Consider the following 115,343-nt stretch of genomic DNA (forward strand, 5'->3'; position numbering starts at 1 on the left):
CGAGGGATTGACCGTGTCGATCGCGGATACGCCGGTCGTGCATGGCGTCGACATGTCCATCGGGCAGGGGGAGCGCGTCGGTCTGGTCGGCTCGTCGGGGTCGGGGAAGACGATGATCGCGAAGACCATCATGGGGCTTCTTCCCCGCCAGGCCGTGGTGGAGGGGAGCGTCCGCCTGGGCGAGCGTCAGATCGTCGGAGCGAGCGACGAGGACATGGCCGACATTCGCGGGCGGCTGGTGTCGCTCGTGCCGCAGAACCCCACGACGTCGCTCAATCCCGTGGAGCGCGTCGGCAGGCAGGTGGCCAGACCTCTTCGCGAGCACACCGATCTGGGACCGGACCGACGACGGGATCGTGTTCTTCGTGTTTTGCGTTCCGTGGGGCTGGATGACTCCATCGCCACGAGATACCCGCACGAGCTGTCGGGTGGACAGTGTCAGCGCGTGTGCATAGCCACGGCGATGGTCGCGTCCCCGCGCCTGATCATCGCCGACGAGCCGACCACGGCATTGGATTCCCTTGCCCAGCGCGAGATCCTTGATCTTCTCACGGGTCTGGTCGAGGTTTCGGGCTCGTCGTTGCTGCTTATCACCCATGATTTCGCGGTGCTGTCGCGTTCCGTGTCCCGTGCGTATGTTCTTGAGCAGGGACGCGTGGTCGAAGCCGCTCCGATACGCGATCTGATCGAGAGGCCGTCTAGTCCGATGGGTAGGAGACTGTCCGCTGCGGCGTCGGCGCTGACTCTGCACTCCCCGGCGTCGGGCTGCGTCGCGGTTCCGTCGGACGACGGCATCGTGAATTCGTCGGATGATGGCGGCATGGTTCCGTCGCGTGGACCCGTCGGCTCCGGATTCTGCGGTGAGGCGTGCGGCTGCGAGGCGTGCGGCGATGGCGCGGTCCGGCATGGGTCACGGGACAATGGGTCACGGGACAGTGGGTCACGGGGCGTCCGGATGGAGGAGGGCGCGTCCGTTGGATCCGAACCACTGGTCCGTATGTCGCGTCTGGCGGTCTCCCGGGGCCGAGGCCGTCATCGCCGGACGATCCTCACGGATGTCGATCTGTCGGTGCTTCCGGGAAGGACGCTCGCCATCATAGGATCCTCGGGTTCGGGGAAGACGACCATGGTCCGCGCCATGCTGGGGCTGGAACCCGACGTCGACGGTGACGTCTCATATCGTGGTCTGGCCGTCCGGGGACCGGATTCGCCGGGCTTCCGGGCATTGCGGCGAGAATCCGCGTTGATGTCGCAGAACCCCTTCGCATCCCTCGACCCGTGGTGGACGGTGGAGCGCAGCGTCGGCGAACCGTTGCGGATCGCCGGATGGCATGATGGCGAGGACATTCGCCGTCGTGTCGATTGGGCTTTGTCGTCGGTCGGTCTGGATGCGTCCCTGGTCGCCGGGAGGTATCCCGTCGATCTGTCGGGCGGACAGGCGCAGCGGGTTGCGCTCGCCCGGGCGATGGTCACCGGACCGCGTCTTATCGTCGCCGACGAGCCCATGAGCGCTCTTGACGTGGTCTCGCGCATGCAGGTGGTCGAGGCGTGCGAGTCGATCCGCAGGGCCCGGCCGGACATGGCGATGGTCATCGTGTCGCACGACCTCGGAGTGGTGCGCCGCATGGCCGATGACGTGGTGGCCCTCCGCCGCGGGACGATTGTGGAGCGGGCGCCCGTCGGGGACGTCATCGCATCGGCGCGGTCCTCCTATGTGCGTGCGCTGGTGGATGCGGCCACCATGTGAGGCCGTGCTGACCGTGAAGCCGTGCTGACAGTGAAACTGCACTGACCGTGGGGATGGGACGGCGGCGTGGATGACGATGGAGCGCCGCGATCAGACCACACGGTTGAAGGCCGACCCCGTGAAGAACGCGGCGATGGCGCGGACGATCTGGACGCTCAGCGCGCGATAGGCCTCGTCGTCCCTCCAGGCGACATGGGGCGTGAGCACGATGCCGGGCACCGATCGGAGCGGATCGTCAAGGGGGAGCGGCTCGTGGTCGAAGACGTCAAGACCCGCCAGAAGGTCGCCACGGAGAAGACGCCGAGTCAGCGCACCGGGTTCGATGACCTCGGCCCGTGCGGTGTTGACGACGATCGTTCCCGGGCGAAGACGCTCCAGATGATCGGCCGTGATGATGCCCGTCGTCGAATCGGTCAGCGGCAGATGGATGCTCGCGACGTCGCTGCGATGAAGGAGTTCGCCCAGATCGTCCACCGCGGTGACATGATGGGCCGCGACCGCCTCCTCATGGAGATGCGAGTTCCACACCAGCGTGGACATGCCGAATCCCGTCGCCATATCGGCCACGGCCTGCGCGATGCCGCCGAAGCCGATCAGTCCCAGTGTCCTGCCGTACAGGGATATGCCGTCGAGGCCATCCCATCGCCCGGATTTCACGATGGCGTCCAGACGGCCGACCCGACGGGAAAGCTCCATGATCAGCGCGAACGTGTGCTCGGCGACGGCGTGGTCGCCGTATCGAACCACATTCGTCACGGCGATGCCCCGTTCCCTGGCTCGGGAAAGGTCGATGTAGCTGGCCACTCCGGTTCCGCCGAAGGAGAAGCACCGCACATGGTCGCTGAGGCGGTCGAACATCGAGTCGTCGACATGGAAGCCGATGACCATGACGGCGTCCGCGTCGGCGCATCTGTCCACGATGACGTCGCCGTCAAGCGTCGCGTCGTCGTAGATGCGCACGCGGGCTATGTCGTGAAGCAGAGGCAGCGCCTCGCGGAATGGCTGAACCATGGATTCGATGATGCTGGGCATGACGACGAGCGGAAGATCCGTCCTGTCGTTCTGGGTGCTGATAAGGGCCATGGCACCCACCCTAGAACATGATGGGAACGTGCGTGTGACGGTTGCGGCGGGTGGTCGTGGACGGGACGACACGCCGTTGTCGGGAGGCGTGTTATGGTGAGAACCATGTTCCATCTTCTGTGTTGTTGTTGTCGATGACCGGCGCCTTCGGGCGAACGGTAGGCAACGCATAATTGGAGATGGGTTTCGCGGCGGTCCTGATGATTGTGATGACCGGTATGCCGCGAGTCTGAAGGGTTACGGTTGAAGTGTCCGTGGCCGTCGAGGTGAATCGCAGCCGGATGACGCCACACCCGTGTGATCGGCGTCGATGCGTCGAGTCGGTCGGATCGTGTCGTTGATCGTCCCTTCATGATGATGGCCGGTGGTGGCCGGCGGCAGCATGGTTCCGCGGCCGAGTGACCCGAGTGGCCGCGGCCTTACGCCGATGTTCCGGCACAACACCGCATCGGCACTGCATTTCCTTCCGATTGATCGCCTCCGTGGCCCGACGTCCGGTTCTCCGTGTTCCTCATCCGTCACCGTCCCGTCACCCCATCAACGAATTCAGAGAAATCGAGCGATCATGACCATCCACCAATCAACCATCGAACTCATCGGCGACACTCCTCTTGTCGCGCTCCACCACGTCGTCGAAGGCGTGCGCGCCACCATCGCGGTGAAAGTCGAGTATCTCAATCCCGGCGGCTCGTCGAAGGACCGCATCGCCGAAAGGATCATATCGGCCGCGGAGACCGAGGGGAAGCTGGCCCCCGGAGGGGTGATCGTCGAACCCACCAGCGGCAACACGGGAGTGGGCCTGGCGCTGGTCGCCCAGCAGCGCGGATACCGCACCATATTCGTTCTCCCCGATAAGGTGTCCGAATCCAAGAGGGCGGTTCTGCGGGCCTATGGCGCCGAGGTCGTGGTCACGCCCACGGACGTTGAACCCGACGACCCGCGGTCCTACTACAGTGTGTCCGACAGGCTCGCCGCCACGATCCCCGGGGCCTTCAAGCCCGACCAGTACTCCAACCCGAACGGGCCGCTCAGCCATTACCGCACCACCGGACCCGAGATATGGCGCGACACCGACCATGCGGTCACGCATCTTGTGGCGGGGATCGGCACGGGTGGAACCATATCCGGCACGGGACGATTCCTCAAGGAGGCGTCCGACGGCAGGGTCGTGGTCGTGGGGGCCGACCCGGACGGATCTATCTACTCCAATCCCCATGACGTGCATCAGTACGACGTCGAGGGGGTGGGGGAGGACTTCTATCCGCAGGCCTTCGACCGCACCATAGCCGACGACATCGTGCAGGTGACGGATGCGCAGGCCTTCGAGATGACGCGCAGACTCGCCGCCGAGGAGGGGCTTCTCGTGGGCGGATCCTCGGGCATGGCCGTGGCCGCGGCGGTGAGATACGCGAGGATGAGGGATCTTGACGAGAAGCAGCTTCTCGTCGTCGTTCTTCCCGATTCCGGACGTGGGTATCTCGAGAAGATCTTCGACGATGGATGGATGCGGGAGCATGGATACGGCGCCGTCGTCGACGCCACGACCCGGCCGTCCCTCGTGGCGCGATCCCGGTGATTCCTCCCATCGTCCATCCAACCATCGTCCGACCAGCCATCGTCCATCCCCATAACCACATATCGCCACGCGGCACGGACCGTCGTGGCGGAACCGAAAGGACCATCACCATGACGGCGACAACCAATCGACCCACGAACTCCGCAGTATCTACGAACCCCGCATCATCCACGAACTCCGAGAATTCCGCCGGCGCGGCATCACCCGTCTCGCCCGTCGACCTTTCCTCTGTCGACCTTTCCGCCATGGCCGTGGCGACGCGCGCCATCCACGCGGGTCAGGAGCCCGATGCGGCGACGGGTGCGGTCGTTCCGCCGATATACATGACCTCCACGTTCAAGCAGGATGGCGTCGGAGGGCTGCGTGGCGGATACGACTACAGCAGATCGGTCAATCCCACGCGCGACTCCTTCGACACCCAGCTGGCGGCGATCGAGGGGGCCCGGCATGCGCTCGCGTTCTCGTCGGGTCTGGCCGCCATCGACGTGCTTCTCCGTTCCACGGTGAAGCCTGGCGATCGCATCCTTCTGGGAAACGACGTGTACGGCGGCACGTACAGGCTGCTTTCGCAGGTGTTCGTTCCCTGGGGCGTCGGCCTTGACGTCGTCGACATGACGGATCTCGAGTCCGTCTCCCATGCTCTGGAATCCGCTGCGTATTCGTATGTGTGGGTCGAGACCCCCAGCAATCCGCTTCTGGGGATCACCGACATAGCGGCCACATCCGAGGTCGCCCACCGGCACGGAGCCAAGGTCGTGGTCGACAACACCTTCGCCTCGCCGATTCTCCAAAGACCTCTCGATGAGGGCGCGGATGCCGTCGTGTACTCGACGACCAAGTACATCGGAGGCCATTCGGACGTCGTGGGCGGAGCGGTCGTGCTCAACGACGACGCGATCAGGGATCGTGTGGCCTTTCTGCAGAACGCCGCGGGGGCCGTGCCGTCGCCATTCGACTCATGGCTGGATATCCGCGGCCTGAAGACATTGGATCTGCGCGTCCACAGGCACAGCGAGAACGCCCTGGCCGTCGCGACGTGGCTGCAGTCGCGGCCCGAGGTGGAGCGCGTATGGTATCCGGGCCTCGAATCGCATCCCGGACATGACATCGCCGCGCGGCAGATGCGCGGAGGATTCGGCGGCATGGTGTCCATCCAGCTTGCCAGTGGGGAGGATGCCGCGAAGGCCTTCGCGGGCGCGACCAGCATCTTCACGCTCGCGGAGTCGCTGGGAGGGGTGGAGTCGCTGATCGAGCATCCGGCGGCGATGACCCACGCCTCCGTGTCGGGGACCACGTTGGAGGTTCCCTCCAATCTCGTTCGCCTGTCCGTGGGCGTCGAGGACGCCGATGATCTCATCGCCGATCTTGACGCGGCGTTTGCGCGCATCGCCCGATAGAACCCATTGGACGGCCCGGTCGTCTAGGCTCGCACGTATGGGTGATTCGCAGCGTATGGGTGATTCGCAGGGGATGGCGCGTGAGGCGTTGCGTCGATACTGTGGGTACGACTCGTTCCGCCCCGGTCAGGAGGATCTTGTCGACGCGATACTGTCCGGTCGGGACGTTCTGGGGGTCATGCCCACGGGGGCGGGGAAGTCGGTCTGCTATCAGGTTCCCGCGACGATCCTTCCCGGGCTGACCATCGTGGTCTCGCCGCTGATATCGCTGATGCGCGATCAGGTCGACGCGCTGAACGACACGGGGATCGCGGCGGCGTACATCAATGGGTCGCAGGACTCCGCCGCCCAATCCGCGGTGTTCGAGAAGGCGTCGGCCGGACGCCTGCGCATGCTCTACGTGGCCCCCGAACGATTGGAGACCCCGCGGTTCCGTGATTTCGCCGTGCATCACGACATCTCCATGGTGACGGTCGACGAGGCGCACTGCATATCGCAGTGGGGGCAGGATTTCCGTTCCTCGTATCTGGGGATCGCGGATTTCATCGCGCTGCTGCCGCACCGCCCGGTGGTCTCGGCGTTCACCGCCACGGCCACCAGCAGAGTCAGAGAGGACATCATCGCGCTCCTGCGTCTGACCGACCCGATGGTGAAGGTCACCGGCTTCGATCGGCCCAACCTTTTCTTCGACGTGATCACCGCCTCGGCGAAGGCCAAGAAGGCGTGGATCGCGAGATACGTCCGGAGCCACCCGGGGGAGTCCGGCATCGTGTACTGCTCCACCCGACGTCAGACCGAGGAGGTGGCCCGCATGCTTGCGGAGAGGGGGGTGTCCGCCGTCGCCTACCATGCCGGGATGAGCCCTCAGGAGAGGGACGTCTCACAGCGGCGGTTCGTCACCGACGAGGCGACCGTCGCCGTGGCGACGAACGCCTTCGGCATGGGCATCGACAAGTCGAACGTGCGGTATGTGATACACCACAACATGCCCGAAAGCCTGGAGGCCTACTACCAGGAGGCCGGCAGGGCGGGACGGGACGGCGAACCGGGGCGCTGCACACTGCTGTGGAACGAATCGGACATCGTCACGCGCCGTCGGCTGCTGGAGTCGGGGGACGAGAACGACCGCCTCGGACCCGATGAGAGGGAGATCGTCGCGGCATCGCGCCGTCGGCTGCTGGATGCCATGATCGGCTACTGCCACACCACGCAATGCCTTCATCGGTTCATCATGAGGTATTTCGACGATCGCGACGACGCGGGGGGTGCCGCTGAGCGGGACGTCCGTTCGTGCGGTATGTGCGTGAACTGCACGTCGACGCCGAGGACGACGGATGTGACCGCCATCGCGGTCGCCGTCAGCCGATGCGTGCATGATCTGGGGCAGCGCTACGGCGTGGGCAGGATCGTGGCGGTGCTGCGGGGATCGAAGGCCAGGGATCTCGTCGAACGGGGGTGCGACGCCGTTCCCAGCTACGGGGTTCTCGCATCCGTCGGCGAGGCGAGGATCAGGTCCGTCGTCTACCACATGGTTTCCGAGGGTCTTCTGTCGATCTCGCCGGGGCGTCTTCCCATCGTGGGATTCGGCCCGCAGGCGGCGCGCACCGTGGATCCCGGATTCCATCTGGAGATGTCGCATATGGAGCCTGAGCGGGTCGATGCCGTCGCCCCATCCGGACGAACCTTCGGGGCGGTGCCCGGAGAGGACGACGGGGAGCTGTTCGAGCGGCTGCGCGCGTTGCGGCGATCCGTGGCGGCGGAGGCGGCGCTGCCTCCGTATATGGTGTTCTCCGACCGCACGCTTCATGACATGGCGAGGCTGAAGCCCGTCAACGACTCCCAGTTCCTCGCCGTCGCGGGGGTGGGGGAGACCAAGCTCGCCCGATATGGGCGCCGGTTCATGCGCCTGATAGCCATGGACGCGGGAACACAGGAAAAACCAGAGACAAAGGAGACGCAATGAGCACCAATGACGACATCGACGAGGGCACCACGAAGCGCTTCGACGACCGGGGACGTGACGAATCGCCGGTCGTGGAGAGCTTCCAGCTGGACCACACCAAGGTCAAGGCGCCGTACGTGCGTTTCATCGACACGGAGACCGGCCCGCACGGCGATGTCGTGTCGAACTACGACCTGCGCCTCGTCCAGCCCAACGAGAACGCGATACCCACGGCCGCGCTTCATACGATCGAGCACACCCTGGCCGTGCAGATGCGCAAGCGCATCGACGGATACATCGACTGCTCGCCGTTCGGATGCCGCACCGGATTCCATCTGCTTGTCTGGGGGGAGCACGACACGGTCGAGATCGCCAACGCGCTGAGGGAGTCGTTGGAGTTCATCGCGTATCAGGCCACCTGGGACGATGTCCCCGCGACGACCATCGAAAGCTGCGGGAACTATCGCGACCACAGTCTTTTCGGCGCCCGGCAGTGGAGCAGGGACATTCTGGGGAAGGGCATCAGCTCCGATCCGTTCGAAAGGAAGGTCGTCTCCGGCGACTAGGCGGTTAGATGGGCCGCGCCGCCGGCGCCATCATCGTCTTCGCGCCGTCGCCGTCCATGACTTCCGCCCCGGTTCCCGGCGAGATCTCCGTGCGTGAGCGCGGCGCTTCCGACGTGGTATTCTTGCGTCCGGCGTAATCGGAATGGTCCGTCAGGGGGCTTGAAATGGTTGTTGAGTATGGCGGCGGATCGTCGGTGGCGCTTCCGGGGCATGAGGACGTTCTGGGAGGGGCCCGCCTGCGCGTGGCCGTGCCGGACGATCTTCCGCTGATGCTGGACATCTATGCGCGGGCGCGAAGGGTTATGGCCGATGCGGGGAATCCAACCCAATGGGGGACCCTGTATCCGCGTGCCGAGGTCGTGGCCGACGATGTGCGCGAAGGGCGGTCGCTGCTGCTGGTCGACGACGGCAGGGATGACGCTGGGCATGATGGCATCGGGCATGATGGCATCGGGCGCCCTGCGGAGCGGGTGCTGGCGCAGTTCGCTCTCTGCCGGGGGAGGGATCCCGCCTACGCCTCCATCGATGGTCGCTGGCTGGACGATGATCCCTATGTCACCATCCATCGCCTCGCCTCGTCCGGGGTCGAACGTGGATCCGCCCGGCGTTGCCTGATGTGGGCCGTGTCCACCTGCGCGAACGTGCGCGTGGACACCCATCGGAGGAACTCGGCGATGCTCCACATACTCGAATCCCTGGGATTCACACGGTGCGGGATCATCACGACGCTTGGGGATCGGGACGATCCGCATCGGATCGCGTTCCAGCGCCACGACCGCATCGCCTGACGGCGCCGGTCCTTCGTTGCGCCGGTCCCAGCTCCACGTTGGTCCCCGCTCCGGTTGGTCACCGCTCCGGTCGGTCCCCGCTCGGTTGGTTCGCTCGTTATGCCAGTTCGGTTTTGAGCGCGGGACCGGCGCCTTCCCCGTCCTCGGCGTCGGCATGGTCGGACGGTGAGCGCCCGGGCTCCAGCTTCGAGCGTTTCCTGCTGTATCCGAAGTACACGAGCATGCCCAGGGCGAACCAGATCGCGAACCGCACCCAGGTCTCCCAGTTGAGTCCGGCGATGAGGACCAGACAGAAGACGATGGCGAGGATCGGCGTGAAGGGCACTCCCGGCGCGCGGAATCCCCGATGGGCGTCCGGCTGCGTCCGCCGCATGCGCATCACGCCCGCCGACACGATGATGAAGGCGGTCAGCGTTCCGATGTTGACCAGCTCGAAAAGGATGTTGATGTTGATGAATCCTCCGGCCAATGCGGTGAGGATGCCGAAGAACCACGTCCCCTTGAACGGCGTCCGGTACCGGGGGTTCACGTCCGCGAAGAACTTCGGGAACAGGCCGTCGCGGCCCATCGCGTAGCAGATGCGCGACTGGCCGTACAGCTGCACGAGCATGACCGTCGTCATGCCCAGAAGCGCTCCGAGATTCACGATCACGGCCAGCCAGTTCAATCCGGTGGCGAGGATGACCCCGGCGACGGGGGCGTTGATGAACTTGGCGAACTCCTTGTAGGGCACCACGCCGGTCATGATGAGCGTCATGATGACGTAGAGGACGGTCGAGATCCCCAGGGAGTAGAGGATCCCGCGGGGCAGCGTGCGGTTGGGCTCGATGGTCTCCTCGGCGGAGGACGACACCGCATCGAATCCGATGAAGCTGAAGAACACGATCGACGCGGCCGGAAGGATGCCCATGGGCTGCGTGGATCCCGGCTGGAAGGAATACAGACCGTAGGGTGAGAAGGGCTTCCAGTTCGACGGATTCACGTACCAGACGACGCACACGATGAACAGGACGATGATCGCGAGCTTGATGATCACCATGACGTCGTTCGCGCGTTTGGTCTGGTTGATGCCGATCGACAGAATCCATGTGATGAGCAGCACGATCACGAAGCCGGGAAGGTTGAAGTACGTCGTCACTCCCGGCGTGGTCCCCCATGCGGCAGTCAGCTCGACGGGAAGGTGCAGCCCGAATCCTTCGAGGAGCTTGGAGAAGTACCCCGACCATCCCGCCGAGACGGTGGCCGCCTGAAGCGCATACTCGAGGATGAGATCCCAGCCGATGATGAACGCGATGATCTCCCCGAACGCCAGATACGCGTAGGAGTAGGCCGATCCGGACACGGGCGCCATCGATGCGAACTCCGCGTAGCATAGTCCGGCGAAACCGCAGCATACCGCCGCAAGAATGAACGACAGGCTCAGCGCCGGTCCCGCGGTCAGCGCGCCCTTGCCGGTCAGCACGAAGATTCCGGTGCCGATGATGGCGCCGATTCCCAGCATCGTGAGATCGAAGGTCCCCAGAGTCCGTCGTAGCGGCGTGGATTCCTGGACCAGCTGGTCCACGGTCTTTTTGCGCAGAAGATTCATGGCTTCCCCTCGATGCTCGGTGATGGAATGCCGCGTGCGTGCCCCACATCGTGACATGCCGTGCAGCGTGCCACATCATAGTGTGATGTCGCCCGCAACGCCGCGAAGTGGCCGTCATATAGACGCGAGACAATGGACGCATGGCATCTGACAGTGCATCACCAACGCGTATCGAGCCGGATTTCTCCTCCCCGCAGGGGCGGGAGCATTACGATGAGGCCCTGCGGTCCTATCCCGGGCAGGCCATCGTCGATCTTCGCGCGATGCGCGACAATATGCGTCGACTGGTCGAGATGTGCGTCCGCGATGACGGCGGCCGCGCGGCGGTGATGGGAGTGGTCAAAGCCGACGCGTACGGGCATGGCCTCATCCCCTCCGCGCTCGCCGCGCTCGCGGGCGGCGCGACCTGGCTGGGAACGGCGCAGGCCCACGAGGCCCTTCTGCTGCGCCGTGCCGGGATCGGGCCGGACCGATGCCGCATCCTCACGTGGGTATACAACGGTCACCGGGTTCCCTTTGACGATCTCATCGTCCACGACATCGACGTCTCCGTCGGGTCATTGGATGGCATCGACGCCGTGGGGGCCGCCGCCCGCAGGATCGGACGCCGTGCGCGCGTCCATGTCAAGGTCGACACCGGATTCGGACGTAACGGCTTCACGCCGGAGATCTTTGACGAGGCGCTTCGCCGTCTGCGTCCACTGGTGGATGAGGGGCTTGTCGACGTCGTCGGCCAGTGGAGTCATCTTGCCGTGGCGGACAGCCCCGACGTCCCCGAGTTCGTCGCCTCCACGGATCGGCAGATAGCGTCCTTCCATGAGTTCACCCGGAGGATGGCCCAGGCCGGCATGAGGCCCGTCATCCGTCATCTCGCCAACACCGCGGCCACCATGTCGCGTCCCGACATCCGCTTCGAGCTCACGCGGCCTGGCATAGGACTGTATGGGTATGAGCCCGATCCCTCGATGGGGCGGCCGTCGTCGTACGGACTGCGGCCCGCCATGAGGCTGCAGGCGCAGCTGTCGACCGTCAAAAGAGTCGAGGCCGGTCATGGCATCTCGTATGGGCGCACGTATCTGACGCCGGACGACACCACCACTGCGATCGTCCCGATCGGGTACGCCGATGGAATCAACAGGGCGGCATCGGGCTTCGACATGCAGGGGGCGCGCCACGTCGACAAGCCGGGAGGGCCGGTCCGTGTCCGGACCGCGTCGGGTCCGAGGATCTGCCACGTGTCGGGGCGCGTGTGCATGGATCAGTTCATCATCGATCTGCATGGCGATGCCGGTGAGTTGAACGTGCATGAGGGAGACACCGTCGAATTGTTCGGGCCGGGCCGTGGAGAGGACTTCGGAGAGCCGACCGCCGACGACTGGGCTCGGGCGGGGGACACCATCAGCTACACGGTGTTCACCTGCCTGAGCAATCGCATCCCGCGCCTGTACGAGCATGCGTACGAGGTCGTCGACGCCCGTGACATGGCGATGCTGGACGAGGCCTCCCTGCTGTAGTGGGCCAGTGGGCGCTAGTGGGCTAGTGGGCGCTAGTGGGCTAGTGGGCGCTAGTGGGCTAGCGGGCGCTGGTGGACCGTGGCGGACGTCCGCGTGTCATGGCGGACGTCGGCATACGGCCGTCCCACGCATGCCCACCGCGAACACGCTTGCGTCGCGGGGCCATGAGTGGTGGTATGGGGGCATGACTACATATCAGGGCCATGAGCCCACAAGCATCGCGTACACCGCGACGGCGCAGGTCACCGGCGGACGCAACGGCCATGCCGTCAGCCACGAGCCCGACATGTCGCTCGACCTCGACACCCCGGTCGCCATGGGAGGAAAGGGCGAAGGCACCAATCCCGAACAGCTTTTCGCCATCGGATGGGGTGCATGCTTCCAGGGCGCCCTCGCTCTGGCGGCGAAGGAGATGCGCGTCGCCGCGACCAGGCTCGCCACCAGCAGGGTCCGCACGCACATCTCGTTGGGCGACGAGGGGGAATCCTTCGGGATCAGCGCGCTGATCGAGGTGTACCTGCCGGACGTCGACAGGGACCTGGCCGTCAGGCTCGTCGACCGCACCCAGGAGCTGTGCCCGTATTCCAAGGCGACGGCGGGAAACGTCCCGACGCGGGTCGAGGTCGTTGACTCGCTGGACTGAGGTCGGATCCCTTGGCCGAACGCATATGGCGGGCGGCTATCCATCCATGGGGGTAGCGGGGGCGTATGTCGGGAAACGAACCACATGATGCTGCGGCGGATGCCGGCGTGGCAGACGTCGTCACAACGGATGCCGGCACAACGGACGCCGGTGCGACGAAGCTCATCGCGAGGACGGTCGACGCCTTGGCCCGTCAGTCCGTCGGTGTGCCGTCGACAGTGGCGTCCATGACGCCGCGCGAGGAGACGTCCGCGGGATATTCCGAGCGCGACGAGGAGAGATGGGCGCCCGAACCCCCCAAATCCCGTTCACGGACCGCCTTCCAGAGGGACCGTGCGAGGCTGATCCATTCATCCGCGCTGAGACGGCTGGGCGCCAAAAGCCAGATTCTTGTGGCGGGGACCGACGACTTCGCCCGCACGCGCCTGACCCACACTCTTGAGGTGGCGCAGATCGGCCGCCAGATAGGATCCATGCTGGGATGCGATCCCGACGTCGTCGATTGCGCGTGCCTTGCGCACGATCTGGGGCATCCCCCCTTCGGGCACAACGGGGAACGCGTCCTCGCCGACATCGCCCGGGACATCGGCGGCTTCGAAGGCAACGCGCAGACCCTGCGCATCCTCACCCGGCTTGAGCCGAAGGTCATGACCGATGACGGTCGGTCCGTCGGCGTGAATCTCACCCGGGCCACTCTGGACGCCACGGTGAAATATCCATGGACGCTGCAGGAGGCCCCCCGTCATCCCAAGGGCGAGCGCAGCGCGAAGTTCTGCGTGTATCCCGACGATATGGAGGTTTTCCGGTGGCTCAAGCAGGGCGCTCCCGCCGACGTCACTCCGATGGAGTGCCAGGTGATGGATCTGTCCGACGACATCGCCTACAGCGTCCATGACGTCGAGGACGCCATCGCCACCAACGCGTTCAATCCTCTGGCCCTGCGTGACTCCGCGGTTCTGGACGCCGTCGTCGACGTGACGCGACGGTGGTACGGGCGCGCATGGGATGCCGATCTGCTCGTCGAGGCACTTCTGCGTCTGCGTCGTGGGGGCGCGTTCCCCGAGCATTTCGACGGGTCCCGGCGCGCCTTGGCCCAGTTGAAGAACGTCACGAGCGGACTCATCGGACGTTTCGCGGTTTCGGTCGAGCGTGCCACGCGAGACGCCTACGGGCAGGGCCGCCTGACGCGTTACGGGGCGCGCGTGGTCATCCCGCGCTCCACGTCGTATGAGATCGTCGCGCTGAAGGGAATCGCCGCCTATTTCGTCATGGAGCCCAGGGAGCGGGAGCCTCTCCACGATCAGGAGCAGAGGATCGTGGCCGATCTTGTGGACGTCATGATGGCCGATTCACCCCGTCCCAGCGATGCGCTGGAGCCGGTTTTCCTCGACGACTGGCGGGAGGCCTCCAACGATCGCGAGCGTCTGCGTGTGGCGGTGGATCAGGTGGCGAGCCTGACCGACGGGTCGGCCATGACGCTGCACTCCATTCTGTGTTGATTCGCCGGTCTGTGCTGATCCGTCGGTTCGTGCCGATCTCCGGTCCCGCGCGTCTTCGGTCGATCGCGTCTTCGGCTGATGACCGCGGCTTCCGGCCACTGCGCTAGTGTGGGTGCCTATGGCCGGGATGATCGATAAGCAGGATGTGGAGAAGGTGCGCGCCGCGGCGGACCTCTACGACATAGTGTCATCCTCCGTGACTCTCAAATCGTCGGGAACGGGAACCTTCGTGGGGTTGTGCCCGTTCCATGACGAGAAGACGCCCAGCTTCAACGTGCGACCGTCGCTCGGCGTATGGCACTGTTTCGGATGCGGTCTGGGAGGGGACGTCTTCGCGTACGTCCAGCAACGCGAGAACGTGGACTTCCGCGAGGCCGTCGAGCTTCTCGCCGACCGCTGCCACATCGAACTGCACTACGCCCAGGGCGAGGGGCGGCAGGAGAGGCAGGGGTCGAAGCGCACGCGGCTTCTGGACGCCAATGAGGAGGCGCAGCGCTTCTTCCTCGACCAGCTTTCGGGACAGGACGCCGAGGCCGCCCGCGCGATGCTGTCCGGCAGGAACTTTTCCGCCAGGGACTACGCGTACTTCGGATGTGGATACGCGCCGCGCGGCTGGGACAATCTGGTGCGGTACCTCGCCGAGAAGGGCTTCACCCACAAGGAGATGCTCGATGCGGGACTGGCGAGGCAGGGTCAGAGGGGAATCTACGATTACTTCCGCGGCCGCGTGACATGGCCGATCAGGGACTCCACGGGCAGAACTCTGGGATTCGGGGCGCGGCGGCTGTATGACGATGACGCGATCGAGGCGAAGTACATCAACACCCCGGACACCGCCCTGTACCGCAAGACGCAGGTCCTCTACGGTCTGGATCTGGCCAAGAAGGCCATAGTCGCCAAGAGGCAGGCCGTCATCGTCGAGGGGTACACGGACGTCATGGCCTGCCATCTCGCCGGAATCGACACCGCCGTGGCCACATGCGGGACGGCTTTCGGCGCGGAGCACGCGAAGATCGTGCGGCGCCTGATATCCGACGACTCCCTGGGCGCGGTCCAGCTGGTGGGACCACGCAAGGTCGCGGGGCAGCAGCTCAGCTCCCGAATCGTCTTCACCTTCGACGGCGACGCCGCCGGACAGAAGGCCGCGGTCCACGCCTTCGGTCTGGATTCGGCGTTCCTGTCCCAGACCTTCGTCGCGGTGGCGCAGGACAACCTCGATCCCTGCGACCTGCGGATTCGGCATGGCGACGAGGCCGTGCGCTCGCTGGTGACGAACGCCAAGCCCCTGTACGACTTCGTCATCGACGCGGCCATCGAACGTTTCGACATGAGCTACACGACCGGCCAGATGGGCGCCGTGAAGGCCGTGGCGCCGTTGATCGCGCAGATCCGCGACAAGTCGTTGCTGGACATATACACCCGCAAGGCCACCAGGCGCATCGGCGTGGATCTGGACCTCATGCGCGGCGAGGTGTCCTCCGCCCGCCGCGGGATGCACATCGTGCCGGACGACGCCTATTCGACGCCCCGGCGACGCGATCCCATGCCCTCGTCGTCGCGCGCCGGCGAGGATGGCCGGGCGGAGATGGTCAGACGCGGAAGGATACAGCGTCAGGATGCCGCCCAGCAGTCCTATCACCGCATCGACGACGCGGTTTTCATCTGCGAGCAGCAGTTCATGGCCATGGTGGTGCAGCAGCCGGCGGCGATCGATCCGGCCTCGTTCGCGCAGCTGACCCTGATGAATTTCATCACCCCGGTGTTCCGCTCGCTGTTCCAGGCCATCGCTGCCGCCGGAGGATTGCCGGGCAAGGAGGTGACGCAGGGACTGTGGATGCACGAGATATCCAAGGCCGCCGGCCCGCTGCTCCAGAGCGTCGTCGACGAGCTGGCCGTGATGCCGTTGCCTCTTCCCGCGCCTTCGACCGGCGGGGGAGCCGATGCGCATGCGGATTCCGGCCCCACGCAGGACGAGGTCAGGTATGCGGCAGAGCTTCTGGTGAGACTCATCGACTTGGGGTATATGCGTAGGATCGGCGCGGCGAAAAGGCGGATGGCTCAGCTTGGGCCGGACAGCCCGCAGGGGATCGCATTGCTGGGGGATATTGCCGGTCTGGAGAAGGCGCGGCGCGATCTGCGTGATCAGGTGTTCGGAAACGCGGTGTGATGCGTCATGCCGTGTGCGTCGCACCCGTGATGCGTCATGCCGTGATGTGTCACTCGCGGTCATGCGCGGTGACGTGAGGTGCGGTGACGGCGATGGCGGCGGAGTTCTAGACCATGGAGTATCGGGCGGCGCGTGAGCGTCCGTGCATGGCGATTTTCCCGTCGCGTTTCAGGGACCGCAGAACATGGGCGGTCTGGTTCTTGGTCAGTCCGAGGGTCGTCTGTATCTGGGAGCGACTGAGTGTGGTCCCGCTGTCCGACAGAAGCCGCAGTGTCATCTCCTCAAGAGGCTCCATCGTCAGGGAGGGGCATGCACGTGGGGTGATGTCGGCGCGACGTGTGCGATTCGAGCGTCCCGGTATGACGCGTCCCAGCATGACGACGGTGGGGCCTCCGCCTCCGATGGCCCTCGTCGCGTCGGGATATGGGATGTCCTCTCCGCAGGCCGTGCCGGTGCCGGTGCCGTTCCATCCGTTCGCGTCAGGGGGAGGGAACGCGTACCGTTTGGCGGTGCGTGGACGGGCGCTCGCGTGGCCGGTGCCGTTCGGGGTGGAATCGCCGCGGGCGGGTTCACCGTCGTCGCGGCCTCCCTCTGTTCCTTCCGGCCATGCGGTGCGGAGGGGAAGCACCATCGCCACCGATGCGGACGCGACGCGGAGCTGTGGGCTTGTGGCGCTGTCGTCATAGGCCTCCATGATGCGTTGGATCCCTAGCCCCGCGTTCTCGCTCAGACCAAGAACCTCGAAGGCGTCGGCAAGATCCGGATTGCGCGGCAGGCAAACGCCATTGAGAACGTCGTCGGTGTGGATTCCGCAAACCAGCCCTCCCAGAGAAATCACCTCAAGACGATGGGGGAATCGGTGGATGACGGTGGGCCCCTTGAGTGCGTAGTCGCGGTGCGCGTAGGCGTTGACAACGCTCTCGCGAACCGCTCGGGCGGGCCAGGGTTCTCCGGTGGCGGCCGCGGCGCCGGCTGCCGACGCGCCTGCTGCAGTTGCGTCTGCGGAGGTGGTTGCGTCTGCGGAGGTGGTCGCATCGGGGGACGCGGAATCGTCTCCGTCCGCTGTGGCGACGAGGGTTCCGGCTTCTGGTGCGGCGGCATCGGAGTTCAAAAGAGTTGAGAGGGAATCGTCGAGCTGCCGCAGAAGAGAGCCGCGGCATATGAGGCGCCGCCGTGGAGAGGAGGCGTCGTCCCCTTCGAAAAGAACGATGATGGTCGTGAACGGGCAGTCGTCGGAGAGGAGCAACCCCGTGCGGGTGGCGGCATCGGAGTCGTCCTGAAGATGAAGGCGCCGTCGGGTCTTATCATTCCATGTCAGTCCGCGTCTGCGCGCCGAGCGGCGAAGATAGGAGAAACGGGGAGTCCCGTGGTTCCTGCTGATGGTTTCTTCGTCGTTCACCATGGCTGTATGGTAACGGCAGCTTGAGACACGCAATTCATCGCATATCAGCGCATTTCATCGCAGAGAGTGAACGGACGTCCCCGTCCGCCTCGCTTCGTCCGTCCGCCGCCCGCCGTCATCGCGCCGTCGTGGGGCCCGCGCTTCGGCGACGTTCTTGGGTGATATGGACGTACGTTTCGGTCTGTTTGGGTATGCTTCTGGCGACATCGTGCAACATCTGTGCGGACGCCGTATGCCATCCGCATGATATCCATACGGATGTTTTCGTTGGTATTCCGCCGTTCCGTGGTGACCCCGGCCGGATTCGAACCGGCGACCTACAGATTAGAAGTTCGTAGCATCCGAGGGATGGGAGGGATCGACCGAAATGCCTTTATCCGTTGCGGGAGTAGACTCGACGCCATGACCGGACCGGCGGCGTGGAGCGTTTCTCAGCCGGATTCCCGGACATTCACGGACAAACTGACGCGGGCATGGGAAAGCCCCGCCGAAGCGGGCTAGGGAAGGAATCGCTCTCGGGTGATTGGCAGGTTGGCATGGCTATCATTGAGTGACGTCATAGCATGTGATGATGTGCTATTAGTATCAGTATGAGTCAAAATGAAGGAAGTGATTCCGATGGCAACGAAAATCAGGAGAATGTCACGGGGAATCATTCGGGGATTGGACATGACGTTGGAGGCGAATCCCCGAAGCCTCAGGAAAACAACGAATCGTCTGACGAAAACTACGACCGTGGGGTATTCGTGGGCGCAGGTGGGGCAATTGATTCAGGAGCAAATGGACACGCAGGTGGCAAAGAAGAGCTGAACCCTCATCAGGTAGCGGTAATCGAGAGGCATATAGCTGAGCATTATTCGGGGCCAGTACCAGCAGCGAAGGAAATGAAACGGTATGCCGAGATTGACCCGTCATTCCCCGATCGGATGATGACAATGGCGGAAAAACAACAAGATGCGAATATTCGTATTGCGGAAAGGCTCTCTAAAAGCGAGGCTTTTTCGGTTCCAGTGGTCGCCATACTGGCCATTGTCCTTCCTTGGGGCATATGCGCGTTTTGCGTGGCAAAGGGATACGCGTTTCCTGCGTGGGTGAGCGGCGGTGCCGGCTTCCTGACTTCTGCAGCTCAAATCATCAGATCAATCAAGGGTGACAAGGATTCGGCAAATGGCAGGGGAGACGACTCCGAATAACCGGATGTCCTTATAGGGTACATGACCCCGGCCTTGTGCCGGGCTTTTTCGTATATGAGAAAGCCCGGCACAAGCGAGGCTGATTAGTTAGTTTCTGTTGTATCCAAGTTCTTCTGCACGAGATCCTAAAGTAAGCTTCCACCAGGATTCGCGTGCCAGAACGATGGCGTCATCGACTCTTGCATTGTAATTTTCGAGTATTGAATACTGGAAATAACTCTTGACGTAGTCAAACCCTTTTTCGTTGACTAGCTGTTTGAGTGCAACATCTCCGCCATGACCATTCTTGATGTAAGTTCTCCACCGCTTAAGCAGCATGCCTCTTTCAGCTGTCGCAGAACCGACATACAGTTTTCCTGACTTCTTGTCTGTTATAAGATAGACCGCCTTCTGATTTTCCAAAGCGGAATTCCAATCAAATAATTGGCTATGAATAATATTTCCTAACTGACTGTATGAGAGCCGGACATTGTCGTAGCCGGGGAAGTGATTATCGTTGAATAAATCAGGAAGGACTTCCGTCACTTCCAGCGAGTCAATCACTTTTAACGCTTCCGTTACGGAGGCTCGGAAATCCTTGTGGAAATTAACAATCACGCGTCCATCAAAGTTTGAACTTTCAAGTCGTTCATCTGCATCATATGCGACACCATTATGCACGCCAAGGTCTTTTGTGATGGTCTTCACGGCAGTGAAGAGATAATGATCATTGGAGATTCGGACTAGCGAGATCACAATGTCCCCGACGTGGAAACGGTTGTTTTTCTCTCTCCATAGAAGCCAGTTCGTGTTCACTTCTTCAGGATTTGTTTTGAACACTTCTATTGGGTCTACGTGCCCATTGTTCAGATTAAATCTGATTTTGGTATGCTCAAGCTCTTGTTGGCTAAGATTTAACAGCTGATTGAGCAATATGGCATTCTGCGTCATTCTTCTCTTCCTCCCAGCAACGATGCTGAGGGAATCATAACACCGTATGAGCTCACACGTATTGTCGTCTGTCGAGCACGAAATATGAAAAAGCCCCGCCGAAGCGAGGCTATCTATTAGTAGATTATACCTTCCAGTCGTATCCGCAGTCCTGGCAGAGAGCCTCCTTGTGAGATGTGATCTTGGTTCTATTCTTCCCCTGGCCATGCCCCGTGAGAGCCCAAAGTCCACCCGTGCTGACAACCATCGTTGCTCTTCCGAGCGCCCTCAGACCGCTTCTGCTTTTCTTTTTGGTGGTCATGGCATCCTGCACGAGCTAGATGCTTACTGATTCACTACCGCATTTGGGACATTGCATTATGGACACCCTTCGTTTTATCCTTTGCCGGACTTCGTCGCCCAAGAAAAATATAGTACGAAGTATGTAAATTTGCACTATACGTGCGTTAGACGTGGTATAACCAGTCGCTGGTAGTCCTTCACCACCTGTTCGGTCACATCCAGTTCCAGCGCAATGAGGGCCACGTCGCCCTCGTACATGGTCTCTGCCAGCGCGTAATCGGTCGGTGAGACCAGCAGCGTCGCGGTCTCACGCCGCGTGCGGTTCTCGATTCTCGTGTGAATCACCGGAACGCATGTGGAATCCCCATGGGACCAGTGGACCAACTCGTGGGTGAGCGTGCAACGCTTCATCGTGTAATCCATGCTCCTGTCGATGACGATGAGGTTCGTCGGAGCGTGGTAGAAGCCCTCCAGTTCGCCCGGAAGGCTCCTGCTGCACACGGCGACGCCCAGGGAATCGGCGAACCGCCGCATGTCCCCGTAGCTCAATCCCCTTATCGGAGTGAGGTCACGCGCCGTCATCCGCGGGCTTGTCTCCTCTCTTATGCTTGTCCGCGCTGCGCAATGCCGCCAACGCCATGGGATCGTTCATCGCGTCGCGCATCGCCTCGGCGAACTTCTCATCCTCCGTGAGCCCATCGCTGGTTTCGGCGGCCTTGCGCAATATCAGGAACGGATCCACACCAAGCGCCCTCGCGATGGCATCAATGTCACTCGTCGTAAACTCCGTGTCGCCGCGCATTTTTCTGAAGTATGTCCTTCGTGTGATGCCTGATCGGAGAATAAGTTCCGCGACCGTTATACCGGCATCTAAGCGTGCGTTTTCGATTGTTTGTATCACCTGGTCGGTGAATCCGGCGTTGTTCTGGCGTGCCATGGTCCTGATTCTACCCGACCATTCCCGGACATTCCCGGACATCCGTGCGGCACACGTGCGGCATCCGCATGATATCCATACGGATGTTTTCGTTGGTATTCCGCCGTTCCGTGGTGACCCCGGCCGGATTCGAACCGGCGACCTACAGATTAGAAGTCAGTTGCTCTATCCAACTGAGCTACGGGGCCAAGACAACGAAAACACATTCTACCAGTGCGGTGGACGTGTGTCGTGGTGTGGTTTGCGCTCGGTCGGCTATCGTTGATGGGGTTATGGCCGGGGAGACGCTCCGGGGAAGCCCGCACCCCGATGGAGGCGCCCCGATGGATGCGGGCGGTGACGGTCGGTGACGGGCCTTATGAGGAAAACGGAGAAGTGATGGACAAGAAGATGATGGCGGCGCTCAGGTCGCAGGCGCAGACGATGGATCCCGTTGTGTGGATCGGTCGCAACGGCGTCACGGACGCGGTGGTGGATCAGGTTTCTGAGACCTTGGATTCACGCGAGCTCATCAAATGCGCGGTGCAGGATGGATGCCCCACCGACGCGCGGGAGACAGGCGAGGAGGTCGCGGGAAGGGTCGGGGCCGAGATTGTTCAGATGATCGGGAAGCGCTTCGTGCTGTTTCGCGCTCTTCCCGACGATGCCAAAACCGGTGCGAAATCCGCGGGTGGAGCGGGCAGGACGCGGACGAATCCTGGATCCCGTGGCTCCGGACGGGTGGGATCCTCGCGATCGCCGCGCCGATAGGCCGCGATGCCGGTCAGTGGCGTGCTCGGATGGTGCATGCCGATTGTGGCATGATCCAATCGAGATCATAACGGGACCGTGCAGGATCGTGGCGGGATCGCGGCGGTGTCCGATCGCGCTCACTTCATCCCGCGCTCGCCCCGGGGTCATCGCGCTTATCTCGCGCTCATCCTGGGATCGCCCTGCGCTCACCCCGTGCTCGCCCCGCGCTCGCCTCGGGCTTACCCGAGGGACAGCGCCTTCACCACGCGGCGGGCCACGGCATCCGGCGTCAGACCATAGCGCCGTTCGAGATCGGGCAGGGGAATGCGGTTGGTGAATTCCTTCCCCGCCCCTAGACATATCACTTGGGGCTGCGCGTCGTGGGGACCATGGGAGCCGGGGCGGTCCATGCTCGTCACGTATGACGCGATTCTTTCTCCCCAGCCTCCGTCGACCTGCCCGTCCTCCAGAGTCACGACGAGGCGGTGCGTGGCGGCAAGACCGTCAAGCGTGCCGGCGTCGATGCCGGAGCACTGGCGTGGATCGACAACCGTCGGACGGACCGCGCCCCCGGTGAGCCTCTCCAGGGATCGCGCCGTTTCGAGGGCTACGGGGTACATGTCGCCCAGCCCCATCAGCGCCACCTGAGAGCCCTGACGGTCGATGCGGTATCGGCCGTATGGATTCTCCCGCGTGGCTTCGTCGACCGGAATGGAATCCCCGGCACCGCGGAGTGACGCCGTTTCCATGGTGACCTCGTCCACGCCGCGCCTATCTTCAGCGTCGGTCTCTCCAGCGCCGGTCCCGTCGCCCACGCCGCGCTCATAGGCGAGGATCCGTTCGCCGGGAACCCGGATGGCCACCGTCCCGTGGGCGCGGGAGCGTGTTGACCAGTCGAGCATCTCCAGAAAATCCGTCGAGCTGGATGGCGCGAGGTAGCTCATCGCGGGAATCGTGGCGAGCATGGCCGTGTCGAGCGATCCGGAATGCGTGTGGTCCGTGCCGGAGATGCCTGCGGCGAACACCAGAAGGGTGGCGGGAAGGCCGTTAAGCGCGAGCTCCTCGATGATCTGGTCGTAGGCGCGTTGGAAGAACGTCGCGCTCGTCGCGAGAACGGGCGTTCCCCCCGCTTTCGCTATTCCCGCGGCGTATGCGGCCGCGTGGTCCTCGCATATCGCCGTGTCGACGTAATGGGCTCCGGCCCGGGCCCGGAATCCGGGCGTGATGCCGTTCGACCGTGCGGTGGCCGGTGAAATGACCACTAGACCGGGTTCGTCGGGGAATCGCCTTTCCAGCTGGGCCATCGCCAGCGCACCGTACGTCTTGCGTGAACCGACGGGCGCATCCTCGTCGCAGAACGGGTTCTGCCAATGGTTGAACTCGTGACGTCCCGGGACCACTCCGTGGCGCGCGTCCTCCTCGTCGAGTCCCAGTCCCTTGGTCGTATGGATGTGGAGGACGATCGGATGATCGATGTCGCGTATCCTCGTCAGCTCCTCGATGAGGACGTCGACGTCGTTCCCCTTCTCGACGTATCGGTAGTCCATGCCCAGAGCGGTGAAGATGTTCGGCTCCGCCCTGCCGTCGCTCTCACGCAGCCGTGCCAATCCCCGATACAGTCCTCCATGGTTCTCGGCTATCGACATCTCGTTGTCGTTGACGATGACGATGAGATTGCCGCCCTGCTCGGCCGCGTCGCTCAGACCCTCGAGCGCCACGCCGGAGCTGAGCGCGCCGTCGCCGATGACCGCGATGATGCTGCCCGATCCCGCGCCGCCGTCGGGGACGGCCCCCATGTCACGCGCCTTCGCCATTCCGCAGGCGAGCGAGATGGAGGTCCCCGTGTGGCCCAGGGCGAACATGTCGTGCTCGCTTTCCGCGGGGTTGGTGAATCCCGTCACCTGGTCGTAGTGCCGTGGATCGAGGAAGGCGGCGGCCCTGCCCGTGAGCATCTTGTGCGTGTAGCTCTGGTGAGAGACGTCGAAGATGATGGCGTCCCGGGGCGAGTCGAACACGCGGTGGAGGGCGACGGTCAGTTCGACGACCGCGAGGTTCGAGCCGACGTGGCCGCCGTGGCGCTTGCCGAACTCCACCAGTGAGGCCCGTATCTGCGCGCAGAGCGGGCGGATCTGATCATCGTTGAGATCGTGTACGTCGCGGGGACAGCGGATATGGTCCAATGGTCCGCTGGTGATCCTCATGCGAATTCCCCTTTCGACTGTTCCCACCGGGGCATATTACGCGAATTCGCGTGGATGGGAGGGTATGCGGTGCGACATTCCCAACATCTTCGTATTACCGTGGCGCGCGCAGGTCGGCGGCCGTAGAGGATGCCGGAACGCGAACCGGAATGTGAAGGGGGCTTCGCGGGCCGTTTTTCGGCTGCGCTGCGTAGAGTGGGGATGGTTCGATGAGGGAGGTTCATAATGTCCGTTGACTTACCCGAGATCGCGGTGGTGATGGGATCCGCCAGTGATTGGGAGACCATGAGGCACGCCTGCGAGATTCTCGATCGGTTCGGTGTTCCTTATGCCAAGCAGGTGGTGTCCGCCCATCGGACGCCTGACCTCATGGCTGATTTCGCCCATGGCGCACGTGGCCGGGGCCTCAAGGTGATCATCGCCGGAGCCGGCGGCGCCGCCCATCTCCCCGGAATGATCGCCGCCCAGACGACACTGCCCGTTATCGGCGTCCCGGTGCGCTCGCATGCCCTGTCCGGGTGGGACTCGCTGCTGTCCATAGTGCAGATGCCCGGCGGGGTCCCCGTTGCCACCACCGCCGTCGGCAATTCCGGAGCCACGAACGCCGGTCTGCTGGCGGTCGAGATCCTGTCGATCAACGATTCCGCCCTCGCCGACGCGTTGGACGATTATCGTGAACAGCTCAGGAAGGAGGTGGAGCGGTCCAATGCCAAGCTTGTCTGAGGAGACCCACGGTCGGATCGACCATCTTCTTCCCGGCGGCACCATCGGCATCGTCGGTGGCGGGCAGCTTGGGCGGATGATGGCGTTGTCCGCCCGATACCATGGATGGCGCATCGGCGTGCTTGACCCCACCCCCGATTGCCCGGCGGCCCAGGTCGCCGACTTTCAGGTGACGGCGAATTACGACGATCATGCCGCGATCCGCGAGCTGGCACGGCGCAGCGATGTCCTGACATACGAGTTCGAGAACGTGGACGCCGCGGCGCTTGACGACGTCCGGGATATCGTCGCCATTCCCCAGGGGACCGATCTGCTGCGAGTGACCCAGAACCGCGTCAGCGAGAAGAGGTTCATCAACGACCATGGCATCGAAACCGCGCGCTGGCGTCAGGTCGATGGCGTCGATGGCCTGCGCCGGGCCGTGGAGGAGATAGGATACCCCTGCGTCCTCAAAACGCGGTCCGGCGGATACGACGGCCATGGGCAGCGCGTTCTGCATGGCCGGGACGACACGGAGGACGTGGTGCGGGGCGTGGACGCGGAGCATCCCCTTCCTCCCTGCATCCTGGAGGGCTTCGTTGACTTCGCCTTCGAGGCGTCCATTCTCGTCAGCGGGGACGGGGCGCATTTCGTCACCTTCCCCATCGTGCGCAATGAGCACCGCAACAACATCCTGCATATGACGCTTGCGCCCGCCGCGGTGGATGCCGCAGTGGCCGACTCCGCCCGTGACCTCGCCATGAGGCTGGCGGGAGGATTCGAACTGGCCGGGACTCTGGCGATCGAGCTTTTCGTCACGCGCGATGATCGTCTCATCGTCAACGAGCTGGCTCCGCGTCCGCATAATTCGGGTCATTACACGATCGAGGCGTGCTCCATCGACCAATTCGACGCCCACGTCCGTGGCATCACGGGCGGCCCGTTGCCGCAGCCGCGTCTTCTCAGCCCGGCCGTTATGGTCAACGTCCTCGGCCAGCATGTCGCGGCCACGCGGGCGTTTGCGCCCCGGCACCCGGAGTGGAGCGTGCACGATTACGGCAAGGCGCGCGTCGTCAGGAACCGCAAGATGGGACACATCACCGTGCTGACCGACGATCCCGTGGCCGAGGCGCGGGCGTTGGACGCCACCGGCTGCTGGAGCGATCTGGAGGGCGAGCCATGAGTCGGGAGGATGCCGCGCGCGGGGATGGCACGTCCGTCGATTCCGCCGACGTCGTCACGGCCGATTCCGCGGCTCTGGCTCGCAGCGGTCCATCCCGTCACACCTGGCAGCGCAAGGCCGTTCTGGACCAGTTGCGTCAGTGCGATGACTTCGTGTCGGCGCAGGGGCTCCACCGTCTGCTTGAGGTCTCGGGAACGTCGATAGGATTGTCGACGGTGTACCGACAGCTCAATTCCCTCGCCGAATCGGGCCTGGCCGACACCATCAGGCTTAACGAGCGCCAGATGTTCCGTGTATGCGAGGACGGCGGCCGGCACCACCATCATCTGGTGTGCGAACGATGCGGCAAAACCTTCGAGATCGAGCCGCCGGACAACGAATGGTTCGCCTCGGTCGCCCGGCGCCACGGGTTCACCGTGACGTCGCACACGATGGAGGTATTCGGACTGTGCAGCGAATGCCTGGCGGACGCGCAGGACGGCGAGGTCGGTGCCGGAAGTGACACGACGCGGTCGTCCGACATCTGACGGGCCGGTCACCGTCAGGCCGTGGATGGTTTCACCAGGGTTCTGGCCACATGGATGATCTGCGAGGCGTCCATCGAGGGGACGTAGGCCTCTGTGACCGCCAGAGCGAGCGCCGGCATCTTCGCGTTGTCCGGCATGCACACATACACGGGATCCGCGAGGGGATGGAACTTGTGCTTGAAGGCATACAGGGATTTGAATCCGTATGCCGGTTCCAGCATGTCCGACACCATGGTCAGCGCGTGGGTGATGATGTCCGCGTTGTGCGATCCGGATCCGTCGCCCGGATTGAGTCCCGCCAGAGGAGCCGTCGAAAGGCTCATGAATCCTACCGCGTTGGCGGGATCGGCCTCGCCCTGATCGCGCAGACGCTCAGCCATCCTCGCGATGAGGAACTCCATGATCCCATTGGGGCTGTCGGGTCGGTGCCTCATGAAATCGAGCGTCCAGCCCACGACGTTCCCGTCACGGTAGGTCGGCAGCCAGCTCGTCACGCCCTGAACGGTTCCTTCCGCATCGACGGCGACCAGAAGCATGACGCGCGGATCCATGAGCTCGTCGACGCCGCCGAGCGTGAAATGCATCTCGGGAAGGGACTTCATCTCCGCCCACTGCTCCGAGATGTCGATGATCTGATGCCGAATGGAATCCGGCGCCGCGTCGAAGGTCGTCATCATGTCCGTGATGCCGGTTTTCCCGGCTTTGTTGATGGCCGTGCGGATGTCCTGCCATTTCTTTCCCCGCGTCTGCCAGTCGGCGGGGATGACGACCATCTCCGTCCCTATGCGGATCGCCGAGCATCCCTCGTTCTCCATCACCGCACGTTCGTCATCGTGGACGGCGTAGAACGCGGGCGTCCACGAGTGGTCGGAGCAGAATCGCATGAATCCACGCACGCAGTCCTCCCGCTCCGTGAGGTCCCCGATGGGTCCGGTGACGGTCAGGGCGATCGAGTGGAGGACTCGGTAGGCGATGGCCGATCTGCCGGACGGTGAGATCCAGTACCGGTTCCCCTCCCACGTGGTCATGAATCCCATGGAGTTCCCTCCGCGCATGATCAGCGCGTCGGCCAGCACGCGGCTGTCCTCGTCCGCGCGGGCAACGTCGTTGAGCAGCCAGAGGAGCACGGCGAGGAGCGCCGCCCACGGAATGAGACCAACGACCTGCGTGACGCCGCTCGCCAGAGGCGTCGTCGGCAGCAGAGCGGAATGGAACAATCCGTCAAGGTTGAGCGGAAGGACGAGATGGGCCATGGCGAGAAGGATGAGTCCCGGGCTCGCCGGAGGAGTGAAGGACGAGGGGAACGCCATCGCGTACAGGGAGAATGCGAGGCACATGGCGAGGACCGAGACGGCCACGATGGCGCCGCCCATGCGGGCCTTGCCTGGATTGGTGGCGATGGTGAAGCGCCTCATGCTCAGTGCGGTCGTGACGGCGATGAACAGCGTGGGGATGACGGTGGTGAGGAGCGACATGGCTATCGTTCCCGCGGATCTCGGTAGATGGTCGTCAACGCCCAGCGGAGTCAGATAATACAGCGCGGCGAAAAACGCCAGACTGGAGTTGGCGATGACGCCTAGTACGGCGGCCAGTCTCCGTCCCCGGTGTATGCCCCACGCGATGACCACCATCACGGCCATTGGCAGAAGGAGACGCATCCACATGCCGGCGGTGGCGGTATGGCGAAGACCGATCATGGTCGCGCAGCTTCGAGCGGTCTGGCTGGAGAGACACTGGTCAAGCATCGACGTACCGTCATCGGTTGAGAGAAGAAGCCCCAGACGGGTCAGTGCCCCGGCATGGGATTGCGAGGTCATGGCGACAAGCGGGCCCAGGGCCAGGGCCAGTTGCAGATATGAGAGAAGACGGCGGATCTCATGGTCCGTGCCGCGGCTCCAGGAGATGGCCGGGACCAGATTGCGCGACGACACGATGCCCCATATCTGTCCGATGACGGCTGTGGCCAGCAGACAGTAGTCGGAGGGATTCCCCGCGAAGAGCAGGGTGGAGAAGATCGCGGTGTAGCCGATGGTCAGGATTCTGCGGCGATGCAGCAGGGGGGCGCGGTATGCCGATGCCATGAGGGGGCCGGCGGCCAGGATGATGGGGGAGAACCGCACGGGCATCTCCCTCATCCAGTTGCCGAAGGTCACATGATCGGACACCAGAATGGACAGTCCCAGACCAAGTGCGATGCCGATGATGGTAGACGCCAGAGAGACGACGATGGTCCGCGCCGCGCCCAGACGGGTCTCGGCCAACGCCAGAACGACGAAGAGCGCGACCACGCCGATGATCAGAGCCGACAGACTGCGAACGAGCACGATGGAGGATGCCATATGGAGCAGCTGCGTCATATCCCCTTTGTCGGAGGGGATGAGGGGATGATGGCGGAGTGATCCGATCGTGTCCCATCCGTGGGGGAAGAGGAGCGAAAGCCGCCCGTAGATGGACTGCGACCATACATGCTCATGATGGACGATGCGGATGCCGATCCTGATGATGTTGGCCACAAGGACAAGCGTGGCCGCGACCAACGCCACCGGATGGGAGCGGACCCACGCGATGGCGTCGCCTCCCAGCGCCCGTACCCCGCGGACGCGACCATCCGGTTCGCGGCGCTCGCCACGAGATGGATGACGGTCTGCCGGAGCGGATGCCTTCGTTCCGTCGACGTGGATCCCTGACATTGGATCGGCCTTCTTTCCTGTTGATGCTCAAAGGTTGATGCTCGACGGTGGATGTCCGAGCGTGGGTGTCCGACGGTGGGTGTCCGACGGTGGATACCCACGAAGGGTTGCTGGCGGCGTCTGCGTGGATCGGCACGTTTCAGGGCTTCCATGCGGGGGACGGGACGGTTTCGTGCGCATCGGGGGCGCGGGGGGACGTGGTGGTCATTGGCCGAATCCCGGGACAAGGACGATTCTCGGGTCGCTCCGGATGGATGTCGTGGCCTTGCCCAGACCGGTGCGCGCCCCGAACGACTCCAGGACGGGGGCCAGACCGTTGCGGACGGTGTGCCAGTCATGTCCCGATGCTCGGCTGACCATGACGGTGACGCGCATCCCCGCGGAGCGGGCGACGGCGGCGATGCGGCGCTGATTGTCCTGGGCGTCCTTGTCCCATTCCCCCGCGATCATCATCAGGGTCTGCGAGGAAGGGGAGTGGCGGGCGATGATCGTCGTGGGGATGTGGGCGTCGTAGGATTCGGCGTCGCCGTCGAAGAACTTCGCGATCGTCTTCGAGCGTGAGCCGTTGGTGGGTTCGAATTCCGTGGCCGCCGCGAAAATCGAGCCGAACAGCTCGGGGTGCGGGGGACCGAGCTGCACGCTGCAGGTTCCTCCCTGCGAGAATCCGCCGATAAGCCACTGGCTCGCGTCCGAGGACGCCGGAAGCGTGCTCTTGATCCATCGCGGCACGTCCTTGACCAGATACGTCTCCGCCCTGCCATAGACCGACGTGTCGGCGCATAGGGAATTGTGCTCGAAGGAGCCGTTCTGATCGGGGGAGACCACGATGGGGGCCAGACCATGATGCCGGGCCGCGTATTCATCCATGATGGCGGGGATGTCGCCGGCGGACATGAGTCGCGTGGGGCTTCCCGGCTGTCCCGACATCAGCACCATCACGGGCAGACGGGGAGGCGTCGACGACAAGGCGGCGGGGGGAAGATAGACGGTCGCGGATCGTGCCGCGAAACCGGATCGCGTTGCGGGGATATCCGTCGTCCGGACGATGCCGTGGGAGGGAAGATCCGTGGCGATGTCCCCGCGCGAGGCCAGAGACCGCCATCGCCGTACGGACATGACCGGGCGTTTCAGGGTGACGTCGGAAAGGGGTGGATAAGGGTCCTGACCGATGATCGAGCCCACGGTGGTGTATTCACCGTAGACCATGTTGACGCTGGTGGCGCAGACCACGATGGTGAGGGGGATGAGGACGATCGCGGTGATCCGGCGCGCCGAGGATGAGCGGACGACCATCACGATGAGGAACGCCACCAGGGAGAACGCTGCGGCGACGACCGTCATCACCATCCATCCCACACTGACCCCGAAGGCCATGACGACGTCGGACAGGAACCAGACCAGGGCGTATCCCGCCGCTCCGGCCGCCACCATGACGAGAACGGGTGAGGCGACGGCATGGGATCCGGTCCCCGGGCGGCGCCGGGGGAGGACGATCAGAGACGACAGACCGGCCAGCAGCAGCGCGGCAAGCAGCGAGGGGAGCCATCCCTCAAGGAGGCGGATATTCATGACCACGTTCATCCCACGACCTCCCGTTCCCGAATTCCGGCTGCGATGTTACGCGTCGGCTCGGGTGGCGGACATCGTTCGAGCGGATGAACTTGGATTCCGCCGTCATACCGTGGAGGGGTTCAGAGCTCGGGCGTATTATCGACAGATATGCCCGAGCGCCATGGTGCACGGTCGACCGGGCGTGGATTGTCCGTGACGGCGTGGATAGGAATGGTTTTATGGCGGATGTGGCGAACGACGAGAACATCGTGAGTGGGGAGACGGACGCCGACCCGATGGCCATGCGGGGGGAAGCCTCATCGTCAGACATCGGTCAGGACGGTCAGGACGAATCGTCGCGTGATGATGACGGCGGGGAGCCCGCATCGTCCCTGTCGCCTGCGTCGTCCGTGTCGTTCCCATCATCCATGCGACCTGCCGCCGCGGATGACCATGGCGGACGCGGCGGGCGTCGGGGGCATCCTCGACTGTCGAGGGCGCGCCGTCCGTTCCCCGCGTGGTCGTATGCCGTTCTGTTCCTTCTGGTCGAGACGCTGTGCATCGCGATTATGCAGTGGGGCGTGACGCAGTCGAGCTCCACCGCCGATCTGTCGAGTCCGATCGTCGGATTCTGGGGCATGGTGTCGAAGATGTGGACCGACCTCAACTTCGTCTTCCTCCTCAACATGATCGTCGTCGCGGTCCCCTATCTGATCGTGCTGATGATCACCAACAGATTCTGGGTGGCGTCGCCGATTATTCTGGCCATGGCGATGATCATCGGCGTGGTCGAACGCTTCAAGGTCCAGATCCGCTACGAGGCCATCATGCCGGCCGATTTCAACTTTCTGGGATCCGACACGGGCAACCTCATCAGCTTCATGCCGTCGGGGGCCGGACTGATTATCGCGCTGGCCGTGGCGGCTTTCGCCGTGGTGGTCGTCGCGTCGGTGGTGCTGTCGAAGGTCGACGCGCGCCATGGACGAATGATCAGATGCCGCAACGCCGCTCTGGGCGCCGTCCTCAGGATTCTCCTCATCGTCGTTCCCGCCCTGCTTCTTGGCGCGCATACGGCGGCCGTCGGCACCGTCGACTCCTGGGCGAAGAACTTCTCGACGGCCATGGGGGACGTTCCCTCGATGTGGGATTCGGTGTATGACGCGCAGCGCAACGGCGTCGTCGTGTCCTTCCTGCGCCAGCTCAACCCCAAGATCATGGGCGAGCCCACGGGATACAGCGAGGCGACCATGAAGAGGATCGCGGCCACGTACTCCAAAAGTGCCGCGACGATCAACAAGTCGCGGAAAACCGATCTGTCGAAGAGCACGGTGGTTTTCGTCCTGTCCGAATCGTTCTCCGACCCCGCCCGTGTTCCCGGCCTCACCATGAACCGTGAGGTTATACCCGAGATCAAGAAGATCAAAAGCGAGACGACCAGCGGGCTGATGCTCTCGTCGGGATATGGCGGGGGAACGGCGAATCTGGAGTACATGGGCCTGACCGGTCTGAGCATGGCGAACTTCGCGGCATCCCTGACCAGCCCGTATCAGCAGTTGGTGCCGTCGGAGTCGTGGACTCCGACCTTCAACAGAATCTGGGGGGCGTCGTCCAACTCCGTGGCGTTCCACCCCTATGAGCCGTCGATGTATTCCCGCGAGAGCAACTATCAGAAGTTCGGATTCTCGAAGTTCTACACACTCGGGGAGCCGCGGATCAAGTACACCGACAAGCTGGGGACCTCCCCCTATGTGTCCGACGAGTCCGCGTATCGCAGCGCGTTGTCGACGATCTCGGCGACGTCCAAGAACCAGTTCGTCCAGATCATCACGATGCAGAACCATATGCCGTACCACGACTGGTACGAGAACAACGAGTTCTCGGCGTCGAGCACGGATGCGAACGCCCCGCTGGGGGATGACGAGACCACGTCGATCGACACCTACGCCAAAGGCGCGAGCATCACCTCGAAGGCGACGAAGGAATTCCTCGACGAGCTGGATAAGCTCGACAAGCCGGTCACCGTGGTGTTCTATGGCGACCATCTTCCCGGAATCTATTCCACCGCCGGCGAGAACAGCGCGAATTCGCTTGCCCTGCATCTGACCGACTACTTCATCTGGTCCAACAAGGCGTCCTCAAGCAGCGGGGTCAAGGACGACGACGCCGCGTATTCGTCTCCGAACTTCTTCATGCCCCAGACCGCCGAGCATATGAACGCCAAGGTGTCGCCGTATCTGGCGTTCCTCACCACCCTGCATGAGAAGATTGCGGCCATGGAGCCGCCTGTGGTGAACAAGATCCAGGGATGGACGAGGATCCCCGAAGGCCAGTCGCTCTATCTCAATCAGAAGGGCGAGCCGCTGTCAAGCGAGGATTTCGACGCCGCCACGAAGAAGCTCCTCGAGGACTACAAGCTCATCCAATACGACATCACGGCGGGGAAGGGATACCTTCGCTCCACCGATTTCATGACCGTGCCATGATCCGGTCCGGTCGGAGATAGAGCGGAGACGGAGATACGGCCTGGTCGGAGATAGAGCCTGGTCGGACCGATCCGACGTCAGATGACGCCCGTTCCGGGTCAGGTGACGCGTCCGACCGGCGAATCAGCCAGGGCCTTCGCTCCGATGTCGTGGCGGTAGAAAAGGCCGGGAGTCGGAATCCGGTCAAGGGCTCCATACGCCAGACGCTGAGCGTCGGCGATGTCCTCCCCGGTGACGGTGAGCACGAGGACCCTTCCTGATGACGAGGCCAGTTCCCCCTTGGACTCCGTCCTGACGCCCGCGTAGTAGACGTGGCCGTCGTCCGGAACCGGTATGTCGGGGACGTGCGCCCCCGTGACCGTGTTGAGAGGATAGCCGTCGGAGGCCAGAACGACTCCCAGGGTCGTCCCCGTGTCCCGCCACGTGAACTCCGGCTCCCCGTGATCGAGGATGGCGCCGATGGCGGCTCCCAGGTCGCTGGTGAGTCTGGGAAGGACGACCTCGGTTTCGGGATCCCCAAAGCGGGCGTTGAATTCGATCACCTTGGGGCCGTCCGCCGTGGCTATCAGCCCGGCATAGAGGATTCCGGTGAAGGGGACACCCTCCTCCGCCATGGCCTGGACGGTGGGGCGCACTATGGTGTCGATGGCGGACCGGACCACATCCTCGCCGATCTGGGGAACGGGGCTGTAGGCGCCCATGCCTCCGGTGTTCGGGCCCTCGTCCCCGTCATACGCGCGCTTGTGATCCTGGGATACGGGCATCGGCCAGAAGTCGGTTCCGCTGACGAAGCTCATCAGCGAGAACTCCTGCCCCTCGAGATAGTCCTCGATGACGACCTTCGCCCCGGCGGCGCCGAATCGGTGGTCGATGAAGATGTCATCCAACGCCCTGATGGCGTCGTCAAGGCTCATGGCGACGGTGACGCCCTTCCCCGCGGCGAGGCCGTCGGCCTTCACCACGATGGGCGCCCCGTGCTCGGTGACGTAGCGCACGGCCTGGTCGAGGTCGTCGAAGGTGCGGTATCGCGCGGTCGGGATGTTATGCCGGATCATCAGCTGCTTCGCGAAGTCCTTCGACCCCTCGATCTGCGCCGCGGCCCTGGTGGGGCCGAACGCGGATATCCCCGCTGCGGTGAAGTCGTCGACCAGACCCTCGATCAGCGGCACCTCGGGGCCGACGATGACCCAGTCATAGGAGTTGTCCTTGACGAAATCGATCAGAGCCGCATGATTGGAGGGGTTGAGCTGTGTGGTGAGTATTCCGTCGCGCAGCATTCCGGGGTTGCCCGGCGCCACGGTGACCTTGTCCACGCTTGGTCCTGCGAGAAGGGTGCGCGCGATGGTGTGCTCACGCGCTCCGGAGCCGATGACCAGAACCTTCATGCCCATATCCATATCCTCTCGTTGATGTCCATATCGTCATCGTCGTCGCGCATCATCGCAGCTCGACGCCTTCGTCCGTTCGTGCGACGACATCGCCGATCACGAACCCCGCCTCGTCATTGGCCGCCAGGATCGACAGCGCCTGATCCGCGTCGCGGGGGTCCACGGCCAGGACCATGCCCACGCCCATGTTGAAGACGTTGAACATGTCGTGGTGGGGGATGGATCCGGCCTTCTCGATAACCGGGAAGATGGGGGGAACCGTCCATGACGACGTGTCGATCCGTGCGGCCAGCGAGGTCGGAAGCATGCGGGGGATGTTCTCGATGAACCCGCCGCCCGTGATATGGGCGACACCCTTGACGAGACGGGCGTCGAAAAGGGGCCGCAGCGCCCTGACGTAGATCGTGGTCGGAGTGAGGAGAACGTCGCCCAGCTCCCGGTCGCCCAATGCCTCCAGCCGGGTGGACACGGTGTAGCCGGCCATGTCGAACAGGGCGTGGCGGACGAGGGAGAAGCCATTGGAATGCACCCCCGAGGACGGCAGCGCGATCAGCGTGTCCCCCTCGGCTATCGTCGAGCCATCCACGATGGCGGATCTTTCGGCCACGCCCACGGCGAAGCCGGCGAGATCGTACTCATCGGGGGAGTACATGCCCGGCATCTCCGCGGTCTCGCCGCCGATGAGCGCGCACCGGGCGTCCACGCACCCGTCCGCGACGCCCGAGACGACCTGCTCGAGAAGCCGGGGATCGTTCTTGCCGCAGGCGATGTAGTCCAGGAAGAACAGCGGCTGGGCTCCCTGGGCCGCGATGTCGTTGACGCACATGGCCACGCAGTCGATCCCGATGGTGTTATGGCGACCGGTCATCGAGGCGATCATGAGTTTGGTACCCACGCCATCGGTTCCCGACACGAGGACCGGGTCGGAGTAGTTCAGCGAGGCCAGATCGAACAGTCCTCCGAAGCCCCCTATCCCGCCCATCACGCCGGGGCGGCCCGTGCGCTCCACATGTGATTTGATGCGTCGTACGACCTCGTAGCCCGCTTCGACGCTCACTCCGGCTTCCTCATATGCCTGTGGCATGGCGCATTGCCTTTCTTCGGTTGGTGGATGGGGTTGATAGGGGGGTGGCAGCTGATGGGGGATCCGCGGAAGGATGCCGGGGACCGCGCGGTGGCGGCGGGATGCGGATCATCGTGGGGATGCGGTGGCGGCCGCCCCGTCCCTCGTGACGGCCATGGTGAACTCGTTGTCGTGGTATTGGCTGGTTTCGCGGGCGAACCGCGGTATCCGTACCCTGTCCTCCGGAGTGAGGGAGTTGAGGAAGCCCTCCTCATAGTCATCGAGCGCCGTGGGATAGTCGCCGTTGAAGTATGCGACGCACAATCCTCCATACGGGGCATCGGCATGCAGGCCGATGGAATCGATGAGCCCGTCCAGAGAGAGGAAGGCCAGGGAGTCGGCGCCGATGTACTGCCGTATCTCCTCCACGGTTTTCTTGGCCGCGATCAGCTCCTTCGACGTCTGTATGTCGATGCCGTAGAAGCAGGGATACTTCAGCGGTGGGGACGAGATGCGCATATGGACCTCACGGGCCCCCGACTCGCGGAGCAGCTTGACTATGCGCCGCGACGTCGTGCCCCTGACGATCGAGTCGTCAACGACGACCACCCTTTTGCCCTCGACGACGCCGCGAACGGCGGAGAGCTTCATCCTCACCCCCTGCTCGCGGAGCTCCTGCGTAGGCTGGATGAAGGTGCGGGCGACGTATTGGTTCTTGATGAGCCCCATCTCGTTGGGGAGGCCCGAGGCTTCCGCGTATCCCGATGCGGCGGACAGGGACGAGTTCGGCACGGCGATCACCATGTCGGCGTCCGCGGGGGATTCCCCGGCCAGTCTTGCGCCCATGCGTTTGCGGGCCGAATGGACGTTGATGCCATAGATGTTGGAATCCGGGCGCGCGAAATAGATGAACTCCATGGAGCAGATGGCCAGCTGGGTGTTGTCGGTGTAGCGCTCGATGCGGTAGCCATCGTCGTCGACGACGATGATCTCCCCGGGGCGGATGTCGCGGACGAGCCGCGCTCCGACGATGTCCAGCGCGCATGTCTCGGACGCCAGGACGTAGGATCCGTTCTTCATCTGGCCCAGCGACAGCGGACGGAAGCCGTTGGGGTCGAGGGCGCCGATCATCTCGGTCTGCGTCATGATGAGGTAGGCGAATCCTCCGTGAACCGTGTTGAGGGCCTCCTTGAGCCGATCCATGAACGTGGCCCTCGGCGAGCGACGGATCAGATGCATCAGGACTTCGGTGTCGGAGTTGGAATGGAAGATCGCGCCCTCGTCCTCCAGACGCTCGCGCAGGCTCACGCAGTTGGTGAGATTGCCGTTGTGGCTCAGCGCCACGTCGCCGTCATGGAACCGGAACAGGAACGGCTGGATGTTGTCCACGGAGCTTGATCCGGATGTCGCGTAGCGGACATGGCCTATGGCGCGGTCGCCCTTGAGTCGGGCGATCTCGGCCTCATCGGAGAAGACCTGGGTGAGAAGACCCAGACCCCGGTGGCCGCACAGCCGTCCGTGGTCGTTCGACACTATCCCGGCGCCCTCCTGGCCCCGGTGCTGCAGGGCGTGGAGCCCGAAATACGTCAGGCGAGCCGCATCGGGATGCCCCCATACGCCGAAAATCCCGCATTCCTCATGGATATCCTCGAGTTCAGCCGACAACCTTAGGCTCCTTCCACAACCGTGGTCAACGGGGAATCGCACTACCGGGCAACCATACCAATCGAGGGATACATTGTCGGCGTCCCGCTCGGGTTCCCGGCACGCGGGTCCATGACGCCGTGAGCATGTTCCGTGGCGTATCCGCCATCGCTGATAGTATCGCTCACGAGTGGTTGCGGTACGTTCCGGGCATGCATTGAGGGGCCTTTGCATGATGGGGACTCGCGCATATCGTCCAGGCCGGGGCTTCTCGCAGTCGGGACGCGCCGCGGAATCGCGGCATGGAGGGCGGCATGGAGATATGTGCATGCGGCTGAGGCATGCGGGTCATGCGTCCGGATCCGGACATGCCGGACATGGCGGACCGTGCGTGGCGCGCACGGGCGAGTGGACAAGGGGCGCAGTATGGGCATAACGACGACGGCGCACGCTGAAGGATCGACGCGGGAGTTTGAGGAGGAGCTGCGAGATCCCGAATGGGGGTCGAACGAGATCTGGCATTCCCTGGACGCCGAACGGTCATTGTCGGCGCTGAGGGCCACCGAGCGGGGGCTGACCTATGACGAGGCGGAGCATCGTCTTGGCATATTCGGAAGGAACGTTCTTCAGGAGGCGCAGACCACGCCGGCTTGGAGGAGGTTCCTGCGCCAGTTCTCCAATCCTCTGATTCTCGTGCTTATCGTGTGCGGTCTGGTCACGGTCGCGCTTGATCATTACGTGGATGCGGTCGCCATTTTCGTCGTGCTGCTGTTCAACGCGATTCTGGGCTTCTATCAGGAGGACAAGGCCGACAAGGCGGTCGAGGCGCTGTCCTCCCTGTCGACTCCCATGACGCGCGTGCTGCGTTCCGAAACGGTGCAATCGGTGGCCACCGAGTCCGTCGTTCCCGGCGACATCGTGCTGTTGGAGAGCGGGGACCGCGTCCCTGCGGACCTGCGGCTGATCGAGGTCAACAATCTGCGCGTCAACGAGTCCATGCTCACCGGTGAGAGCGACGACGCGAACAAATCCACCGGCGTGTGTCCGCAGGACGCGCCTCTGGGGGATCGCACCTGCATCGCGTTCTCGGGAACGCTGGTCACCAGTGGGCGTGGCAGGGGCGTGGTCGTGGCCACGGGATCCGACACCGAGCTCGGCGAGATCAGCGATCTGGTCAACGGCACCGACACCATTCCTCCGCTGGAACGCATCATGCACCGAACCGAACGGGGGATAGCCTTCGCCGTCATCATTGTCGCGGCGTTCGTGTTCATCGCGGGTGCCGTCCTGAAGAACGACCCGTCCGGAGCCTTTCTGCCGGCCGTGGCTCTGGCCGTGGCGTCCATGCCCGAGGCCCTGCCCATCGTTCTGACGGTGGCGATGGCCTTGGCCGTGTCGCGGATGGCCACCCATCACGCCATTGTGCGGACGCTGCCGGCCGTCGAGACTCTGGGCGCCACCACCGTCATCGGATCCGACAAAACCGGCACCCTCACCCAGAACCGCCTGACGGTTGAGTCCTGCGCCATCGGCGTGACGAATCTGTCCTCGTATGACGAGGTGTCCCGGCAGATCCATGCGGATTCGGAGGGGACATCCGCCGCATGGCGGTCGCTGTTGCGGGCCGCGGCGCTGACCAATGAGGCCGTCCGCCTGCAGGACGATGATGGGCGGACGCGATACGAGGGCGACGCGGTGGATGTGGCCATGGCCCGTGCGGCCGATTCGGCGGATGCCGTCGAAGACGCCGATCTGCACTCGGACATCGTCCACGAGACGCCCTACGAGCCTGAACTGCGCTATTCCATGACGATCAGAAGGGACGCCGACGGCACGCTGACCCAATACGTCAAGGGCGCGCCCGACAGCATCATCGCCATGAGCACCAGCATGATCGACGACGGGGGCGCCCGCGTGGACGTGGACGCCGAGGGACTGCACGCCATGAACATGCGCATGGGCGAGAAGGGGCTGAGGGTTATCGCGGTGGCCTCCCGCACCATCGCCTCCGAGGCCGATCTCGATGGCGCCATCACCCCTTCCGGTCTGTGCTTCCTGGGAGTCGAGGGCATGCTGGATCCTCCTCGTCCCGGTGTCCGCGAGGCGATCGAGGACTGCCGCAAGGCCGGCATCGAGGTGAAGATGATCACCGGCGACCATCCGGTCACGGCGAAGGCCATCGGCGACAGGCTGGGGCTGTCCCATACCGATGACGCGATCACCGGTGCCGAGATGCTCACGCTTGACGACGAGCAGCTGCGGTCGAGGCTGCGCAAGACGTCGATCGCGGCCCGAGTGTCGCCTCAGGACAAACTGCGCATCGTGGAGGCGTTGCAGGACGAGGGTGAAACCGTCGCCGTGACCGGTGACGGCGTCAACGACGCTCCGGCGCTGAAGGCCGCGTCCGTGGGGATATCCATGGGCGAGTCGGGGACGGATGTGGCGCGTGAGGCCAGCGATGTGGTGCTGACCGACGACAACTTCGTCACCATAACCAAGGCCGTCGCCCAGGGGCGCGTCACGTTCAAGGCCATCCGGGGTTCGGCGTTCTTCCTCCTGTCGACCGCGGTGGCCGCCATGATCGCCGTCGGCGTGAACGTCGTCTCGGAGATGCCTCTGCTGTTCATGCCGCTGCAGATGCTGTGGATCAACATCGTCACCAACGGCGTGCAGGACATCGCTCTGGCCTTCGAACCCGGTCAGGGCGACGAGCTCGACCGTCCTCCGCGCGGCCGCTCCGAGGGACTGCTGTCGTCCGCGTTGTGGGGGCGTACCGCCATCTGCGGATTGTGGATGGGACTGAGTATCCTCGTCCTGTTCCGTGTGCTCATCGACCGCGGGTATGACGACACCACCGCCAGAACCATGGCGCTGACGCTGCTTGTTCTGTTCAGCTTCTTCATGTCCCTGTCGGCGCGCTCCGAGACCCGATCCGTCTTCCGGGTGAACCCGTTCACGAACCCCTTCCTTCTCGGGGCATCCGTGAGTGCGCTGATTCTCCACGCCGTGGCCATGGTGGTTCCCCCGGTGGCGTCCGCGCTGGGCATGACCGCGCTGACCGGAGGGCAATGGGCCATGTGCTGGGCCTTGGGTGCCACGGTCCTCGTCTTCAGCGAAGGGGACAAGGCGGTCAGGGCCTTGTTGTCTAGGCATGGGCATGACAGCGCCCGCTCCGGCGTCAAGGCGATGGGACGCATCGCTCACCGCAACATCATCGCGATGCTTCGCGGCGACGCACGCTGAGAGAGAGTAAGAAGAAGACGATTCGGGTCGTCGAAGGCCCAATAGACCTTCGACGACCCGAATCGTCGGTCTGCTTCCCGGCGTCTATTCGTCGTGATGCCGGCCGACGAAGATGCCGGCCGGCATCATCCAGCGCCTTAGGCCGCGAAGTATCTCACGCCGGCCTCGAGCAGCGGCTGATGGATGTCTCCGGGGACGTTGCGATACAGACCGTCGCCGGTGCGTTCCGAATGGGCCATCTTGCCCAGCACGCGGCCATCGGGGCTGGTGATGCCCTCGATCGCCAGAGCCGATCCGTTGGGGTTGACGTCAAGATCCATGCTGGGCCGGCCGTCCTCGCCGACGTACTGGGTGGCGATCTGTCCGGCGTCCAGCAGTCTGCGCAGCACATCCCCATCCGCCACGAAACGTCCTTCGCCGTGCGATATGGGGATGGTGTGGACGTCCCCCACGGACGTCAGGGACAGCCATGGGGAGAGGTTCGAGGCCACGCGGGTGCGGACCAGGCGGCTCTGATGCCGTCCTATCGTGTTGACGGCCAGCGTCGGCGAGGTCCGATCCATCGCCACGATGTCACCGTAGGGCACCAGCCCCAGCTTGATCAGGGCCTGGAAGCCGTTGCAAATCCCCAGGATGAGCCCGTCCCTGTTGTTGAGAAGATCACGGACGGCGTCGGTGACCTCGGGGGAGCGGAACACGGCCTCGATGAACTTCGCCGATCCATCCGGCTCGTCGCCCGCGGAGAAGCCTCCGGGAATCATGATGATCTGGCTGGCGCGTATCCCTTCGGCGAAAAGACGGGTCGACCGCTCCACATCGCGGGGTGTGAGATTGTTGAACACCAATGTGGTCGGTCGAGCTCCAGCGCGCCGCCAGGCAGCCGCCGAATCGTATTCGCAGTTGATTCCGGGGAACACGGGAATGATGACGTCGGGCCGCGCCGCGGGGGGAGTTGACCGTGTGACCGATCCGCCTGCGGTGAAGCTGATCGGATCCACCGCGTCGCCATGGCCCCGGTAGGGGAACACCGAGGAGATGCCGTCCTCCCAGATCTCCTGAAGCCGTGTCAGATCGAGCGTCTCCGAGGAGGTGCGCAGCGTGTATTCCTCGGTGGTGCGTCCGATGACGCCGTGCTCGACCCTGTTGGACATCGCGGGAAGGGTGGCGTCGTCGGCCAGCTCGATGAAGAAGGAGCCGTAAGCCGGCGTGAAAAGATCATCCGCGGCGATGGAGTCCTCGAGGTCGAGGCCGATATGGTTCCCGACGGTCATGAGGAACAGGGAGGCCGCGCTCGCGCCGTATCCGGGGGTCGAGACGGCCAGCGCATCATGGGTGGAGGCAAGCTCCTCGATTACGTCCATGACCTCGATGAGCGAGTCCTTGTCGGGCGTCAGACCATCCTTCCCGAGCCGGGCGGCGATGCGCACCACCGTATGTCCCGCCGCCTTGAACTCAGGGGAGACCGCGTTCGTCAGAGGACCCACGGCGACTGCGAAGGAGATCAGGGTGGGTGGGACGTCGAGATCCTCGAAGCTTCCGCTCATGGAATCCTTGCCGCCGATGGCTCCCACGCCCAGATCCACCTGCGCGGACAGGGCGCCCAGCACCGCGGCCGCGGGACGTCCCCAGCGCTCCGGGACGTCCCGCAGTTTGCCGAAGTATTCCTGGAGGCTGAGATAGGCGTCCTCGCGGCGGAATCCGGTGGCGACAAGTCTGCACAGCGATTCCACGACCGACAGATAGCCGCCGGTGTACTGGTTGCTTTCCATGATGTACGGGTTGAATCCCCATGCCATGGCCGAAGCGGTCGTCGTCTCGCCGTCCACCGGGAATTTCGCCACCATCGCCTGGGTGGGGGTCAGCTGCGTGCGGCCTCCGAAGGGCATGAGGACGGTGCCGGCCCCGATGGTTGAATCGAAGCGCTCCGAAAGACCCTTGTTCGAGGCCACGTTGAGATCGGACAGCAGAGCGGCCATCCGGTCATGGAGGGACTGCGTCGGGCGTGGAACGTCGTCGTCCGTTCGCGTTGTCAGCGTCGATCCGGAGAACAGTCGTCCGTCGTACCGCCCGCCCCTTTCGATGTGGAGGTCCTGGCTTTTCGGCGCGCCGTTGGAGGCGAGGAAGTCGCGGTCGAGGTCGACGATGACGTCGCCCCGCCACGTCATGCGCATGCGCCTCTCCCTGGTGACCACAGCGATGACGGAGGCCTCAAGGTTCTCCTCGCGGGCGTAGGAGAGGAACTCGTCGACGTCGTCGGCGGCCACGTCCACGGCCATGCGCTCCTGCGACTCCGAGATGGCCAGCTCCGTGCCGTCCAGACCGTCGTACTTCTTGGTGACCTTGTCGAGGTCGATGGTCAGACCGTCGGCGATCTCACCGGTGGCCACGGACACGCCGCCGGCGCCGAAATCGTTGCATCGCTTGATCAGACGGCAGGCGTCGCCGCGTCTGAAAAGCCTTTGCAGTTTGCGTTCGATGGGGGCGTTGCCCTTCTGCACCTCGGCTCCGCACTCCTCGAGGCTGTCGATGTCCTGCGCCTTCGATGCGCCCGTCGCGCCTCCGATGCCGTCGCGGCCCGTGCGCCCGCCCAGCAGGATGATGCGGTCGCCGGGCGTCGGGGTCTCGCGCCGGACGTGATCGGCGGGGGTCGCGCCCACGACGGCGCCGACCTCCATGCGCTTGGCGACATAGCCGGGATGGTAGATCTCGGCTACCTGACCGGTGGCCAGTCCTATCTGATTGCCGTATGACGAGTACCCGTGCGCGGCGGTGGTCACGATCTTGCGTTGCGGCAGCTTGCCGGGAAGGGTCGTGGACAGGGGCGCGGTGGGGTCGGCGGCGCCGGTGACTCGCATCGCCTGGTACACGTACGAACGTCCGGAGAGGGGATCTCGGATGCAGCCGCCGATGCATGTGGCCGCGCCGCCGAAAGGCTCGATCTCGGTGGGATGGTTGTGCGTCTCGTTCTTGAAGAGGAAGAGCCAGTCCTGGTCCTCGCCGTCCACGTCGACCTTGACCTTCACCGTGCAGGCGTTGATCTCCTCGGATTCGTCGAGGTTCGTCAGGATGCCCTCATGCCTGAGCCATCTGGCGCCGATCGTCGCCATGTCCATCAGGCATATCGGACGGTCCTCCCGGCCGAGTTCACGCCTCATGGCCAGATAGCGGTCGAAGGCCGCCGCCACGACGTCGTCGTCGATGCGGATGTTCTCCAGATGGGTCCCGAATGTGGTGTGGCGGCAATGATCCGACCAGTAGGTGTCGATGACCCGGATCTCGGTGATGGTGGGTTCGCGCCCCTCCTCGCGGAAATGGCGCTGGCAGAATCGCGCGTCGGCCAGATCCATCGCCAGTCCGCGACGGGTGATGAACTCCTCGAGACCGGAGTCGTCCAGTGTGGTGAAGCCGTCGATGACCTCGACATCCGCGGGTCTGGCCGTCTCCATGGCAAGGGAGTCGCGGGTCGCCAACGACGCCTCGCGCGCCTCGACCGGGTTGATCACGTAATGCTTGACCGCGTCGATCTGACCGGGGTCCAACGTCCCGGACAGGACATAGACGCGGGCCGTGCGGACGGTGGGCCGGTCTCCCTGGCTGATCAGCTGGACGCATTCCTCGGCGGATGCGGCGCGTTGGTCGAACTGGCCGGGAAGGTATTCCACGGCGAACACCGTGGCGTCACCGAAGTCGGGAAGGGCGTCCGACACGTCATCCACCTGCGGTTCGCTGAAAACCGTGGGGACGGCCTTGGCGAAAAGCCCGTCGTCGATGCCCTCGACGTCATACCGGTTGATGATGCGTAGTCCCGACAGCCCGGTCAGCCCCAGAACGTCGCGCAGCTCCTCCCGCAGCTGCCGAGCCTCGACGTCGAAACCTGCGCGTTTCTCCACATACACGCGAAAAACCACTGTTGCCCCCTGTTGTCACTCGTACCGGTGTTGTCATTCAGTAATTCATGGAATACGCCGTAATTCATGGAACGCGACCGTGGCCGCCGGAAAGGCGGATTCCGTGGTCCGCGCCTCCGGTGGTCCGCGCCTCCGGCGGTCCGTGTCCTACTTGGACTCGGTGATGCCCTCGGAGGCGGCGAGACCGTTGAGCCTCGAGAGGATCTCCTCATAGGCGGGGATGATGTTGCCCAGATCGCGGCGGAAGAGGTCCTTGTCCAGATGCTCGATGCGGCCGCTGTGGTCCTTGAGGTCCCACAGCCTGCAGGTGTCGGGCGTGATCTCGTCGGCCAGAAGGATCGTGCCGTCGGATGCCGTTCCCTCCTCGATCTTGAAATCGACCAGCTGGACCTCGATGGCGGAGAAGATGTCGAGAAGCGCCTGATTGACGGCGCGGGCCTGCCGCGAGATTTCGGCGAGCTGCTCCTCGGTCGCCAGTCCCAGCGCCACGATGCCGTCGTCGTTGATGAAGGGGTCGCCAAGATCGTCGGATTTCAGGCAGAACTCCAGGATCGGCTTCGACAGCGCGGTGCCTTCGGCGACTCCGTACCGTTTCGCGAAGGATCCCGCGGCGGTGTTGCGCATGATGATCTCCAGGGGGAACATATCCATGCGTCGGACGAGCTGCTCGGTGTCCGACACCCGCTTCAGGAAGTGGCTTTTGACGCCGCGTGCCGCGAGAAGGTCGAAGATCACCGAGGTGATGCGGTTGTTGAGGCTTCCCTTGCCCGCTATCTGCGCCTTCTTGGCGCCGTTCCCGGCGGTGGCCTGATTCATGTACTCGACCCAGAGAACCTGCGGATCGTCGGTGGCGTACATCTTCTTGGCTTTGCCTTCGTACAGCTTTTCCAGTTTCTCCATGACTCGCCTTTCCCGCGCGACGCGAGACGAAATGAGGGGGGATGTGCCAACGTGGCACAGAATATCAATCCGGGGATACATTCCGGGGAGCGTTGAGATGTCGTCGCGGGGCGTCATCCGGAGGCGACGCCGGACTCACCTCGCGGAGCGCGGCGGGAGGTCGGATCCGTCGCGCGGGACGGCGTTCACGACACGTCGATATGGAGCCTGTCGGCCACGGTCGCGGCGGCCGAGCGGGCTTCCTGGGCGGTTGAGCGTATGGCCAGCGACACGGCCATGCGGCGGTGTCCGTTGACCGAGGGCTTGCCGAATATGCGCAGGTCCGTCCCCGGGTCGGACAGGGCCCGGCCGGCATGGGTGAACACCGCTTCGCCTTGTCCCTCCAGCACTATCGCGTGGCTGGCGGCGACCTCGTCGGGGCGTATGTCGAGTCGGACGTGGTCCTGGGTTATGGGGAATCCGAGGATGGCCCGCGCGTGCAGCGCGAACTCGCTGAGCCGTTGCGAGGCCATCGTCACCATTCCCGTGTCGTGCGGACGCGGGGACATCTCGTTGAAAAGAACCGAACCGTCGTCGAGCACGAACAGCTCCACTCCGAAGACGCCCCATCCGGTCTCACCCTGCCTGTGGGCGCCGTCGACCAGGCCCTCCACGGCCCGGATGGCGATGTCGCGGGCGGTAAGGGAGATCTCCCGGTTGATGTCGGCGGGCTGCCATGACTCGCGGTAGTCCCCATGATCCTGTCGTTGCCCGATGGGCTCGCAGGCGCATACGCCCGCGCTGGAGCTGACGGTGAGAACGGTGAGCTCGTCATGAAGCGCGACGAAGGATTCGACGATCACCCGTGATGTCCGGCCATCCGTCGCTGCGCGGCGTCCCGTCTGGGCCTCCGTCCAGGCCGCGTCGAGGTCGTCGGGCGATCTCATGATCGACTGGCCGTGTCCGGATGAGCTCATAATCGGCTTGACCACGCAGGGATATCCCACCTCGTCGGCTCCCGCGCGGAGCTCGTCGGGCGATTCGGCGAACCTGTATGAGGTGGTGGGAAGCCCCAGCTCCTCATGGGCGATGACGCGGAGCCGCTCCCGGTCCATGCAGACGGCGGCGATCCCTGAACTGGGAACGATCTGGACGCCCTTGTCCCGTGCGGCGACGAGCCGGGACGTCGCTATGGCCTCGACCTCGGGAACGATGATGTCGGGATGGACGTCGTCGATCAGGTCGTCAAGCGCCGTGGGATCGGCCATGTCGAGAACGCGCGATTCATGGGCGATCTGGGCCGCCGGGGCGTCGGCGTAGCTGTCGGCAGCGCACACCCATACCCCCAGGCGCATGAGTTCGATGGCGATCTCCCGCCCCAGCTCGCCCGAGCCCAGCAGCAGGACGCGTGTGCTCTCCCGTCCCAGAGGGGATCCCAATGGCCGGTCGGGAACGGTGGGGATCGGCGTGGGGATGGCCGTTGCGCGGGATTGCGCGGCACGAGGCGTCGATGGGTGCGATGGAATGATGCTCATACCGCTTATTCTGCCTTGCCGCGGCGACTACATCGCTGCGGTTGTGGCGAGGGTATCTGTGATGACATCGTTGTGGCCGCGACATGGCAGCGACGACGATGTCACGGTATGGAGGGACCGCGTCCTAGCATGGTGCGGGTGAGAGATGGCAGGGGATCGTCCGTTGAGGGCGATGACGCGGATATCGCGGATACCGCGGGTGCCGCGGGCAATGCGGACGGCGCCATGAGTGTCACCATCCGCGACGGGGTCGACGGCGAGCAGACCGACATGCGCGACGATGGGCGCGGGACACCGCATGACGGGCGGCCGCTGACGATCGTGATGGTCGTGGACACCATAGGCCGCAACGGCAACGGCACATCGAACTCGGCCATGCAGTATGCCGGGCGCCTCAGGGAGCTGGGACATCGGGTTCGGCTGGTGGGGATCGGATCCGAGGATTATCCGGCGGCCTCCCACCACGTCCCCATCGCGTCGTGGGCCTCGGCGAAGCAGCAGATACAGTTCGCGCGGCCCGATGCCGACCTGATGCGCAGGGCCTTCGCCGGCGCCGACGTGGTCCATATCTATCTTCCCTTCGCCTTCGGTCGCTGCGCACGTGCCGTCGCCCGGGAGATGGACGTTCCGGTGACCGCGGGATTCCATCTCCAGCCGGAGAACGTCACCTATTCGGCCGGGCCTCTTCGGTACGTGCCGGGCGTATCCGCGTTCCTGTACCGGCTGTTCCGTCGCTGGCTGTATGCCGGGATCGGCCATGTCCATGCGCCGACGAGGATGATCGCCGACCAGCTGCGCTCGCACGGATACGACAACGAGATCCATGTGATATCGAATGGGTTCTCGCCGATGTTCTCGCCGAGTCACGGCGGGGAGCCGGATGGACGGGATGGACGGGACCGGGGTCGCCGGTTCCGCATCGTCGCGTCCGGACGGCTTTCGCACGAGAAGGACCACATCACGCTGATCCGCGCCGTGGCCCGCTGCCGTCACGCGGCGGACATCGACCTCGCGATCTGCGGCACCGGACCGCTGGACTCGTATCTGCGCGCTCAGGCCCGGCGTCTGCTGCCGCGCACGAGATGGTCGATCGGCTTCCACTCCCATGACGAGATGCCACGTCTGCTCCGCGCATGCGACCTCATCGTTCATCCCTCGATTGTCGACATCGAATCGCTGAGCGTTCTCGAGGGTATCGCCTGCGGGCTGGTGCCGGTTATCGCCGAATCCGATCTGAGCGCGGCCAGGCAGTTCGCGCTCACCGACGAGTCCCTGTTCCCCGCGCGCGACGTTCAGGCACTCGCCGACGGCATCGACTGGTGGGTGGAGCATGCGGAGGATCGTCGGTACTGGGCCGCCCGATACGCGGATGAGGCGAGGTCCCGGTATTCGCTGGAACGGTGCGTCGACCGCTTCGTCGATATGGAGCGTGCCGCGATCGCCGATCATCAGGCGCTCGCCATCTCGCGTCCGGTGGAAGCCGCGTCATAGCCGCGGCGCGGGCGTTATAGCGGCGGCCCGGCACGGCCATAATCCACGTCACAGCAGTGCGATGAGCCGCCGCGTCTGATCGTCGGTGGTGGCCCAGCTCGTGCAGATGCGCATAAGGGACCGGCCGTCATCCAGACGCTCCATGAAGCCCAGACGGACCCGCGAGGTCAGGCGCGAGACGGTGCGCGCATCCAATGCGACGAAGATCTGGTTCGTCGACGACGAGTGCATGATCTCGTAGCCCCTGTCCGTCAGGGCCCTGCGGATCGCGTCGGCCTGCCGGTCGGCGTTGCGGGCGATGTCGAGATAGAGGTCGTCGTCGAGCAGGACGTCGAACTGGACGCCGAGGAGCCACCCCTTCGCCAGCAGGGCGCCATGACGCTTGATCAGCGCGGTCATGCGGGGTGCGGGAGCGCCGTGGGGGAACACCGCGGCCTCACCGAACAGCGCTCCGACCTTCGTACCTCCGATGGTGAAGGCGTCCGCGAGACGGGCGATGTCGGCCGCGGTCATGTCGCATCCGGCGGCGGCCAACGCGTATCCCAGACGCGCGCCGTCGACGATCAACGGGAGATGGCGGCTCCGGCAGACGCGCGACAGGCCCTCCAGCTCGTCGAGATCGTACAGGGTGCCGTATTCGGTGGACTGCGAGACGTAGACGCAGGACGGCACGGCCATATGCTCGTTGTTGTCGTCGGCGTCGAAGACGTCGCATAATGCCGCGAGCTCGTCGGGGTCCATCTTTCCGTCATGCTCCGGCAGGGTGATGACCTTGTGGCCTGAGGCTTCGATGGCGCCCGCCTCATGGGTGTTGACATGGGCGCTGGTGACCGCCACGACCGCGCCGAAGGGCGGGGCGATGGCGTCGATGATGGTCTGGTTGGCCTGCGTTCCGCCCACGAGGAATCGCACGTACGCCTCGGGCTGCTTGATCCAGCGTCTGATGCGCTCCGTGGCCGATCGGCACACGTCATCCGTGCCGTATCCGGGGCGCGGCGTGAGATTGTCGTCGGACAGCGCCTTCAGGATTGCGGGATGGGCGCCCTCGCTGTAGTCGTTCTCGAAGGAGAGGACGGGTGCGGCGGGTGCGGTGGAAGTGGAGGAAGTGGAGGGTGTTGCAGATGCGGTGGTTGCTGTGGCTGCGGGCGTTGCTGGCGATGTCGACGATGTCATGGGACCTCCGGAGCGGGATGGCGGGCGAATGGACGCACGGACCCCGGCGTGCTGGCGGGGGTTGCGTCGGATGGTGGCCTGATAGTTGCCAAAGCATAGTCGCCCGTCGCGTCAAACGGTGGCGGCTTCCCGGATCGTTGTTCATGGTGACCGGTCGCATAGTGCGGTGCGTGCATTGCCGGATCGCGTGAATTCCGGTCCGTCCCTCCCATCGAATGGGCCGAGGTTGTCGTGTGACGACACACACCCTTACACGCGTCCTCGCGAGCATTTGACCTTGACGCTGCGTCAACCTCTAGCGTGGTGTGCATGGAGGTGGTTGCCATGGAGTGGCCAATACAGCAGATCGCGCGACTGGCGGGCGTCACGAGCCGTACGCTGCGCTACTACGACCGTATCGGGCTGGTCCCGCCCAGCCGGATCGGCGCCAATGGATACCGGTACTACGACCAGAGCGCGCTCGTGCGACTGCAACGGGTGCTGCTGCTGCGGGAGCTGGGGCTGGGCCTGTCGCAGATCGGCGAGGTCCTGGACCGCCAGCTCGATGAGACGGCGGCGTTGACCGCCCATCTGGCCCTGCTCCGACAGGAGCGGGACAGGCTCGCCCGGCAGATCGCCGCGGTCGAGCACACCATCGACAACATGAATGGAAAGGAGAAGCTGATGGCAGAGACCATGTTCGACGGGTTCGATCACACCCGATACAGGCAGGAGGTCGAGGAGCGCTGGGGGAGGGACGCCTACGCGCGGTCCGACGCCTGGTGGAAGGGGAAGAGCGTGGAGGAGCGACGGCAGTGGCAGGAGGACCTGGCGGACCTGAACCGCGACTTGGCCGACGCCGCGAACGATCCTGCGACCACGCCTGATTCGGCTCTAGCCCAAGGGATTGCGCGCCGTCACGTCCTGTGGCTGCGCGGCGTCCCCGGAACGCCTGCGGCCGATTCCGACGGCGATTTCAACGGCTACGTGCTGGGACTGGCCGACATGTACGTGCACGATGAACGGTTCGCGCGAAACTACGGCGGAGTCGAGGGCGCGCGATTCGTCCGCGACGCCCTGAAGCGGTACGTGCACGATGCGAACGACTGCGAGGCGTAGATGACGCAAACCCATGTCCTGCCATCCGGCGCGTGCATCTGATCCGGATCCGGAAGCGCAGGACGGTGCCTCGCGTGACGGGTCGTCGGGAGAAGGCCGGACGGACTGCCGGGCCCCGGGGAAAGAGTCGAAGAAAGAAAGCTGAAGTGGAGAGGCGAAGCAGAAGGGGAGAAACGACAAGGGCGATGCCCGAAGATGACCAAGGATATTCCCATTGGCCGGATCCCGACCATTGCCCAAGTGGGGTGGCTAACGCGGTTCGAACGCGCGACCTTCTGAACCACAATCAGATGCTCTACCTGCTGAGCTATAGCCACCATGCGGCCTGCCGCTGCTCATGAGCGGCACGCAACAGATGGATACTATACCCGATTCGGCGGCGTCGCGCGCCGGCGCGTCGCGGAATCGAAAAACCGAAAGACACGAAAGACAAGGGATAAAGAAATAAGGGCAAGGGATGGGTAGGGGATAGACGGTGAGTGTCGTATGGGGCATGTCCGGTGACGTGCTATAGTGGAAAGCTGTGTGTGCCGCAGGTGCGCCTTATGTGACAGGCGAATCCGCGGGATATCCCCGAATCCGATGAGCGTCCGCAGCAATGCGGCATGGGAGGATGCGGGGCCATCGGGCCGGTGGACTGGGCTGCTTTCTTCCGAGGACGTTGTCGGGTGGAGCGCGGTGCGGCGGTTCCACGAATACAAGGAAAACAACGAATCGGAGAACCGAAGTTGCCTACTATAGAACAACTCGTCCGTAAGGGACGTCAGGCCAAGCCGAAGAAGTCCAAGACTTTGGCCCTTAAGGGAAGCCCGCTGCGTCGCGGCGTGTGCACCCGTGTCTACACCACCACACCGAAGAAGCCGAATTCGGCATTGCGTAAGGTCGCCCGTGTGCGCCTGAGCTCCGGCATCGAGGTCACCGCCTACATCCCCGGTGAGGGACACAACCTGCAGGAGCACTCCATCGTGCTCGTCCGCGGTGGCCGTGTGAAGGATCTTCCTGGCGTCCGCTACCACATCGTGCGTGGCGCGCTCGATACCCAGGGAGTCAAGGACCGCAAGCAGGGACGTTCCCTGTACGGCGCAAAGAAGGCGAAGTAGATACCATGTCACGTAAAGGACCTGCCAAGAAGCACCAGCTGCTGCCCGATCCGATCTACGGCTCGACCGTGGTGGCGCAGCTCATCAACAAGATCCTCCTCGATGGCAAGAAGTCCATCGCCGAGGACATCGTCTACTCCGCGCTCGATATGGTCAAGGAGAAGACCGACCAGGAGCCCGTATCCGTGCTCAAGCGCGCTCTGGACAACATCCGTCCCAGCCTTGAGGTGCGTTCCCGCCGAGTCGGCGGCGCCACCTACCAGGTGCCCGTCGAGGTCAAGCCCGGCCGTGCGAACACGCTGTCGCTGCGCTGGCTGACCGACTTCTCCCGCGCTCGCCGCGAGAAGTCCATGGCCGAGCGTCTCGCCAACGAGATCCTCGACGCGTCCAATGGTCTCGGAGCCTCCGTCAAGCGTCGTGAGGACACTCACAAGATGGCCGAGGCGAACAAGGCCTTCGCCCATTACCGCTGGTAATTCCGAGACTCGAAAGCGAAGGGACCTCCTATGGCACTTGACGTGCTCACGGATCTCAACGAGATCCGCAACATCGGCATCATGGCTCATATCGATGCCGGCAAGACCACAACCACGGAACGCATTCTGTTCTATACGGGCAAGAACTACAAGATCGGCGAGACCCATGACGGCGCCTCGACGATGGACTTCATGGCCCAGGAGCAGGAGCGTGGAATCACGATCCAGTCCGCGGCCACCACATGCTTCTGGAACCGTCAGACGCATGACACCGATCAGAAGTACCAGATCAACATCATCGACACCCCCGGCCACGTGGACTTCACGGCCGAGGTCGAGCGTTCGCTGCGCGTTCTCGATGGCGCCGTGGCGGTGTTCGACGGCAAGGAGGGCGTGGAGCCCCAGTCCGAAACCGTGTGGCGTCAGGCCGACAAGTACGGCGTGCCGCGCATCTGCTTCATCAACAAGATGGACAAGCTCGGAGCGGACTTCTACTTCTCCGTCGACACCATCAAGAAGAAGCTCGGCGCGACCCCGCTCGTCGTCCAGCTCCCCATCGGGGCCGAGAACGACTTCAAGGGCGTCGTCGACCTCATCCGCATGAAGGCGTACGTCTGGAACGACGTCTCCGGCGATCTGGGCGCCCACTACGACACCACCGACATCCCCGAGGATCTTCAGGACAAGGCCGAGCAGTATCGTTCCGAGCTACTGGACCAGGTCGCGGAGGCCGATGACGCGCTGGTCGAGAAGTATCTTGAGACCGGCGATCTGTCCGAGGCGGAGATCCGCAGCGGCATCCGCAAGCTCACCATCACCCGCCAGGCCTATCCGGTTCTGTGCGGATCCGCGTTCAAGGACAAGGGCGTTCAGCCCATGCTCGACGCGGTCGTGGACTACCTGCCCAGCCCCGAGGACGTTCCCTCGATCGTCGGATACAAGCCCGGCGACGAGTCCGTCGAGATCGATCGCAAGCCCACCGTCGACGACCCGTTCGCCGCTCTGGTCTTCAAGATCTCGACCCACCCCTTCTACGGCAAGCTCGTGTTCGTGCGCGTCTATTCGGGAAGCATCAAGCCCGGCGACAACGTGCTCGACTCTACGAAGGGCAAGAAGGAGCGCGTCGGGAAGATCTTCCAGATGCACGCCGACAAGGAGAACCCCGTCGACGCGGCCGAGGCCGGCAACATCTACACCTTCGTCGGTCTGAAGAACATCACCACTGGCGACACGCTGTGCGCCGAGAAGGCCCCGATCTCCCTTGAGTCCATGACCTTCCCCGATCCCGTGATCGAGGTCGCCGTGGAGCCCAAGACCAAGGCCGACCAGGAGAAGATGAGCCTGGCCCTCGCCAAGCTCTCCGACGAGGATCCGACCTTCCAGGTCAAGACGGATGAGGAGTCCGGACAGACGCTGATCTCCGGAATGGGCGAGCTCCAGCTCGACATCATCGTCGACCGCATGCGCCGAGAGTTCAAGGTCGAGTGCAACGTCGGCAAGCCCCAGGTCGCGTACCGCGAGACGATCCGCAAGGCCGTCATGAACCAGGAGTACACGCACAAGAAGCAGACCGGTGGATCCGGACAGTTCGCGAAGGTCCTCATGAACTTCGAGCCGATGGACACCGAGGCCGGCGAGACCTACGAGTTCGTCAACGAGGTCACCGGCGGCCACATCACCAAGGAGTTCATCCCCTCGATCGATGCGGGCGTGCGCGAGGCCATGGAATCCGGAATCCTCGCGGGATTCCCCGTGGTCGGTGTCAAGGCGACAGTCACCGACGGTCAGATCCACGACGTCGACTCCTCGGAGCTCGCCTTCAAGATCGCCGGCTCCATGTGCTTCAAGGAGGCCGCTCCCAAGGCCAAGCCCGTGATCCTCGAGCCCATCATGGCCGTCGAGGTCCGTACTCCCGAGGAGTACATGGGTGACGTCATGGGGGATCTCAACTCCCGTCGAGGCAGCATCCAGTCGATGTCCGACGCCACCGGCGTCAAGGTCATCGACGCCAAGGTGCCGCTGAGCGAGATGTTCGGATACATCGGTGACCTGCGTTCCAAGACGCAGGGACGCGCCATGTTCACCATGCAGATGGACTCGTACGCGGAGGTCCCCAAGGCCATCGCCGAGGAGATCATCAAGGCCCAGCGAGGCGAGTGACACACTGGTGACACACCGGTTCGCTTACGGTGTCCGTGTCCCCGGGCGGCGTTATATTCTTAGCGCTGACTGGGTTCGGGCACCGCAGGTGGCAAACAATCCAGAAACCCAGTATTATGTAACGAGTGCCCGGACCGCCGACGTACGGGCAGTCTACAAGACGTCCAGGAGGACAAAACACAATGGCAAAGGCAAAATACGAGCGCACCAAGCCGCACGTTAACATCGGCACCATCGGACACGTCGACCACGGCAAGACGACCCTCACCGCGGCCATCTCCAAGGTGCTGCACGAGGAGTACCCGGATCTCAACCCCGAGTACGACTTCAACCAGATCGACGCCGCTCCCGAGGAGCAGCAGCGCGGCATCACCATCAACATCGCGCACATCGAGTACCAGACCGCCAAGCGCCACTATGCGCACGTGGACTGCCCCGGCCACGCCGACTTCGTGAAGAACATGATCACCGGCGCCGCGCAGATGGATGGAGCGATCCTCGTGGTCGCCGCCACCGACGGCCCCATGGCCCAGACCCGCGAGCACGTTCTGCTCGCCCGTCAGGTCGGCGTCCCGAGGATTCTCGTCGCCCTCAACAAGTGCGACATGGTCGAGGATGAGGAGCTCATCGAGCTCGTCGAGGAAGAGGTCCGTGACCTTCTCGACGAGAACGGCTTCGACCGCGACTGCCCGGTCATCCGCACCTCCGCGTACGGAGCCCTGCACGACGATGCCCCGGATCACGATAAGTGGGTCCAGACCATCAAGGATCTGATGGACGCCGTCGACGACTACATCCCGACGCCTGTTCACGATCTCGACAAGCCCTTCCTCATGCCGATCGAGGACGTCTTCACGATCTCCGGCCGCGGCACCGTGGTCACCGGTCGTGTCGAGCGTGGACGTCTCCCCGTCAACTCCACCGTGGAGATCGTCGGAATCCGTCCCACCCAGACCACCACGGTCACCTCCATCGAGACCTTCCACAAGCAGATGGACGAGGCCGAGGCCGGCGACAACACCGGTCTGCTGCTCCGCGGCATCAACCGTGACCAGGTCGAGCGCGGCCAGGTCGTGGCGGCTCCGAAGTCGGTGACCCCGCATCACAAGTTCGAGGGAGAGGTCTACGTCCTGACCAAGGACGAGGGCGGCCGTCACTCGCCGTTCTTCTCGAACTACCGCCCGCAGTTCTACTTCCGGACCACCGACGTCACCGGCGTCATCTCCCTGCCCGAGGGCATCGAGATGGTCCAGCCCGGCGACCACGCCACCTTCACCGTCGAGCTGATCCAGCCCGTCGCCATGGAGGAGGGTCTGACCTTCGCCGTGCGTGAGGGTGGACACACCGTCGGCTCAGGCCGTGTCACGAAGATCCTCGAGTAGTCCCGCGACTACCGAGGCCGCGTGACGGCTTCCGTCATCGCGGCCGATCCAAGGCACCGCTCTGGTTCCTCATCAATCTTCCAAAGGAAGGGACGGAGGAACCTAGCGGTGCCTTTCGTATGGCGTTGACATACGCCTTTTCCATGCGTAGTGGCATAATGACTAAGGCGTTTTTCGAGCGAATACCGCTCACCAGCGAATAACAAAAGGTGACTATACGTGGCACAGACTACCAATGACATCAAGAACGGTTCCGTCCTCAACCTTGACGGACAACTGTGGACCGTCACCAAGTTCCAGCACGTGAAGCCAGGCAAGGGACCCGCCTTCGTCCGCACCACGATCAAGAACGTCCTGTCGGGGAAGATCGTGGACAGGACCTTCAACGCCGGCATGAAGATGGAGTTTGAGACGGTCGACAACCGCAATCTCCAATACTCCTATGAGGATGGCGAGAACTACGTCTTCATGGACATGACGACGTACGATCAGATCTTCATCCCCAGGACGCTGGTCGGCGAGCAGAACAAATACCTTCTTGAGGGAACCGACTGCGTCGTGAGCTTCCACGATGGGACGCCGCTAAGCGTCGAGCTTCCCGCCTCCGTGATTCTCACGATCACCCACACCGAGCCCGGACTGCAGGGCAACCGCTCAAATGCGGGGACCAAGCCCGCGACCGTCGAGACCGGAGCCGAGATCCAGGTTCCCCTCTTCGTCGGCGAGGGCGAGAAGGTCAAGGTGGACACGCGCGACGGATCCTACCTCGGCCGCGAGAACTGACGGGATCCCGATGGCACGGTCAACGGCCCGCAAGCGGGCGCTCAACACGCTGTACGAGGCCGATGAGAAGGGACAGGACATCCTGTCCCTTCTTTCTGAGCGGCTGGAGAGGCCGGGGGCGCAGACGCCTCTTCCCGACTACGCCGTGGAGATCATCACGGGCGTCGCGAAGAACCGTCATGACATCGACGTTCTTCTCGATGGCCATTCCACGGGATGGTCGGTGTCGCGCATGGCCGTGGTGGATCGCAACATCCTCCGGATCGCCGTGTGGGAGATGGTGTACAACGACGAGGTCCCCGATGCCGTGTGCATCGACGAGGCCCTTGGCCTGGCGAAGACACTGAGCGATGAGGAATCCCCGGCGTTCATCCACGGATTGCTCAGCGCGATCGAAGCGGACTCAGCCGCACGTGAGCGTGCGCTGGAGGACTCCAGACTCCGCGAGAAGGAGGGACTCAAGCCCGCCGTGGCCGAATCGGGCGTGGATGCGTCCGACTCCGCCGTCGATGCGGGGGTGCCGGCGGACGGCTCCGGATCCGTGCATGGATCCGATGCGGAGGGCCGCGACGACGCTACGGCCGCCTCCGACGGCTCCATCGACTTCGACGATCTGGTGCTTGAGGATCCGCAGGACATCCCCACGGACGATTCGCCGGACGACGAACCGGCTGACGGACCGGACGATGAGCCGGACGAGCTCGATGAGGCCGACAAAACAGGCAACGAGGAGGGAATCGAGTCCTAACCGGCCGATACTCTTGGTGAGAATGACCCGACGGGAGGGGTTGTGGTGAACACAGGTGACATCACGATGAAGGATCCATCAGACAAGGACGCCATTCTGGTTCTTGAGGACGGGACGGTGTATCGAGGTGGGGCGTACGGCCACCGTGGAAGGACCACGGGTGAGATCGTCTTCGCCACGGGAATGACCGGATACCAGGAGACGCTGACCGATCCCAGCTACGATCGGCAGATCGTGGTCCAGACCTTCCCCCACATCGGAAACACCGGAATCAACCACGAGGACCCCGAGTCCTCGCGCATATGGGTGTCCGGATACGTCGTCCGCGATCCCAGTCCGGTGGCGAGCAACTGGCGTTCGACGGGTTCTCTTGAACCCGAGCTCGACGCCCAGGGCATCGTGGGCATTCGCGGGATCGACACCCGAAGCCTGGTTCGTCATCTGCGGTCGGCCGGGGTCATGCGGGCCGGGATATTCTCCGGCGTGGAGCTCGCGGAGGCTCCTTCTTCCGACGCGCTGGTCGACATCGTGCGTTCGACGCCCCCGATGAAGGGGCTGAGCCTCTACGACGAGGTGAGCACCGGCGAATCGTACACCGTCGAACCATGCGGTGAGCATGAGGGGGAGGAGCCCCTGTTCACCGTGGCGGCCGTCGATCTGGGGATCAAATCCATGACTCCCCACCGCTTGGCCGAGCGCGGCTGCCGGGTGCATGTCGTGCCCTCGACCTCCGCTCTCGACGACATCGCGTCGCTCCATCCCGATGGCGTCTTCTTCTCGAACGGGCCGGGAGACCCGGAACAGGCCGATCCCGAAGTCGATCTTCTGAGGCATGTTCTTGACGCGGGCTATCCGTTCTTCGGCATCTGCTTCGGCAACCAGCTTCTGGGCCGGGCTCTGGGATTCGGAACCTACAAGCTCAAGTTCGGCCATCGCGGGATCAATCAGCCCGTGAAGGATCTGACGACGGGAAAGGTCGAGATCACCGCCCACAACCATGGATTCGCCGTGGACGCGCCGGTCGGGGATCCGGTCACGGCCCCATACGGTCAGGGGCGCTACGGGCGAGTCCGGGTCTCGCACGTCGACCTCAACGACGACGTGGTCGAGGGGCTGATGTGCCTCGACATCCCGGCGTTCTCGGTCCAGTACCATCCCGAGGCCGCGGCCGGCCCGCATGACGCCGCATACCTCTTCGACCGCTTCGTAGACCTTATGCGCACATCCAAGGAGGGGAACGTCAATGCCTAGGCGCAGTGACATCAAATCAGTGATGGTCGTCGGCTCCGGACCCATCGTCATCGGGCAGGCCGCCGAGTTCGACTATTCCGGGACCCAGGCATGCCGCGTTCTGCGCGAGGAGGGCATCAGGGTCATCCTCGTGAACTCCAATCCGGCCACGATCATGACCGATCCCGAGATGGCCGACGCGACCTACATCGAGCCCATCGCCACACCCATCCTCGAGAAGATCATCGCCAAGGAACGTCCCGACGCCCTTCTGCCCACGCTGGGCGGCCAGACCGCGCTTAACGCCGCCATGGCGCTAGGCAAGGAGGGCATCCTCGACAGGTACCATGTGGAGCTCATCGGAGCCTCGTTGGAGGCCATCGACAGGGGAGAGGACCGCGAGCTCTTCAAAAAGGTCGTCGAGGACGCCGGCGCGGAATCGGCGCGTTCGTTCATCGCGCATTCGCTGTCCGAAGTGGACGCCATCGTCAAGAAGCTGGGCTTCCCCGTGGTCGTCAGACCAAGCTTCACCATGGGCGGTCTGGGATCGGGAATCGCCCATGACCAGGAGGAGCTTCATCGCATAGCCGGCGCCGGGCTGCACTACTCGCCGACGGACGAGGTCCTCGTCGAGGAGGGCATCGAGGGATGGAAGGAGTATGAGCTCGAGCTCATGCGCGATCGCAACGACAACGTCGTGGTCGTCTGTCCCATCGAGAACGTCGATCCCGTCGGCGTCCACACCGGAGATTCCGTGACGGTCGCGCCCATCTTCACGCTGACCGACCGCGAATACCAGAGGATGCGCGACATCGGCATCAAGATCATTCGCGGGGTCGGCGTGGATACCGGCGGATGCAACATCCAGTTCGCCGTCAATCCCCAGACGGGACGGATCATCGTCATCGAGATGAATCCGCGAGTCTCCCGCTCGTCGGCGCTGGCCTCGAAGGCCACCGGGTTCCCGATCGCCAAGATCGCGACCAAACTCGCGCTCGGATACACGCTTGACGAGATCCGCAACGACATCACGCAGTCGACCCCCGCAAGCTTCGAGCCCACCATCGACTATGTGGTCACCAAGGTGCCGCGTTTCGCCTTCGAGAAGTTCCCCGGCGCGGATCCCATGCTGACGACCTCGATGAAGTCCGTCGGCGAGGCCATGGCTTTGGGAGGGAACTTCCAGGAATCCCTCGGCAAGGCCATGCGCTCGATAGACAAGCGGCACATGGGCTTCTCCTGGGATGGCGACAGGCCGGACGCGGAGGAGACGCGCGGTCTGCTCGAGCGGATGCGCACGCCCACCGAGCATCGCTATCTCCAGCTTCAGCGCGCGCTGTGGGGCGGCGCGAGCGTCGATCAGATATTCGACGCCACCAAAATCGATCCATGGTTCCTTGAACAGTTCGCCATGACCAACGAGATGGCGATGAGCGTCCGGGCGTCCGAGACGCTTACGCCGCGCCTGCTGCTCAAGGCGAAGAAGGCGGGTCTGTCCGACGTGCAGATCGCCCATCTGCGCAACCTCGGAGACGCCGGGGAGGACACCATCCGGGAGCTGCGCTGGAACTACGGCATCAGGCCCGTCTACAAGACGGTGGACACCTGCGCGGCCGAGTTCGACGCCGCCACGCCCTACTACTATTCGTGCTACGCGGATGAGTCCGAACTGCGCCATCGTGACCGCGAGGCCGTCATCATCCTCGGATCGGGGCCGAATCGGATCGGTCAGGGCATCGAGTTCGACTACACGTGCGTCCATGCCGTTCAGGAACTGGGCAGGTCGTACGACACGATCATGGTCAACTGCAACCCCGAGACCGTCTCCACCGACTACGACATGTCCGACCGGCTCTACTTCGAACCGCTGACGTTCGAGGACGTTCTGGAGATCTACGAGGCCGAGCTGCGCATGGGGCCGGTCAAGGGCGTGATCGTCCAGCTGGGCGGGCAGACGCCTCTGTCGCTCGCCGCGAGGCTGAAGGCCGCGGGCGTGCCGATTCTGGGAACGTCCCCCGAGGCCATCGATCTGGCGGAGAACCGCGAGCTGTTCGGCGAGGTCCTTCGCAAGGAGCATATGAACGCCCCGCGCTACGGGACGGCGCTCAGCCTGGACGAGGCGCGTGACGCGGCGCACTCCATCGGGTACCCGGTGCTCGTCCGTCCCAGCTACGTTCTGGGGGGCAGGGGCATGGAGATCGTCTACGACGACGCGCAGCTGCAGACCTACGTCGATCGCGCGCTGTCCCAGGCCAAGGACGACACGGTGGTGTCGGGGCGGCTGCCGTCCCCGCTTCTCATCGACAAGTTCCTTCAGGACGCCATCGAAATCGACGTCGACGCGCTGTATGACGGGCAGGAGCTGTACATCGGCGGAATCATGGAGCATGTCGAGGAGGCCGGGGTGCATTCCGGCGACGCCGCCTGCACGCTGCCGCCGAGCACGCTGTCGGACGACCAGATCCGGCGCCTCCGCGAGGGGACGCTGGCCATCGCCCGCGGCTGCCGGGTGCGCGGTCTTATCAACGTCCAATACGCCTTCATGGCGAACACGCTGTATGTGATCGAGGCCAACCCCCGCGCGTCGCGCACCGTGCCCTTCGCTTCCAAGGCCACCGGAGTGGCGTTGGCCAAGGCCGCCGCACGGATCATGGTCGGCGAGACCATAGCCCAGCAGCGTGACCGTGGCCTTCTTCCCCCCAAGGGGGATGGAGGCGTCATGCGCCCCGGGCAGCAGGTGGCGGTCAAGGAGTCCGTCCTGCCGTTCAAGCGTTTCCGCACGCCAGTGGGCCGCACCGTCGACATTCTGCTGGGCCCCGAGATGCGGTCCACCGGCGAGGTCATGGGCTTCGACCGCGACTTCCCCCACGCCTTCGCGAAAAGCCAGCTCGCCGCCTACGAGGGTGGCCTGCCGACGAGCGGCAACGTCTTCCTCTCGGTCAACGACTCCGACAAGAAGCAGCTTCCTCTGATGGCGGTGCGGCTGGTCGAGCTGGGGTTCCGGATCTGGGCGACGGAGGGCACGGCCTCCGTGCTGCGTCGGTACGGCATCGACTCGCGCATAGTCGACAAGATCACCTCACGCGTGGATTCGTCGGGGGATCGGGGCGTTGTCATCGATCACGCCCGTGATGGCGTGGGCAAGAACGTGGTCGAACTCATCGAGGACGGCACGATCGACATGGTTCTCAACACGCCGAACTCGCGGGGATCGCGTTCCGACGGATATTCCATCCGCGCCGCGGCGATCGCCGCGGATCTCCCGCAGTTCACGACGATGACGGAGTTCTCGGCGGTGCTCATGGCCATCGAGGCGGTGAAACGCAACGACTATCAGATCATGAGCATCCAGGAGCACTCCAAGCAGCTTTTCGCGTTGGAAGGTTGATATGCCCATGCCGGAGGATGCGATGGAACGGATGAGCGGCGAGGACTTCGGTCGGCGGCTCAGCCGTTCCATGGCGACCTATGGACCCCTGTGCATCGGGATCGATCCGCATAAGAACATCCTGTCGCAGTGGGGATACAACGTCGACGCCGAAGGTGCCGAGCTGTTCTCCATGCGGATGCTTCAGGCCGCCAATGGACGGGCCGCGGCGGTGAAATTCCAAAGCTCGATGTTCGAACGATACGGGTCGAGGGGATTCGAGGCCTTGGAACACGTGCTCTACGCGGCCCGGCAGATGGGCGTGATCACCATCGTCGACTGCCTGCATGGGGGACTCCCGACGACCATATCGGCGATCGGGGACGCCTACTTCTACCCCGACTCGCCCATGCTCGCCGATGCGATCACTCTGCTGCCCTACTACGGGGCCCGTTCCCTGAGCGGATTGATCACCACCGCCCTCAAGAACCAGAGGGGGGTGTTCGTGGCCTCGCTGACATCCAACCAGGAGGGCGCGAGCCTGCAGACGGCCATACGGCAGAGCGGCGACTACGCGGGACACACCGTGGCATACGGCATAGCGAAGAACGCCCAGAAATACAACGCGTCATCGAGGTCGATGGGATCGGTTGGACTGATCATCGGCGCGAACATAGGGCAATGGATGCAGGACGGAGGAGTGGATCCCTCCCAGTTCACCGGTCCGATCCTCTCTCCGGGATACGGATGGCAGGGCGCCGAGGCCGCTGATCTGCGGACGGTGTTCAAAGGCACCCAGAGCAATGTGCTGGTGACGGTGTCGCGGTACATCGCCACGCACGGACCGGACATCTCGAGTCTGGCGGCGGCGACGGAATCGATTGCGCTTGACGTGCGTCAGGCGTTGGTGGAGGCGATGGGCGAATGACCGGAATGCCGGACTCTCAGCCGGACGCGAAGGCGGCGGCGACGCCATCGTCGGATCGACGCGGCGGCAGGCTCGTCGTTCTCACGGGGCCGACCGCGGTCGGCAAGGGCACCGTCGAGGCGCGTCTGCGTGCGGACCATCCCGAGGTGTGGGTGTCCGTGTCGGCGACGACCCGTGCTCCGCGGCCCGGTGAGCGCGATGGCGTCAACTATTGGTTCATGACCGATGAGGAGTTCCTCCGCCGGGAACGCGACGGGCTTTTTCTGGAAACGGCGGTCGTCCATGGCCTCGCCCATTACGGGACGCCGTTGGAACCGGTGCTTGAGCATATGCGCCGGGGGATCCCCACCATACTGGAGATCGACCTGCAGGGCGCACGGAGGGTCAAGGAAAAGGCGCTCGCTCTGGGACTTCAGGTCGTGTACGTGTTCCTTGCGCCGCCAAGCTTCGACGATCTCGCCACGCGTCTGCGCAAGCGCGGCACCGAGACGCAGGATCAGATGGCTCGCCGTCTGGAGACCGCCAGAGTGGAGCTCGCGGCGGAATCGGAGTTCGACGTCACGATAGTCAATGACGACGTCAGTCGCGCCGCCGACGCTCTGTGGTCGGTGATCGCTCAGGAGTACGGGCTCGATCGGCAGGATTGATCGTGATCGACGACTTCGGCCCGCGCACCAATTGGTGCGCGGGCCGAAGCGTCAGCCGGAACGGTGCGGAATATCGGGTTTTGATGGGAGAACCACCACGACATTCCGCACGCCCCGGACGGGAACCATCCGAGTGGCGCCGAGGTTATTTCTGGTCGGATGACGACAGGGTCGTCGCCGCGAGAATCACCGCAACGACGGCGAGAACCCACGTCCACCAAGCTCCGCTGCCCCCTGAGAACCCGCCGAACCACGGTGTGAAGAACGTGAAGGCGGACGCGATGATCTGCACCCACTCCGACGCCTTCGAGCTTGCGGTCGCCAACGACCATATCGCGACGACGGCGATGATGATGCCCATGACGACCGCCCAGGTCGATCCCTTGTCGAATTCGGCGAACAGCGGGGTGAGCGCAAGAAGCACTCCCAGCACCAGATTCGTCCAGTCCTGCCAGGTTTTCCAGTTACGGTTTTCGGATGTTTCTGAGGACATGGCCTCTCTCCTTTCGAAGTGCTACGGATATCCGTAGCGATACGGAAAATCGTATCGCAAAGACGGTGAAAGTCAACTCCGAAACGTCAGATGGATACCCGCGTCCACGGCGTGATTCGGTAATTTCTACCGGCGGGAATCCACCTCGGCGGGAATCCCTCCGGCGCGCGCCAGTCGTCGCCGTCGGCCGGCGGGTCCGTCGACCGATCGTTCTCGTCGATTAGCCTGGCCCTCGATCAGTCTGTCCCTTGATTAGTCGGGCCCCTCGATTAGTCGGGCCCCTCGATTAGTCGTTTTCGTCGGTCGTGGCGAGGGCGTTCCAGAGAAGACGCGACTCCCTCGCCGCCCAAAGGGACACGTCGTTGTCCCCGCGGGACGCATCGACGATCAATGATCCCACGATACTGTCCATAACCGCGGTGACGTCGGTGTCCGGACGGAACACCCCGATGCCGATCCCCTTGCGGATGAATTCCTCCGCGGCCCGACGCGCCGGGGTCACCAGCGAGGATTTGAGCCGTGCGACCAACGGGTTGTCCGATGCGAGGACCAGTCCCAGAAGCCGGATGTCGATATGCCTGTCAAGCGACCGGGCGAATCGCGACAGAAGGACGGTCAGATTGTCTCGGGAGGGCTCCAGCTCCAGGGAGAGCGGGATGATCTCCGACACCATCGTGGACATTCCCGCGACGAGATCGGCGCTGTTATGGTACCGCCGGTAGATCGTGGTCTTGGCCACGCCCGAGGTGTCGGACACCGATTGGATGCTGATGGGACGCGTTCCCGCCGCGGCGAGGCGCAATACGGCGTCGGCCAGCTTCCTGTCCACATCCACGCTGCGCTGCCTCCGTGACGTCATCATGCCCATCCCTTCCGAAGGGGCGCGCGCCTGTCCTTGGACACACGTCGGCCCCCGCCGCAGTCATCCTCAGGATAATGCGGCGGGGGCCGACGTGTGTTTCGGGTGACCCGGCGTGGCGTGCCGGTCTACGTCACCGCAGGCCGGACAGCCTGGTCACCGCAGGCCGGACAGCCTGTCGATCAGCTCGGGATCCCGGGTGGCTCCCTTGTCGGCGGACCGCGCGAAGGCCGCGTATGCCTTGAGGGCCTGCGATACGTGGCGGTCGCGGTGCGCCACGTATCCGTCGCCCGCCTCCAGCTCACGCCGCCGGTCGGCCAGTTGGGCATCGCTCAGCTCCACGTTGATGGAGCGGTTGGGGATGTCGATGTCGATGATGTCACCATTGCGGATCAACGCGATGGGACCCTTGTTGGCGGCCTCGGGGGCGACATGGCCGATGGCCAGTCCCGATGACCCTCCGGAGTAGCGGCCGTCCGTGATCAGGGCCACGTCGCGGCCGATGCCCTTGCCCTTGACGAATGATGTGGGGTAGAGCATCTCCTGCATGCCGGGGCCGCCCTTAGGTCCCTCGTAGCGGATGACGAGCGCCTGCCCGGGCTTGAGAGTGTCGTCGAGAATGACCTTGATGGCCTCCTCCTGGGACTCGACGATCAATGCGGGGCCACGGAAATTCCATATCTCCTTGGGGACTCCCGCCGTTTTCACGACGCATCCGTCGGGGGCGAGGTTTCCGCGCAGAATCGCGAGCCCGCCCTCATTGACGGCGGGATGGTCGATGTCGTGGATGGCTCCGTTGACCCGATCCGTGTCCAGCGAGTCGAACAGCGTCTCATGGGTCCATGGCTCCGGCGACACGATGTGGCCGGGGGCCGCGCGGAAGAACTGCCGCACGTCGTCCCGGCAGGTGTCGCGCATGATGTCCCAGTCGTCAAGCTTGGCCTCGAGGCTGGGGTAGTCGACGGAATGGGTGTCGCGGTGGAGCTTGCCTGCCCTGTCAAGCTCGCCCAGGATGCCGGGAATTCCGCCGGCGCGATGCACGTCGGAGATCTCCCACTGTCCCGAAGGCGAGGCCTTGCAGATGCAGGGCACGGTGTGAGAGATCCGCTCGATGTCATCCAGGGTGAAGTCCACGTCGGCGCTTTGGGCCGCTGCAAGGATGTGCAGCACGGTGTTCGTCGATCCGCCCATGGCCACGTCCATGGTCATGGCGTTCTCGAAGGAGTGCTTGGTGGCGATGTTGCGCGGAAGGACCGAATCGTCGTCCTCCTGATAGTAGCGGTGCGCGAGGGTGACGATCATTTCGCCGGCGCGCTCGAACAGCTTCCTGCGGTACGTATGGGAGGCCAGCGTGGTGCCGTTGCCGGGAAGCGCGAGGCCCATCGCCTCGGTGAGGCAGTTCATGGAGTTCGCGGTGAACATGCCGGCGCAGGATCCGCATGTGGGGCACACGGTTTTCTCGTAGGCCAGAAGGTCCTCGTCGGAGATGTTGTCGTCGGCCGTCGCATACATCACGTCGATCAGATCGGTGCTTTTCTCCACCGTTCCGTCGGACAGCGTGGTCGACCCAGCCTCCATGGGCCCGCCCGAGACGAAGATCGTGGGGATGTTCAGGCGCAGGGCGGCCATAAGCATGCCCGGCGTGATCTTGTCGCAGTTGGATATGCAGATCAGGGCGTCGGCGCAGTGGGCGTTCACGGAATACTCGACCGAGTCGGCGATGATGTCGCGACTGGGCAGCGAGTACAGCATGCCCGTATGCCCCATGGCGATTCCGTCGTCGACGGCGATCGTGTTGAACTCACGGGGGATACCGCCCGCCTTCTTCACCGCCTCGGACACCAGACGTCCCACTTTGTTCAGGTGCACATGGCCGGGGACGAACTCGTCGAAGGAGTTCGCGATCGCCACGATGGGCTTGCCGAAATCCTTTCCATCGACGCCGGCGGCACGATAGAGGGCGCGTGCTCCGGCGAACACCCGTCCATTCATCAGTTTTGCAGATCGCATTTCAGCCATGTTTCCAGTTAAGTGCCTTGGCCGGACGGTTCCATCATGGTGGCCGAATAGTGGAACCCCGCCGGCAGGGGGAATCGCGTTCAGGGGAATCGCGCCACGATGGAATAATTCCGTCGCATGCATTAGAATGAACAGATTGACGGCATTCATGGCATTGCGTCCATGCGCCTTTTCACGATTGGGAGAGCTATATGGCATTCGGTACCGAACCAACACCCACAGGGCTTGCGAACCCGTCCATCGACGATCTCATGAAGCATGCGGACTCGCAGTATGCTCTGGCGATTTTCGCGGCCAAACGCGCGCGGCAGATCAACGACTATTTCACGCAGCTCAACGAGGGGCTTCTGCAGAACGTGGGTCCTCTGGTCGAGTATCAGAATCAGGAGAAGCCGCTGTCCATCGCGTTCCGCGAGATCAACGAGGGGCTGCTCGAGGAGACTCTGGGCGCGGACGATCCGACCGAGGGCAACTGAGTCCAAGGGCAAGTCCAAGAACCATCACGACGGTTGCCGGGTCGCGCCATGCACCCCGCGACTTGTCATATTCGGAGCTATCGGATTATCCGTTCGGCCACACGCGCAATCACGGACTGCTGTCGGGGCACCCGGGCAGACTGCTCCGTGAACGGTGGCGTGGCGACGGCAAGGTGAGGTGAGGTCGCATGGAGCGACGATTGATTTCCGCGGAATCGGTCACGGAGGGCCATCCCGACAAGGTGTGCGACCAGATTTCGGACGCCATCCTCGACGACCTGCTTCGGCAGGATCCCCATTCCCATGTGGCGGTGGAGACCTCCGCCACGACGGGACAGTTCTTCGTGTTCGGCGAGGTGACCAGCGAGGGCTACAGCGACGTGCAGTCCATCGTGCGCTCAGTGGTGCGCGACATCGGATACACCAGTTCCACCATAGGGCTGGACGCCGATTCATGCGGCGTGCTCGTGGCCCTGAGCGGTCAGAGCGCCGAAATCAACCAGGGCGTTGACCGTCTCGGCGCCGGTCAGGAGTCCACGGCATCCCGCGAGGAGAGGTACGAGGCTCAGGGGGCCGGCGATCAGGGAGTGATGTTCGGGTACGCCTGTGACGAGACTCCCGCCCTGATGCCGCTGCCGATTTATCTGGCACACCGTCTGGCCTACCGTCTGGCGCAGGTGCGCAAGCAGGGGATCGTCAGGCATCTTCGGCCGGATGGCAAAACGCAGGTCACCATCGAATACGATGCGAACGATAAGCCCGTCCGCATCGACACCGTCCTCATCTCGACACAGCACGATCCCGAGGTGTCCCGTGAATGGCTCGGAGACCAGCTGTCGAGCCACGTCATCGAGCCGGTTCTCGACGAGGTGTGCGGGCGGACCATCAGACATGACGATTTCCGCATGCTGGTGAATCCCACCGGATCGTTCGTGCTGGGCGGACCCGCCGCGGACGCCGGTCTGACCGGCCGAAAGATCATCGTCGACACCTACGGAGGGGCCGCACACCATGGCGGCGGAGCGTTCTCCGGCAAGGACCCCAGCAAGGTCGATCGTTCGGCCGCCTACGCGGCCAGGTGGGTCGCCAAGAACATCGTGGCCGCTGGGCTGGCCCATCGGGTCGAGGTTCAGGTGGCCTATGCGATCGGCGTCGCCGACCCCGTCAGCGTCAACGTCGAGACCTATGGGACCGAGTGCGACGGCGTCAGCCGCGACGACATCCAGCGTGCGGTCCGCGAGGTCTTCGATCTGCGTCCCGCCGCGATTATCGACGAGCTTGATCTTCTGAGGCCGATCTACGCGAAAACCGCGGCCTATGGGCATTTCGGCCGTGATGACGAGGATTTCACCTGGGAGAGGACCGATCGGGTCGGGTCCCTTCGCGAAACCCTGGGACGCTAGGGTGCTTATGGAGGCGTAGGCGGATAAGCCCAGGCCGGTGCCCATGTGATAAAGGAGGTCATATGGCAGGGATGTCAGTGGCGGATATGGCGGGTCTGTTCCTCAGGCCGGATGCGCCGATCAGGATCGAGGCCTTCGACGGATCATCGTTGGGTCCGCACGACGCTCCCGTTTGTATTCAGGTGAAGAATTCACGTGCCGTGTACTACATGGCCGAGCATCCCGGCGAGCTCGGGCTGGCCCGTGCGTATCTTCAGGGCGACATCGACTCCCCGCAGCTCATCCCGGCGGATCCCTACGAGGTGTTCAAGGGGCTCACCGCGGTCAAGCCCTACGTGCGCAGACCGGATCCCCGTGGACTGGCGCGGGCCCTTGCAACGATCGCGTCCCATGGGATCCGTCTCCCGCATGCGCCGGCCATCGAGGGGCCCAGCCGTCTCAAGCGCCTGAGCGAAGGGCTTGTTCCCCACAGCAAGGCCGGAGACGCGGCGACCGTCAGCTATCACTATGACCAGTCGAACGAGTTCTATGCGATGTTCCTCGGACCGTCGATGACGTATACCTGCGCGCTGTTCGACTCGCCCGCGACGTCTCTGGAGGATGCCCAGAAGGCCAAGCTCAATCTGGTTCTCGACAAGCTTGGGCTCAAGGCGGGCGACCGTCTGCTCGACATCGGATGCGGATGGGGATCCATGGAGATCCTCGCGGCGCGCCGCGGCATACACGTTCTTGGCGTGACGCTGTCGCAGGAGCAGGTGTCATGGGGGCAGGAATGGATTCGTCGTGAAGGGCTTGAGGACGTCGCCGAGGTCCGGCTGATGGACTACCGGGATGTTCCCGAGACGGGATTCGACGCCGTGTGCTCTCTGGGAATGATGGAGCATGTCGGCATCAAGCACTACCCGCAGTACTTCGCCGAGATATTCGACAAGCTCAAGCCCGGCGGGATGCTCCTCAACCACCAGATCACCAGAACCAATTCGTACGTCGGGAAATCCGCGGGGCCCTTCATCGACCGCTATATATTCCCGGATGGGCAGCTGGCATCTCCCGGGGAGATCGAGACCAAGATCCATGACGCGGGCTTCGAGGTCGTCCATGAGGAGAACCTGCGTCAGCATTACGCGTTGACGCTGCATCATTGGAACGCGAATCTCCGCAGTCATTGGGACGAGGCCGTGGCGCTGGTCGGGGAGCCCAAGGCGAGGCTGTGGGGCCTGTATATGGCGGGCTGCGCGCTGAACTTCGAACTCAACACGATCCAGATCCATCAGTATCTATGCGTGCGGCCGGGATCCGATGGAACCGACGCGTATCCGTTGAGACCATGGTGGGACGCGCGCTGACGGCGGATCCGTCGGGTCCGAACGCTGCCGGATCGACGGGCGGGGAAGACGGGCCGGTTGCCAGACAGCCGGCCTTCGTGGGAATGGCGCCGCGCAGGCGTCGCGCGCGCCCAAAGACGGCACCTCGGATATCCGACGCATTGCCGGTGGCCCATGTGGTGCTTGACGTTCAGGCGGTCCACCTCGGCGCGGATTTCGACTATCTGATTCCCGCATCGCTTGACGACGAGGCTGTTCCCGGGAGTCTGGTGAGGGTCCGCTTCGGGACGCGCCGCGTCAACGGAGTCCTCTGGGGCAGGGGTGATTCCAGCGACGTCCCCGCATCCGGTCTGAGGCCGCTGGAAAATGTTCTGACGAGGGATCTCGTCCCCGCGGAGCTGAGATCGGACATCGAGGCCATCGCCGATGCCTATGGAGGGACCAGAGCCAATATCCTCCGTCTGGCGATACCCCCGCGATCGGCGGCCGTGGACTCGTTGTGGACGCGATCCGCGAGTGAGTCCGACGGCTCCGTGCCGGCGTCCGCGGACGGGGTCCTCCGCCGTCGTCTGCGTCCGGTCGGCATGGAGATGACACGGTCGTATGATCGGTCGGATGCCGTTCTGGCGTCCCTGGATCGAGAGGGATTCGCGTCGTTCGTCGTCGACTCGGCGCCGGGGCCTGACCATTGCGAGAGATACGTCGCCTGGATGGCGGGGGAGGCGCTGCTGAGAGGTCTTTCGGCGGTGGCGGTGCTTCCCGATATGCGAAGCACCCGGCGCGTCGCCCGGATGCTGGACGGCTGGGGGCTTTCCGTCGATGGGATCGGGGGCGCCTCGCGTGGCGTTGCTGATGCGGGGGACGGCCCTGGCGATGGGATCCGTGACGGCGGGGTTCATGACGGCGACGGGAGCCGCGACGGTCGGGACCATGATGTCGTGGTTCTTGCGGCGTCCATGCCTCCCGCCAACCGTTACGCGGCCTTTCGCGAGGCCGCATCCGGTCGCGCCCGATGCGTTATCGGCCCCCGCGCCGCGATGTACGCGCCGGTGTCGGGCCGGGCGGTTTTCATCATCATGGACGACGCCGCCTATCAGCAGGCCGATGGCATGATGCCTTACGCCCAGGCTCGCGGGGTGATGCGACTGCGGGCGAGGCGGCATAACGGGGTGTTCATGGCCGTGTCGCGTGTGAGAAGCGCCCTCAGCCAATGGGAGTGCGACGGTCCGTCCGAGGGGCCGGACGATGGTCTGGTCGAGGGAGGCTCGGTCGCGGTGCGCCCGACAAGCCGCGTGATCGGTGAGACGCTGCCGGCTTTTCGTTGGCTGAACCGCGAGAATCTTATTCGATGGAACGATCCGACGGTGGGCGCCCGCATACCCCGCACCGCCGTCCGTGTTCTGTCCGCCGCGGTCCGTGAGGGCCCGGTGCTGTTCTCGATACCGAAGGACATGGCCGATCCGGTGTTGGGGTGCTCGACGTGCCACCGCCTCGCCCGATGCCGCAGATGCACGGGCCCCCTGTCCCGTCGGGATTCCGGCGCCGCCCGATGCCAATGGTGCGGAGCCCCGGCTACGGGGTGGACGTGCCGTCATTGCGGAGGGAGTCGGATGGCGCCGGTGCGGGTGGGATCGACCGGTACCGTGCGGCAGATCTCCGAGCTGTTCCCCGGGGTGCCCATAGCCGTGTCGTCCCCCGTGTCCCCCGCAGGCCCTCTGTCGACGGTTGAGGATGCCCCATGCCTTGTCGTGGCCGTTTCGGGCTTCGAACCGCGCGTGCGCACGGTGTCGGGAGATGAAGGCCCGTACAGGGCCGTCGCGATTCTCGATGCGTGGACCAGCCTGTATGCCCAGGGCGTCGACGCGCGTTACGACGTGCTGTCGATGTGGATGAGGGCGATGTCCTGCGCCGCGGGCGTGGGGGCGAGGGGCAGGGCGATGCTTATCGGCGAAACCGATCCGCTGCTTGTCGAGGCCATGCGATCGTGGGATTGCGCCATCGTGTCGCGGCATGAGGTCGATGAGCGCCGGGAAGCGGGCCTTCCCCCCGCGCTGAGCGCCGCGTGCGTCTGGGGGGCGCGACCGAGCGTCATGGGGCTGCTTCGGCAGGTGGGGGCCCTGGGTGGCGACCTTGCCGAGGTGACGATGCAGGATGGGGTCTCCATACCATCCGTTCTCGGGCCGGTGCCGATTCCGCCGCCGAGGACGTTGGACGCGCGCGAGCTCGAACAGACGCGCGATCGGGTCAAGGCCGTCATCAGGGTCCCGCATCGACGACGCGGTGAGCTGGCGGTGAGACTGCGCGAGCGGAGCGCCTGGCACGTCGCCACTCGCGAGCCCGGGGAGCTGCGTTTCGCCCTTGACCCGAAGGATTTCCTGTAGAGCCTGTAGGGCTTCGGGCGGATTCCCGCCGTCCGATTCCCATGAAACCGTGCCGTCGTCTACAATCGTGGGATGCGCCCCATGGTGTTGCCTGTCGTCGGCGCGAATATGCCGGTCCATGGTGCGATGGCCGGTGGAAGGGATAATCGTCCATCATGCTCAAAGTGCTTTTTGCCGGTACCCCCGATGTCGCGGTCCCGTCCCTGATGGCTCTGGCCCAGGACACGGAGAACTTCGAGGTCGTCGCCGTGCTGACGCGTCCCGACGCGCCGAGCGGCCGCGGACGTCGGCTCACTCCCAGTCCGGTGAAGACGGCGGCCCTGACCCTGGGCATACCGGTTCTTGAATGCGACCCCTCCGAGCCGGCGTTCCTCACCGAGCTGATGGCGACGGGGGCCGAGGTCGCCGCGGTGGTCGCCTACGGCCGCATCCTTCATCAGGACGTTCTCGACGCGCTGCCCCGAGGATGGTACAACCTGCACTTCTCGCTGCTTCCTCAATGGAGGGGGGCCGCGCCCGTCCAGAGGTCGATCTGGTCGGGGGACACCGTGACCGGCGCGACCGTTTTCCGCATCACCGCCGGTATGGATTCGGGGCCGATCCTCTCGCAGGCCACGGTGAGCATCGGCCCCCATGAGACGTCCGGGGAGCTGCTGGAACGGCTGTCCCACGACGGCTCCAACCTGCTGCATGCCACCCTGCGGGCGCTGGACGAGAACCGCATCCATCCGGTCGAGCAGTCCGACGGGTCGTACGATCGTGCCGACAAGATCCGCACCGAGGACGCCCGCATCCGCTTCGATGTTCCCGTGTTCGCGGTGGATCGTCAGATCAGGGCGTGCACGCCGGCTCCCGGGGCGTGGTGCGTGGTGCATGCGGGCGACGGGGAGCGCAGCGAGAAGCTCCATGTCATCCAGGCCTCCCCGGCATCCATGGAGAATCCCCAGACGCCGGATTCGCTGGCGCCGGGCCGTCTGGCCGTGGGGAAGCGCAACGTATGGGTGGGCACTCTGACATCACCGCTTGAGCTTCTGCGCGTCAAGGCGCAGGGACGACAGGAGATGTCCGCGGCCGACTGGGCGCGTGGCGCCCGTCTGGGGGTCGGCGCACGCTGCGACTGACGCCGCCGACGCCGCCGGGGCCTCAGCGAAGGTAGTCGAGCACCAGCCGCAGATCGCGGACGTTTATGCGGTGCGGCGCCGCCTTCTGGACGCCGGGCTTGGCGCAGAAGGCGATGCCCAGCCGTGCCTCACGGATCATGGGGACGTCGTTGGCCCCGTCCCCGATGGCCACCGTCTGGGACATGGGGATCCCATCGTCATGGGCCCATTGGCGCAGGGCCGCGAGCTTCGTGTCACGGGTCACGACATCCCCGCGCAGCCTTCCGGTGAGCACCCCGTCGCGGACTCCGAGACCGTTGGCCAGCCAGTGGTCGATGCGGGCGTCGTGCGCCAGTCTGTCGACGATCTCGTGGAATCCACCCGAGACGACGCCGACCTTCCACCCGTGGGAGTGAAGCGTGTCGATGAGGTCCACGGCCCCCGGGGTGAAGTGGAGACCCGCGTAGACGTCGTCAAGCACCGACAGGGGGAGCCCCTCCAGCAGCGACACGCCGGCGTCGAGAGCCTGCCGGAAGTCTATCCCCCCCTCCATCGCCTGACGCGTCAGCCGTGCGATACGTTCTCCCAGGCCCGCGGCCTTGCCCAGTTCGTCGATGACCTCCTCGTCGATGAGGGTGGAGTCGACGTCCATGACCATCAGGCCGGGGTCGGCCAGACGGGGCGCGGCGGGATCGGGCATCCGTTCGGATGGGTTGCCATCGTCACGGTTGCTGTCGTCATGCGGAACGTGGGAATCTTGGAAGGACATGTTGACGATTGTCGGAAAGCATGGGGACAATGGGCGGTATGGATCTTGTTCTTGCTCTCTCCCCCGTACCCCTGTGTGGCGCCGATGAGGGTCTTATCGGATCCATCACCAGTTGGCTGGTGTCGTTGATGGGGTCGGTGGGGGGTGTGGGGGTGGCTTTCGCCATCGTTCTCGAATCGGTGTTTCCTCCCATTCCCAGCGAGGTCGTGCTGCCTTTGGCGGGGTTCACGGCGGCCCGCGGCTCGATGGGACTGGTGGAGGCCATCGTATGGGCCACCATCGGGTCGGTGGTGGGGGCGTGGGTTCTGTACGGCGTGTCACGTGCCGTGGGGCTGCATCGCATCCATCGTGCGGCCGACGTCCTTCCGGGCGTCGAGCGCGGCGACGTGGAGAAGGCGACCCGATGGTTCGACAGATACGGCACGTGGTCCGTCCTCATCGGCAGGATCGTTCCCGTCGTGCGGTCGCTGATCTCGATACCCGCGGGTCTGGCGCGCATGCCCTTCGTGACGTTCTCGCTGTGGACGCTGGTGGGGTCGGCTGTGTGGAACACCGTTCTTGTGGGGGCGGGCTACGTTCTCGGCGATCAATGGTGTTCGATCCTCGGCGTTCTGGGCGTGTTCGAGAACGTCGTCATCGCCGTCGTCGTGGTCGTCGTGGTCGCGCTGGCGGGGTATCTGATCCTTCGCGCGATTCGAGCCCACCGGTCGTCGCACGGGGATGAGCGGAAGGACGAGGGGGAGGCCGGGAATGGCGATGGAGACTGATGCAGGGATGGAGACTGATGCGCGGAACGGCAACCGGGGGGAGGACTCCGTGTCCGACGCGTCCCGGTCGGCCCTGGCCGAGCAGAACGACGCCCTGAGGGTTCGCAACCACAGGCTTGCCCAGGCTCTTGAGCGCGCCGGCAAGGAGCTCGACAAGGCCAAGGCGCGGCTTGATCAGGCACAGGAGCCCCCGTTGACGGTGGCGACGATGGTGACGGTCGATTCCGTGCGCTTCGACGCCCAGGGGGTTCGGCACGCGTCCGCCGAGGTGTCCGTCGGTTCGCGCCGGTTGATCGTTCCCGTCTCCACGGGCGTGGAGCTGTCCCGTTTGTCGCCCGGCGATGCCGTGACGCTGAACGATTCGATGGTTCTGGTGGCCGTGCGCGCGGTGGATCGGCTCGGGCAGGTCCGGCGCGTCTCCCGACTGCTGGAGGACGGCCGGCTCATCGTCACGGATGGTTCGGGCAATGCCGTGGTGGTCGACAGGGCCGCGTCGATGTCGCAGGACACGCTGACCGCGGACGATTCGGTCATCATGGATCCGTCGGGACGTTTCGCCGTGGAGGTCGTCAACGGCCATGATGACGCCGATCTTGTGCTCGAGGAGACGCCCGACGTCGATTTCGACGACATCGGCGGTCTTGACGCCCAGATCGAACGGATACGCGACGCCGTCCAGCTGCCCTTCCTCCATCGTGGGCTTTTCGAGCGGTACAACCTCCGCCCGCCCAAAGGCGTGCTCCTATACGGGCCTCCCGGCAACGGCAAGACCCTGATCGCCAAGGCCATCGCCAATTCGCTTGCGGGGATGTCGGACGCGCGGGGCGTGTTCCTGTCGGTGAAGGGTCCCGAGCTGCTCAACAAGTACGTCGGGGAGTCCGAGCGGCTTATCCGCGTGATCTTCCGCCGGGCGCGTGAACGTGCCGCCGCGGGACGCCCGGTCATCGTCTTCATCGATGAGATGGACTCCCTGCTGCGCACGCGGGGGACGGGCGTTTCGAGCGACGTCGAGACCACGATCGTGCCCCAGTTCCTTTCGGAGATGGACGGCGTCGACGGGTTGGGCAACGTCATCGTCATCGGGGCCTCGAACAGGGTCGATATGATCGATCCCGCCGTGCTGCGCCCCGGACGGCTCGACGTCAAGATACGGATCGATCGTCCGGGAAGGATCCAGGCCGAGTCGATTCTTCGCCATTACCTCACCGAGGATCTTCCCTTCGACGCGGGCGTCCGTCCGCAGGATCTGGTGGGTCTTCTCGCCTCGGACATCTATCGCGTCGACGAGAGCCGGCATGTGTGCGACGTTCGTGACGATCAGGGACGGTGGAGTCCGGTGTGGTTCGCCGACGTCACCTCCGGCGCGATGCTGCGCAACATCGTCGACAGAGCCAAGACCGATGCGGTCAAATCCTCCATCCGATCAGGGTCCGACGTCGCGATCGACGTGGATATGCTCGCGTCCGCGGTCCAGGAGGAGTACGAGCAGACCTGCGATGAGATCCTGGACGCCGATCCGCAGCAGTGGTCGCGGGTCAACGGCATCGGCGACGGGCGGGTCGTGGCGATCCGCCGTCCCTCGGGGGAGCGGGAATGACCGTCCGCAGGATGATGGGCACGGAGACGGAGTATGCGGTGTCGCGGTTCCGCGAGGCGCACCCCGATTCGGTAGGACTGTCCTTCGCCGTCGTCCGGGCGGCCAGCGATCCGTCGACGTCCCATATCCGCTGGGACTACCGGTCCGAGGACCCCGTCAACGACGCGCGCGGAGGACGCCTGCCCCGGGCGGCGGCCCGTCCCGACATGCTTACGGATGAGCCGCAGGACGTCATCGTCAATGTCGTCACCTCCAACGGCGCACGGGTGTACGTCGACCATGCGCATCCGGAATACGCCTCACCGGAGACTCGCGACCCCTTCGAGGCCGTGCTGTACGACCATGCGGGTGACGGGATCATGCACGATGCGGCCGTGCGGGCGGGGAACCGCGAGGGCGCTCCGATCCGATTGCACCGCAACAACATCGACGGCAAAGGGGCCAGCTGGGGGACGCACGAGAACTACCTCATGCGGCGTTCGGTGCCGTTCGATCGGGTGGCCTCCCTGATGACCGCGCATCTGGTGTCGCGCCAGATATACGCGGGCTCCGGACGGGTCGGGCTGGGGGAGCGGGGGGAGACGCCGGGGTACCAGCTCAGCCAGCGGGCCGACTACATCCACACGCGGGTGGGTCTGCAGACGACCTTCGACAGGCCCATCATCAACGCGCGCGACGAGGCGCATTCCACCGATCCGTGGAGGCGTCTGCACGTGATAGTCGGTGACGCCAACCGCATGGACGTCCCCCAGGCGCTCAAACTGGGCGTGACCAGTCTCGTCCTATGGCTTCTGGAAAACGGGGATTCGTACGGGGTGGATGTGGCCGCCCTCGCCGATGAGCTTCTTCCCCGTGATCCGGTGGCCGCGCTCCATGCGGTGTCGCGCGATCTGACGCTGGCCGAGACCATCGAGACCCAGGGCCGTGGACCGCTGACCGCATGGCAGATCCAGACGACGCTGCTGTCCGCGGTGTATCGCGCGGCGGCGCTGGCCTACGGCGTCGACTCCCGCGGCGAGCCCGTGTGGCCCGATCCTTCCACGGTCCGCATCGTCTCCTGGTGGAGAAGGGCTCTGACCGATGTCGCCGCCATCCGCCACAGCGACGACAAGCGCAGGATGGGGATGCATGAGGAGGCGTCACGCATCGAATGGCTTCTCAAATGGCAGCTGCTCCGTCGCTGGGCGCGGGGCAGGGGGCTGTCGTGGAGCGATCCGCGGATGGAGGCGCTGGGGCTGTCATGGTCGGATCTTGATCCGGCGTCATCGGTTTTCGCGCGTCTGGGCGACGCCGTCGAGCACATTCCCGTGGAATGGGCGACGTCTCCGCAGAGGGCACGACGCCTTCCTCCGCCCGACACCAGGGCATGGGCGCGTTCCCGCCTCGTCTCGCTGTTCCCCGACCGCGTCGTCGCCGTCACCTGGTCGTCAGTCACCATGCGTCGTGACGACGGTGGTCTGGCGCTTATCGACATGTCCGACCCGGATGAGGACTGGGGATGCGACCGGCTCGGCTATCTGGAGGGCGATGGCATGAGGGATCATCCCGATGAGGTGATTCACAGGCTGTCGGCGGAACGGTAGAATCGGATGAGCGGCTGACGCATGCGAGGATCGGACGTGTCGACGCCGACACGGCACGTCGGACGGCCCCTTCGACGACATGGACAGACATGGAGATATGACAATGGATTTGCGTGAACTCGCCATGGAGATGACGACCGTCGTTCATGAGGCCGGACGGCATGCCCTCCAATACCAGATGACCCCCCACGACCTTTCCATCACGCGTCCTTCGAGGGACGAGGCGGAGTTCACGCCGGACATCGACCACAGGCTCGTGAGGTATCTCGAGGATGGGATCGGATCCCGGGAGCCCTTCAACGGCTTCTGGCGCAACCGTCCCGAGCAGTGCTCGCCCTGGGAGCGGTATTGGTGCGTGGGTGGTGTGGACGGAGGGATCAACTTCGTGCGCAACATGGCCGAATGGACCGTGACCGTCTCCCTTTTCGAGTTCAACGAGAACCTGTCGGCCCAGCCCATTATCGGCATCGTCCATGCCCCCGCACTGGGACTGACCTATGTCGCGGCCCGTCGGCAGGGGGCCGTGAGGATCCGGACCACGCCCGTCGGTGAGAAGCGGGACAAGGTCATGCCGTCGATGATGGCGACGTTGGAGGGTTCCGTCGTCAGCTATGGGATGTCCGTTTTCCCCGAGGAGTCGCTGCGCGCGCTCAACGTCGTGTCCGCCATCGCGGGGAAGCCCGCCGACATCAAACGTGTCGGGCCCGCGTCCCTCGATCTGTGCCGTGTCGCCGACGGCACGTACGACGCCTATTTCGAACCGCATCTCCACCGTTGGGACGTTCCCGCCGTGTCCGCGGGCACGGTGGTCGTCTGGGAGGCCCAGGGGAAGGTGCGGCAATGGAACGATGACGAGATCCATTGGCGGCGGGAGAACGACATCGTCGCGTCCAACGGGCTGATCATCGACGAGCTGCGCCCGTATCTTGCCTGATGATTGTGCTCGCATGTTCCGCTTGCCGCATATCCCGTCCGGCGGGTCGGGACGTCGGGCGCGACGGGGCGCCTGCGCGCATCGACGCCATGACGTGGCGCGATGCCCGTCGGACCGTCGCCGGACCTTGGAACGGCGCCCTCCGATGGCGTCCGGATGGTGTAAACCGGATTGATGCGTGCTGGATGGACCCACGACGTGACAGAAGGAGGTCGGCATGACCAGAATGACATCCCGTAGGCAGTCCGGGAATCAGGACCATGTCCGGGACGAGGACGTCGAGGATGAGGCGGTCGCCGGCCGGCGATCCAAGGACGCTGCCGGCGTCGACCTTGATGCCGTTCTGGATGACATATCCTCGACATTGGAGTCGAACGCCGAAGAGTACGTCAACGGTTTCGTCCAGCAGGGCGGACAGTGATGCCCCAGCTGCATGACAGCGAGAGTCGTGGGCGCGGCGGCGCCGGGATGAGTCCCGAGTTCGAGGGCTTCGCCAGGATATTCGGCATAGAGACCGAATACGGCGTGAGCGTCACCGACAGCGGAAGGCATGAGGACGCCGGTCAGGTGGCTTTGGCGATGTACAGGCCGATCGTGTCGCGGGGCCGATCGACGAACACCTATCTCACGAACGGCGCGCGGTTGTATCTTGATGTGGGGTCCCACCCGGAGTATGCGACCGCCGAATGCCGGGATCCCCATGACGCCATGGTCCAGGATCGTGCCGGGGAGATCGTGATGTCCCGCCTCGCCAACGATGTCCAACGCAGGATGCGGGCGGCGACCGGGCGTCCCGTCAGAATCCATCTTTTCAAGAACAACGTGGATTCCGCGGGGCATTCGTTCGGATGCCACGAGAACTATCTCGTCCGGCGTTTCGTCTCGCTGGACATGGTGGAGCGCGAGCTTCTCCCGTTTCTGGTGACGCGTCAGATCTTCACGGGGGCCGGGCGTCTCACCTCCCATGGATTCGAGCTCACCCAGCGCTCCGGATTCCTTGACGAGGCGGTGTCCTCCGCGACTACGCGCTCCCGCCCGATGGTCAACACCAGGGACGAACCCCATGCCGATCCCGATGAGTTCCGCCGGCTCCATGTGATCATCGGCGATTCGAACCGTTCCCAGTTCGCCACGCGGATGAAGCTGGCCACCACCCATCTCGTCCTGTGCGTGATGGAGGACGCCGCGCGCAGGGGCGTTCCCTCGGGTCTGGACGGCTGCGCGTTGGCGGATCCGCGTCAGGCCAACCGAATCATCAGCGTCGAGGGCGTTCACGCCCCCATCGAGCTGGCGAGCCGTGCAGGACTGCATGGAGGGTCGGATGCGGCGTCTGCGGCGGATGTCACCGCCGTCGACGTCCAGCGCCGCTACATCGACGTCGTCACGCGGTTCCTCGATTCGCATGGTGAGGAGGTCGACGCCGCGCTCACCGTATCGACGGCCCGTTCGATAGTGGCGCAATGGACGCGGGTGGTCGACGCCGCGGCGGCGGATGACGTCGAGGCGATCGCCGACCGGGTCGACTGGGCGGCCAAAAAGCGGCTTATGGATCGGTGGAAGGACAGGCATTCCGGTGACCTCGACGCCGGTTGTTCCGGTTCCGGCGACCCCAAGAGGTTGGTCCAGTTGGACTTCGACTACCATGACATCGTCAATGGCGCATCATTCGAGGCTCTGGTCCGGCATGGGATGATGGTGTCGGAGGTCGACGCCAGGACGGGAGACATGGCCGTCGAGAATCCTCCATCGGACACCCGGGCGGCGCTTCGCGGGGAGTTCATGCGTCGTGCGCTGCAATCATCCCGTCAATGGTCCTGCGACTGGACGCGGCTGGCCATAGGGGGGGATGACCGGCATGAGGCGTTCCTCATCGATCCCTTCGACACGAAGCCGTCCGAGGACTACCGTCTGGTGATGCGCATGCTGGATCCCTCTTCGGATTCCGCGTCCGACGTGACGGTGTGATTACGTGACGGTGTGATGGCGCTGTGGAAAAGCCGTGGGGAACGACAATATGGGGAAACGGCAATATGGCGAAACGACAATATGGGGAAACGGCAATATGGGGAAGGGAAAGTCGGGGACGAAAAAACGGTGGAGGGCGGAACTGCGATGTTCCGTCCTCCACCGTCGACGATGAATCACATCACAGCGTCATCATGGCGGATGTCGAATCCTCCCTGATGCTCCGGAAATGAAACCGAGGGGATGGCGTTACTTGGTAACGGCCTTCTTCAGCAGCGAACCGGCGGAGATGCGGACTCCGTAGGACGCGGGAATCTCGATGGTCTCGCCGGTGCGGGGATTGCGTCCGGTGCGCGCGGCACGCTTGACACGCTCAGCTGAGAAGAGTCCGGTGAGCTTGAGGCCCTCACCAGACTGCATCGCCTCAACGAAGACGTCCTGGAACGCGTTGACCGCAGCCTCGGCCTGGGCCTTCGTGAGGTTGGACTTCTGCGCGATCTTGGAGACGAGATCAGACTTGTTGTATGCCATGAAAGCATCCTTTTTGGTCAGGGGCCTTCTCTAAGTTCTCAGGCCACGTTCAACAATTGATGATACCTCAGTTTTCCGCGAGGGAGTGCGTTTCTCGGGGTTTTCACGTCTTCTTCGCGACCATCAGATCTGTTCGTGGGCCGAGAGCCACCTCATTGCCACGGCGCCCGCGGGGATGCGCAGCCAGTAGAAGACGACCCGGTACAGAAGCGTTGCGGACAGCGCGATTCCCGCCGGGACGCCCATTCCGCTGAAGGACAGAGTCAGGGCCGCCTCGACGGCGCCCAGTCCGCCCGGAGTGGGGACTGCGGAGGCCAGGGTGTTGGCCAGCAGGAAGACGAATATCGTCTCCACCGGATTGGTTCTCCTACCGAAGGCCAGCAGAGCCACCCAGAAGCTCAGGGCGGTGGCGAGGTTGAGGATGACCGCCCCGAGGAATCCTATGACGAGTCTGTCGGGGCGGGCGAGGATGTCGATGAAGCGCCGCGCGTAGACCGCCGCCAGGGGCAGGTACTTGTCGGTGATGAGCCTGCGTATGGGCGCGATGATCATGGCCAGGCAGAACGCCAGGGTCACGATGCCGATGACGATGATCAGCGTGTTGGTCGGAATCGCTCCCGACAGGGTGTTGCGCCCGGTGAAAAGGCCGATGACGATGGTCAGAAGGATCGTCGTCAGTCCCTGGACCGCCCATGTGGCGCTCGTGGCCGCGGTGGCGTCGGCGCTGCGCAGCCCCCGACGCCGAAGATGCTGGAAGTTGACGAACGCGGGTCCCACTCCTGCCGGCATCGAGACGGCCGTCAACCCGGACGCTATCTGGGTGATGAACAGCGCGGGCCAGTTCCGGCGCTCCTTGTCGATGAAGATCCCCAGAGTCAGGGCCGATCCCATCCATGCGACGATGCTGAGGGCCACGCACAGGGCGGCCATAATCGGTTTGGCGTTTCTCACCGCAGCGATGACGTCGTCGGGACGCAGCTGGGTGAACACGACGGCCACAGCGACCACCGACAACGCGATCGTGATGAAGGACTTGAGGCTGAACCGTGAGATGCTGACGGTCTGGACGGTGTCCGCGTCGTCAGCGGCCAGCGCCTGCAGCGAGGACCGCACGGACGAGATCAGTTGTCTGGTGCATTCGGGAAGGGCCCGGGTCCCCATGGGCACCGCGGCGCGTTGGATGAAGGGCGAAAGAGACAGGAGGACGTCGTCGTCCCATACCTGACGGGCGTTGGCTATGGTGCGTTCGACGCCCATGCACGCGGACAGCAGGATGATGATCTGCGCCCTGTCCACCGTAATGTTGGCGTTGGCGCTCGCGCAGTCGCCGTTCTGCCATCCCGCGATGATGGGAGTGCCGTCCTGAAGGATCGCCAGTGACGCGGGTGTGATATGTCGATGGGTGTAACCCCTTCGATTGGCCGTGTCCAGATACGTCATGAAGGCGACCGCAGCGGCGTCGTCCATCATGGATGCGTCATAGGGGTGGGGCGTCCCGTCGGCGGGAAGCACCAGCAGCGAGGATTCACCGGAATCGGCGGTGCCGTACACCCGCGGTGTCGGCAGGCCCACATGTGCGAGTCCCAGGATCATCGATAGATGATGATGGTTCGCGTCGAAAACGGATCTGTCCCTTCTTACGGGGATCCCGCGCAGCCTCACCCATTGCCACAGCTGGTTGAGGTATCCGGCGACGTGAATCTGGCTGTCCAGCACGGACACGACGTATCGTTCGTCATCCCGGGTCGTCATGTCGTAGAGGCGCGACCCGTCGATGAGGTCGTCATCCAGGACGGCGGTCGGGACCGCATGGATGGAGGAATCCCTATCCCTGCAGCTGAGCGTCCGCGGATCCAATCCTATGGAACGCAGGGCCTGCACGATCTGGTTCCCCCAGATCCCCTGATTCATGGTTCCCGAGGCGAATCGCAGCAGGGAACCGACCGTCCGTCCCACGGCCAGCGAGACCAGCGTTCCCGCGACGGAATACCACAGGACCGCCACCAGAAGGACCGCCATGAAAAGCAGGGCACTCCATCCCCATTTGACGGAGGACCGCGTCCGCTGCGGCCCGGCCATGGTGAGGAAGGATCCCAGGCCCGCATAGATGTCCGGAAGCAGCATGGTCTGCGGACCGAACTCCAGGGAATCCAGCGTCGACAGCATCGAGGTGTCCCCGATGCGGAACAGGGCCATCGACAGCGCCCATGCGGCCCCATATCCCACGAACAGCGCGATGACGGACATCGCCGACTGCGCCCATGCCCGGCTCGTTAGCAGATGGATGAGCACGGTCATGACGATCATCACCGTGACCAGCTGCTGAAGCATTGACGCGGGAAGGTTCATCAGCCAGTCGACGGATCGGACGGCGGTGTGGGCGTCGGACTCGACGCCGGATGTCACGCCCTGGAGCATGGACGACGTCAGAAGGACGATGATCCCGCAGATGAGGGCTATCCCTGCGTGAACGATGTCGCCCAGGCTCCGCGTCAGGTGCGGGGGACTGTCGAGAACGGTGGTCTGCCCGTGGGCCGATGCGGGATGTCGGTCCTTGGAGGAAACGGATGCGGCGTTGCTCATTGGCGGTCGAAGTCAACCAGCTTGTCCGCGCAGCCCGTGTAGGAGGCCGGTGTCAGACGCCTCAGTCTTTCCGCGGTCTCGTCGTCGAAGTCGAGGGAATCGATGAAGCGTTCGACGTCCTCCTGCGAGATCGCGCGTCCTCGCATCAGCTCCTTCACCTGCTCATAGGGATGCTCCATGCCGGTGCGCCCGGCGAGCTCCGCGGCCCTCATGGCCGTCTGGATCGGTTCGCCCAGAACCTCCCAGTTGTCATCGAGTTCGCGGTCCATGACGGCCTCGTTGGGATGGATCGACCGCAGACCGGCGTCGAGGTTGTCCATGGCGAGGACCGAGTATCCCATCGCCGATCCTATGTTGCGCTGTGTGGTCGAATCCGTGAGATCGCGCTGCCAGCGGCTCTCCACCAACGTCGCGGACAGCGAGTCCAGCATGGCGCATGAGAGCTCGAGGTTCGCCTCCGCGTTCTCGAAACGGATGGGGTTGATCTTGTGGGGCATGGTCGAGGATCCCGTGGCCCCCTTGACGGCCTCCTGCGCGAAAACCCCGCGGGAGATGTACATCCAGACGTCAACGGCGAGATTATGCAGAATGCGGTTCACGTGGCTGATGGCGCCGTACAGCTCGGCCTGCCAGTCGTGGCTTTCGATCTGGGTGGTCAACGGATTCCAGGTCAGTCCCATGCGCTCCGTCACGAAGACGCGCGAGACGTCGATCCAGTCCACCTGCGGGACGGCCGCCATATGCGCTCCGAACGTACCCGTGGCCCCGTTGAGCTTGCCGAGGTATTCCTGGGCACGGACGCGCCGCAGCTGGCGGTCGAGACGGTGGACGTACACCGCGAGCTCCTTGCCGAGGGTCGTGGGAGTGGCGGGCTGTCCATGGGTGAGCGACAGCATCGGCCGCGCCCTGTACAGATGGGCCTTCTCGTCAAGCTCATCGACGATGGCCTGGACTTTGGGAAGCCACACGTTCTCGACGGCGTTCCTGACGCATCGCGCCGTCGACAGATTGTTGATGTCCTCGGATGTGCAGGCGAAGTGGACCAGAGTCGTGAGACGGGGAAGCTGGCTGCCTTCGGGCAGGGCGCTCCGGGCCGCTTCCAGCGCGTCGTCGATGGAGTATTCGACCGCCTTCACGTCGTGGTGGGTGACGGCCTCGTGGGCGGCATGTCTGGCGATCGCGGCCTCGTCGAAGCCTTCGGGGATGTCCCGGAGGAACCGCTTCTCGACGTCGGTGAGGGGATGGACGCCCGTGACAAGGGGCCTGTTCCCGTTGCCCTTGTAGCCATTGGCCAGAAGAATCATCCACTCGACCTCGACGCGCATCCGTTCTCTGTTCAGAGCCGGTTCGCTCAGAAACTCGACGAGCGGATGGGTCTGGCGGCGATAGCGTCCATCAAGCGGAGACAGGGCGATGGCGGGGGATATCTCAGTCAGGTTCATGGCATACACAGTACGTCGAGGCGTGAACCGTGGACCCTTTATGACCGTCCGGCGGATCATGGCGCGGATTTCTCCGATGCGGCGCCATAACCCATGCGTCCCTGCCAGTACGAGGTCGACACAAGAGATCCCGACAGCAGGGACGACACCCTGCGGTCATGCTCGAGGACCTGTGGCGATCCCCATGACGCCGCATCCGCGTAGGCTGCCTGATGGTATTGGAGCCAATGGGTGATCTCGGTGTCCTCGGAGGCGTCCTTGACGGGAGTCCCCACATCCTGAGAGGATTCGCTGACGCGTCCGCGGATGGTGACCTTATTGTCCCCATCCGGGTTGGCGGCCCCGTCGAGCGCGGCCACCAGCTCATCCTCCATCTCGATGCTGGTCACGCTCGTCGATGATGGAATCGGATGATTGGCGATGGGGGAGCCTGCGGTGATGACGTGGCTGATAGTGAAGGAGTCCGACATGTCCGACGCGATCGCGGCCGTGACTATGCCGCCCTGTGAATGGCCGGCCATGACGACGCGATCGTTCTTCCCGATGCCCGCCCGGCGCATCGCCTCGACGACCATGCGGGCGCTGTCCGCCCGCATGCGCTGACGTGGATCGGAGCTCATCAGCTCGACGTTCTGCTCCCATCCGAAGGGGGAATCCTGCTCGCCGTCCGTTCCCGGAACCAGGACGAGCCAGACGCGCTCGCCCGAGGGATTGACGTACTCCTGGATGGCGATGGTCGCGTAGGACAGCCCGCTGTGCAGATCCGTGCGACCGAGCCTCTCCTGCGAGAGCCTCCGCAGGTTCTCCAGAACGTTGGGGATGGATCGCGACGCCAGCGCCACCTCCTGGGAGGGCGTGACCGGAGTGACCGTCAGATGGTTCCCCTGGAGACGGTCGGTGATGCGCGCGGTGATGGCCGCGAGTCTTCCGGCGGCCTGCGCCAGGGTGTTCGTCCCCGTGAAGGGGATTTCGAGGGGACGGCCGGCGATGGTCGCCGCCAGCGAGGACACGGCCCCCTCATGAAGAGGTGACGATGGCTCCAGCGCGTCCGCGATGTTCACCGATCCACGGGTGAGAACGCCCTTGAGGACGCCCGCCGTGGCCGGGACAAGCGCCGCCGCGACCGGAGCCAGCGGATTGACTGATCCCATGGCGCGCATGAGGGATGCGATCAAGGAGCGCGTGATGCCTTCGGCCTGCGAGTGGAGGCCATGGGCTCGGGCGACCTGATCGGCGAGGGTCATGAGGGATCTTCCCAGAGAGTCGCAGGACCGGGCGTAGACGGCGCACTGTTCGGATTGACGGCGGATCGTCGCCGACCGGGTGGCTTGGGTGGGGTCGATGGATCCGCCCATCAGAGCCCGGAACACCGCCCCTTCCATCTCGAGTCCGGCCATGGTCCACAGAAAGCCGAGCCTCGTGAACGAGCGCGCCCTGTCCCGGATCGTCGCGATGAAGGCGTTGGAAAGGGCTTCGTCGGCGACGCTCAGACGGCCACCGGATACGGATGAGCTCACTCGCCGGCTCATCGGGACAGCTCCGAATCGGCACGGGCCCATTCCATCCGGATGCGTTCATGCAGATCCATCCCCACGGTGACGTGCCGGGCGAGACATGCCATGAAGCGCTCATGGGACTCGCCCGTCCATTCAGTCGGCGTCATGGCGGGCAATCCTCTGAGGTCCTCGACGGCGCGATCCATGCAGGCCATCGGCAGAGACATGATCGCCTCCACCTGCATGGCCACGGACCGCCATAGCAGGTCGGTCATAATCGCGGCGGGCGTGCTGACGTCGATGATGGAGGGAAGGCTCATGGCGTCGATTGAACACCAAGGCCATCGGCGTCATGCCGGGCAAGCGGGAATGTGGTCGGACGCGCGCGGGAATTCATTCCTGCCGTCATCATGACATCACACGCGACCGGCGTGGGCGTCCTACCAGGGGCGAACCGACCCTCCGCTCGAACTGGAGGTTGTCGGCGTGGGGGACGATGACGATCCCGTGCTGGAATTGGATTTGAGCAGCTTCTCGATCTCCTGTCGCTGTTCGTCTGTCAGGGACTGCGACGACGTCGATGTCGACGAGGATGTGGGCGACGGGCTTGCGGTTGACTGGGAGGTCGATGAGGACTGGCTGCCGTTCAGCTGCTTCTCGATGAGCTTGGTCAGACGCAGCGAGGTCGAGGCGTTGCGTTGAGCCGGTTCTCGCACGGATGGCAGCAGAACGCCTTTCATCCCCAGCACGGTCGCGAACTGCGAATCCGTTTGCTTCTGGAGCGCCAGAAGCCCGTTGAGATCCGCGTCCTTGGCCGATGCGGCGCGAAGATTCGACGTAAGGGCCTCGGCCGCGTTGGCGGACATCCGGGACCCGACCACATTGATTCCCGCCACGGTCGCCAGCGCGATGAGGGCCAGACCGAGGACGACGAGGACGGCCCGTGTCAGGAGTCCGGCGCGTGCCGGACCCCGCGTGGATGATGGATCGTGTCTCACAGAAGCCTCCTGCTGGTTCGTAGCCAGACCGTCAGCTCCCACAGCGAGACGACGAGCATAACCGCCGCGATGGGCCAGACGATGGGGGATGACGTGGTGGTGGAGCTTCGGGTCGTGCGGGTTCTCCACGACTTTCCCGTGGAGGAGGACATGGCCTGCCGTGCGGTCGCATCCTTCGTCATTATGACGCGCGTGCCGCCCATCTCATCGGCCAGGGACTCCAGTTCCTTGGTGTCCATCCGCGATGTCCCCGGTTTTCCGGTGGTTGGATCGATAACCCATTCCGGGCTTTCCGACGACGATTTTCCGCCGTCGTCGGTCGTCCTGTCCACTGAGGACACGGGTATCCGGCCGCCCTGTGTGGATCCGGTCCCCAGAACGAAGGCGTCGTCGAGATAGGCGCGCAACGATGAGTATGTTCGTCGTGTTTCGGCGCTGGTGTTTTCCCCGTCCGTGACGAGATAGAGGATTATCTCGTCATGGGGATGGCCGTCACGAATGGATTTGAGGGTGCGCAGAAGAAGATCCAGCGGGGTGTCGAGACTGGATCCGCTGGACGTCGACGTCGGCTCCACGGTCAGTCGGTCGGCCCAGTTGTCGACGGCCAGCGTGTCGGGTGTCAACGGGACGTCCACGCTGGCCGAGGATCCGAAGCTGATCGCCGAGAAGTTCGAGTCCGCGTACATGTCGGTGATGTCCTTGACGGCCGAGGACGCCGCCGATATCCTGCTCACGGATTCCGCGGAGCCATATCGGGCGTCCGTGACGGCCATGGATCCGGTCACGTCCACGGCTATCACCACGTCCGTGTTCCGGACCGCGGTCGTGGTGACGGAGACGGTCAGCGATGGGGCGACGACGGCCGCCGCCACCGCCAGGCACATGACCACGCGGCGTGCGACGGATCCGGCGGTGACGTCGGTGGGCCCGCCCCGAGATCTCCGCCACAGCACGATCTGCATGATCCCCATGGCCAGCATCGCCACGGCGATGAGGGATGCGACGGGCCAGCCCCACAATGGTGTCCATGTGATTGCGCTCATCGTCTCAGCCTTCCCGCCGTCGCCAGCCACAGGGCCATCATCACGGCCACGGCGAGGACCCACCAGGCCGGAGCGTCGATCACGGAGGCCCGCGTCAGCTCCCTGTCGTTCCGGGAACGTCTCGATTCCAGGTCGCGGACGAGATCCTGCACCGAGGATTGGGCCGTCGTCGACAGGAACGTCCCCCCGTGTCCGGTGATGAGCGTGCGCATCGTTGAGGCGTCCTCGCCGTCAAGGGTGTCCGAGGGGCCGGAGAACAATCCGTCCACCGTGATGGAGGCTTTCGACGTGATGGCGAGGGCCTCGTCCAGAGTGTAGGTGGGATCGCCGGCGGTCACGTTGTCGGTGGCCAGAAGGATCGATGCCTGCCTGCCCGTCGTCTCGGATGAGCCGGAGCCCGTGGACTGCGAGGAGGCGCTTCCGTAGACGACGCCCGGAAGCATCGAGGCGCATCCCACCAGTCCGTCGCCTATCAGCGACGTGGAGTCCTTACGGTTCTGCGTTCCGTCGAGCCAATCCGAGATCTTCTGATAGTCCTCGTCGCTCATATGGTCGATGTCGCTCTGCGATTGGACGTCCTTGAGCGTGGAGCTCGCCTCCGACAGCTCCTTCTCGACGAGATCGTAGTCGTCGGTCAGGGGGAAGACCGTACGGGACGTGGAGTTGAAGATGCTCAGACCTATGCGTTCCCCGGAGGCGTTCCTCGCCACCTCGAGGTAGGTGTCGATGACCTGGCGGTCGTAGGGCAGGGTCGATCCGGACACGTCGAGACACAGGATGATGTCACGGTTCGACGAATGGTGGATCCCCGTGCTCACCTGGGAGGGGCGGGCCAGGAGGACCACCGACAGCGCGACGACGATGGCCAGCATGGTGACGGCGAGTCGGTTGAGCCGTCTCCACCGGGTGAGGATCGCCGATCCGCGTTCGCTCTCCCAGGCTTCGGACAGATCGAACACCTGCGGATCATGCTCCGGGGGATGACGGCGGTCGGATCGGCGGTCCATGAGGCGGGCCGCCACGATGACGGCCAGCGAGAGGATGGCGGCGGCAAGGCCGACGAAGGGCCATTGGAAGGTGATCATCGATGCCACCTGTCCACGAGGGTGAGAACCCAATCGCCCGCCCGTCTGACGGTCGTCTCGCGGGCCGTCCGATCATGGCTGCGGTCGGAGAACTCCGCGGGGTACAACGCGGCGATGGTGTGTCGGAGAAGATCGATCCCTGCGGTGTCCGATGTTTTCGTTCGCAGCTGAGCGATGTCGGACAATGTTCGCGACGTCATGCTGGAGCCCGTGTTCTCCTCGGCGAATTCCCTGGCTATCCGGGCCAGCGCGGCATAGGACTCGTCGTCGGTGAGTCCTCCCTCGGCGTTCCGATCGACGACGGTCTCGACACGGGCCCTCCATGCATCTCGCTGGGAGGATCCCCGGTGGGCTCCCCGTACGGGCGCGGATCCATGTGCGGAGCGCGGTCTGGATAGGAACACCGCCGCGCACAGAAGAAAAGCCCCCAACGATAGGGACACGATAAGCGCAAGGATGAGAGGGCCGGCGGAACCGGTCTGGACGACGGAGAGATGCGACACGTCGATGGCTGAGATCATGTGCGCCTCCATGACGAGGCGTCGGCGAAGCCCGATCCGCTCCGCGAGGGCGCCAGCGCCCGGGAGACTTCATGGATGAGCCGGTCGAACATGGTCTGACTGGAATCCGCCTGCACGTGACGCGCCCCCATGTGGGTAAGCTCGCGGTCAAGCCTCGCTGACGAGTATGCCCGTCTGGCGTCGATCTCGTCGGCGGCCTCGGGATCGATCATGAACGCGGGGATTCGTCGTCCGCGGCCGTCGCTGAGCCGATACCGATGCCCGCGCAGGGGGTTCGCGGTGGAGACGCTCACCACGAGCAGCGGATGGGTGTGGGCGACGCGCGCCAGATCCTGGATGTGCTCGTCGGTTATGGCATGGGCGTCGGTGGCGATGATCACCAGCGACCGCCTGTCGGCGATGCGATTCGCGTATGACACCAGCGCGCCCACATCCCGCGGGTGGTCCCAGCCGTCCCTGAGACGCGAGTCCACGATCGCCTCGAACCGTGGAAGGGTTCCATGGAACGGCATCCGCACGATGCTGTGCGAGTCTCCGGTGACGAAGGAGATGTCGTCGAATCTGCGCAGGCTCAGAGCGGCGACGAGGCATAACGCGTTGGCCGCCACCATGAAGGCCTTCTCGCCATCGGCGCACGTCCCCGTCATCTCCCGACCCGTGTCGAGAAGCATCCATACGCGTGACGTGGCCATCCGCTCCCGTCTGACCGCCACTGGCCTTCCCATGCGGGCGCTGGCCTTCCAGTCGATCGACCGTGCCTCGTCCTCGGTCGTGTACGGTCGGATGTCCATGAAGTCGCCGTTGCCCGGGGCTCTGCCCGAGGGGTGTTCGCCCTCGAGTATTCCCAGAGCTCGATGGACCGTGGGAAGGCTTAACGAGGATCCAAGCCGCTCGATTTTTCGACGGATGGGATCGTCGTGGCTTGTGGATGGGATCATGGAACGGGAACCGCCTCGATGATCTGGTCGATGATCTGGTCCGCCGTGACCCCGTCGGCGAGCGCCTCGAAGGTGAGAAGAAGCCGGTGCCGCATGACGTCATGGGTGAAGCGGCGCACGTCCTCGGGGATGACGTAGTCGCGTCCCGACAGCAGCGCGCTTGCCTGCGCGGTGCGTATCAGGGCGATGGAGGCTCGGGGGCTCGCGCCGAGCCTGACCTTGTTCGAAAGTCCTTTGATGGGGTTCGGTCCGCCGCCGCGCGTGGTCCACGCCAGATTCACGGCGTAGGACATGATGGAGTCCGATACGTGGATCCGTCGGGACGTCGCCCTGATAAATGTGATGTCCTCTATGCTCAGCGGCTCGGTCCGGGACGACGAGGGGATGTCGGAGTCGTTGTCGCGCTCCGACAGCATCGACAGCATGGCCTTCTCGTCCTCCGGGCTCGGATAGGTCATCACGGTTTTCATCATGAAGCGATCCATCTGGGCTTCGGGGAGCGCGAAAGTTCCCTCCTCCTCGATGGGGTTCTGCGTGGCGATGACCATGAAGGGCGAGGGGAGGGGGATGCGTTCGCCCCCGATCGTCGTCGCGCCCTCGGCCATGGCCTCAAGCATCGCCGATTGCGTTTTGGCGTTGGCCCGGTTGATCTCGTCCAGAAGAACGATATTGGCGTGTATCGGTCCGATCTGGGTTACGAAGCGTTGCGAGGCGAAGTCGAATATCTGGGTGCCGACCAGATCCGATGGCATGAGGTCGGGCGTGCACTGGATCCTTTTGAAGCTTCCCGACACGGATGCCGCAAGAGTGCGTGCCGCGGTCGTCTTCGCGAGTCCGGGAACGGATTCGATAAGGATGTGCCCCCCCGCGGCCATCGTCACGATCAGGGCTTCGCGAAGGGCCTCCTGGCCGACCAGCGCGGTCGAGAAGCGGGCCCGTATTCTCTCGGCAAGGGCATTGGCATACCGCACCGAGTCGGGGGACACCGTCTGCCGCTGTGGCGTGTCGGGGTCCGTCGATTGTGCGGAGGCGGCTCTCAAAGGCATATGCGGACGTGGTGGGGGAAGCGGCATTGTGGTTGGCTCTCGTGACGAAGGGTATGGGACGGACAGTATTCTAACGGTGTGTGTGACCGTGCGCTGTGAGCTATGAGGGGAGCTCCCAGTCAACCGGCTGCGCTCCCATGGCCGCGAGCGCCTGATTCGTCCGTGAGAAGGGACGTGATCCGAAGAATCCCCGTGAGGCCGACAGGGGGCTGGGATGTGCGGATTCGATAACCGCGGCGTTGGTGAGCAGGGGCCTGAGATTGCGAGCGTTGCGACCCCAGAGTATCGCCACCAACGGGAGGGGCCGGCCCGAGGGATCCTTTCTGGCGTTGAGGGCTTCGATCGCCGTCTGGGTGATCTGCTCCCACCCTCTGCCTGATGGCTGTTGGGGCTTCCGACGCGGACGGTCAGGCATCTGTTCAGCAGCATGACGCCCTGACGCGTCCATGGCGTGAGGTCGCCGGTGGCCGGCTCGGGGACGTGGACGTCGTCGCATAGCTCGCGGAAGATGTTCGTAAGGCTCCGGGGAAGAGGCGAGACGTCCGGCGACACGCAGAAGCTCAGCCCCACGGGATGGCCGGGGGTGGGATACGGATCCTGCCCGACGATGAGGACCTTGATGGATCGGAAGGGGATCGTGAAGGCCCGCAGGATGTTCGGCGCCGCGGGAAGCCATGGCCTGCCCTGTGCGTTTTCGGCGCGCAGGAAGTCTCCCATGGCGTGGATCTGCGGCTCCACGGGCGACAGGGCCTGTGCCCAATCAGGATCGATGAGTTCGCTGAGGGGTTTGATTCTCGATGGGGTCATGGACTCCACAGTAGTATCGTCCGATATCGTGCGATCCCGTGTCCGTGGACGCCCGCCGGGCGGAGCGGCCTATCATGAGGGGTGATGACGCCGATGAGCGGGCGTCGGCATGGGCTTTGACCGGAATCGTGCGCATTCGCGTGTATATACGGTGCATGTCATCGTCGCGGTGATCCGGCGAGGGCGGCGAACCGGTAGACTACGACAGGTAGTCGCAGCGAAGGGAAGGCCATCATGGCGCGTAAGGACCGCAATAACGGCGTAATCATCGATAGGGACGCTTTCGACGATCCCCCCCAGGGGCCTGTAGGAATCCATCGCGGCAACCGCTCCCTGGGCGTGCGTATGGCCCCCGTTCTTATCTCCATCGTCGTGGCCGCGCTTGCGGGCCTTCTTGTGTGGGGCGTCTTCTCGGGTCAGATAGCTCATGTCGGCTCGCTGTTCGGTGCGGGGTCCTCCGGCTCCACCACGGTCGCGAGCGGAACCGCGTCGACGTCGACGGCTTCGACCTCGGCCTCGGCTTCGTCGTCGTCATCGTCCAGCGCGCAGGAATCCTCGACGACGGCCCAGCCATCGGAGTCGTCGACGTCCGCCACGGCCACGCAGTCGGTCGACAAGTCCACGGCCGTCCGCGTCGTCAACGCGACGGGGATCTCGGGCTATGCGGGAACCAAGGCAGGAGTCCTCCAACAGGCGGGCTACACCAGCGTCACGGCGGCCAATCCGTCCGGATCCACGCTTCCCGATCAGACCGTCGTCTGGTATCAGGACGAGGCGGACGAGGCCACGGCCAAGGATGTGGCGTCGTCCCTGGGCATCAGCGAGGTGCTTCAGCAGAGTGGCCTGAGTGCCCCGATAGTCGTGGTGCTGCTCGACTGATGGCGTGATTTACGCATCTCAGAGATTCGGCATCTCAATTAATTCATCATCTCAATTAGTGGAAATCTCGGCGTTTTATATCGAGGTGACGCTATAGTGGATTAGGCCGCGAGATGGTGAGCGCGAAATCAGTCGGACTCTTCTGTATATCTGTGCGGTGCTCTAACGAGGGATGATTGCTATGGCACAAGGTACCGTTAAGTTTTTCAATGATCAGAAGGGTTATGGTTTCATTACCCCTGATGATGGCTCGGAGGACGTGTTCGTTCACTACTCCGTCATTCAGGGTGAAGGACACAGGACGCTTCACGAGAACGACAAGGTCGAGTTCGAGTCTGAGTCGAGCCCCAAGGGTCTTCAGGCCACTTCCGTGACTCGTATCTGATTGTTTTCGGACGGTAACGGCGGGGTCCGGTTCCATAGGAACCGGACCCCGCCGTTCGTGTTGTTCAAGCCGTAAGCGCAATCGCCAAAGCGCCGGTTGGCACTCCGGTCGCTAGAGTGCTAATCTCCGAGTTAGCACTCGAGACAGGTGAGTGATAAGCCGGCAGCTGACGGTCGACCACAGCCCATCCGCCACGAGTGGAACACACACCGCAAGCCATATGTGGAGGAACGATGGCAAAAATCATTGCATACGACGAGGAAGCTCGTCAGGGAATGCTCGCGGGTCTCGACAAGCTCGCCGACACCGTGAAGGTCACGCTGGGGCCGAAGGGCCGCAACGTCGTTCTCGACAAGTCCTATGGGGCTCCCACCATCACCAACGATGGCGTGTCGATCGCCAAGGAGATCGATCTTGAGGATCCCTATGAGCGCATCGGCGCCGAACTGGTGAAGGAGGTCGCGAAGAAGACGGACGACGTCGCCGGTGATGGAACCACCACCGCGACCGTTCTGGCACAGTCGCTGGTCCATGAGGGTCTCAAGAACGTCGTGGCCGGATCCAACCCCATCGCCCTTCGTCGTGGCATCGAGAAGGCTTCGGCGGCCATCGTCAAGGAGCTCATAGCCAGCGCCAAGGACGTCGAGACCAAGGAGCAGATCGCGGCGACGGCCACGATCTCCGCTGCGGACCCCGAGGTCGGAGAGAAGATCGCCGAGGCTCTGGACAAGGTCGGGCAGGATGGCGTCGTCACGGTCGAGGACAACAACCGTTTCGGTCTGGATCTTGAGTTCACCGAGGGCATGCGCTTCGACAAGGGGTACATCGCGCCCTATTTCGTGACCAACGCCGATGAGCAGACCGCTGTTCTGGAGGATCCCTACATCCTTCTGACCTCGGGCAAGCTGTCAAGCCAGAACGATGTCGTCCATATCGCGGAGCTCGTCATGAAGACGGGCAAGCCCCTGCTGATCATCGCCGAGGACGTCGATGGGGAGGCCCTTCCCACCCTGATCCTCAACAAGATTCGCGGAACGTTCAACTCCTGCGCCGTCAAGGCCCCCGGTTTCGGCGATCGTCGCAAGGCGATGCTTCAGGACATGGCCATCCTGACCGGTGCTCAGGTCGTCTCCGATGAGCTGGGACTCAAGCTCGACTCCATCGACATGTCCGTTCTCGGAACCGCCAAGAAGGTCATCGTCTCCAAGGACGAGACCACCATCGTGTCCGGCGGCGGAGCCAAGGGCGACGTCGATGCCCGTGTGGCGCAGATTCGCGCGGAGATCGAGAACACGGACTCCGACTACGATCGCGAGAAGCTGCAGGAGCGTCTTGCCAAGCTCGCCGGTGGCGTGGCCGTCATCAAGGTCGGCGCCGCGACCGAGGTCGAGGCCAAGGAGCGCAAGCATCGCATCGAGGATGCCGTCCGCAACGCGAAGGCGGCCATCGAGGAGGGCCTGCTTCCCGGAGGCGGAGTGGCGCTGGTTCAGGCCGCGAAGAAGGCTGAGTCCGCCACCGAGATCACGACCCTGACGGACGAGGAGGCCACGGGAGCGGCCATCGTCTTCCGCGCGGTCCAGGCTCCGATCAAGCAGATCGCCGAGAACTCCGGTGTGTCCGGAGACGTGGTGCTCAACAAGGTCCGTGAGCTTCCTGAAGGACAGGGATTCAATGCGGCGACCAACGTCTACGAGGATCTTCTCTCCGCGGGCGTCGCCGACCCGGTGAAGGTGACCCGTTCCGCTCTGCAGAACGCTGCCTCCATCGCGGGTCTGTTCCTCACGACCGAGGCCGTCGTCGCCAACAAGCCGGAGCCGGCTCCCGCCGCTCCCGCTCCCAGCGCCGACATGGGCTACTGATAGGTAGCACCTGATAGGTAGCAGACCATAACGGATGATTCCATCCACGGAAGTGGGATGGAATCGTCCGGAGGTTCGTGTTGTCGAAAGGGTCCGTTGACCACGATGAATCGTGGTCAACGGACCCTTTTCCTCTTATTCTCGGGCATGCGTCCCGCTCTTTCGTCGATCCGTCCTCCGTTCCTGTCCTTCGTCGATGTACGTGCCCATGAGATGCGCGTCCATCGACGAAGAGCGGAGAGCCGCGCCGGTCCGGCGGAGGCTGCTCTGGCGTCAGGACTGCGAGAACAGCTGCGATGCCTGCGTCTCGGCGTGTGAATAGACGTCGGATGCCTGGACGAGCGCCTGCTGTATGGATTCCAGAGACCGTTCCATATGCTGCTGCGCGCTGCGCCATTGTTCGACGACCGCCGTGAATTGGGTAGCCGCGCCTCCACGCCATACGCTCTGCAGATCGGCGAGATTGGCGTACATCCCGTTGACGGCGTCTCGGATGGAGCTGATCGAGGAGTTCACGGCGGCGCTTGATGAGAGGATGTGCTCGGAATCGACTTGGTATTGTGCCATGATGGGGTCCTTTCGGGTCGGATGTTCGGTGTCGCGGCCGTACGGGCCGCTAAGGTGGACGATATGGTCAATAGCTCTCGGGCGCGTGCCCATGGCGTCGATGTGGTCGCACGCCGCAGAGATGGGGGAATCGCCGGGCTGCGCGTCATCGCGCTGATGGCGATTGCCGTGATCGTGATTATGGCGTTGGGCGTGTTGTGCATGACGGAGCGGGCGATGGCCGATGAGTCGACGCCTTCGCGGTCCTCCGATTCGTCGTCGGGTTCCGCGTCGTCGTCTGCTTCGTCGTCGTCCGATTCCGCGTCCGCATCCTTGAATGATTCGATAACCGATACGGAGAATCTTCTGGGGTCGGACTTCTCCCGGGTCAGCGATGCCATCACCGAGACGCGCAAGACCACGGGCGTCAGCGTCCGGCTGCTGTATGTCGCGCATTTCCCCGAGGGGAAGAAGACCGCCAGTTGGGCGGCCAATCTTCTTAACTCGCTGGAGCCGCCATCCAATACGGTGATGCTGGCGGTGGGTTCGGATGACGGCAGTCTGGTGGTCGCGGTGTCCTCGAATTCCGATTCATGCTGCGCAGCCAGAGCAGCGTGGACGCGTTGTCGGATGCGGCCGCCAAGCCTCTGATGTCCGAGAACGGTCGGGACTGGGCGGCGTCGGCGCTGGCTCTGATGTCTCAGATCTCCACGCTGAAGCATTCCTCCACGTCGTCCACGGCCTCGTGGATCGGAGTGGGAATCCTCATAGCCGGACTCGCCGTGCTGATCCTGGTCGCGGTGGTCGTCACGAAACGTCGTCGTCGGCGTCATGCCGCGCCGCGGCGGGCGGTCCGGGCGCGCGGAGCCGGTGGCACGAAGCGCCGGCGTTCCCGCAGTGCAGGGCGTTCCCGCAGCACAGGGCGCTCTCATGGACGGACTCCGCGACATGGACGCGCGCGCGGCCTCCATGACGACGATACCAATCCACGGAACATCGAGGTCACGGAACATCCAGAACGCATTCAGGAAACTTCCAGCGATGGGGGTGATTCTGAGAAGCATGAGCAAAACGATTGAGGCATCCATCGTGGTGGTCGACGACGAGCCGTCGATCCGTGAACTTCTTGTCGCATCCCTGCATTTCTCTGGCTTTGAGGTCAACGCCGCAGGTTCGGGGTCCGAGGCCATCAAAGTCATCGAGTCCACCCATCCCGACCTCATCGTGATGGACGTCATGCTTCCCGACATCGACGGGTTCACCGTCACCAGACGTATCCGGCAGGGGGGTGTGAACGCTCCCGTTCTTTTCCTCACCGCGCGGGATGACACGCAGGACAAGGTCATGGGCCTTACCGTGGGCGGGGATGACTACGTGACCAAGCCCTTCAGCCTCGAGGAGGTCGTCGCCAGAATAAGGGCGATACTTCGCAGGACGCAGGGGCAGGACGAGGACGACCCCATCATCCGTGTCGGCGATCTTGAGATCAACGAGGATTCGCATGACGTCTCGCGTGCGGGACAGCCCATCGACCTGAGTCCCACGGAGTACAAGCTTCTCCGATATCTGATGGACAACGAAGGCAGGGTCCTTTCCAAGGCTCAGATACTCGATCACGTATGGCAGTATGACTGGGGAGGGGACGCGGCCATAGTCGAGTCCTACATCTCCTATCTGCGCAAGAAGGTCGACGGCATCGTCGTCACGCATGAGGACGGCACCACGTCCCGCGTCGACCCTCTGATCGAGACCAAAAGGGGAATCGGCTATATGATCCGGGCGCCGAGGAGAAGCTCCGTTCAGTGAGGGAGTCCACCATGTCCGATCGTGACGTCGATCGTGACGCGCACGATTCGGGAAAAGGCGGGCGCGTGAAGAAGAACCGCGTGAAGCGGTTCGTGCTGCGCCATCTTGATGGCGTGCCCCTTGGCGTCAAGCTCGTGGCGGTCACAACGGTTCTGCTGATCATCGGGACGGCGAGCGTGTCCCTTTCCATCCGCCAGTTGGTGGGCAACTATCTCATCAACAAAACCGACACCCAGCTCGTGCAGCAGGCGGAGCTGGTCTACAACAACGTGGGTCTTCTGCGCAGCCGGGACAGCAGCCAATCGACGGCCGGTCCCACCGACTACTTCCTGCAGATGCGCAATACGTCGAACGTCATCATCGCGACGCCGCTGGTTCCCGTCCTCAAAGGCTCGGTGGTGTCCGTCCCCTCGCTTCCCCCGGACGGCAGCATGGGCACGGCCGAGCTCGGCAAGCCCTTCACCACCGCCGCGAAGGTGACGACGCCGCGCTCCACGCAGGCGGACCATGAGACGCTCCAGGCCGCCCGCGCTCCGTGGCGGGTGCTTGCGCTGCAATGGGTCGACAAGGACCAGAATGGAGACAGCAACGTCGGAGGGGTCGTCTATATAGGGCTCTCGCTAAGCGATCAGATAGACACCGTCAACACGCTCACCCGATACACCATGATGGTGGGGGCAGCCATCATCATATTGAGCGTCATCATCGCCACCGTTCTGATACAGCGCACATTGGCGCCACTCAAACGCATTGAGAAGACGGCGGCCAAAATCGCCGCGGGGGATCTGAGCGAGCGTATCCCCAGCGCGCCCGAGAACACCGAGGTGGGATCCCTCGCCGCGTCCCTGAACACCATGCTGGCCCGCATCGAGCAGAGCTTCCAAGAGCAGACCAGGACGACCGAGAAGATGAAGCGCTTCGTCTCCGACGCGAGCCACGAGCTGCGCACTCCTCTGGCCGCGATACACGGCTATGCCGAGTTGTACACGATGCAGCGCGAGCTTCCTGGTGCGTTGGAGCGGGCGGATTCCTCGATCCGTCACATCGAGGACTCCAGCACGCGGATGACGGTTCTGGTCGAGGATCTTCTGTCCCTGGCCCGCCTTGACGAGGGGCGCGGAATCGACATGACCAGCACGGTCGACCTCACGTCGGTCCTTCACGACGCCTCGGACGATCTGCACGCCCTCGACCCCGAACGCACCATCCGGACCGGCGTCATCAAGGTCGGCGCCGACGCCGCGGGGACGGTCGCGTTGGCCTTCGAGCAGGGTGGCTTTCCGGCGATATCCCTTCCGGGTGATCCTTCGCGCCTGAGACAGGTGATCACCAACATCGTGGGGAACATTCATCGATACACGCCCGCCGATTCGGATGTGGAGATCGGTCTGGGGGATCTTCCCGCCGCGATATCGCCCGACAGCTTCAGCTCGATGCCGCTGGAGGAGCGTTCCCTGAGGCGCTTCCTTGACGCCGTCGAGGTCGGGGGATCGATGCGGATCGGAACCCATTACGCCGTCATGCGCTTCATCGATCATGGCCCGGGCGTTCCTCCGGAGTCCCGGTCCCAGATATTCGAACGCTTCTATACCGCTGATCCCTCACGCGCGCGAGAGAAGGGCGGGACCGGTCTCGGGATGGCGATCGTCCTTTCGGTCGTCAAAGCCCATAGGGGCTTCATCGTGGCCACGGAATCGCCGAACGGAGGACTGACCATAACGGTTATTCTTCCCATCGCACCCGTCGCGGACGTGGGCCAGGCGGAGCGCGTCGATGATGCGACGACGCATGGCGCTGGTTCCCCGCGGAAGGATGCGGAGCCCCGGCGACGCCAGAAGCCCCATGTCCATGGCGTGAAGGATCTGGGCGGGGGAGGCGCCCCCGTGGACCGGCGTGAACGCGAGGCCGCGGATGAAGGCGGTTCCTCCAACCGGGCTCAGCCCCTTGGCCCACAGTGATTTCCTCCGCCGGGAGGGGGGCATGGAGTAGACTTGTTCCTCGGCAGGAGAATGGCCGGACGCATGGTCCGGATGCGTGGTGTGGAACGAGGTGTGTGAGGATGCCGAGTGGACGGGTTCGTTGGTATGACGCGGGCAAAGGTTACGGATTCATCGTGGATGAGTCGGGGCATGACGTGTTCATGCCTGCCGCGTCGCTGATCGACGCCACCGTTTCTCCGCGAAAGGGATCGCGGGTGGAGTTCTCGGTCGTCGATGGGCGCAAGGGGCCGCAGGCCCTTGACGTGCGCGTTCTCGGGGCGCGTCCCTCTCTGGTCAAGGCGACGCGGCCCAAGCCCGACGACATGGTCGCCATCGTCGAGGACCTTATCAAGCTTCTGGACGACGCGGGCTCCGGACTGAGACGCCATCATTATCCCGCTGCTGCTGAAAGCCGGAAGCTGGCGTCGTTGCTGCGTGCGGTCGCCGATAGTTTCGATGTGGAGGACTGACGTGATTTCTGAGGATGCGCCCATGGACCCCCGTGCCCTCGCATTGTCGACGGCCGTGGCCGTGGCGGAGGATCCGGCGCGCGTCGGGGATTTCGTCGATGTCCATTCCATGGATGATGGGGTCAGCGACTATCGCTTTGTTTGCCTGATGCCCGGATACGAGGGATGGCAATGGTCCGTGACGCTGTTCCACGATGCCGATCGTGGCGTCTGGACGGTTGACGAGTCCTCGTTGGTCCCGACGGACAAGGCCATCCTGTCCCCGGAGTGGACGCCATGGAAGGATCGCCTCAGGCCTTCCGACCTTTCCGTTACCGATGTGATGGGGACTCTCGCGGACGATCCGCGGCTGGAACCCGGCGTCCGGCAGGATGGTCCGGACGTTGATCGGGATCGGATCGAGGCCGCCTCGGTCGGGTCGACGCCGGAAGTCTCCGGTCATTCCGTGGAGGTCTCCGACGGCGGATCCATTCCCGGCTCGTCGGCGACCGTATCCGCGGACGAGGGGGATGGGATCGTCTCGGTTCCCGTAGGCACCGCATCCGCCGCTGATCAGGAGTCCGATGACGGCATGGACGATCATGCTTCGTTGACGACGGAGGATGACGCGGAGGACGATCTCGCGGAGGCGATCGACCGTTTCTCGCTGGCGCGCAACCGTGTGCTGAGTCCCCAGGGGCGTTCGCAAACGGCCGACCGGTGGTATCACGGTCCGCATGGCCCCAAGTCGATGTCAACGCGAATCGCGTCGGGTAATCCCTGTTCGACCTGCGGATTCCTTGTGCACATCCAGGGTGATCTGGGGCTTCAGTTCGGGGTGTGCGCCAATATGTGGAGTCCGGACGACGGCAGGGTCGTGTCGCTTGACCATGGATGCGGCGAGCATTCGCAGATCGAGCCCCCCGAGTCTCCGCACCTCTGGGTCCAATCGAAACCCGCATACGATGACATCCGCATCGACGTCATAGACCAGCGCCCACGTGAGGAATCGGCGCAGGTGGAGATGCTGGAGCAGATGGAGGACGGCGACGCGCAGGAGCCGTCGACTGAGGAATCCGCATCTCAGGAATCACTGCCGCAGGAATCCGCGTCCGACGACGGGCGGGAGTGAGACGACGGGCACGTGATCCGCGTGATCCGCGTGATCCGCGGGTGTGATTCCCCACACCTCCCCCTCAGCTCCCGATTCCATGTCCCCGCTCCGTTCCATGTTCTTCTTCCGCTACCGGCTCGTCCGTTGTTATGGATTGTTGCTGGTTGTTAGGGGCTTGTGGAATCGCCAGTCGGGGATCAATGGACGATCGTCGCCGAGCATTCGGAGAGGTCGACGATCCGTCGTGACACCGATCCCAGGAAATGCGCGTTGATGCCATTGAGCCCACGCGTGCCCACGACGATGTGGGATGCGTAGCGGGACGCGTCGATCAATCCCTGCGCCGCGGGGATGTGGAAGGCGTACGCCTGCACGTCGCAGTCCCGCGCGGCGTGCGCATGCGTGGCGATCTCATCGACCTTCCCCTGAACGTACCGTTGGGCCTCGTCCAGTGGCGCGACGGCCCGCTCGTATCCGGGGATCGTTCCCAGATCACGCAGTTGCCAGCACATCATGATTCGCAATGGACGATGGTGAGTCGCGGCCATGTCGGACGCGAAGTCCAGGGCTCGCAATGATGTCGTTGATCCGTCGACCCCCACCACGATCGGTTTCGAGGGGTCCGTGTCTGCCGTATCGATACCGGTGCCGGAGTCCGGGGATCCGTCTCCGGGATTTGCGGGAATGCCGTCCGGTTTCCGGGAGACCGAGGAGGTCCGCAGGGTGCGCGCGATCATCGCCCGCACGGAGGAGGTCTCATCCGATGGGGTTTTCACGATGGTGACGGGCACCTGGGCCTCCTCGGCGAGCGAGGACGACAGGGAGCCCGTAAGCCACCGCGCCACGGGGCCCAGGCTTCTTCTGCCGACGACTATCTGCTGCGCGTTGGATCCCAGCTCCAACAGCGCCGATGTTCCTGAGGCGTGCACCGAGGTGAGCGTCAGAGAGTCGCGGCTGGACTTCAGCCCTTGGGATGCGGTGTCGGCCCATTGACGCAACTGTGCGGAGATCTGCGCTCGGGCCTTGGCCCATCCGGCGTCGTCATGCGGTTCGGGCCCCATCTGCCACGAGCGTGTCCACCCGTACACGGCGTTGACCCGCCGGGACGTGAGGGAGGCCTCGCGCAAGGCCCATCGCAGCGCTGCGAATGATTCCTGCGACCCATCGACCCCCACGACGATGTCCCTATCCGGGTCCGTCCACGGATGCGCATCCGACGTCTTGCCACCATTCATCGCGTTTCCTCCTTGACGTTCCGATTGGTTTCAGCATATCCCGTCTTTGCGCAGTGAGCGCAATAGGGGATGCACCGGAAATAAAGGTCACAACGAATCGGTAGAGTGGGATGGACTGACAAGAGTGGAGGAACAAGCATGTTCGAACGGTTCACCGACCGGGCTCGGCGCGTGATCGTGCTGGCTCAGGAGGAGGCCCGCAACCTTCAGCACAACTACATCGGCACGGAGCACCTGCTTCTGGGACTGATCCGTGAGGGCGAAGGCGTGGCGGCGAAGGCCCTGGCCTCCAAGGGGGTCACTCTCGACGACACGCGCAAACAGGTCGAGGAGATGATCGGAAAGGGGAATGCGGCGCCCAACGGGCACATCCCCTTCACTCCCCATGCCCGGCAGGTGCTTGAGCTGAGTCTGCGTGAGGCCCTCCAGCTGGGGCATAGCTATATCGGCACCGAGCATATACTTCTGGGTCTGATCCGTGAGGGCGAAGGCGTGGGAACACAGGTCCTCATCAAGATGGACGTCGATCTGGGCGAGCTGCGCACGGCCACGATAGATCTCATCCGAGGCAACACCAACGGTGGGGATGATTCGTCGACCCAGGACCTGGCCAATGCCGGCGGCGTGCAGGACAAGCGCAGCCAGACGGGATCGGCCATACTGGATCAGTTCGGACGCAATCTCACCGCCGAGGCGGCGGCGGGGAAGCTGGATCCGGTTATCGGACGCAGCTCCGAGATCGAACGGGTCATGGTCGTGCTTTCGCGGCGCACCAAGAACAACCCCGTCCTCATAGGTGACCCCGGTGTGGGCAAAACCGCGGTCGTCGAGGGGCTGGCTCAGAAGATCAACGCCGGGGACGTTCCCGAGACGTTGAAGGGCAAGCAGGTCTACTCGTTGGATCTGGGATCGATGGTTGCGGGATCACGATACCGTGGAGATTTCGAGGAACGTCTCAAGAAGGTCCTCAAGGAGATCAAAACGCGCGGGGACATCGTGCTGTTCATCGACGAGATCCACACCATCGTCGGCGCGGGCAGCGCTGATGGCGCGCTTGGCGCCTCCGATATGCTCAAGCCGATGCTTGCGCGTGGCGAGCTGCAGACCATCGGGGCGACCACCACGGAGGAGTACCGCAAGTACATCGAGAAGGACGCGGCCCTGGAACGTCGCTTCCAGCCCATCCAGGTCCATGAGCCGACCATCGCCGAGACGATCGAGATCCTCAAGGGTCTTCGCAGCCGGTATGAGAACCATCATCATGTCACCATAACCGACGGTGCTCTTCAGGCGGCGGCGGAGCTCTCGTCGCGCTATATCCAGGACCGGCACCTTCCCGACAAGGCCATCGATCTGATCGACGAGGCCGGTGCCCGGCTGCGGATCAAAAGGCTCACCGCGCCTCCCGAGCTCAAGGACATCGACGACAAGATCGCCAAGGTCGCTGGGCAGAAGGATCAGGCCATCAAGGACCAGGACTTCGAGAAGGCCGCGCAGCTTCGGGACGATCAGGAGAAGCTCGAGGCCGAGCGCAAGGAGAAGGAGACGTCCTGGCGGCAGGGCGAGTCGAACGTCAGCATGGTTGTCGATGAGGACGTCATCGCCGAGGTCGTCTCCAGTACCACGGGCATTCCGGTCTTCAAGCTCACGCAGGCGGAGTCCAAGAAGCTGCTGAGCATGGAGTCGGTGCTTCACAAGCGCATCATCGGACAGGACGAGGCGGTCTCCGCATTGTCCCGCTCCATTCGACGCACGCGTGTCGGGCTCAAGGATCCCAAGCGGCCGGCGGGTTCCTTCATTTTCGCGGGACCCACGGGCGTGGGCAAAACGGAGCTCGCCAAGGCTTTGGCCGATTTTCTGTTCGATGACGAGGACGCCCTCATCCGCGTGGATATGTCCGAGTTCTCGGAGAAGTACGCTGCATCGAGACTGTTCGGCGCGCCTCCGGGATACGTCGGCTACGAGGAAGGCGGCGAGCTCACCGAGAAGGTCCGGCGCAAGCCGTTCTCGGTGGTTCTTTTCGACGAGATCGAGAAGGCCCATCCCGACATATTCAACACGCTTCTTCAGGTGCTGGACGACGGGCATCTCACCGATGGACAGGGTCGCAAGGTCGACTTCAAGAACACCATCATCATCCTCACGACCAATCTGGGGACGCGGGACATCGCGAAGGCCGCCAACACGGGCTTCAATCTGGGCACGAACACCGAGAACAGCTACCAGCGCATGCGCGATCAGGTTTCCAGCGAGCTGAAAAGACAGTTCCGTCCCGAGTTCCTCAACAGGCTGGACGACATCATCGTCTTCAGGCAGCTCACCGAGCCCCAGGTCCGCCAGATCGTCGACCTTGACGTCAACCAGCTCAACGACCGTCTTTTCGAGCGGCATATGTCCATCGAGCTCACCGAGTCCGCCAAGGACCTTCTGGCCCAAAAGGGATTCGATCCGCTTCTGGGCGCTCGTCCTCTGCGGCGCGTGATACAGCGCGACATCGAGGATGCCATATCCGAGAAAATCCTTATGGGCGAGCTCCATGATGGCCAGAAGGTCCTTGTGGATGCCGTTGGTGAGGGGATACTGGGCGAGTTCACATTCGCCGGTGCTGATTTCACGCGGGATGATGAGGATGGCGGCACACCCAAGGATGCCGCGGAGGGCAAGGACGGCGTGGAAGGCCATGTCCAAGGTACGGATCACGCAGGGGACTCGCCTGAGGGCACGTCCGCGCCGCTGGTCGCGTCCGGCGTGTCGGCTTCGGAGGGCGGTTCCACGTCCTCGCCGGCATCCGGGCAGGATGGCCGACTGGAGTGAAACTCCGCGGGGCGTCCTCCGATCGTGAGACCGAGAGGGCGCCCCGCGGCGCGCGGAGGGACGCCAACCACTGCGTTCAATCGCTTTCGGGGGAGAGATGGGCGCGTGGGAGAGATGAGCGGGGTCTCAAGGATTCACGGTGTACGCGACTTCCGATGCCTGTGTCCCCGTGGTTGTGCAATGACACCATACCCATAACACCATGACGATGGCGGTGGGGGATATCCGTCCCCCACCGCCATCGCCCTACTATCTTTGATGCGCCGATCGTCTGCCGCGTCCTACCTCACCGCGTTGAGCCACTGCTCCTTGGTGGCCTTCTCGGCCTCGAGCTTGGCTTTGACGGCAGGATCCGACTCGTTCGTGATGGCCGCCTCGAGCTCGGTGAGCCTATCCCGCAGCTGCTGCTCGAAGCTGGATTTGCGAGCATCGGCCTCGGGATCGGCGCTTTTCCACGCTGCCTCCTCCACGGCCTTGATCTGCCGGTCCACGGCATCGAGGCGCCCCTCGATGCGGCGGATGTCCTCGCGGGGAACGTATCCTATCTCATCCCACTTCTCCTGAATGTCCGCCAGGGACTTGCGGGCCTTCTTGGCGGCGGCCTCGTCGGCCACGGGGACAAGCGCCTCGGCCTGGGCCAGAAGTGCCTCTTTCTTGGCCAGATTCTCATGCTCCGATGAGGACGTCTGCTCCCTGTCGCTCTGGCGGGCATTGAAGAAGGTATCGGCCGCCTCGCGGAACCTGGCCCATAGGGCGTCATCCTCGGTGCGTCCGGCGCGACCGGCCTTCTTCCACCGGTCCATCAGCTCATTGAATCGACGCGAGGTCTCCCCCCACTGTGTGGAATCCTTGAGCGACTCGGCTTCGGCGATGATCTGCTCCTTGGCGGCTTTGGCCCGGGAGCGTTCCGCGTCACGTTCCTGAGCCCATTTCCTCCGGCCCTGGTTGAACGTCGTCCGAGCTGATGAGAAACGCTTCCACAGCGCGTCGGCGTCCGTCTTGTCGATGCGAACGGAGGTGCGCTGATGCTGCTGCCATTCCTCGAACAGCTCGCGGAATTTGTCCGCCGTCTGCCGCCAGTTTGTGGACGATCCCAGTGATTGCGCGAGTTGCTCGGCTCTCTCCACTATGGCCGTGCGCTCAGCGATCGCCTTGGCCATCGCCTCCTTGCGCGCGGCGGCCATCTCGTCCTTCCGCTCCTTCGCGCGCGTGGTGAGATGGTCGTATTGCTCTCTCAGCGCCGTGAGATTCCCCACGACGGCAGGCTCGCGAACCTCCTCGCCAAGCAGCGTGGTCGACTCGTCGATCTCATGCGGCTTGATCGCGGTGGTCTCGAGTCGGGTGGCGAATAGGTCGAGCTTCGCCTTGAGATCGAGGAATCGACGCGCATACAGGGAAAGCGCCTCCTGGGGCGTTTCGGCATCGGGGAACTGCCCGACGGGTCGTTCGGCGTCACCGTCCTTGACGTATACGGTCCCATCGTCGGCGACACGCCCGAACTTCTCCGCCTCGGATATCTGGTCGTCCGAGTAGTCGGCCGACGGCGAGGCCGTCGACGGGGACTTCGTCGACAACGACGCCGGGGAGGGGATGTGGTGATGGCCCTTGCCGGCCAGGGCCGCGGGTGATGGCACGGAGGTCGCCGAAGGATGCTTCTGCGCCGTCGCAGGCTCCTTCTTGTCGGGGACGTCGGCTGTTGATTCGGGGGTGACGGGTTCGTCGGCCATGACCAGCTCCTTACAAGCGTGTGCGATGAAGGTCGCGGGACGCCGGGGCGCCATTTCCGCAACCTCACCTATTATAAGGAACCGTGGCAAAAGGCGCATCAATATCAGGATTTCCCGAGTGGCTCCCCTCCGAGCGGGTCGTCGAGCAGAAGGTCATCGACACCGTGCGGGAGGTTTTCGAGCTCAACGGGTTCATAGGAATCGAGACGCGTGCGGTGGAAACCGGCGCGAGTCTGCTGAAGAAAGGCGAGACGAGCAAGGAGATATACCTTCTTTCCCGGCTGCAGGAGGTGGGGGCCGAGAACGACACACCGGTGGCGGATCGGCTTGGACTGCATTTCGATCTGACGGTCCCGCTGAGCCGGTACGTCGTGGAGAACTCCGGATCGTTGACGTTCCCCTTCAAACGATGGCAGATCCAGAAGGTCTGGCGCGGCGAGCGCCCGCAGGAGGGGCGGTTCCGCGAATTCGTCCAGGCCGACATCGACGTGGTGGGCAATGGCGACCTGCCCGCGCATTACGAGGTCGAGCTTCCCCTGGTGATGGTCTCCGCTCTGGAGAGGCTCCGGCCTCTGGGACTTCCCCAGGCCACGGTCCACGCCAATAACCGCAGGCTGTCGGAGGGTTTCTACCGGGCTTTGGGACTAACCGACGTGGAGGGCGTCCTTCGGGAGATCGACAAGCTGGACAAGATCGGCGCGGCGGAGGTCTTGGCGTTGCTCGTCGCGGAGTGCGGGGCCACTGAGGACCAGGCGCGTGGCTGCCTGGATCTGGCCTCGCTCACGGCCACCGATGGCGATGGTCTGAGAAGCGGGTTCGAGGCGTTGTGCGCACGCTATGGCATCGAATCGGGAACGGCGGAGCATGGCATGGCCCTGGAGGGTCTTGACGCCCTGGCGATGGTCGTCGACGGCGCCGCGCGTATCCGCCCGGGATCGGTTGTGGCCGACCTGAAGATCGCCCGTGGTCTGGATTACTACACCGGATCGGTGTACGAGACCTTCCTTGATGGCGCGGAGCAGCTGGGATCCATTTGCTCCGGCGGACGGTACGACAACCTCGCCTCCCAGGGCGCGAGGAGATACCCCGGCGTGGGGCTGTCCATCGGATTGTCGCGTCTCGTCTCGTACATGCTGCACACGGCCGGAGCCCATGCGTCGCGCATCTCGCCGGCAGCGGTGATGGTCGCCGTGTGGGACGAGTCCTCGCGCGACGCGTCCAACGCGATAGCCCAGACGCTGAGATCGCGCGGCATCGCGGCGGATGTGTCGCCCAAGGCCTCCAAGCTGGGCAAGCAGATCCATTATGCGGACAGGCTCGGCATACCCTACGTGTGGTTTCCCGCCGCCGCCGCCGCGGATGGCGGAGACCGGGACGAGGTCCGCGACATCGTCACGGGGGACCAGCGGGAGGCCGACGTCACGTCGTGGTGCCCGGATACTGTGGTGGCCCGGCAAACCATCACGCTGGAACGGTGAGAACACCGTCACGGAGCGGTTCGGCCGCCCCGCGCGGATGACAGCAAGCGCACGGAACGTTGACGTGGCCGAGTGCCCGTCACAAGGAGCAGAGGAAGCAAGGCAATGGGCCAGACGGCATACAGAACACACCATGCCACCGAGGTGACCGAGGAGCTTATCGGCCGGAAGGTGACGCTCGCGGGTTGGGTCGACAGGCGTCGCGACCATGGTGGCGTCGCGTTCATCGATCTGCGTGACTCCAGCGGTCTGGTGCAGATCGTGATCTACGACGAGGAGGTCGCGCGTCCGCTGCGCAGCGAGTTCGTCATCCAGGTCGTCGGCGAGGTGCGCGCCCGTCCGGATGGCAATGAGAACGACCATCTCGCCACGGGGAGGATTGAGGTCGTCGTAGAGAACCTCACCGTTCTCGCCAAGGCCGACGCGCTGCCGTTCCAGGTCTCCACCGCCTTGGAGAACGAGTCCGAGAACCGCCTTCCCGGTGAGGACGTCCGCCTGCGGTACCGCTATCTGGATCTGCGTCGACCCTCCATGCAGCGCAACCTCAAACTCCGGTCCGATATGACGAAGGCCGCCCGGCACGCTTTGGAAGACATGGACTTCACCGAGGTCGAGACGCCGACGTTCATCAAATCCACGCCGGAGGGCGCGCGTGATTTCGTCGTTCCCGCTCGTCTTGTGCCGGGCTCCTGGTATGCGCTTCCGCAGTCCCCCCAGCTTCTCAAGCAGCTGCTCATGGTCGGCGGCGTGGAGCGCTACTATCAGCTGGCGCGCTGCTATCGCGACGAGGATTTCCGGGCCGATCGCCAGCCCGAGTTCACGCAGCTCGACATGGAGATGAGCTACGTGGGGCAGGAGGACGTCATCGCGATGGCCGAGAAGGTCATCGCCTCGATCTGGGCCTCTCGTGGATATGAGGTGACGCTTCCGATCCCCCGGATCACCTGGCAGGATGCGATGGATCTGTACGGGTCGGACAAACCGGATCTGCGGTTCGGCAATCCTCTGGTGGAACTGACCGAATATTTCCATGACACGCCGTTCCGCGTGTTTCAGGCGCCCTACGTCGGGGCGGTCGTCTTCAAGGGAGGGGCCGCGACGCCGCGGCGCCAATTCGACGCCTGGCAGGACTGGGCGCGGCAGCGTGGGGCCAAGGGGCTGGCATATGTCATCTTCGCCGAGGATGGCGAGCTCAAGGGACCGGTGGCCAAGAACCTTTCGCAGGAGGAACGCGACGGACTGCGCGAGGCGGTCCATGCCGAGCCCGGTGACGCGGTGTTCTTCGCCGCCGGAGCGCGCGAATCCTCGCAGCTGCTGCTCGGTGCGGTCCGTGTGGAGCTGGCCCGTCGCGCCGGACTGCTGCGTCCCGACGACTTCGCCTTCACCTGGGTCGTCGATTTCCCGTTGTTCAAGCGGACGGACGATCCGGATGACGACGACGTGGCGGTGGGGCATTCGCAGTGGACGTCCATGCACCATCCCTTCACCATGCCATCCGCCGAGTGGATAGACTCCTTCGACAGGGATCCGGAGCATGCGATGAGCGACTCGTACGACATCGTCTGCAACGGCGAGGAGATGGGCGGAGGATCCGTCCGTATCCATCGCGACGACATCCAGGACCGTGTGCTCGACGTTCTGGGGATCGACAGGGCGGAGGCCCAGGAGAAGTTCGGTTTCCTGCTGGAGGCCTTCAAATACGGCGCTCCGCCGCATGCGGGTATCGCCCTCGGATGGGACCGCACCGTCTCCATCCTCGCCGGCGCCGATTCCATCCGTGACGTCATAGCCTTCCCCAAGGCCGGAGGCGGTCGTGATCCCCTCACCGGGGCCCCGGCGCCGATTTCCGATCAGCAGCGCGCCGAGACCGGCGTCGACTACGATCCCGATGAGGACGAGGACTGACGAAGGGCATGCCCATGATTCCGCTCGATTCCGGTGACGGACAATCGGACAAGGATGTTCGCCGACGCGTGAACGCGGCTCTTGACGGCGCGGGCAGGGCCATCGAGCGAGCCTCCGATGGCACGGGCGTCGCCGAGCGTCTCGCGCTTGCCGTCAAATCCTCGGAGCTGCTCAGCTCCGTGTGGACGTTGCCGCCGGCGCAGCGTGTGATGTTCCACCCCGGTGACCGTCTCGTCGACATCCCCGCGGACGGTACTCCCGGCTTTCCCGCGGGCAAGGCCGAGGGACAGCGGTTCATCGATCTGAGTTCCGGGGAGATATCGCGGTTCATGGGACTGATGTACGCCAATGGCGTCAGGGGATCCCATAGGCGGCTTCTGATCATCCTTCAGGGAATGGACGCGTCGGGCAAGGGCGGGATCGTGCGTCATATCTTCCGTCAGGGCGATCCCATGGGCATCCATTACCATGGTTTTGGCGCCCCCAGCGAGGAGGAGCTCCGTCATGACTTTCTGTGGCGGATCAAACGCGAGCTGCCTCGTGATGGGTGGGTCGCGGTGTTCGACCGCTCGCACTACGAGGACATCATCATGCCGCGCGTGTACGGAACGCAGCCTGAAAGTGTCTGGCGCGAACGGTACGACATCGTCAACGATTTCGAGAGATCCCTGGTGGCGGACGGCTGCTCCGTGATCAAGATATTCCTCACCATCAACCGCGATTTCCAGAAGGGCCGTTTCCTCGACAGGCTGGATGACCCGACGAAACGCTGGAAGTTCGACGTCAGCGACCTGGATGCCCGCGAAAGGTGGGACGATTACATGCAGGCGTGGCAGGAGGTGTTCGAAAGGACGAGCACATCCTTCGCGCCGTGGTACATCGTTCCCGCCAACAAGCGCTGGTACTCGCGTGCCGTGGTGTCGGAGCTGTTGAGAACGACCTTCACCACGATGAATCTGACATGGCCTGCGCTGTCCTGCGACGAGGACGAGGCGCGGGCCAGGCTGTCGCTGTAGCATGCGGCCTTCGCCGAGGATGGGAGAACCGGTGTCGAATCCAGAGGCGTCCACATCACAGGGGCTTGACGCGAGGATACCCCGACGCGGCGAGAGCGAGGGGCCGCTCGACGCCGATGGGATCTACGAACGGTTCTTCGAATGGGTACGGGACACGAAGGGCGTCGATCCCTGGCCGCATCAGGAGGAGGCGATTCTTGACATCCTCGCGGGCGACCACGTCATCCTGGGCACGCCCACGGGGTCCGGGAAGTCGCTTGTCGCCCTGGGCATGCATTTCGCGGCGATGTGCACCGGGCGGCGGTCGTACTATACGGCGCCGATCAAGGCGTTGGTGTCGGAGAAGTTCTTCGATCTGGTGGGGGTCTTCGGACGCGACAACGTCGGGATGATCACGGGCGACACGCATATCAACGTCGATGCGCCGATCATCTGCTGCACCGCGGAGATCCTAGCCAATCAGGCTCTGCGGGAGGGGGAGTCCGCCGACGTCGGCTGCGTGGCCATGGATGAGTTCCATTACTACGGCGACCCGGATCGTGGATGGGCGTGGCAGGTTCCCCTTCTGACATTGCCGCGGACGCAGTTCCTTCTCATGAGCGCCACGCTGGGGAACGTCGACGCCATCGCCGATGCTCTCGAGGACTCCACGGGCGTCGACGTCGACGTCATCGACGATGCGCCGCGCCCCGTTCCTCTCGGCTACGAGTACACGGACAAACCTCTGGCGGCCACCATCGAGCTTGTGGTGGGCAGGGGTCAGACGCCGGTGTACATCGTGCATTTCTCCCAGGATGCCGCGCTGGAGACCGCGCAGGCGCTGTCCGGCAGCGGGGTGTCCAGCAGGGAGCAGCGCGACGCGATCACCGAGGCCATGCGCGCGGTGCGGTTCACCACGGGTTTCGGGAAGACGCTCCAGCGTCTTCTGCGCACGGGGGTGGGCATCCACCATGCCGGAATGCTTCCCCGGTATCGCCGTCTGGTCGAGCAGCTTGCCCAGCGCGGCCTGCTTCCGGTGATCTGCGGCACGGATACCCTGGGGGTGGGCATCAACGTGCCGATCCACACCGTCGTTCTCACGGCTCTGACGAAGTTCGACGGCACCCGCATGCGCAGGCTTCGCTCGCGTGAGTTTCACCAGATCGCAGGGCGGGCGGGGCGGATGGGATTCGACACCGAAGGTCTCGTCATCGCCGAGGCGCCGGAGTATGAGATCGAGAACGCGAGGGCCGTGGCCAAGGCCGGCGACGATCCCAGGAAGCTTCGCCGGATCAAGCGCAAGAAGCCCCAGGAGGGTTTCGTCACGTGGAACAAGGACACGTTGGACAGGCTGGTGTCGGCTCCACCCGAGACCCTGACCCCGCATATGATCGTCACCCATGCTATGGTCCTCAACGAGGTCGCCCAGGGTGGGGATGCCGAGGGGCGTCTCGACGATCTCATCGACAGGGCGTGCCCGACGCCCGATCGCCGGGCGCGTCTGCGTGACCGTGCCCGGGAGATATTCTCGACCCTGGCCGATTCCGGGTTCATCGAACGGCATGACGGCGGGGGAGGCGCTCCGCAGTGGGAGCTCTCGGTGGACGTCCCCGACAACTTCGCCCTTGACCAGCCGCTGTCGCCGTTCCTCGTCGCCGGCCTGGAGCTGCTGGACCCCGAGTCCCCCACCTATGCCTTGGATGTCGTGTCCATGGCCGAGGCCACGCTGGAGGACCCTCGGCCGGTGCTCCGCGCCCAGGAGAGGCAGGCCCGTGACCAGGCGATGGCCTCGATGAAGGCCGAGGGGATCGATTACGACGAGCGGATGGAGCGTCTTCAGGAGATCACCTATCCGCGGCCGCTGACAGACCTGCTCGATCAGGCGTTCGCCATGTACACGGCGGATGTTCCCTGGGCCGCCGACTACGAGCTCAGGCCCAAATCCGTGGTGCGCGACATGGTCGAGACGGCGTCCGACTTCAACGGATATGTATCCCGCTACGGGATCGCGCGATCCGAAGGGACGGTCCTTCGGTATCTCTCCGACGCCTATCGCGCTCTGGCGCGCACCGTTCCCGAGGAGAAGTACGATGACAGGCTGCGGGACATCGTGTCCTGGCTGCGGGTTGTGGTGAGGTCCGTTGATTCGAGTCTTGTGGACGAGTGGGAGGGGGCCGGGTCGGTCTCCGACGGCGCGGGCGTCAAGGCGCCCGATGGACGTCAGGAGGTCGTCCATGATCGGCGTGGCGTGATCGTCCTCGTTCGCAACGCGTTGTTCTCGCGCGTCCAGCTGATGGATCTCGACCGCCCCGACGAGCTCGGGGAACTCGATGGGCCATGGGGATACGGACCCAAGAGGTGGGAGAGGGTTCTGGACGCATACTACGACGAGCATGAGTACGTCAACACCGACGCGAAGGCGCGTGGAGGATCCCTGTTCATCCT

Annotated in this window: 87 protein-coding genes, 2 tRNA genes and 1 pseudogene (2 of these 90 running past the window's edge); 53 read left to right on the forward strand and 37 right to left on the reverse strand. The window is 64.1% G+C overall.

What is annotated here, in order from left to right:
* Positions 1-1,747 carry the 3' portion of an ABC transporter ATP-binding protein gene (locus BMIN_RS05230; protein ID WP_081648053.1) on the forward strand. 17 nt of this gene lie to the left of the window's left edge, so only the last 1,747 of its 1,764 coding nucleotides appear in the window; its start codon lies off the left edge, out of view; it ends in the stop codon at positions 1,745-1,747.
* A 90-nt stretch (positions 1,748-1,837) separates the two neighbouring features.
* Here the strand turns inward: BMIN_RS05230 and BMIN_RS05235 are convergent, their stop codons facing one another.
* Entirely contained in the window at positions 1,838-2,830 is a 993-nt protein-coding gene (locus tag BMIN_RS05235) for a D-2-hydroxyacid dehydrogenase family protein (RefSeq protein ID WP_022861547.1), read from the reverse strand.
* 565 nt (positions 2,831-3,395) lie between these two features.
* On the opposite strand from BMIN_RS05235, the gene BMIN_RS05240 reads away from it, so the two are divergent.
* The 5 genes from BMIN_RS05240 (at position 3,396) to BMIN_RS05260 (ending at position 9,099) form a co-directional block, all read left to right on the forward strand.
* Entirely contained in the window at positions 3,396-4,406 is a 1,011-nt protein-coding gene (locus tag BMIN_RS05240) for a pyridoxal-phosphate dependent enzyme (protein WP_022861545.1), read from the forward strand.
* A gap of 245 nt (positions 4,407-4,651) precedes the next feature.
* Complete coding sequence (locus BMIN_RS05245; RefSeq protein WP_051126406.1) at positions 4,652-5,803, forward strand: cystathionine gamma-synthase; 1,152 nt, start codon at positions 4,652-4,654, stop codon at positions 5,801-5,803.
* A gap of 37 nt (positions 5,804-5,840) precedes the next feature.
* A complete protein-coding gene (gene recQ, locus BMIN_RS05250) occupies positions 5,841-7,766 on the forward strand; it encodes a DNA helicase RecQ (RefSeq protein WP_152595211.1) in 1,926 nt (641 codons plus the stop codon).
* The gene (locus BMIN_RS05255; RefSeq protein WP_051126398.1) at positions 7,763-8,311 is read left to right on the forward strand and encodes an S-ribosylhomocysteine lyase; all 549 of its coding nucleotides are present in this window, start codon (positions 7,763-7,765) and stop codon (positions 8,309-8,311) included. The genes recQ and BMIN_RS05255 overlap by 4 nt, the downstream gene beginning before the upstream one ends.
* Before the next feature lie 269 nt (positions 8,312-8,580).
* Positions 8,581-9,099: an N-acetyltransferase gene (locus BMIN_RS05260; protein ID WP_081648059.1), complete on the forward strand. Its 519-nt coding sequence runs from the start codon at positions 8,581-8,583 to the stop codon at positions 9,097-9,099.
* A gap of 97 nt (positions 9,100-9,196) precedes the next feature.
* Here the strand turns inward: BMIN_RS05260 and BMIN_RS05265 are convergent, their stop codons facing one another.
* Positions 9,197-10,687: an APC family permease gene (locus BMIN_RS05265; protein ID WP_022861538.1), complete on the reverse strand. Its 1,491-nt coding sequence runs from the start codon at positions 10,685-10,687 to the stop codon at positions 9,197-9,199.
* Positions 10,688-10,827: 140 nt separating this feature from the next.
* Between BMIN_RS05265 and alr the strand changes: the two genes are divergently transcribed.
* The 4 genes from alr (at position 10,828) to dnaG (ending at position 16,510) form a co-directional block, all read left to right on the forward strand.
* Complete coding sequence (alr, locus tag BMIN_RS05270; protein ID WP_022861537.1) at positions 10,828-12,201, forward strand: alanine racemase; 1,374 nt, start codon at positions 10,828-10,830, stop codon at positions 12,199-12,201.
* Positions 12,202-12,385: 184 nt separating this feature from the next.
* A complete protein-coding gene (locus BMIN_RS05275; RefSeq protein WP_026647554.1) occupies positions 12,386-12,844 on the forward strand; it encodes an Ohr family peroxiredoxin in 459 nt (152 codons plus the stop codon).
* A 227-nt stretch (positions 12,845-13,071) separates the two neighbouring features.
* Positions 13,072-14,343, forward strand: a complete 1,272-nt coding sequence (locus BMIN_RS05280) for a deoxyguanosinetriphosphate triphosphohydrolase (RefSeq protein ID WP_026647553.1) — start codon at positions 13,072-13,074, stop codon at positions 14,341-14,343.
* A gap of 118 nt (positions 14,344-14,461) precedes the next feature.
* A complete protein-coding gene (gene dnaG / locus BMIN_RS05285; RefSeq protein ID WP_022861534.1) occupies positions 14,462-16,510 on the forward strand; it encodes a DNA primase in 2,049 nt (682 codons plus the stop codon).
* Positions 16,511-16,616: 106 nt separating this feature from the next.
* Here the strand turns inward: dnaG and BMIN_RS05290 are convergent, their stop codons facing one another.
* Positions 16,617-17,912 carry an ATP-binding protein gene (locus BMIN_RS05290; protein WP_022861533.1) on the reverse strand — a complete coding sequence of 432 codons (1,296 nt, stop codon included), beginning with the start codon at positions 17,910-17,912 and terminating at the stop codon, positions 16,617-16,619.
* A gap of 590 nt (positions 17,913-18,502) precedes the next feature.
* Between BMIN_RS05290 and BMIN_RS08590 the strand changes: the two genes are divergently transcribed.
* On the forward strand, positions 18,503-19,105 hold the full coding sequence (locus BMIN_RS08590; RefSeq protein ID WP_152595210.1) for a hypothetical protein: 603 nt from the start codon (positions 18,503-18,505) through the stop codon (positions 19,103-19,105).
* An 87-nt stretch (positions 19,106-19,192) separates the two neighbouring features.
* Here the strand turns inward: BMIN_RS08590 and BMIN_RS05305 are convergent, their stop codons facing one another.
* The 4 genes from BMIN_RS05305 to BMIN_RS05320 all read right to left on the reverse strand — a co-directional run bounded on the left by BMIN_RS05305 (position 19,193) and on the right by BMIN_RS05320 (position 21,442).
* Positions 19,193-20,035 (reverse strand): GIY-YIG nuclease family protein, encoded by an 843-nt coding sequence (locus tag BMIN_RS05305; RefSeq protein WP_022861939.1) that lies wholly within the window; start codon positions 20,033-20,035, stop codon positions 19,193-19,195.
* Positions 20,036-20,470: 435 nt separating this feature from the next.
* Entirely contained in the window at positions 20,471-20,899 is a 429-nt protein-coding gene (locus BMIN_RS05310; protein ID WP_022861938.1) for an ImmA/IrrE family metallo-endopeptidase, read from the reverse strand.
* Entirely contained in the window at positions 20,886-21,296 is a 411-nt protein-coding gene (locus BMIN_RS05315; RefSeq protein WP_022861937.1) for a helix-turn-helix domain-containing protein, read from the reverse strand. Before BMIN_RS05315 ends, BMIN_RS05310 begins: the two co-directional genes overlap by 14 nt.
* Before the next feature lie 69 nt (positions 21,297-21,365).
* Positions 21,366-21,442 (reverse strand) — tRNA-Arg (locus tag BMIN_RS05320).
* 148 nt (positions 21,443-21,590) lie between these two features.
* Between BMIN_RS05320 and BMIN_RS05325 the strand changes: the two genes are divergently transcribed.
* The gene (locus tag BMIN_RS05325; protein WP_420796714.1) at positions 21,591-22,004 is read left to right on the forward strand and encodes a YhbY family RNA-binding protein; all 414 of its coding nucleotides are present in this window, start codon (positions 21,591-21,593) and stop codon (positions 22,002-22,004) included.
* 221 nt (positions 22,005-22,225) lie between these two features.
* Here the strand turns inward: BMIN_RS05325 and BMIN_RS05330 are convergent, their stop codons facing one another.
* Positions 22,226-24,181, reverse strand: coding sequence for a 1-deoxy-D-xylulose-5-phosphate synthase (locus BMIN_RS05330; RefSeq protein WP_026647276.1), 1,956 nt, complete (start codon positions 24,179-24,181; stop codon positions 22,226-22,228).
* Between the two features lie 231 nt (positions 24,182-24,412).
* Between BMIN_RS05330 and purE the strand changes: the two genes are divergently transcribed.
* From purE to BMIN_RS05345, 3 genes are all read left to right on the forward strand, one after another.
* Entirely contained in the window at positions 24,413-24,910 is a 498-nt protein-coding gene (purE, locus tag BMIN_RS05335) for a 5-(carboxyamino)imidazole ribonucleotide mutase (protein WP_022860453.1), read from the forward strand.
* On the forward strand, positions 24,894-26,072 hold the full coding sequence (purK, locus tag BMIN_RS05340) for a 5-(carboxyamino)imidazole ribonucleotide synthase (protein ID WP_022860454.1): 1,179 nt from the start codon (positions 24,894-24,896) through the stop codon (positions 26,070-26,072). The genes purE and purK overlap by 17 nt, the downstream gene beginning before the upstream one ends.
* Positions 26,073-26,146: 74 nt before the next feature.
* The gene (locus BMIN_RS05345; protein ID WP_051126226.1) at positions 26,147-26,599 is read left to right on the forward strand and encodes a Fur family transcriptional regulator; all 453 of its coding nucleotides are present in this window, start codon (positions 26,147-26,149) and stop codon (positions 26,597-26,599) included.
* A gap of 14 nt (positions 26,600-26,613) precedes the next feature.
* Here BMIN_RS05345 and BMIN_RS05350 read toward each other — a convergent pair whose 3' ends face one another.
* Both BMIN_RS05350 and BMIN_RS05355 read right to left on the reverse strand, forming a co-directional pair.
* Positions 26,614-29,289: a bifunctional lysylphosphatidylglycerol flippase/synthetase MprF gene (locus BMIN_RS05350; RefSeq protein ID WP_022860456.1), complete on the reverse strand. Its 2,676-nt coding sequence runs from the start codon at positions 29,287-29,289 to the stop codon at positions 26,614-26,616.
* Positions 29,290-29,493: 204 nt separating this feature from the next.
* Positions 29,494-30,870 (reverse strand): alpha/beta hydrolase, encoded by a 1,377-nt coding sequence (locus BMIN_RS05355; protein WP_022860457.1) that lies wholly within the window; start codon positions 30,868-30,870, stop codon positions 29,494-29,496.
* A 266-nt stretch (positions 30,871-31,136) separates the two neighbouring features.
* Here BMIN_RS05355 and BMIN_RS05360 point away from each other — a divergent pair, with 266 nt between their 5' ends.
* Positions 31,137-33,323: an LTA synthase family protein gene (locus tag BMIN_RS05360; protein ID WP_238565643.1), complete on the forward strand. Its 2,187-nt coding sequence runs from the start codon at positions 31,137-31,139 to the stop codon at positions 33,321-33,323.
* A gap of 98 nt (positions 33,324-33,421) precedes the next feature.
* Here BMIN_RS05360 and purD read toward each other — a convergent pair whose 3' ends face one another.
* The 3 genes from purD to purF form a co-directional block, all read right to left on the reverse strand.
* Entirely contained in the window at positions 33,422-34,714 is a 1,293-nt protein-coding gene (gene purD, locus BMIN_RS05365) for a phosphoribosylamine--glycine ligase (RefSeq protein ID WP_156097305.1), read from the reverse strand.
* 46 nt (positions 34,715-34,760) lie between these two features.
* Positions 34,761-35,795 (reverse strand): phosphoribosylformylglycinamidine cyclo-ligase, encoded by a 1,035-nt coding sequence (gene purM, locus BMIN_RS05370; protein ID WP_022860460.1) that lies wholly within the window; start codon positions 35,793-35,795, stop codon positions 34,761-34,763.
* Between the two features lie 108 nt (positions 35,796-35,903).
* Positions 35,904-37,439: an amidophosphoribosyltransferase gene (gene purF, locus BMIN_RS05375; protein ID WP_022860461.1), complete on the reverse strand. Its 1,536-nt coding sequence runs from the start codon at positions 37,437-37,439 to the stop codon at positions 35,904-35,906.
* A 405-nt stretch (positions 37,440-37,844) separates the two neighbouring features.
* On the opposite strand from purF, the gene BMIN_RS05380 reads away from it, so the two are divergent.
* Positions 37,845-40,661, forward strand: coding sequence for a cation-translocating P-type ATPase (locus tag BMIN_RS05380; protein ID WP_022860462.1), 2,817 nt, complete (start codon positions 37,845-37,847; stop codon positions 40,659-40,661).
* A 137-nt stretch (positions 40,662-40,798) separates the two neighbouring features.
* On the opposite strand, the gene BMIN_RS05385 is transcribed toward BMIN_RS05380, so the two are convergent.
* The 3 genes from BMIN_RS05385 to purT form a co-directional block, all read right to left on the reverse strand.
* Positions 40,799-44,569, reverse strand: coding sequence for a phosphoribosylformylglycinamidine synthase (locus tag BMIN_RS05385; RefSeq protein ID WP_026647279.1), 3,771 nt, complete (start codon positions 44,567-44,569; stop codon positions 40,799-40,801).
* A gap of 147 nt (positions 44,570-44,716) precedes the next feature.
* A complete protein-coding gene (purC, locus tag BMIN_RS05390; protein WP_022860464.1) occupies positions 44,717-45,469 on the reverse strand; it encodes a phosphoribosylaminoimidazolesuccinocarboxamide synthase in 753 nt (250 codons plus the stop codon).
* Between the two features lie 185 nt (positions 45,470-45,654).
* A complete protein-coding gene (purT, locus tag BMIN_RS05395; protein ID WP_022860465.1) occupies positions 45,655-46,983 on the reverse strand; it encodes a formate-dependent phosphoribosylglycinamide formyltransferase in 1,329 nt (442 codons plus the stop codon).
* Between the two features lie 270 nt (positions 46,984-47,253).
* On the opposite strand from purT, the gene BMIN_RS05400 reads away from it, so the two are divergent.
* The gene (locus BMIN_RS05400; RefSeq protein WP_051126230.1) at positions 47,254-48,474 is read left to right on the forward strand and encodes a glycosyltransferase; all 1,221 of its coding nucleotides are present in this window, start codon (positions 47,254-47,256) and stop codon (positions 48,472-48,474) included.
* Between the two features lie 48 nt (positions 48,475-48,522).
* Here BMIN_RS05400 and BMIN_RS05405 read toward each other — a convergent pair whose 3' ends face one another.
* Positions 48,523-49,647 carry a threonine aldolase family protein gene (locus tag BMIN_RS05405; RefSeq protein ID WP_022860467.1) on the reverse strand — a complete coding sequence of 375 codons (1,125 nt, stop codon included), beginning with the start codon at positions 49,645-49,647 and terminating at the stop codon, positions 48,523-48,525.
* Positions 49,648-49,971: 324 nt separating this feature from the next.
* On the opposite strand from BMIN_RS05405, the gene BMIN_RS05410 reads away from it, so the two are divergent.
* Entirely contained in the window at positions 49,972-50,745 is a 774-nt protein-coding gene (locus BMIN_RS05410) for a MerR family transcriptional regulator (protein WP_022860468.1), read from the forward strand.
* A gap of 241 nt (positions 50,746-50,986) precedes the next feature.
* Here BMIN_RS05410 and BMIN_RS05415 read toward each other — a convergent pair.
* Positions 50,987-51,062, reverse strand: a tRNA-His gene (locus BMIN_RS05415).
* A 411-nt stretch (positions 51,063-51,473) separates the two neighbouring features.
* Between BMIN_RS05415 and rpsL the strand changes: the two genes are divergently transcribed.
* The 10 genes from rpsL to gmk all read left to right on the forward strand — a co-directional run bounded on the left by rpsL (position 51,474) and on the right by gmk (position 63,566).
* The gene (gene rpsL, locus BMIN_RS05420) at positions 51,474-51,845 is read left to right on the forward strand and encodes a 30S ribosomal protein S12 (RefSeq protein ID WP_003813881.1); all 372 of its coding nucleotides are present in this window, start codon (positions 51,474-51,476) and stop codon (positions 51,843-51,845) included.
* Between the two features lie 5 nt (positions 51,846-51,850).
* A complete protein-coding gene (gene rpsG / locus BMIN_RS05425; protein ID WP_022860469.1) occupies positions 51,851-52,321 on the forward strand; it encodes a 30S ribosomal protein S7 in 471 nt (156 codons plus the stop codon).
* Positions 52,322-52,351: 30 nt separating this feature from the next.
* A complete protein-coding gene (gene fusA / locus BMIN_RS05430) occupies positions 52,352-54,481 on the forward strand; it encodes an elongation factor G (RefSeq protein WP_022860470.1) in 2,130 nt (709 codons plus the stop codon).
* Between the two features lie 182 nt (positions 54,482-54,663).
* Positions 54,664-55,863: an elongation factor Tu gene (gene tuf, locus BMIN_RS05435; protein WP_022860471.1), complete on the forward strand. Its 1,200-nt coding sequence runs from the start codon at positions 54,664-54,666 to the stop codon at positions 55,861-55,863.
* A 219-nt stretch (positions 55,864-56,082) separates the two neighbouring features.
* Positions 56,083-56,646, forward strand: coding sequence for an elongation factor P (gene efp, locus BMIN_RS05440; protein ID WP_022860472.1), 564 nt, complete (start codon positions 56,083-56,085; stop codon positions 56,644-56,646).
* 10 nt (positions 56,647-56,656) lie between these two features.
* A complete protein-coding gene (nusB, locus tag BMIN_RS09105; RefSeq protein WP_022860473.1) occupies positions 56,657-57,394 on the forward strand; it encodes a transcription antitermination factor NusB in 738 nt (245 codons plus the stop codon).
* 66 nt (positions 57,395-57,460) lie between these two features.
* On the forward strand, positions 57,461-58,645 hold the full coding sequence (gene carA / locus BMIN_RS05450) for a glutamine-hydrolyzing carbamoyl-phosphate synthase small subunit (RefSeq protein WP_026647281.1): 1,185 nt from the start codon (positions 57,461-57,463) through the stop codon (positions 58,643-58,645).
* Positions 58,638-62,012, forward strand: a complete 3,375-nt coding sequence (gene carB / locus BMIN_RS05455) for a carbamoyl-phosphate synthase large subunit (RefSeq protein ID WP_022860475.1) — start codon at positions 58,638-58,640, stop codon at positions 62,010-62,012. The genes carA and carB overlap by 8 nt, the downstream gene beginning before the upstream one ends.
* Before the next feature lie 22 nt (positions 62,013-62,034).
* The gene (pyrF, locus tag BMIN_RS05460) at positions 62,035-62,919 is read left to right on the forward strand and encodes an orotidine-5'-phosphate decarboxylase (protein WP_026647282.1); all 885 of its coding nucleotides are present in this window, start codon (positions 62,035-62,037) and stop codon (positions 62,917-62,919) included.
* Between the two features lie 5 nt (positions 62,920-62,924).
* Entirely contained in the window at positions 62,925-63,566 is a 642-nt protein-coding gene (gene gmk / locus BMIN_RS05465) for a guanylate kinase (protein WP_026647283.1), read from the forward strand.
* Positions 63,567-63,711: 145 nt separating this feature from the next.
* Here the strand turns inward: gmk and BMIN_RS05470 are convergent, their stop codons facing one another.
* From BMIN_RS05470 to ilvD, 3 genes are all read right to left on the reverse strand, one after another.
* Positions 63,712-64,059 (reverse strand): SPW repeat domain-containing protein, encoded by a 348-nt coding sequence (locus BMIN_RS05470; protein ID WP_022860476.1) that lies wholly within the window; start codon positions 64,057-64,059, stop codon positions 63,712-63,714.
* 286 nt (positions 64,060-64,345) lie between these two features.
* Positions 64,346-64,921: a TetR/AcrR family transcriptional regulator gene (locus BMIN_RS05475; RefSeq protein WP_152595258.1), complete on the reverse strand. Its 576-nt coding sequence runs from the start codon at positions 64,919-64,921 to the stop codon at positions 64,346-64,348.
* A gap of 153 nt (positions 64,922-65,074) precedes the next feature.
* Positions 65,075-66,937: a dihydroxy-acid dehydratase gene (gene ilvD / locus BMIN_RS05480; RefSeq protein WP_026647285.1), complete on the reverse strand. Its 1,863-nt coding sequence runs from the start codon at positions 66,935-66,937 to the stop codon at positions 65,075-65,077.
* A gap of 191 nt (positions 66,938-67,128) precedes the next feature.
* Here ilvD and rpoZ point away from each other — a divergent pair, with 191 nt between their 5' ends.
* From rpoZ to fmt, 5 genes are all read left to right on the forward strand, one after another.
* Positions 67,129-67,413 (forward strand): DNA-directed RNA polymerase subunit omega, encoded by a 285-nt coding sequence (gene rpoZ, locus BMIN_RS05485; protein ID WP_022860479.1) that lies wholly within the window; start codon positions 67,129-67,131, stop codon positions 67,411-67,413.
* Positions 67,414-67,601: 188 nt separating this feature from the next.
* A complete protein-coding gene (metK, locus tag BMIN_RS05490; protein WP_022860480.1) occupies positions 67,602-68,816 on the forward strand; it encodes a methionine adenosyltransferase in 1,215 nt (404 codons plus the stop codon).
* Between the two features lie 62 nt (positions 68,817-68,878).
* Positions 68,879-70,162: an SAM-dependent methyltransferase gene (locus BMIN_RS05495; RefSeq protein ID WP_022860481.1), complete on the forward strand. Its 1,284-nt coding sequence runs from the start codon at positions 68,879-68,881 to the stop codon at positions 70,160-70,162.
* A gap of 83 nt (positions 70,163-70,245) precedes the next feature.
* On the forward strand, positions 70,246-72,522 hold the full coding sequence (locus tag BMIN_RS05500; protein WP_051126234.1) for a primosomal protein N' family DNA-binding protein: 2,277 nt from the start codon (positions 70,246-70,248) through the stop codon (positions 72,520-72,522).
* Positions 72,523-72,677: 155 nt separating this feature from the next.
* Entirely contained in the window at positions 72,678-73,643 is a 966-nt protein-coding gene (gene fmt, locus BMIN_RS05505; protein ID WP_022860483.1) for a methionyl-tRNA formyltransferase, read from the forward strand.
* A 22-nt stretch (positions 73,644-73,665) separates the two neighbouring features.
* Here fmt and serB read toward each other — a convergent pair whose 3' ends face one another.
* Entirely contained in the window at positions 73,666-74,391 is a 726-nt protein-coding gene (gene serB / locus BMIN_RS05510; RefSeq protein WP_081928460.1) for a phosphoserine phosphatase SerB, read from the reverse strand.
* Positions 74,392-74,429: 38 nt separating this feature from the next.
* Between serB and BMIN_RS05515 the strand changes: the two genes are divergently transcribed.
* From BMIN_RS05515 to BMIN_RS05540, 6 genes are all read left to right on the forward strand, one after another.
* Complete coding sequence (locus BMIN_RS05515; protein ID WP_051126236.1) at positions 74,430-75,158, forward strand: DedA family protein; 729 nt, start codon at positions 74,430-74,432, stop codon at positions 75,156-75,158.
* Between the two features lie 7 nt (positions 75,159-75,165).
* Positions 75,166-76,755, forward strand: coding sequence for a proteasome ATPase (arc, locus tag BMIN_RS05520; protein WP_022860485.1), 1,590 nt, complete (start codon positions 75,166-75,168; stop codon positions 76,753-76,755).
* Positions 76,752-78,338: a depupylase/deamidase Dop gene (gene dop / locus BMIN_RS05525; RefSeq protein WP_022860486.1), complete on the forward strand. Its 1,587-nt coding sequence runs from the start codon at positions 76,752-76,754 to the stop codon at positions 78,336-78,338. The genes arc and dop overlap by 4 nt, the downstream gene beginning before the upstream one ends.
* Positions 78,339-78,441: 103 nt before the next feature.
* Entirely contained in the window at positions 78,442-79,272 is an 831-nt protein-coding gene (locus BMIN_RS05530; RefSeq protein ID WP_022860487.1) for an inositol monophosphatase family protein, read from the forward strand.
* Between the two features lie 226 nt (positions 79,273-79,498).
* Positions 79,499-79,693: a ubiquitin-like protein Pup gene (locus BMIN_RS09110; RefSeq protein ID WP_193345795.1), complete on the forward strand. Its 195-nt coding sequence runs from the start codon at positions 79,499-79,501 to the stop codon at positions 79,691-79,693.
* Positions 79,693-81,237, forward strand: coding sequence for a proteasome accessory factor PafA2 family protein (locus BMIN_RS05540; protein WP_022860489.1), 1,545 nt, complete (start codon positions 79,693-79,695; stop codon positions 81,235-81,237). Before BMIN_RS09110 ends, BMIN_RS05540 begins: the two co-directional genes overlap by 1 nt.
* 249 nt (positions 81,238-81,486) lie before the next feature.
* Here the strand turns inward: BMIN_RS05540 and BMIN_RS05545 are convergent, their stop codons facing one another.
* The 12 genes and pseudogenes from BMIN_RS05545 to BMIN_RS05600 all read right to left on the reverse strand — a co-directional run bounded on the left by BMIN_RS05545 (position 81,487) and on the right by BMIN_RS05600 (position 93,727).
* Positions 81,487-81,768, reverse strand: coding sequence for an HU family DNA-binding protein (locus BMIN_RS05545; RefSeq protein WP_022860490.1), 282 nt, complete (start codon positions 81,766-81,768; stop codon positions 81,487-81,489).
* A 123-nt stretch (positions 81,769-81,891) separates the two neighbouring features.
* Positions 81,892-84,351: a lysylphosphatidylglycerol synthase transmembrane domain-containing protein gene (locus tag BMIN_RS05550; protein WP_022860491.1), complete on the reverse strand. Its 2,460-nt coding sequence runs from the start codon at positions 84,349-84,351 to the stop codon at positions 81,892-81,894.
* Positions 84,348-85,793, reverse strand: a complete 1,446-nt coding sequence (gene purB / locus BMIN_RS05555) for an adenylosuccinate lyase (protein WP_022860492.1) — start codon at positions 85,791-85,793, stop codon at positions 84,348-84,350. The genes BMIN_RS05550 and purB overlap by 4 nt, the downstream gene beginning before the upstream one ends.
* 56 nt (positions 85,794-85,849) lie before the next feature.
* Positions 85,850-87,310: a lipase family protein gene (locus BMIN_RS05560; protein ID WP_152595197.1), complete on the reverse strand. Its 1,461-nt coding sequence runs from the start codon at positions 87,308-87,310 to the stop codon at positions 85,850-85,852.
* A gap of 8 nt (positions 87,311-87,318) precedes the next feature.
* The gene (locus tag BMIN_RS05565; RefSeq protein ID WP_022860494.1) at positions 87,319-87,609 is read right to left on the reverse strand and encodes a hypothetical protein; all 291 of its coding nucleotides are present in this window, start codon (positions 87,607-87,609) and stop codon (positions 87,319-87,321) included.
* A 120-nt stretch (positions 87,610-87,729) separates the two neighbouring features.
* Positions 87,730-88,287 (reverse strand): DUF6466 family protein, encoded by a 558-nt coding sequence (locus BMIN_RS05570; protein ID WP_022860495.1) that lies wholly within the window; start codon positions 88,285-88,287, stop codon positions 87,730-87,732.
* Positions 88,284-89,330, reverse strand: a complete 1,047-nt coding sequence (locus tag BMIN_RS05575) for a vWA domain-containing protein (RefSeq protein ID WP_022860496.1) — start codon at positions 89,328-89,330, stop codon at positions 88,284-88,286. The genes BMIN_RS05570 and BMIN_RS05575 overlap by 4 nt, the downstream gene beginning before the upstream one ends.
* Positions 89,327-90,415: a vWA domain-containing protein gene (locus BMIN_RS05580; RefSeq protein WP_022860497.1), complete on the reverse strand. Its 1,089-nt coding sequence runs from the start codon at positions 90,413-90,415 to the stop codon at positions 89,327-89,329. The genes BMIN_RS05575 and BMIN_RS05580 overlap by 4 nt, the downstream gene beginning before the upstream one ends.
* A complete protein-coding gene (locus tag BMIN_RS05585; protein ID WP_022860498.1) occupies positions 90,412-90,936 on the reverse strand; it encodes a hypothetical protein in 525 nt (174 codons plus the stop codon). The genes BMIN_RS05580 and BMIN_RS05585 overlap by 4 nt, the downstream gene beginning before the upstream one ends.
* A complete protein-coding gene (locus BMIN_RS05590) occupies positions 90,933-91,874 on the reverse strand; it encodes a DUF58 domain-containing protein (protein ID WP_022860499.1) in 942 nt (313 codons plus the stop codon). The genes BMIN_RS05585 and BMIN_RS05590 overlap by 4 nt, the downstream gene beginning before the upstream one ends.
* Complete coding sequence (locus BMIN_RS05595) at positions 91,871-92,947, reverse strand: AAA family ATPase (RefSeq protein ID WP_026647290.1); 1,077 nt, start codon at positions 92,945-92,947, stop codon at positions 91,871-91,873. The genes BMIN_RS05590 and BMIN_RS05595 overlap by 4 nt, the downstream gene beginning before the upstream one ends.
* Positions 92,948-93,020: 73 nt before the next feature.
* Positions 93,021-93,727 (reverse strand): annotated as a pseudogene (locus BMIN_RS05600) (uracil-DNA glycosylase).
* Between the two features lie 234 nt (positions 93,728-93,961).
* On the opposite strand from BMIN_RS05600, the gene BMIN_RS05605 reads away from it, so the two are divergent.
* The 3 genes from BMIN_RS05605 (at position 93,962) to groL (ending at position 96,850) form a co-directional block, all read left to right on the forward strand.
* Positions 93,962-94,606 (forward strand): LytR C-terminal domain-containing protein, encoded by a 645-nt coding sequence (locus tag BMIN_RS05605; RefSeq protein WP_022860503.1) that lies wholly within the window; start codon positions 93,962-93,964, stop codon positions 94,604-94,606.
* A 181-nt stretch (positions 94,607-94,787) separates the two neighbouring features.
* Complete coding sequence (locus BMIN_RS05610; protein WP_026647291.1) at positions 94,788-94,991, forward strand: cold-shock protein; 204 nt, start codon at positions 94,788-94,790, stop codon at positions 94,989-94,991.
* A gap of 233 nt (positions 94,992-95,224) precedes the next feature.
* Positions 95,225-96,850 (forward strand): chaperonin GroEL, encoded by a 1,626-nt coding sequence (groL, locus tag BMIN_RS05615; RefSeq protein WP_022860505.1) that lies wholly within the window; start codon positions 95,225-95,227, stop codon positions 96,848-96,850.
* Between the two features lie 273 nt (positions 96,851-97,123).
* On the opposite strand, the gene BMIN_RS05620 is transcribed toward groL, so the two are convergent.
* Positions 97,124-97,417: a WXG100 family type VII secretion target gene (locus tag BMIN_RS05620; RefSeq protein ID WP_022860506.1), complete on the reverse strand. Its 294-nt coding sequence runs from the start codon at positions 97,415-97,417 to the stop codon at positions 97,124-97,126.
* A 63-nt stretch (positions 97,418-97,480) separates the two neighbouring features.
* Between BMIN_RS05620 and BMIN_RS08080 the strand changes: the two genes are divergently transcribed.
* From BMIN_RS08080 to BMIN_RS05645, 5 genes are all read left to right on the forward strand, one after another.
* Positions 97,481-98,047, forward strand: a complete 567-nt coding sequence (locus tag BMIN_RS08080) for a hypothetical protein (RefSeq protein WP_051913496.1) — start codon at positions 97,481-97,483, stop codon at positions 98,045-98,047.
* A 411-nt stretch (positions 98,048-98,458) separates the two neighbouring features.
* On the forward strand, positions 98,459-99,202 hold the full coding sequence (locus BMIN_RS05630) for a response regulator transcription factor (RefSeq protein ID WP_022860508.1): 744 nt from the start codon (positions 98,459-98,461) through the stop codon (positions 99,200-99,202).
* An 11-nt stretch (positions 99,203-99,213) separates the two neighbouring features.
* Entirely contained in the window at positions 99,214-101,160 is a 1,947-nt protein-coding gene (locus BMIN_RS05635) for a sensor histidine kinase (protein ID WP_081647957.1), read from the forward strand.
* Positions 101,161-101,261: 101 nt separating this feature from the next.
* The gene (locus tag BMIN_RS05640) at positions 101,262-101,651 is read left to right on the forward strand and encodes a cold-shock protein (protein WP_022860510.1); all 390 of its coding nucleotides are present in this window, start codon (positions 101,262-101,264) and stop codon (positions 101,649-101,651) included.
* 1 nt (position 101,652) lies between these two features.
* The gene (locus tag BMIN_RS05645; RefSeq protein WP_238565630.1) at positions 101,653-102,762 is read left to right on the forward strand and encodes a DUF3027 domain-containing protein; all 1,110 of its coding nucleotides are present in this window, start codon (positions 101,653-101,655) and stop codon (positions 102,760-102,762) included.
* A gap of 179 nt (positions 102,763-102,941) precedes the next feature.
* On the opposite strand, the gene BMIN_RS05650 is transcribed toward BMIN_RS05645, so the two are convergent.
* Positions 102,942-103,979: a universal stress protein gene (locus BMIN_RS05650; RefSeq protein WP_022860512.1), complete on the reverse strand. Its 1,038-nt coding sequence runs from the start codon at positions 103,977-103,979 to the stop codon at positions 102,942-102,944.
* 138 nt (positions 103,980-104,117) lie between these two features.
* On the opposite strand from BMIN_RS05650, the gene BMIN_RS05655 reads away from it, so the two are divergent.
* Positions 104,118-106,793 (forward strand): ATP-dependent Clp protease ATP-binding subunit, encoded by a 2,676-nt coding sequence (locus tag BMIN_RS05655; protein ID WP_022860513.1) that lies wholly within the window; start codon positions 104,118-104,120, stop codon positions 106,791-106,793.
* A gap of 281 nt (positions 106,794-107,074) precedes the next feature.
* Here BMIN_RS05655 and BMIN_RS05660 read toward each other — a convergent pair whose 3' ends face one another.
* Positions 107,075-108,520: a DUF349 domain-containing protein gene (locus BMIN_RS05660; RefSeq protein WP_022860514.1), complete on the reverse strand. Its 1,446-nt coding sequence runs from the start codon at positions 108,518-108,520 to the stop codon at positions 107,075-107,077.
* A gap of 83 nt (positions 108,521-108,603) precedes the next feature.
* Between BMIN_RS05660 and hisS the strand changes: the two genes are divergently transcribed.
* The 4 genes from hisS to BMIN_RS05680 all read left to right on the forward strand — a co-directional run.
* Positions 108,604-109,998 (forward strand): histidine--tRNA ligase, encoded by a 1,395-nt coding sequence (gene hisS / locus BMIN_RS05665; RefSeq protein WP_022860515.1) that lies wholly within the window; start codon positions 108,604-108,606, stop codon positions 109,996-109,998.
* A gap of 105 nt (positions 109,999-110,103) precedes the next feature.
* Entirely contained in the window at positions 110,104-111,903 is a 1,800-nt protein-coding gene (gene aspS / locus BMIN_RS05670) for an aspartate--tRNA ligase (protein ID WP_022860516.1), read from the forward strand.
* 8 nt (positions 111,904-111,911) lie between these two features.
* Positions 111,912-112,919 carry a PPK2 family polyphosphate kinase gene (locus tag BMIN_RS05675; RefSeq protein WP_022860517.1) on the forward strand — a complete coding sequence of 336 codons (1,008 nt, stop codon included), beginning with the start codon at positions 111,912-111,914 and terminating at the stop codon, positions 112,917-112,919.
* Positions 112,920-112,938: 19 nt separating this feature from the next.
* A protein-coding gene (locus tag BMIN_RS05680; RefSeq protein ID WP_026647292.1) for a DEAD/DEAH box helicase crosses the window boundary here: on the forward strand, positions 112,939-115,343 show its 5' portion. Its footprint extends 190 nt past the window's final position; 2,405 of the gene's 2,595 nt are visible here — the first part of the coding sequence; its start codon is at positions 112,939-112,941; its stop codon lies beyond the right edge, outside the window.

Source organism: Bifidobacterium minimum, assembly GCF_000741645.1.
In the GTDB taxonomy this organism is placed as follows: domain Bacteria; phylum Actinomycetota; class Actinomycetes; order Actinomycetales; family Bifidobacteriaceae; genus Bifidobacterium; species Bifidobacterium minimum.

What these genes read in the sequence shown, in the direction of transcription:
- BMIN_RS05235 (WP_022861547.1), bottom strand. Translation starts at nt 2,830, where the DNA reads ATGGCCCTTATCAGCACCCAGAACGACAGGACGGATCTTCCGCTCGTC.
- BMIN_RS05240 (WP_022861545.1), top strand. Translation starts at nt 3,396, where the DNA reads ATGACCATCCACCAATCAACCATCGAACTCATCGGCGACACTCCTCTT.
- BMIN_RS05245 (WP_051126406.1), top strand. Translation starts at nt 4,652, where the DNA reads ATGGCCGTGGCGACGCGCGCCATCCACGCGGGTCAGGAGCCCGATGCG.
- recQ (WP_152595211.1), top strand. Translation starts at nt 5,841, where the DNA reads ATGGGTGATTCGCAGCGTATGGGTGATTCGCAGGGGATGGCGCGTGAG.
- BMIN_RS05255 (WP_051126398.1), top strand. Translation starts at nt 7,763, where the DNA reads ATGAGCACCAATGACGACATCGACGAGGGCACCACGAAGCGCTTCGAC.
- BMIN_RS05260 (WP_081648059.1), top strand. Translation starts at nt 8,581, where the DNA reads ATGCTGGACATCTATGCGCGGGCGCGAAGGGTTATGGCCGATGCGGGG.
- BMIN_RS05265 (WP_022861538.1), bottom strand. Translation starts at nt 10,687, where the DNA reads ATGAATCTTCTGCGCAAAAAGACCGTGGACCAGCTGGTCCAGGAATCC.
- alr (WP_022861537.1), top strand. Translation starts at nt 10,828, where the DNA reads ATGGCATCTGACAGTGCATCACCAACGCGTATCGAGCCGGATTTCTCC.
- BMIN_RS05275 (WP_026647554.1), top strand. Translation starts at nt 12,386, where the DNA reads ATGACTACATATCAGGGCCATGAGCCCACAAGCATCGCGTACACCGCG.
- BMIN_RS05280 (WP_026647553.1), top strand. Translation starts at nt 13,072, where the DNA reads ATGACGCCGCGCGAGGAGACGTCCGCGGGATATTCCGAGCGCGACGAG.
- dnaG (WP_022861534.1), top strand. Translation starts at nt 14,462, where the DNA reads ATGGCCGGGATGATCGATAAGCAGGATGTGGAGAAGGTGCGCGCCGCG.
- BMIN_RS05290 (WP_022861533.1), bottom strand. Translation starts at nt 17,912, where the DNA reads ATGGTGAACGACGAAGAAACCATCAGCAGGAACCACGGGACTCCCCGT.
- BMIN_RS08590 (WP_152595210.1), top strand. Translation starts at nt 18,503, where the DNA reads ATGAGTCAAAATGAAGGAAGTGATTCCGATGGCAACGAAAATCAGGAG.
- BMIN_RS05305 (WP_022861939.1), bottom strand. Translation starts at nt 20,035, where the DNA reads ATGACGCAGAATGCCATATTGCTCAATCAGCTGTTAAATCTTAGCCAA.
- BMIN_RS05310 (WP_022861938.1), bottom strand. Translation starts at nt 20,899, where the DNA reads ATGACGGCGCGTGACCTCACTCCGATAAGGGGATTGAGCTACGGGGAC.
- BMIN_RS05315 (WP_022861937.1), bottom strand. Translation starts at nt 21,296, where the DNA reads ATGTCCGGGAATGTCCGGGAATGGTCGGGTAGAATCAGGACCATGGCA.
- purE (WP_022860453.1), top strand. Translation starts at nt 24,413, where the DNA reads ATGTCCGTTGACTTACCCGAGATCGCGGTGGTGATGGGATCCGCCAGT.
- purK (WP_022860454.1), top strand. Translation starts at nt 24,894, where the DNA reads ATGCCAAGCTTGTCTGAGGAGACCCACGGTCGGATCGACCATCTTCTT.
- BMIN_RS05350 (WP_022860456.1), bottom strand. Translation starts at nt 29,289, where the DNA reads ATGTCAGGGATCCACGTCGACGGAACGAAGGCATCCGCTCCGGCAGAC.
- BMIN_RS05355 (WP_022860457.1), bottom strand. Translation starts at nt 30,870, where the DNA reads ATGAACGTGGTCATGAATATCCGCCTCCTTGAGGGATGGCTCCCCTCG.
- BMIN_RS05360 (WP_238565643.1), top strand. Translation starts at nt 31,137, where the DNA reads ATGGCCATGCGGGGGGAAGCCTCATCGTCAGACATCGGTCAGGACGGT.
- purD (WP_156097305.1), bottom strand. Translation starts at nt 34,714, where the DNA reads ATGGGCATGAAGGTTCTGGTCATCGGCTCCGGAGCGCGTGAGCACACC.
- purM (WP_022860460.1), bottom strand. Translation starts at nt 35,795, where the DNA reads ATGCCACAGGCATATGAGGAAGCCGGAGTGAGCGTCGAAGCGGGCTAC.
- BMIN_RS05380 (WP_022860462.1), top strand. Translation starts at nt 37,845, where the DNA reads ATGGGCATAACGACGACGGCGCACGCTGAAGGATCGACGCGGGAGTTT.
- purC (WP_022860464.1), bottom strand. Translation starts at nt 45,469, where the DNA reads ATGGAGAAACTGGAAAAGCTGTACGAAGGCAAAGCCAAGAAGATGTAC.
- purT (WP_022860465.1), bottom strand. Translation starts at nt 46,983, where the DNA reads ATGAGCATCATTCCATCGCACCCATCGACGCCTCGTGCCGCGCAATCC.
- BMIN_RS05400 (WP_051126230.1), top strand. Translation starts at nt 47,254, where the DNA reads ATGCGCGACGATGGGCGCGGGACACCGCATGACGGGCGGCCGCTGACG.
- BMIN_RS05405 (WP_022860467.1), bottom strand. Translation starts at nt 49,647, where the DNA reads ATGACATCGTCGACATCGCCAGCAACGCCCGCAGCCACAGCAACCACC.
- BMIN_RS05410 (WP_022860468.1), top strand. Translation starts at nt 49,972, where the DNA reads ATGGAGTGGCCAATACAGCAGATCGCGCGACTGGCGGGCGTCACGAGC.
- rpsG (WP_022860469.1), top strand. Translation starts at nt 51,851, where the DNA reads ATGTCACGTAAAGGACCTGCCAAGAAGCACCAGCTGCTGCCCGATCCG.
- fusA (WP_022860470.1), top strand. Translation starts at nt 52,352, where the DNA reads ATGGCACTTGACGTGCTCACGGATCTCAACGAGATCCGCAACATCGGC.
- tuf (WP_022860471.1), top strand. Translation starts at nt 54,664, where the DNA reads ATGGCAAAGGCAAAATACGAGCGCACCAAGCCGCACGTTAACATCGGC.
- nusB (WP_022860473.1), top strand. Translation starts at nt 56,657, where the DNA reads ATGGCACGGTCAACGGCCCGCAAGCGGGCGCTCAACACGCTGTACGAG.
- carA (WP_026647281.1), top strand. Translation starts at nt 57,461, where the DNA reads ATGAAGGATCCATCAGACAAGGACGCCATTCTGGTTCTTGAGGACGGG.
- carB (WP_022860475.1), top strand. Translation starts at nt 58,638, where the DNA reads ATGCCTAGGCGCAGTGACATCAAATCAGTGATGGTCGTCGGCTCCGGA.
- pyrF (WP_026647282.1), top strand. Translation starts at nt 62,035, where the DNA reads ATGGAACGGATGAGCGGCGAGGACTTCGGTCGGCGGCTCAGCCGTTCC.
- gmk (WP_026647283.1), top strand. Translation starts at nt 62,925, where the DNA reads ATGCCGGACTCTCAGCCGGACGCGAAGGCGGCGGCGACGCCATCGTCG.
- BMIN_RS05470 (WP_022860476.1), bottom strand. Translation starts at nt 64,059, where the DNA reads ATGTCCTCAGAAACATCCGAAAACCGTAACTGGAAAACCTGGCAGGAC.
- BMIN_RS05475 (WP_152595258.1), bottom strand. Translation starts at nt 64,921, where the DNA reads ATGATGACGTCACGGAGGCAGCGCAGCGTGGATGTGGACAGGAAGCTG.
- ilvD (WP_026647285.1), bottom strand. Translation starts at nt 66,937, where the DNA reads ATGGCTGAAATGCGATCTGCAAAACTGATGAATGGACGGGTGTTCGCC.
- rpoZ (WP_022860479.1), top strand. Translation starts at nt 67,129, where the DNA reads ATGGCATTCGGTACCGAACCAACACCCACAGGGCTTGCGAACCCGTCC.
- metK (WP_022860480.1), top strand. Translation starts at nt 67,602, where the DNA reads ATGGAGCGACGATTGATTTCCGCGGAATCGGTCACGGAGGGCCATCCC.
- BMIN_RS05495 (WP_022860481.1), top strand. Translation starts at nt 68,879, where the DNA reads ATGGCAGGGATGTCAGTGGCGGATATGGCGGGTCTGTTCCTCAGGCCG.
- BMIN_RS05500 (WP_051126234.1), top strand. Translation starts at nt 70,246, where the DNA reads ATGGCGCCGCGCAGGCGTCGCGCGCGCCCAAAGACGGCACCTCGGATA.
- fmt (WP_022860483.1), top strand. Translation starts at nt 72,678, where the DNA reads ATGCTCAAAGTGCTTTTTGCCGGTACCCCCGATGTCGCGGTCCCGTCC.
- serB (WP_081928460.1), bottom strand. Translation starts at nt 74,391, where the DNA reads ATGTCCTTCCAAGATTCCCACGTTCCGCATGACGACAGCAACCGTGAC.
- BMIN_RS05515 (WP_051126236.1), top strand. Translation starts at nt 74,430, where the DNA reads ATGGATCTTGTTCTTGCTCTCTCCCCCGTACCCCTGTGTGGCGCCGAT.
- arc (WP_022860485.1), top strand. Translation starts at nt 75,166, where the DNA reads ATGGAGACTGATGCGCGGAACGGCAACCGGGGGGAGGACTCCGTGTCC.
- dop (WP_022860486.1), top strand. Translation starts at nt 76,752, where the DNA reads ATGACCGTCCGCAGGATGATGGGCACGGAGACGGAGTATGCGGTGTCG.
- BMIN_RS05530 (WP_022860487.1), top strand. Translation starts at nt 78,442, where the DNA reads ATGGATTTGCGTGAACTCGCCATGGAGATGACGACCGTCGTTCATGAG.
- BMIN_RS09110 (WP_193345795.1), top strand. Translation starts at nt 79,499, where the DNA reads ATGACATCCCGTAGGCAGTCCGGGAATCAGGACCATGTCCGGGACGAG.
- BMIN_RS05540 (WP_022860489.1), top strand. Translation starts at nt 79,693, where the DNA reads ATGCCCCAGCTGCATGACAGCGAGAGTCGTGGGCGCGGCGGCGCCGGG.
- BMIN_RS05545 (WP_022860490.1), bottom strand. Translation starts at nt 81,768, where the DNA reads ATGGCATACAACAAGTCTGATCTCGTCTCCAAGATCGCGCAGAAGTCC.
- BMIN_RS05550 (WP_022860491.1), bottom strand. Translation starts at nt 84,351, where the DNA reads ATGAGCAACGCCGCATCCGTTTCCTCCAAGGACCGACATCCCGCATCG.
- purB (WP_022860492.1), bottom strand. Translation starts at nt 85,793, where the DNA reads ATGAACCTGACTGAGATATCCCCCGCCATCGCCCTGTCTCCGCTTGAT.
- BMIN_RS05565 (WP_022860494.1), bottom strand. Translation starts at nt 87,609, where the DNA reads ATGAGCCTTCCCTCCATCATCGACGTCAGCACGCCCGCCGCGATTATG.
- BMIN_RS05575 (WP_022860496.1), bottom strand. Translation starts at nt 89,330, where the DNA reads ATGAGCGCAATCACATGGACACCATTGTGGGGCTGGCCCGTCGCATCC.
- BMIN_RS05580 (WP_022860497.1), bottom strand. Translation starts at nt 90,415, where the DNA reads ATGATCACCTTCCAATGGCCCTTCGTCGGCCTTGCCGCCGCCATCCTC.
- BMIN_RS05585 (WP_022860498.1), bottom strand. Translation starts at nt 90,936, where the DNA reads ATGATCTCAGCCATCGACGTGTCGCATCTCTCCGTCGTCCAGACCGGT.
- BMIN_RS05590 (WP_022860499.1), bottom strand. Translation starts at nt 91,874, where the DNA reads ATGATCCCATCCACAAGCCACGACGATCCCATCCGTCGAAAAATCGAG.
- BMIN_RS05595 (WP_026647290.1), bottom strand. Translation starts at nt 92,947, where the DNA reads ATGCCGCTTCCCCCACCACGTCCGCATATGCCTTTGAGAGCCGCCTCC.
- BMIN_RS05605 (WP_022860503.1), top strand. Translation starts at nt 93,962, where the DNA reads ATGGCGCGTAAGGACCGCAATAACGGCGTAATCATCGATAGGGACGCT.
- BMIN_RS05610 (WP_026647291.1), top strand. Translation starts at nt 94,788, where the DNA reads ATGGCACAAGGTACCGTTAAGTTTTTCAATGATCAGAAGGGTTATGGT.
- groL (WP_022860505.1), top strand. Translation starts at nt 95,225, where the DNA reads ATGGCAAAAATCATTGCATACGACGAGGAAGCTCGTCAGGGAATGCTC.
- BMIN_RS05620 (WP_022860506.1), bottom strand. Translation starts at nt 97,417, where the DNA reads ATGGCACAATACCAAGTCGATTCCGAGCACATCCTCTCATCAAGCGCC.
- BMIN_RS08080 (WP_051913496.1), top strand. Translation starts at nt 97,481, where the DNA reads ATGGTCAATAGCTCTCGGGCGCGTGCCCATGGCGTCGATGTGGTCGCA.
- BMIN_RS05630 (WP_022860508.1), top strand. Translation starts at nt 98,459, where the DNA reads ATGAGCAAAACGATTGAGGCATCCATCGTGGTGGTCGACGACGAGCCG.
- BMIN_RS05635 (WP_081647957.1), top strand. Translation starts at nt 99,214, where the DNA reads ATGTCCGATCGTGACGTCGATCGTGACGCGCACGATTCGGGAAAAGGC.
- BMIN_RS05640 (WP_022860510.1), top strand. Translation starts at nt 101,262, where the DNA reads ATGCCGAGTGGACGGGTTCGTTGGTATGACGCGGGCAAAGGTTACGGA.
- BMIN_RS05650 (WP_022860512.1), bottom strand. Translation starts at nt 103,979, where the DNA reads ATGAATGGTGGCAAGACGTCGGATGCGCATCCGTGGACGGACCCGGAT.
- BMIN_RS05655 (WP_022860513.1), top strand. Translation starts at nt 104,118, where the DNA reads ATGTTCGAACGGTTCACCGACCGGGCTCGGCGCGTGATCGTGCTGGCT.
- BMIN_RS05660 (WP_022860514.1), bottom strand. Translation starts at nt 108,520, where the DNA reads ATGGCCGACGAACCCGTCACCCCCGAATCAACAGCCGACGTCCCCGAC.
- aspS (WP_022860516.1), top strand. Translation starts at nt 110,104, where the DNA reads ATGGGCCAGACGGCATACAGAACACACCATGCCACCGAGGTGACCGAG.
- BMIN_RS05675 (WP_022860517.1), top strand. Translation starts at nt 111,912, where the DNA reads ATGCCCATGATTCCGCTCGATTCCGGTGACGGACAATCGGACAAGGAT.